The 111,396-nt window shown below is 70.3% G+C and carries 105 protein-coding genes, 1 tRNA gene and 1 other RNA gene (1 of these 107 only partly in view); 50 read left to right on the top strand and 57 right to left on the bottom strand.

The genetic code is table 11. The annotated features are described in order from the left end of the window. A protein-coding gene (gene gcvP, locus FJ694_RS04495) for an aminomethyl-transferring glycine dehydrogenase (protein WP_157264611.1) crosses the window boundary here: on the top strand, positions 1–1,710 show its 3' portion. The gene continues 1,179 nt to the left of window position 1, outside the view; only the last 1,710 of its 2,889 coding nucleotides appear in the window; the start codon falls outside the window, past its left edge; the stop codon is at positions 1,708–1,710. Between the two features lie 42 nt (positions 1,711–1,752). Further along, positions 1,753–3,144 (top strand): L-serine ammonia-lyase, encoded by a 1,392-nt coding sequence (locus tag FJ694_RS04490; protein ID WP_157264609.1) that lies wholly within the window; start codon positions 1,753–1,755, stop codon positions 3,142–3,144. Between the two features lie 91 nt (positions 3,145–3,235). Here FJ694_RS04490 and FJ694_RS04485 read toward each other — a convergent pair whose 3' ends face one another. Then, entirely contained in the window at positions 3,236–3,427 is a 192-nt protein-coding gene (locus FJ694_RS04485; RefSeq protein ID WP_157264607.1) for a DUF3606 domain-containing protein, read from the bottom strand. 141 nt (positions 3,428–3,568) lie between these two features. After that, on the bottom strand, positions 3,569–3,742 hold the full coding sequence (locus FJ694_RS04480; protein ID WP_157264605.1) for a hypothetical protein: 174 nt from the start codon (positions 3,740–3,742) through the stop codon (positions 3,569–3,571). A gap of 309 nt (positions 3,743–4,051) precedes the next feature. On the opposite strand from FJ694_RS04480, the gene FJ694_RS04475 reads away from it, so the two are divergent. Further along, on the top strand, positions 4,052–4,816 hold the full coding sequence (locus FJ694_RS04475; RefSeq protein ID WP_157264603.1) for a hypothetical protein: 765 nt from the start codon (positions 4,052–4,054) through the stop codon (positions 4,814–4,816). A gap of 83 nt (positions 4,817–4,899) precedes the next feature. On the opposite strand, the gene aroC is transcribed toward FJ694_RS04475, so the two are convergent. The 5 genes from aroC to FJ694_RS04450 form a co-directional block, all read right to left on the bottom strand. Further along, positions 4,900–6,003: a chorismate synthase gene (aroC, locus tag FJ694_RS04470; RefSeq protein ID WP_157264601.1), complete on the bottom strand. Its 1,104-nt coding sequence runs from the start codon at positions 6,001–6,003 to the stop codon at positions 4,900–4,902. 102 nt (positions 6,004–6,105) lie between these two features. Continuing rightward, a complete protein-coding gene (locus tag FJ694_RS04465; RefSeq protein ID WP_157264599.1) occupies positions 6,106–6,591 on the bottom strand; it encodes a CBS domain-containing protein in 486 nt (161 codons plus the stop codon). 77 nt (positions 6,592–6,668) lie between these two features. Next, positions 6,669–7,613 (bottom strand): NAD-dependent epimerase/dehydratase family protein, encoded by a 945-nt coding sequence (locus tag FJ694_RS04460; RefSeq protein ID WP_157264594.1) that lies wholly within the window; start codon positions 7,611–7,613, stop codon positions 6,669–6,671. A 43-nt stretch (positions 7,614–7,656) separates the two neighbouring features. Next, the gene (gene kbl, locus FJ694_RS04455) at positions 7,657–8,871 is read right to left on the bottom strand and encodes a glycine C-acetyltransferase (RefSeq protein WP_157264592.1); all 1,215 of its coding nucleotides are present in this window, start codon (positions 8,869–8,871) and stop codon (positions 7,657–7,659) included. Between the two features lie 92 nt (positions 8,872–8,963). Beyond that, positions 8,964–10,196, bottom strand: coding sequence for a YihY family inner membrane protein (locus FJ694_RS04450; RefSeq protein WP_157264590.1), 1,233 nt, complete (start codon positions 10,194–10,196; stop codon positions 8,964–8,966). Between the two features lie 25 nt (positions 10,197–10,221). On the opposite strand from FJ694_RS04450, the gene FJ694_RS04445 reads away from it, so the two are divergent. Together FJ694_RS04445 and FJ694_RS04440 are read left to right on the top strand one after the other, a co-directional pair. Next, the gene (locus FJ694_RS04445) at positions 10,222–10,605 is read left to right on the top strand and encodes a DUF2069 domain-containing protein (RefSeq protein WP_375140199.1); all 384 of its coding nucleotides are present in this window, start codon (positions 10,222–10,224) and stop codon (positions 10,603–10,605) included. Positions 10,606–10,607: 2 nt separating this feature from the next. After that, complete coding sequence (locus tag FJ694_RS04440) at positions 10,608–12,014, top strand: FAD-binding oxidoreductase (protein ID WP_157264586.1); 1,407 nt, start codon at positions 10,608–10,610, stop codon at positions 12,012–12,014. A gap of 73 nt (positions 12,015–12,087) precedes the next feature. Here FJ694_RS04440 and FJ694_RS04435 read toward each other — a convergent pair whose 3' ends face one another. From FJ694_RS04435 to tsaD, 25 genes are all read right to left on the bottom strand, one after another. Next, entirely contained in the window at positions 12,088–12,552 is a 465-nt protein-coding gene (locus FJ694_RS04435; RefSeq protein ID WP_157264585.1) for a DUF1178 family protein, read from the bottom strand. Beyond that, entirely contained in the window at positions 12,539–13,168 is a 630-nt protein-coding gene (locus FJ694_RS04430) for an NUDIX domain-containing protein (protein WP_157264584.1), read from the bottom strand. The genes FJ694_RS04435 and FJ694_RS04430 overlap by 14 nt, the downstream gene beginning before the upstream one ends. After that, positions 13,161–13,466, bottom strand: a complete 306-nt coding sequence (locus tag FJ694_RS04425; RefSeq protein ID WP_157264582.1) for a DUF2818 family protein — start codon at positions 13,464–13,466, stop codon at positions 13,161–13,163. The genes FJ694_RS04430 and FJ694_RS04425 overlap by 8 nt, the downstream gene beginning before the upstream one ends. A gap of 10 nt (positions 13,467–13,476) precedes the next feature. Continuing rightward, entirely contained in the window at positions 13,477–14,979 is a 1,503-nt protein-coding gene (nuoN, locus tag FJ694_RS04420; RefSeq protein WP_157264580.1) for an NADH-quinone oxidoreductase subunit NuoN, read from the bottom strand. A 22-nt stretch (positions 14,980–15,001) separates the two neighbouring features. Continuing rightward, positions 15,002–16,546 carry an NADH-quinone oxidoreductase subunit M gene (locus FJ694_RS04415; RefSeq protein ID WP_157264578.1) on the bottom strand — a complete coding sequence of 515 codons (1,545 nt, stop codon included), beginning with the start codon at positions 16,544–16,546 and terminating at the stop codon, positions 15,002–15,004. 22 nt (positions 16,547–16,568) lie between these two features. Further along, positions 16,569–18,611: an NADH-quinone oxidoreductase subunit L gene (nuoL, locus tag FJ694_RS04410; RefSeq protein ID WP_157264576.1), complete on the bottom strand. Its 2,043-nt coding sequence runs from the start codon at positions 18,609–18,611 to the stop codon at positions 16,569–16,571. A 22-nt stretch (positions 18,612–18,633) separates the two neighbouring features. Further along, on the bottom strand, positions 18,634–18,951 hold the full coding sequence (nuoK, locus tag FJ694_RS04405; protein ID WP_157264574.1) for an NADH-quinone oxidoreductase subunit NuoK: 318 nt from the start codon (positions 18,949–18,951) through the stop codon (positions 18,634–18,636). Continuing rightward, entirely contained in the window at positions 18,948–19,574 is a 627-nt protein-coding gene (locus tag FJ694_RS04400) for an NADH-quinone oxidoreductase subunit J (RefSeq protein ID WP_157264572.1), read from the bottom strand. Before FJ694_RS04400 ends, nuoK begins: the two co-directional genes overlap by 4 nt. A gap of 94 nt (positions 19,575–19,668) precedes the next feature. Further along, on the bottom strand, positions 19,669–20,157 hold the full coding sequence (gene nuoI / locus FJ694_RS04395) for an NADH-quinone oxidoreductase subunit NuoI (protein WP_157264570.1): 489 nt from the start codon (positions 20,155–20,157) through the stop codon (positions 19,669–19,671). 3 nt (positions 20,158–20,160) lie between these two features. After that, complete coding sequence (nuoH, locus tag FJ694_RS04390; protein ID WP_157264568.1) at positions 20,161–21,228, bottom strand: NADH-quinone oxidoreductase subunit NuoH; 1,068 nt, start codon at positions 21,226–21,228, stop codon at positions 20,161–20,163. 13 nt (positions 21,229–21,241) lie between these two features. After that, entirely contained in the window at positions 21,242–23,572 is a 2,331-nt protein-coding gene (nuoG, locus tag FJ694_RS04385) for an NADH-quinone oxidoreductase subunit NuoG (protein ID WP_157264566.1), read from the bottom strand. An 86-nt stretch (positions 23,573–23,658) separates the two neighbouring features. Then, positions 23,659–24,999: an NADH-quinone oxidoreductase subunit NuoF gene (gene nuoF / locus FJ694_RS04380; RefSeq protein ID WP_157264711.1), complete on the bottom strand. Its 1,341-nt coding sequence runs from the start codon at positions 24,997–24,999 to the stop codon at positions 23,659–23,661. A 5-nt stretch (positions 25,000–25,004) separates the two neighbouring features. Beyond that, positions 25,005–25,502, bottom strand: a complete 498-nt coding sequence (locus FJ694_RS04375; protein ID WP_157264564.1) for an NADH-quinone oxidoreductase subunit NuoE family protein — start codon at positions 25,500–25,502, stop codon at positions 25,005–25,007. After that, a complete protein-coding gene (locus FJ694_RS04370; RefSeq protein ID WP_157264562.1) occupies positions 25,499–26,752 on the bottom strand; it encodes an NADH-quinone oxidoreductase subunit D in 1,254 nt (417 codons plus the stop codon). The genes FJ694_RS04375 and FJ694_RS04370 overlap by 4 nt, the downstream gene beginning before the upstream one ends. Before the next feature lie 15 nt (positions 26,753–26,767). After that, positions 26,768–27,367 carry an NADH-quinone oxidoreductase subunit C gene (locus FJ694_RS04365; protein WP_157264560.1) on the bottom strand — a complete coding sequence of 200 codons (600 nt, stop codon included), beginning with the start codon at positions 27,365–27,367 and terminating at the stop codon, positions 26,768–26,770. Positions 27,368–27,414: 47 nt separating this feature from the next. Continuing rightward, complete coding sequence (locus FJ694_RS04360) at positions 27,415–27,891, bottom strand: NuoB/complex I 20 kDa subunit family protein (RefSeq protein WP_028997518.1); 477 nt, start codon at positions 27,889–27,891, stop codon at positions 27,415–27,417. 53 nt (positions 27,892–27,944) lie between these two features. After that, positions 27,945–28,304 (bottom strand): NADH-quinone oxidoreductase subunit A, encoded by a 360-nt coding sequence (locus tag FJ694_RS04355; protein ID WP_157264558.1) that lies wholly within the window; start codon positions 28,302–28,304, stop codon positions 27,945–27,947. 168 nt (positions 28,305–28,472) lie between these two features. Further along, positions 28,473–28,557: transfer RNA gene (locus FJ694_RS04350), tRNA-Leu, on the bottom strand. A gap of 269 nt (positions 28,558–28,826) precedes the next feature. Beyond that, positions 28,827–29,252 (bottom strand): preprotein translocase subunit SecG, encoded by a 426-nt coding sequence (gene secG, locus FJ694_RS04345; protein ID WP_157264556.1) that lies wholly within the window; start codon positions 29,250–29,252, stop codon positions 28,827–28,829. Between the two features lie 36 nt (positions 29,253–29,288). After that, positions 29,289–30,035: a triose-phosphate isomerase gene (gene tpiA / locus FJ694_RS04340; RefSeq protein WP_157264554.1), complete on the bottom strand. Its 747-nt coding sequence runs from the start codon at positions 30,033–30,035 to the stop codon at positions 29,289–29,291. An 11-nt stretch (positions 30,036–30,046) separates the two neighbouring features. After that, positions 30,047–31,033 (bottom strand): NAD(P)H-quinone oxidoreductase, encoded by a 987-nt coding sequence (locus FJ694_RS04335; RefSeq protein ID WP_157264552.1) that lies wholly within the window; start codon positions 31,031–31,033, stop codon positions 30,047–30,049. Positions 31,034–31,039: 6 nt separating this feature from the next. Beyond that, the gene (pnp, locus tag FJ694_RS04330; RefSeq protein WP_157264550.1) at positions 31,040–33,460 is read right to left on the bottom strand and encodes a polyribonucleotide nucleotidyltransferase; all 2,421 of its coding nucleotides are present in this window, start codon (positions 33,458–33,460) and stop codon (positions 31,040–31,042) included. Positions 33,461–33,668: 208 nt separating this feature from the next. Next, entirely contained in the window at positions 33,669–33,938 is a 270-nt protein-coding gene (rpsO, locus tag FJ694_RS04325) for a 30S ribosomal protein S15 (RefSeq protein WP_028997524.1), read from the bottom strand. A gap of 162 nt (positions 33,939–34,100) precedes the next feature. Next, entirely contained in the window at positions 34,101–35,294 is a 1,194-nt protein-coding gene (locus tag FJ694_RS04320) for a pyridoxal phosphate-dependent aminotransferase (RefSeq protein ID WP_375140197.1), read from the bottom strand. 11 nt (positions 35,295–35,305) lie between these two features. Continuing rightward, positions 35,306–36,340 (bottom strand): tRNA (adenosine(37)-N6)-threonylcarbamoyltransferase complex transferase subunit TsaD, encoded by a 1,035-nt coding sequence (gene tsaD / locus FJ694_RS04315; RefSeq protein ID WP_157264548.1) that lies wholly within the window; start codon positions 36,338–36,340, stop codon positions 35,306–35,308. Between the two features lie 69 nt (positions 36,341–36,409). Here tsaD and FJ694_RS04310 point away from each other — a divergent pair, with 69 nt between their 5' ends. From FJ694_RS04310 to FJ694_RS04295, 4 genes are all read left to right on the top strand, one after another. Beyond that, on the top strand, positions 36,410–37,042 hold the full coding sequence (locus tag FJ694_RS04310; protein WP_157264546.1) for an ANTAR domain-containing response regulator: 633 nt from the start codon (positions 36,410–36,412) through the stop codon (positions 37,040–37,042). Positions 37,043–37,332: 290 nt separating this feature from the next. Then, positions 37,333–38,598, top strand: a complete 1,266-nt coding sequence (locus FJ694_RS04305) for a CmpA/NrtA family ABC transporter substrate-binding protein (protein ID WP_157264544.1) — start codon at positions 37,333–37,335, stop codon at positions 38,596–38,598. A gap of 33 nt (positions 38,599–38,631) precedes the next feature. Then, positions 38,632–39,528 (top strand): nitrate ABC transporter permease, encoded by an 897-nt coding sequence (gene ntrB / locus FJ694_RS04300; RefSeq protein WP_157264542.1) that lies wholly within the window; start codon positions 38,632–38,634, stop codon positions 39,526–39,528. 28 nt (positions 39,529–39,556) lie between these two features. Next, on the top strand, positions 39,557–40,351 hold the full coding sequence (locus FJ694_RS04295; protein WP_157264540.1) for an ABC transporter ATP-binding protein: 795 nt from the start codon (positions 39,557–39,559) through the stop codon (positions 40,349–40,351). A gap of 75 nt (positions 40,352–40,426) precedes the next feature. On the opposite strand, the gene fdx is transcribed toward FJ694_RS04295, so the two are convergent. The 8 genes from fdx to uvrB all read right to left on the bottom strand — a co-directional run bounded on the left by fdx (position 40,427) and on the right by uvrB (position 48,552). After that, positions 40,427–40,765 carry an ISC system 2Fe-2S type ferredoxin gene (gene fdx / locus FJ694_RS04290; protein ID WP_157264538.1) on the bottom strand — a complete coding sequence of 113 codons (339 nt, stop codon included), beginning with the start codon at positions 40,763–40,765 and terminating at the stop codon, positions 40,427–40,429. A gap of 28 nt (positions 40,766–40,793) precedes the next feature. After that, complete coding sequence (hscA, locus tag FJ694_RS04285; protein WP_157264536.1) at positions 40,794–42,662, bottom strand: Fe-S protein assembly chaperone HscA; 1,869 nt, start codon at positions 42,660–42,662, stop codon at positions 40,794–40,796. A 32-nt stretch (positions 42,663–42,694) separates the two neighbouring features. After that, complete coding sequence (hscB, locus tag FJ694_RS04280) at positions 42,695–43,213, bottom strand: Fe-S protein assembly co-chaperone HscB (protein WP_157264534.1); 519 nt, start codon at positions 43,211–43,213, stop codon at positions 42,695–42,697. Positions 43,214–43,319: 106 nt separating this feature from the next. Beyond that, on the bottom strand, positions 43,320–43,643 hold the full coding sequence (gene iscA / locus FJ694_RS04275; RefSeq protein WP_157264532.1) for an iron-sulfur cluster assembly protein IscA: 324 nt from the start codon (positions 43,641–43,643) through the stop codon (positions 43,320–43,322). Between the two features lie 4 nt (positions 43,644–43,647). Further along, positions 43,648–44,067 (bottom strand): Fe-S cluster assembly scaffold IscU, encoded by a 420-nt coding sequence (iscU, locus tag FJ694_RS04270; protein WP_157264530.1) that lies wholly within the window; start codon positions 44,065–44,067, stop codon positions 43,648–43,650. A 64-nt stretch (positions 44,068–44,131) separates the two neighbouring features. Next, positions 44,132–45,352, bottom strand: a complete 1,221-nt coding sequence (locus FJ694_RS04265) for an IscS subfamily cysteine desulfurase (protein ID WP_157264528.1) — start codon at positions 45,350–45,352, stop codon at positions 44,132–44,134. Positions 45,353–45,450: 98 nt separating this feature from the next. Then, a complete protein-coding gene (gene iscR, locus FJ694_RS04260; RefSeq protein ID WP_157264526.1) occupies positions 45,451–45,984 on the bottom strand; it encodes a Fe-S cluster assembly transcriptional regulator IscR in 534 nt (177 codons plus the stop codon). A 429-nt stretch (positions 45,985–46,413) separates the two neighbouring features. Further along, entirely contained in the window at positions 46,414–48,552 is a 2,139-nt protein-coding gene (gene uvrB, locus FJ694_RS04255) for an excinuclease ABC subunit UvrB (protein ID WP_157264707.1), read from the bottom strand. A 227-nt stretch (positions 48,553–48,779) separates the two neighbouring features. Between uvrB and FJ694_RS04250 the strand changes: the two genes are divergently transcribed. The 8 genes from FJ694_RS04250 to FJ694_RS04220 all read left to right on the top strand — a co-directional run bounded on the left by FJ694_RS04250 (position 48,780) and on the right by FJ694_RS04220 (position 54,805). Then, positions 48,780–49,979 (top strand): amino acid aminotransferase, encoded by a 1,200-nt coding sequence (locus FJ694_RS04250; RefSeq protein WP_157264524.1) that lies wholly within the window; start codon positions 48,780–48,782, stop codon positions 49,977–49,979. Between the two features lie 284 nt (positions 49,980–50,263). After that, positions 50,264–51,616 carry a polyhydroxyalkanoate depolymerase gene (locus FJ694_RS04245; protein WP_157264522.1) on the top strand — a complete coding sequence of 451 codons (1,353 nt, stop codon included), beginning with the start codon at positions 50,264–50,266 and terminating at the stop codon, positions 51,614–51,616. 7 nt (positions 51,617–51,623) lie between these two features. Next, positions 51,624–52,331 carry an electron transport complex subunit RsxB gene (gene rsxB / locus FJ694_RS04240; protein ID WP_375140196.1) on the top strand — a complete coding sequence of 236 codons (708 nt, stop codon included), beginning with the start codon at positions 51,624–51,626 and terminating at the stop codon, positions 52,329–52,331. Between the two features lie 31 nt (positions 52,332–52,362). Continuing rightward, the gene (gene nth, locus FJ694_RS04235) at positions 52,363–52,998 is read left to right on the top strand and encodes an endonuclease III (protein WP_157264520.1); all 636 of its coding nucleotides are present in this window, start codon (positions 52,363–52,365) and stop codon (positions 52,996–52,998) included. A 46-nt stretch (positions 52,999–53,044) separates the two neighbouring features. Further along, entirely contained in the window at positions 53,045–53,251 is a 207-nt protein-coding gene (locus FJ694_RS04230) for a DUF904 domain-containing protein (RefSeq protein ID WP_157264518.1), read from the top strand. A 32-nt stretch (positions 53,252–53,283) separates the two neighbouring features. Then, entirely contained in the window at positions 53,284–53,628 is a 345-nt protein-coding gene (locus FJ694_RS04225; protein ID WP_157264516.1) for a cell division protein ZapA, read from the top strand. 57 nt (positions 53,629–53,685) lie between these two features. Further along, a non-coding RNA gene (ssrS, locus tag FJ694_RS38080) (6S RNA) lies at positions 53,686–53,864 on the top strand. Positions 53,865–53,995: 131 nt separating this feature from the next. Beyond that, positions 53,996–54,805, top strand: coding sequence for a sulfite exporter TauE/SafE family protein (locus FJ694_RS04220; RefSeq protein ID WP_157264514.1), 810 nt, complete (start codon positions 53,996–53,998; stop codon positions 54,803–54,805). A 55-nt stretch (positions 54,806–54,860) separates the two neighbouring features. Here FJ694_RS04220 and FJ694_RS04215 read toward each other — a convergent pair whose 3' ends face one another. Both FJ694_RS04215 and FJ694_RS04210 read right to left on the bottom strand, forming a co-directional pair. Next, the gene (locus FJ694_RS04215; RefSeq protein ID WP_157264512.1) at positions 54,861–55,901 is read right to left on the bottom strand and encodes a GGDEF domain-containing protein; all 1,041 of its coding nucleotides are present in this window, start codon (positions 55,899–55,901) and stop codon (positions 54,861–54,863) included. A gap of 57 nt (positions 55,902–55,958) precedes the next feature. Further along, the gene (locus tag FJ694_RS04210) at positions 55,959–57,236 is read right to left on the bottom strand and encodes a type IV pili methyl-accepting chemotaxis transducer N-terminal domain-containing protein (RefSeq protein ID WP_157264510.1); all 1,278 of its coding nucleotides are present in this window, start codon (positions 57,234–57,236) and stop codon (positions 55,959–55,961) included. 351 nt (positions 57,237–57,587) lie between these two features. Between FJ694_RS04210 and FJ694_RS04205 the strand changes: the two genes are divergently transcribed. Beyond that, on the top strand, positions 57,588–58,865 hold the full coding sequence (locus FJ694_RS04205) for an MFS transporter (protein WP_157264508.1): 1,278 nt from the start codon (positions 57,588–57,590) through the stop codon (positions 58,863–58,865). A 174-nt stretch (positions 58,866–59,039) separates the two neighbouring features. On the opposite strand, the gene FJ694_RS04200 is transcribed toward FJ694_RS04205, so the two are convergent. Continuing rightward, positions 59,040–60,767, bottom strand: a complete 1,728-nt coding sequence (locus FJ694_RS04200) for a bifunctional protein-serine/threonine kinase/phosphatase (protein ID WP_157264506.1) — start codon at positions 60,765–60,767, stop codon at positions 59,040–59,042. A 59-nt stretch (positions 60,768–60,826) separates the two neighbouring features. On the opposite strand from FJ694_RS04200, the gene nirB reads away from it, so the two are divergent. The 9 genes from nirB (at position 60,827) to FJ694_RS04155 (ending at position 74,227) form a co-directional block, all read left to right on the top strand. Then, positions 60,827–63,307, top strand: a complete 2,481-nt coding sequence (nirB, locus tag FJ694_RS04195; protein ID WP_157264504.1) for a nitrite reductase large subunit NirB — start codon at positions 60,827–60,829, stop codon at positions 63,305–63,307. Positions 63,308–63,570: 263 nt separating this feature from the next. After that, positions 63,571–63,978 carry a nitrite reductase small subunit NirD gene (gene nirD / locus FJ694_RS04190; RefSeq protein ID WP_157264502.1) on the top strand — a complete coding sequence of 136 codons (408 nt, stop codon included), beginning with the start codon at positions 63,571–63,573 and terminating at the stop codon, positions 63,976–63,978. 36 nt (positions 63,979–64,014) lie between these two features. After that, the gene (locus FJ694_RS04185; protein ID WP_157264500.1) at positions 64,015–66,828 is read left to right on the top strand and encodes a nitrate reductase; all 2,814 of its coding nucleotides are present in this window, start codon (positions 64,015–64,017) and stop codon (positions 66,826–66,828) included. A gap of 126 nt (positions 66,829–66,954) precedes the next feature. After that, positions 66,955–67,905, top strand: a complete 951-nt coding sequence (gene ybiB, locus FJ694_RS04180) for a DNA-binding protein YbiB (RefSeq protein WP_157264498.1) — start codon at positions 66,955–66,957, stop codon at positions 67,903–67,905. A 105-nt stretch (positions 67,906–68,010) separates the two neighbouring features. Then, entirely contained in the window at positions 68,011–69,243 is a 1,233-nt protein-coding gene (locus FJ694_RS04175; protein WP_157264496.1) for a BaiN/RdsA family NAD(P)/FAD-dependent oxidoreductase, read from the top strand. Positions 69,244–69,483: 240 nt separating this feature from the next. Then, the gene (gene rpsU, locus FJ694_RS04170) at positions 69,484–69,696 is read left to right on the top strand and encodes a 30S ribosomal protein S21 (protein WP_012346814.1); all 213 of its coding nucleotides are present in this window, start codon (positions 69,484–69,486) and stop codon (positions 69,694–69,696) included. A 131-nt stretch (positions 69,697–69,827) separates the two neighbouring features. Continuing rightward, entirely contained in the window at positions 69,828–70,274 is a 447-nt protein-coding gene (locus tag FJ694_RS04165; RefSeq protein ID WP_157264494.1) for a GatB/YqeY domain-containing protein, read from the top strand. 10 nt (positions 70,275–70,284) lie between these two features. Next, positions 70,285–70,647 (top strand): protein tyrosine phosphatase family protein, encoded by a 363-nt coding sequence (locus FJ694_RS04160; RefSeq protein WP_157264492.1) that lies wholly within the window; start codon positions 70,285–70,287, stop codon positions 70,645–70,647. A 298-nt stretch (positions 70,648–70,945) separates the two neighbouring features. Beyond that, on the top strand, positions 70,946–74,227 hold the full coding sequence (locus FJ694_RS04155; protein ID WP_157264490.1) for a bifunctional diguanylate cyclase/phosphodiesterase: 3,282 nt from the start codon (positions 70,946–70,948) through the stop codon (positions 74,225–74,227). A 21-nt stretch (positions 74,228–74,248) separates the two neighbouring features. Here FJ694_RS04155 and FJ694_RS04150 read toward each other — a convergent pair whose 3' ends face one another. The 6 genes from FJ694_RS04150 to pmbA all read right to left on the bottom strand — a co-directional run bounded on the left by FJ694_RS04150 (position 74,249) and on the right by pmbA (position 80,307). After that, entirely contained in the window at positions 74,249–74,980 is a 732-nt protein-coding gene (locus tag FJ694_RS04150; protein ID WP_157264488.1) for an ABC transporter ATP-binding protein, read from the bottom strand. Next, positions 74,977–75,777 carry an ABC transporter ATP-binding protein gene (locus FJ694_RS04145; RefSeq protein ID WP_157264486.1) on the bottom strand — a complete coding sequence of 267 codons (801 nt, stop codon included), beginning with the start codon at positions 75,775–75,777 and terminating at the stop codon, positions 74,977–74,979. Before FJ694_RS04145 ends, FJ694_RS04150 begins: the two co-directional genes overlap by 4 nt. Before the next feature lie 11 nt (positions 75,778–75,788). Next, on the bottom strand, positions 75,789–76,643 hold the full coding sequence (locus tag FJ694_RS04140; protein ID WP_157264484.1) for a branched-chain amino acid ABC transporter permease: 855 nt from the start codon (positions 76,641–76,643) through the stop codon (positions 75,789–75,791). Between the two features lie 19 nt (positions 76,644–76,662). After that, positions 76,663–77,544 carry a branched-chain amino acid ABC transporter permease gene (locus FJ694_RS04135; RefSeq protein ID WP_157264482.1) on the bottom strand — a complete coding sequence of 294 codons (882 nt, stop codon included), beginning with the start codon at positions 77,542–77,544 and terminating at the stop codon, positions 76,663–76,665. Between the two features lie 78 nt (positions 77,545–77,622). Then, entirely contained in the window at positions 77,623–78,762 is a 1,140-nt protein-coding gene (locus FJ694_RS04130) for an ABC transporter substrate-binding protein (protein ID WP_157264480.1), read from the bottom strand. A gap of 174 nt (positions 78,763–78,936) precedes the next feature. Further along, positions 78,937–80,307, bottom strand: coding sequence for a metalloprotease PmbA (gene pmbA / locus FJ694_RS04125; protein WP_157264478.1), 1,371 nt, complete (start codon positions 80,305–80,307; stop codon positions 78,937–78,939). Between the two features lie 65 nt (positions 80,308–80,372). Between pmbA and yjgA the strand changes: the two genes are divergently transcribed. After that, positions 80,373–80,903: a ribosome biogenesis factor YjgA gene (gene yjgA / locus FJ694_RS04120; protein ID WP_157264476.1), complete on the top strand. Its 531-nt coding sequence runs from the start codon at positions 80,373–80,375 to the stop codon at positions 80,901–80,903. Then, positions 80,896–81,501: a molybdopterin adenylyltransferase gene (mog, locus tag FJ694_RS04115; RefSeq protein WP_157264474.1), complete on the top strand. Its 606-nt coding sequence runs from the start codon at positions 80,896–80,898 to the stop codon at positions 81,499–81,501. Before yjgA ends, mog begins: the two co-directional genes overlap by 8 nt. A gap of 48 nt (positions 81,502–81,549) precedes the next feature. Here the strand turns inward: mog and FJ694_RS04110 are convergent, their stop codons facing one another. The 3 genes from FJ694_RS04110 to FJ694_RS04100 form a co-directional block, all read right to left on the bottom strand. Continuing rightward, a complete protein-coding gene (locus FJ694_RS04110; protein WP_157264472.1) occupies positions 81,550–82,536 on the bottom strand; it encodes a GGDEF domain-containing protein in 987 nt (328 codons plus the stop codon). Positions 82,537–82,791: 255 nt separating this feature from the next. Next, positions 82,792–83,568: a serine O-acetyltransferase gene (gene cysE / locus FJ694_RS04105; protein ID WP_157264470.1), complete on the bottom strand. Its 777-nt coding sequence runs from the start codon at positions 83,566–83,568 to the stop codon at positions 82,792–82,794. 88 nt (positions 83,569–83,656) lie between these two features. Continuing rightward, the gene (locus FJ694_RS04100; protein ID WP_157264468.1) at positions 83,657–84,496 is read right to left on the bottom strand and encodes an RNA methyltransferase; all 840 of its coding nucleotides are present in this window, start codon (positions 84,494–84,496) and stop codon (positions 83,657–83,659) included. A gap of 179 nt (positions 84,497–84,675) precedes the next feature. Here FJ694_RS04100 and FJ694_RS04095 point away from each other — a divergent pair, with 179 nt between their 5' ends. The 11 genes from FJ694_RS04095 to FJ694_RS04045 all read left to right on the top strand — a co-directional run bounded on the left by FJ694_RS04095 (position 84,676) and on the right by FJ694_RS04045 (position 96,226). After that, a complete protein-coding gene (locus tag FJ694_RS04095) occupies positions 84,676–85,719 on the top strand; it encodes an inositol monophosphatase family protein (protein ID WP_157264466.1) in 1,044 nt (347 codons plus the stop codon). Between the two features lie 18 nt (positions 85,720–85,737). Further along, the gene (gene mutS / locus FJ694_RS04090; protein ID WP_157264464.1) at positions 85,738–88,356 is read left to right on the top strand and encodes a DNA mismatch repair protein MutS; all 2,619 of its coding nucleotides are present in this window, start codon (positions 85,738–85,740) and stop codon (positions 88,354–88,356) included. Next, positions 88,353–89,186, top strand: coding sequence for a proteasome-type protease (locus FJ694_RS04085; RefSeq protein ID WP_157264462.1), 834 nt, complete (start codon positions 88,353–88,355; stop codon positions 89,184–89,186). Before mutS ends, FJ694_RS04085 begins: the two co-directional genes overlap by 4 nt. Beyond that, a complete protein-coding gene (locus tag FJ694_RS04080; RefSeq protein WP_157264460.1) occupies positions 89,183–90,025 on the top strand; it encodes an alpha/beta fold hydrolase in 843 nt (280 codons plus the stop codon). The genes FJ694_RS04085 and FJ694_RS04080 overlap by 4 nt, the downstream gene beginning before the upstream one ends. 151 nt (positions 90,026–90,176) lie before the next feature. Beyond that, on the top strand, positions 90,177–91,832 hold the full coding sequence (gene pyrG / locus FJ694_RS04075) for a CTP synthase (protein ID WP_157264459.1): 1,656 nt from the start codon (positions 90,177–90,179) through the stop codon (positions 91,830–91,832). A gap of 11 nt (positions 91,833–91,843) precedes the next feature. Next, positions 91,844–92,701, top strand: coding sequence for a 3-deoxy-8-phosphooctulonate synthase (gene kdsA, locus FJ694_RS04070; RefSeq protein WP_157264458.1), 858 nt, complete (start codon positions 91,844–91,846; stop codon positions 92,699–92,701). 8 nt (positions 92,702–92,709) lie between these two features. Next, entirely contained in the window at positions 92,710–93,000 is a 291-nt protein-coding gene (locus tag FJ694_RS04065) for a DUF1330 domain-containing protein (protein WP_157264457.1), read from the top strand. Between the two features lie 124 nt (positions 93,001–93,124). Then, positions 93,125–94,411, top strand: a complete 1,287-nt coding sequence (eno, locus tag FJ694_RS04060; RefSeq protein ID WP_157264456.1) for a phosphopyruvate hydratase — start codon at positions 93,125–93,127, stop codon at positions 94,409–94,411. Between the two features lie 82 nt (positions 94,412–94,493). Then, positions 94,494–94,772, top strand: coding sequence for a cell division protein FtsB (gene ftsB, locus FJ694_RS04055; protein ID WP_157264455.1), 279 nt, complete (start codon positions 94,494–94,496; stop codon positions 94,770–94,772). Next, positions 94,769–95,419, top strand: coding sequence for a nicotinamide riboside transporter PnuC (gene pnuC, locus FJ694_RS04050; protein ID WP_232539891.1), 651 nt, complete (start codon positions 94,769–94,771; stop codon positions 95,417–95,419). Before ftsB ends, pnuC begins: the two co-directional genes overlap by 4 nt. A gap of 102 nt (positions 95,420–95,521) precedes the next feature. Continuing rightward, positions 95,522–96,226 carry an AAA family ATPase gene (locus FJ694_RS04045; RefSeq protein WP_157264453.1) on the top strand — a complete coding sequence of 235 codons (705 nt, stop codon included), beginning with the start codon at positions 95,522–95,524 and terminating at the stop codon, positions 96,224–96,226. Positions 96,227–96,229: 3 nt separating this feature from the next. On the opposite strand, the gene hslO is transcribed toward FJ694_RS04045, so the two are convergent. Next, entirely contained in the window at positions 96,230–97,195 is a 966-nt protein-coding gene (gene hslO / locus FJ694_RS04040; RefSeq protein WP_157264452.1) for an Hsp33 family molecular chaperone HslO, read from the bottom strand. A 161-nt stretch (positions 97,196–97,356) separates the two neighbouring features. Between hslO and FJ694_RS04035 the strand changes: the two genes are divergently transcribed. From FJ694_RS04035 to FJ694_RS04020, 4 genes are all read left to right on the top strand, one after another. Beyond that, on the top strand, positions 97,357–98,160 hold the full coding sequence (locus tag FJ694_RS04035) for a ferritin-like domain-containing protein (RefSeq protein ID WP_157264451.1): 804 nt from the start codon (positions 97,357–97,359) through the stop codon (positions 98,158–98,160). Positions 98,161–98,249: 89 nt separating this feature from the next. Then, positions 98,250–99,116 (top strand): basic amino acid ABC transporter substrate-binding protein, encoded by an 867-nt coding sequence (locus tag FJ694_RS04030; protein ID WP_157264450.1) that lies wholly within the window; start codon positions 98,250–98,252, stop codon positions 99,114–99,116. A gap of 13 nt (positions 99,117–99,129) precedes the next feature. Then, on the top strand, positions 99,130–99,882 hold the full coding sequence (locus FJ694_RS04025; RefSeq protein ID WP_157264449.1) for an amino acid ABC transporter permease: 753 nt from the start codon (positions 99,130–99,132) through the stop codon (positions 99,880–99,882). A 173-nt stretch (positions 99,883–100,055) separates the two neighbouring features. Next, positions 100,056–101,057 carry a porin gene (locus FJ694_RS04020; protein WP_157264448.1) on the top strand — a complete coding sequence of 334 codons (1,002 nt, stop codon included), beginning with the start codon at positions 100,056–100,058 and terminating at the stop codon, positions 101,055–101,057. 97 nt (positions 101,058–101,154) lie between these two features. Here the strand turns inward: FJ694_RS04020 and xerD are convergent, their stop codons facing one another. Next, complete coding sequence (xerD, locus tag FJ694_RS04015) at positions 101,155–102,099, bottom strand: site-specific tyrosine recombinase XerD (RefSeq protein ID WP_375140198.1); 945 nt, start codon at positions 102,097–102,099, stop codon at positions 101,155–101,157. A gap of 25 nt (positions 102,100–102,124) precedes the next feature. Continuing rightward, complete coding sequence (locus FJ694_RS04010) at positions 102,125–103,105, bottom strand: tripartite tricarboxylate transporter substrate binding protein BugE (protein ID WP_157264447.1); 981 nt, start codon at positions 103,103–103,105, stop codon at positions 102,125–102,127. A gap of 177 nt (positions 103,106–103,282) precedes the next feature. Between FJ694_RS04010 and FJ694_RS04005 the strand changes: the two genes are divergently transcribed. Further along, positions 103,283–104,188 carry an AEC family transporter gene (locus FJ694_RS04005; RefSeq protein ID WP_157264446.1) on the top strand — a complete coding sequence of 302 codons (906 nt, stop codon included), beginning with the start codon at positions 103,283–103,285 and terminating at the stop codon, positions 104,186–104,188. A gap of 142 nt (positions 104,189–104,330) precedes the next feature. Next, positions 104,331–105,572 (top strand): flagellin lysine-N-methylase, encoded by a 1,242-nt coding sequence (gene fliB / locus FJ694_RS04000; RefSeq protein WP_157264445.1) that lies wholly within the window; start codon positions 104,331–104,333, stop codon positions 105,570–105,572. Between the two features lie 21 nt (positions 105,573–105,593). On the opposite strand, the gene queG is transcribed toward fliB, so the two are convergent. After that, a complete protein-coding gene (queG, locus tag FJ694_RS03995; RefSeq protein WP_157264444.1) occupies positions 105,594–106,703 on the bottom strand; it encodes a tRNA epoxyqueuosine(34) reductase QueG in 1,110 nt (369 codons plus the stop codon). Between queG and tsaE the strand changes: the two genes are divergently transcribed. The 3 genes from tsaE (at position 106,686) to FJ694_RS03980 (ending at position 109,545) form a co-directional block, all read left to right on the top strand. After that, positions 106,686–107,177 (top strand): tRNA (adenosine(37)-N6)-threonylcarbamoyltransferase complex ATPase subunit type 1 TsaE, encoded by a 492-nt coding sequence (gene tsaE, locus FJ694_RS03990; protein WP_157264443.1) that lies wholly within the window; start codon positions 106,686–106,688, stop codon positions 107,175–107,177. The genes queG and tsaE overlap by 18 nt on opposite strands. Beyond that, entirely contained in the window at positions 107,174–108,595 is a 1,422-nt protein-coding gene (locus FJ694_RS03985) for an N-acetylmuramoyl-L-alanine amidase (RefSeq protein WP_157264442.1), read from the top strand. Before tsaE ends, FJ694_RS03985 begins: the two co-directional genes overlap by 4 nt. A 254-nt stretch (positions 108,596–108,849) precedes the next feature. Continuing rightward, on the top strand, positions 108,850–109,545 hold the full coding sequence (locus FJ694_RS03980) for a hypothetical protein (RefSeq protein WP_157264441.1): 696 nt from the start codon (positions 108,850–108,852) through the stop codon (positions 109,543–109,545). A gap of 39 nt (positions 109,546–109,584) precedes the next feature. Here the strand turns inward: FJ694_RS03980 and FJ694_RS03975 are convergent, their stop codons facing one another. Beyond that, positions 109,585–110,229 carry a DedA family protein gene (locus FJ694_RS03975; protein ID WP_157264440.1) on the bottom strand — a complete coding sequence of 215 codons (645 nt, stop codon included), beginning with the start codon at positions 110,227–110,229 and terminating at the stop codon, positions 109,585–109,587. 50 nt (positions 110,230–110,279) lie between these two features. Here FJ694_RS03975 and mutL point away from each other — a divergent pair. Then, the coding region (mutL, locus tag FJ694_RS03970; RefSeq protein ID WP_157264439.1) for a DNA mismatch repair endonuclease MutL at positions 110,280–111,396 on the top strand (1,117 nt) is incomplete at its 3' end.

Raw genomic sequence — 111,396 nt, 5'->3', positions numbered from 1 at the left:
GTGCTGACCGGCGAGCGCACCGCCGGGCTGCTGGCCAGCGCGGAAGCCGCCGGCATGAACCTGCGCCGCGCCGGCGCCGACTCGCTGGGCATCACGCTCGACGAGACCACCACGCGCGACGATCTGCAGGCGCTGTGGAAGGTGTTCGCCGGCGAGAAGCCCGTGCCCACCTTCGCCGACCTGGAACGCAGCGCGCCGCTGCTGCCCGCGGCGCTGGCGCGCACCAGCACCTTCCTGGCGCACCCGGTGTTCAACACCCACCACAGCGAGACGGAGATGCTGCGCTACATCCGCGGCCTCTCCGACAAGGACCTGGCGCTGGACCGCAGCATGATCCCGCTGGGCTCGTGCACCATGAAGCTCAACGCCACCAGCGAGATGATCCCCATCACCTGGCCGGCGTTCGCGCACGTGCACCCCTTCGCGCCGGCCGACCAGCTCGAAGGCTACCGGCTGCTCGACGAGCAGTTGCGCGGCTGGCTGTGCCAGGCCACCGGCTATGCCGGCATCAGCCTGCAGCCCAATGCCGGCTCGCAGGGCGAGTACGCCGGGCTGCTGGCCATCCAGGCCTGGCACGCCTCGCGCGGCCAGGCGCACCGCGACGTGTGCCTGATCCCCGAGTCCGCCCACGGCACCAACCCGGCCAGCGCCGGCATGGTCAACATGAAGGTCGTGGTCGTGAAGTGCGACGACATGGGCAACGTGGACCTGGCCGACCTGCGCGCCAAGTGCGAGCAGCACTCGGCCAGGCTGGGCGCGATCATGATCACCTACCCGTCCACCTACGGCGTGTTCGATCCGCACGTGAAGGAGCTGTGCGCGCTGGTGCACGAGCACGGCGGCCGGGTGTACGTGGACGGCGCCAACATGAACGCGCTGGTGGGCCTGGCGGCGCCGGGCGAGTTCGGCGGCGACGTCAGCCACCTGAACCTCCACAAGACCTTCTGCATTCCGCACGGCGGCGGCGGCCCTGGCGTCGGGCCGGTGTGCGTGGTGAAAGACCTGGTGCCCTTCCTGCCCGGCAAGCCGGGCGGCGCGGAAGCCGCGGGCGGTGTCGGGCCGGTGTCGGCCGCGCCGCTGGGCAACGCGGCGGTGCTGCCGATCAGCTGGATGTACATCCGCATGATGGGCGCCGAGGGCCTCACCGCCGCCACCGAGACGGCGATCCTGTCGGCCAACTACGTCGCAGCGCGCCTGTCCGGGCACTACGACATCCACTTCAGCGGCGGCGTCGAGGGCCTGAAGGGCGGCGGCGTGGCGCACGAGTGCATCCTGGACCTGCGCCCGCTCAAGGACAGTTCCGGCATCAGCGCCGAGGACGTGGCCAAGCGGCTCATCGACTACGGCTTCCACGCGCCCACGCTGTCCTTCCCCGTGGCCGGCACGCTGATGGTGGAGCCCACCGAGAGCGAGCCGCTGGTCGAGCTGGACCGCTTCTGCGACGCGATGATCGCCATCCGGCAGGAGATCGCGCAGGTCGAGTCCGGTGCCTGGCCGCGCGAGGACAACCCGCTCAGGAACGCGCCGCACACGGCACAGGCGCTGCTCAAGGAGGAATGGGCTCACGCCTACAGCCGCGAGCAGGCCGCCTATCCGGTGGCGGCGCTGCGGGGCCAGAAGTACTGGCCGCCGGTCGGGCGCGTGGACAACGTGCACGGCGACCGCAACCTGTTCTGCACCTGCCCGCCCACGGCGTCGTACGAGGACTGAAACCGCGCTGCACGGACCGGCGGCGCCTGAAGGAGTGAAGTCATGGCGGTGTCGGTCTTCGACCTGTTTCGCATCGGCATCGGGCCCAGCAGCTCGCACACCGTCGGGCCGATGCGGGCGGCGCGGCTCTTTGCCGAGCGGCTGCGCGGCGAGGGGCTGCTGGAGCGCACGGCGCGGGTGCGGTGCGATCTCTACGGCTCGCTGGGCGCCACCGGCAAGGGCCACGGCAGCGACAAGGCCGTGCTGCTGGGCCTGTCCGGGCACGACCCGGAAACGGTGGACGTGGACGCCGTGCCGGCGCTGCTGCAACGCATCCGCGACGACGAGCAGCTGCCGCTGGCCGGCACGAATGCGCTGCGCTTCACCGCGTCGGACCTGCGTTTCCACCGCACCGAGACCCTGCCCTTCCACGCCAACGGCATGACGTTGCGGGCGCTGGACGCGAACGGCGTGCAGCTCTCGGAGCGCACCTACTACTCCGTGGGCGGCGGCTTCGTGGTCAGCGAGGAGGTGGCGGCCGACGGCAGCCGGCACCGCGTCATTGCGCCGGACACGACGGTGCTGCCGCTGCCTTTCCACAGCGGCGAGGAACTGATGGCGCTGTGCGAGCGGGAGGGCCTGTCCATTGCGCAGCTGATGCGTCGCAACGAGCGCCACTGGCGCGGCGACGCGGAGATCGACGCCGGGCTGCTGCGCATCTGGGCCGTGATGCAGCAGTGCGTCGAGCGCGGCTGCCGCACCGAGGGCGTGCTGCCCGGCGGCTTCAAGGTACGCCGGCGCGCGCCGCAGCTGTGGCGCCAGCTCTTGGCGCAGGAAGCTGCCGGCGGTTCACCGGACCCGCTGGCGGTGATCGACTGGGTTAACCTGTTCGCGCTGGCGGTCAACGAGGAGAACGCCGCCGGTGGCCGCGTGGTCACGGCGCCGACCAACGGCGCGGCCGGCATCGTGCCGGCGGTGCTGCACTACTACGCGCGCTTCGTGCCCGGCGCCAGCGACGCCGGCGTGGTGGACTTCCTACTCACGGCCGGCGCCATCGGCATCCTCTACAAGGAAAACGCCAGCATCTCCGGGGCGGAAGTTGGCTGCCAGGGCGAGGTCGGCGTGGCCTGCTCGATGGCCGCCGGCGCGCTGTGCGCGGTCAGCGGCGGCAGCCCGGCACAGGTAGAAAACGCCGCCGAAATTGCCATGGAGCACCACCTGGGCCTGACCTGCGACCCGGTCGGCGGGCTGGTGCAGATCCCGTGCATCGAGCGCAACGCGATTGCCTCGGTGAAAGCCATCAACGCCGCGCGCATGGCGCTGCGCGGCGACGGCACGCACCACGTCAGCCTCGACAAGGTCATCAAGACCATGCGCGAAACCGGCGCCGACATGCTGACCAAGTACAAGGAAACGGCCCGCGGCGGGCTCGCGGTCAACATCGTGGAGTGCTGAGGCGTCCGGCTGCCGGGCCCGCGCACGGCGCGGCGGTCAACGCTGCACGCCGGCCGACATCGCAGGCCGGGCGCTGCGGGAATGGGGCTGCTCAGGCTTGCCTGCGCTGCTCCAGCACCTGGCGCACCGCGGCGACATGCTCGCCGACGCGTCCGACGATGTCCTGGAGCTCGTCCTGGCTGCAGTGCAGCTGCTCGCACCAGTACTGCAGCTCGACCGGGTCCATGGTGTTGACGCGGCCGGGGTCCAGCGGCTGGAAGGCTTGGTGGGGCGCGGTTTGCATGCGGTCTCCTTCATGTGCAGCGCGGGCCGCGAAGGCGGCGCCTGACGCATCGGGGAGACCAGCATCGCGCGGCGCGGCGAGACGCGCCTTGAGCTGGCTCAGCCCGGTGACGGCCGCGGGCCGGTCACCGGCTTGGGGCTGTCAGCGCTTCTGGTCGAAGCGCCGGGCGCGGCCGCCGACGCGCCGGTCGTGTCCCAGGGGCGCGATGTAGAAGGGCTCGAACTTGCGGCCCTTGTCGGCGCTGTCGGTGCCTTCGAACAGCGGATCGACAGGCTTGCGCTCGGCAGGACGGTTGTGGGCGGCGTGTTTCGTCATGGCTGATACAACTAGGCGTCCAACGGGACGGTGCAGCCACAACGTGGCAATCTGCGGACCGGATGACAGTCCGGCGCAAGTTTTTGAGCACATAGGGTTTCTCCGGGGAAACCTGCGCAGCAAGCGGGGTTCAAGCAGGTTGAAGGCGAAAGACGGCCTTCCAGGCAGGAGCGGTTACGGCCGGTATCGCGGAGGAAAACCTGGGTTGTTTGCCGTGGCCTGGGCCTTTATGGTCCGGACTCCCATCCCTGTCGGGCCGGCCCACGGCCCCACCCGGCCGCCGCTGCCGGGACTGAAGGAGTGAAATACGTGCCCAATTCCCCCCAACGCGCCAGTTCTCCCCGCACGCCACGTTCGACGCTGTCGGCCGCCGCCGATGCCGCGCTCGACAAGGGCCGCGCGCCCGCACTCGATACCCCGCTGGGCGCCCCTGCCATCGAGCTGGCCGCCTCGGCCAACGAGCCGCGCGCCGACGCCGGCGTCACGCTGGACGAGGTGCTCAACGGCTGGAGCGAGAGCACCATGCGCGAACAGCTGCGCTGGCAGATGTCGGCGCTCGCGGCCGCGCTGCGCGGCACGCAGCAGCTCGGCCAGGCCCAGGACGAGCTCAGCCAGCAGGTGATCCAGAACCTTGAACGGCTCGATGTCGAGCTGCGCGATGCCCGCAACCTCGGCGATCTCGCCAGCGTGGGCTCCAGCCTGGCCAAGATCGATTTCAACGGCCTGATGCGGCTGGCCACCCGCCTCACCCAGCTCGGCGCCGACCAGTGGCTGAAGCTGGCCCAGGAAACCGGCAACGGCCTGGTGCGGCTGCAGAGCGCTTACTGGGAATCGGCGCTGAGCTTCTTCCGGCTGCAGACCAGCCTGGGCGGCTCTTCAGAAATGATCCAGGCCGAGGTCGAGCACGTGCTCAGCCCCATGGCGGCCAGCCCGCTGATGTGGCCGGCCCAGGAGGCGACCCGGCAGGCGGCGCAGATGGCAGCCAGTGGCTGGAACGACTGGCTGAACTGGAGCGGCCACTTCGCCGACGCCGGCTTCACCATGTTCAACGGCAACCCGTCGCAGAAGCACTGAGGCGCTGAAGCACTGCAGGGGAAGTCGCCCAGGAAAAACCGGCCTGCGGGCCGGTTTTTTCATGCGCAGCCGGCGCGAAGCCGTCAGCGCGGCGCGGCGGCCGGGATCTGCGGCAGCGCCAGCGCCACGTCGCCGCACTGGGCGCGCTGGCGCAGCGCGTGGTCCATCACCACCAGCGCCAGCAGCGCCTCGGCAATCGGCGTGGCGCGGATGCCGACGCAGGGGTCGTGGCGGCCGAAGGTCTGCACCGTGTTGGGCTGGCCGGCGCGGTCGATGGAGGCGCGCGGCGTGCGGATCGAGCTCGTGGGCTTGATGGCCAGGGACACCACCAGGTCCTGCCCCGTGCTCACGCCGCCGAGCACGCCGCCGGCATGGTTGCTCCTGAACCCTTCAGGCGTGAGCTCGTCGCCATGCTCGGAGCCGCGCTGGGCGATGCTCCTGAAACCGTCGCCGATCTCCACGCCCTTGACGGCGTTGAGGCCCATCATGGCGTGCGCGATGTCCGCATCGAGCCGGTCAAAGAGCGGCTCGCCCAGGCCCGCGGGCATGCCCTGCGCAATGACGCTGATGCGCGCGCCGATCGAGTCGCCGTCGCGGCGCAGCTGGTCCATCTGCGCTTCGAGCTCGGGAATGATGCTGGCGTTGGGCGCGAAGAAGGCGTTGTTGGCGATGTGCTCGAAGCCTTCGAACGGGATCTCGGTGGCGCCCAGCGCCGACATCCAGCCGATGAAGCGCGTGCCGTACTTCTGCTGCAGCCACTTCTTCGCCACCGCGCCGGCGGCCACCGTGGGCGCGGTCAGCCGCGCCGAGGAGCGCCCGCCGCCGCGCGGGTCGCGCACGCCGTACTTGCGCCAGTAGGCGTAGTCGGCATGGCCGGGGCGAAAGGTGTCGAGCAGGTTGCCGTAGTCCTTGCTGCGCTGGTCGGTGTTGCGGATGAGCAGGCAGATCGGCGTGCCGGTGGTCTGGCCCTCGTACACGCCGGACAGGATCTCGACGGCGTCGGCCTCGTTGCGCTGCGTCACGTGGCGCGAGGTGCCCGGGCGGCGCCGGTCGAGCTCGGGCTGGATGTCGGCCTCGCTGAGCGCCAGGCCCGGCGGGCAGCCGTCGATCACGCAGCCGATGGCCGGGCCGTGGCTTTCGCCGAAGTTGGTGACGCGGAAGAGTTCGCCGAGGGTGCTGCCGGACATGCTGGTGCGCTGCTGCGAGGAAAGGAATCGACAAAGCAAAGGGCCCGCTTGCGCGGGCCCGACATTGTGACAGCCGCCGCCGGGGCGGCCGTGCAAAGGCGCTCAGGCCGCCGGGGCCTGCGGCTCGGCCGCGCGGGCGGCGCTGCCCTCCTCTTCGGCCGGCCAGTCCTTGATGTAGGCCTTGAGCATGCGGTTCTCGAAGTCCTGCGCGTCCACCACGGCCTTGGCCACGTCGTAGAACGAGATCACGCCCATGAGCGTGCGGTGGTCCAGGATGGGCATGTAGCGCGCGTGGCGCGCCAGCATCATGCGGCGCACCTCGTCGATCGAGGTCTCCGGGGTGCAGCTCAGCGGGCAGTCGTCCATCACGCTGCGCACCGTGGCGTTCTCCAGCTGGCCGTTAGTGCGCACCACCGCGGCGATGGCCTCGCGGAAGGTCAGCATGCCCACCACGTCGCCGTAGCTCACCACCACGACCGAGCCGATGTCGTGCTCGGCCATGGTTTGCAGCGCCTGCGCCAGCGAGGCGTCCGGCGAAACGGTGAACAGCGCATTGCCCTTGACGCGAAGGATGTCGCGGACCTTCATGAAAGATTCCCCAGAAACAGTGAAACAGAACTGCCGGGCAACATAGCACAGCAGTCCGTGCCGGCCCTTACGCAAAATCAAGCAGGGCGTAACGCCGCGAGCATGGCATCCACCATCGATTCCAGATCGTGGCACGGCTGCCAGCCCCAGTCGGCGCGCGCCGCCGTGTCGTCGATGGACGAAGGCCAGCTTTCGGCAATGGCCTGGCGGAAGTCGGGCTCGCAGCGCAGCGTGAAGCCCGGCAGCCGGCGCGCGATGGCGTCGGCGATCTGGCGCGGCGTGAAGCTCATGCCGGCAAGGTTGTAGGCGCGGCGCTCGCGGATGCGCTGTGGCGGCGCCTCCATCAGCTCCAGCGCGGCGCGGATCGCGTCGGGCATGTACATCATCGGCAGCGCCAGGTCCTCGCGCAGGAAGCAGGTGTAGGCGTTGCGCGCCAGCGCAGCGTGGAAGATCTCCACGGCGTAGTCGGTGGTGCCGCCGCCGGGCGCGGTCTTCCAGCTGATGAGACCCGGAAAGCGCAGGCTGCGCACGTCCACGCCGTGGCGGCGGTGGTACCAGGCGCACCAGCCCTCGCCCGCGAGCTTGGAGATGCCGTAGACGGTGTCGGGCTCCATCACCGTGTGCTGCGGCGTGGCGTCCTTGGGCGTGGAGGCGCCGAAGGCGGCAATCGAGCTGGGCCAGAACACGCGCTGCAGCGGCCGCGTGCGCGCCAGCTCCAGCACGTTGAGCAGGCTCTTCATGTTCAGGTCCCAGGCCCAGGTCGGGTGCTGCTCGCCGCGCGCGGACAGCGCCGCGGCCAGCAGCCAGACCTGCGTGACGCCATGGCGCCGCGCCACCTCGCCCAAAGCGCCGGCGTCGGTGGCGTCCAGCGCCTCGTGCGCCACGCCCGGCACGCGACCTGAGGGCGACAGGTCCGAGGACACCACCGCCGCGCGCCCGTGGCGCTGCGCCAGCGCCTCGACCAGCTCGCTGCCGATCTGCCCGTTGGCGCCGACGACCAGGATCTTCAAGGCGGCCGTCACTGCATCGACTCCCGGGACATTCGCGGGGACATCGGCGGCCGCCTCACGCCACCAGCCCCAGCTCGCGCCCGGCCTGCCGGAAGGCGGCCACGGCGTGCTCCAGGTCGGCGCGCGTGTGCGCGGCGCTGAGCTGCACGCGGATGCGCGCCTGGCCCTGCGGCACCACCGGGTAGAAGAAGCCCACCGCGTACACGCCCAGCTCCAGCAGCCGCGCCGCCAGCGCTTGGGCCTTGTGGGCGTCGTAGACCATGATCGGCACGATCGGGTGCTCGCCCGGCTTCAGGTCGAAGCCCGCCTCGGTCATTGCGGCGCGGAACCAGCGGGCGTTGTCCCAGAGGGTGTCGCGCAGCCCGGCGCTCTCCTCCAGCAGGTCCAGCACCGCCAACGAGGCGCCGACGATCGCCGGCGCCAGCGAATTCGAGAACAGGTAGGGCCGCGAGCGCTGGCGCAGCAGCTCGATGACTTCGCGCCGCCCGCTGGTGAAGCCGCCCGACGCGCCGCCCAGCGCCTTGCCCAGCGTGCCGGTGATCAGGTCCACGCCCGCGACGCCGTCCACCAGCAGCCCGCGGTGCTCATGCGTGCCGCGCCCGCTGGCGCCGACGAAGCCCGTGGCGTGGCTGTCGTCGATGCCCAGCAGCGCGCCGTGGGCGTCGCACAGCACGCGCATGCGGTCGAGCTGCGCCACGCTGCCGTCCATCGAGAACACGCCGTCGGTGAAGGCCAGCACGAAGCGCGCGCCCTCGGCGCGGGCCTGGCGCAGGCAGCGCTCCAGGTCGGCCATGTCGTCGTGGGCGTAGCGGTAGCGGCGCGCCTTGCACAGCCGGATGCCGTCGATGACGGAGGCGTGGTTGAGCGTGTCGCTGACGATGGCGTCCTCCTCGGTGAACAGCGGCTCGAACAGCCCGCCGTTGGCGTCGAAGGCCGCCGCGTAGAGGATGGTGTCCTCGGTGCCCAGGAAGCGCGACAGCCGCGCCTCCAGCGCCTGGTGCCGGTCCTGCGTGCCGCAGATGAAGCGCACCGAGCTCATGCCGTAGCCGTGGCTCGCCATCGCCTCCTGCGCCGCGCGCACCACGCGCGGATGCGCGCTGAGTCCCAGGTAATTGTTGGCGCACAGGTTGAGGAGCTCGCGCCCGTCGGCCAGGCGCACGCGCGGCCCCTGCGCGCCGGCGATGACGCGCTCCTCCTTGAACAGGCCGTCCCGGCGCAGGCCCTGCAGCTCGCGGCCGATGAAGGCGGTGAATTCGTCGCTGGCTTTCATGCTGGCTCCCACGCGGCATGCGCCGCATGCAGCCGCACCGTAGCTTCAAGGCGCGTGGGCTGCAAAGACCCTGCACCCCACCCCGGCGCGGCTCAGCGCAGCGCTTCCTCCAGCGACATCGCCTCGACGCCGGCCTGCGCCCGGAACGCCCGGGCCGCGGCGCTGGGTTCCAGCAGCAACCGGTCGATGAGCGGCGCGGCCGGCGTGCGCGCCGGGTCGCACAGCAGCACCAGGCGCTGCGCGCCGCCCTCCTCCAGGCGGCCGACCCAGTCCAGCGCCACCAGCGTGTCCACCACCGGTTCCAGCCGCAGCGGGTCCACGCCCAGCGTGCGCGCCAGCGCCGGCTGCGAGCGTCCGGGCCGGCCCTCGCGCTGCGCCGCGGCCAGCACGCGCAGCAGGCCCAGCGCCAGCGCGAAGGGCTGCCCCGGCCCGCTGGGCAGCCGGGCGGTGTGCTGCGACAGGCTCTGCGCGCTGGCGGCGATGACGGCGCCCAGCAGCACGATCACCCAGCCGGCATAGACCCACACCATCAGCACCGGCAGCGTGACGTAGGCACCGTAGACGGCCGAGTAGGTCGGCACCTTGCTGAAATACCAGCCGATGGCGTCCTTGGCGCCCTCGAACGCCACGCCCACGAACAGCGCGCCGGCAAAGGCATGCGGCCAGCGCACGAGGGTATTGGGAACGTAATGGAACAGCGCCGCGATGCCCGCCACCAGCAAGCTGAACTCGACGACGTTGAGCAGCAGGCTCACGCCCCAGGGCGGCGCATGCACCCAGCCCTGCGAGGCCGACAGCGCATAGGAGGTCACCGTGAGGCTGATGCCCAGCACCAGCGGCCCCAGCGTGATGGCGGCCCAATACACCAGCACGCGCTGCCCGATGGGCCGCGGACGGCGCACGGCCCAGATGGCGTTGAGCGCGCGGTCGATGGTCAGCATCGTCGCCACTGCCGTGACGCCCAGCAGCACCAGGCCCAGGCCGCTCAGGCGCCGTGCCTTGGCGGCGAACTGCGTGAGCGTGCCCAGCACCTGGCGCGAGATGGTTTCAGGCACCAGCGCCTGCAGGAAGTACTTCTCCAGCGCAACCTGGAACGCGCCGAACACCGGGAAAGCCGAGAACAGCGCGAAGGCCATGGTGGTCAGTGGCACCAGCGCCAGCAGCGTGGTGAAGGTCAGGCTGCTGGCGGTCAGGCCGATGTGGTCTTCGCGAAAACGCTGGCGCAGCGTGAGCAGCGTGTCGCGCCAGGGCCAGTGGCGCAGCACCTGCCAGGATTCCACGCACCATGCTCGCCAGCCGCGCCGGCGGGCAGTGAGGGTGTTCATCAACCCTATGATGCCAGCCATGTCAATGGAGTCCCCCCTGGAAACGCTGCCGCCGATGGTGCGCCGCACCCGCGACCTGGCAGTGGCCTGCCTGGTGCTTTTGATCCTGCTGGGCCTGGCCTGGGAGCTGTGGCTGGCCCCGACCGGGAGCGGCACGCTGGCGCTGAAGGTGCTGCCGCTGTTCGTGCCGCTGGCCGGGCTGCTGCGGCGGCGCATGTACACCTACCGCTGGGTCAGCCTGCTGGTGTGGATCTACTTCGCCGAGGGCGTGGTGCGTGCCACCAGCGAGCCGCCGCCCGGCGCCTGGCTGGCCATGATCGAAATCCTGCTGTGCCTGGTGCTGTTCGCCGCCTGCGCCACGCATGTGCGCTGGCGCCTCAAGAATGCCCGGGCAGTTGAAGGAAAGTAGTCATGAGCACGGAATTTCTGGATGCCCTGCGCGCCGCCATCGGCGCCGAGCATGTGCTGACCGAGGGCGACCTCAGCGGCTACGAGCAGGACTGGCGCAAGCGCTGGCACGGCAAGGCCCTGGCCGTGGCGCGACCGGCCGACACGGGGCAGGTCGCCGCCGTGGTGCGGTTGTGTGCCCGGCACGGCGTGGCACTGGTGCCCCAGGGCGGCAACACCGGGCTGGTGGGCGGCGGCGTGCCGGACCCCAGCGGCCGCTCGCTGCTGCTGAGCCTGCGCCGCATGAACCGCGTGCGCGCCTTCGACACCGCCAACCTCACCGTCACGGTCGATGCCGGCTGCGTGCTGCAGGCGCTGCAGGAAGCGGTGGCGGCGCAGGGCCTGCTGTTCCCCCTGAGCCTGGGCGCCGAGGGCAGCGCCACCATCGGCGGCAACCTCGCCACCAACGCCGGCGGCACGCAGGTGCTGCGCTACGGCAATGCGCGCGAGCTGTGCCTGGGGCTGGAGGTGGTGACGGCGCAGGGTGAGGTGTGGGACGGGCTCTCCGGCCTGCGCAAGGACAACACAGGCTATGACCTGCGCGACCTCTTCATCGGCAGCGAGGGCACCCTGGGCGTGATCACGGGCGCCACGCTGAAGCTGTTCCCGCGGCCCGCGGCCGTGACCACCGCGCTGGCGGCCTGCGCCTCGATGGAGCAGGCGGTGGAGCTGCTCAAGGCGGCCCGCGCCAAGCTGGGCGCCGGGCTCACCGGCTTCGAGGTCATGGGCCGCTTCGCGCTGGACCTGGTGAAGCGCCATTTCCCGGAGCTGCCGCAGCCCCTGCCCTCGGCCGCCTGGACCGTGCTGCTGGAGCAGAGCGACGAGGAAAGCGAAAGCCACGCGCAGGTGCGCTTCGAGGCGCTGCTGGCCGCAGCGCTGGAGGACGGGCTGATCGAGGACGCCGCCGTGGCGCAGAGCCAGGCCCAGTCCAACGCCATGTGGCACCTGCGCGAGTCCATCACGCTGGCGCAGGCGCAGGAGGGGCTGAACATCAAGCACGACGTGGCGCTGCCGGTGTCGAGCATCCCGGCCTACTGCGCGCAGGCCGACGCGGCGTTGCACGCAGCCTTCCCCGGCGCGCGCATCGTCAACTTCGGCCACCTGGGCGACGGCAACCTGCACTACAACGTGCAGGTGCCCGAAGGCGGCGACGGCGCGGCCTTCCTGCGCGACCACGAGGCCGAGGTGAATCGCATCGTCTTCGACGCGGTCCAATCCTTCGGCGGCAGCTTCTCGGCCGAGCACGGCATCGGTGCGCTCAAGCGCGAGGAGCTGGAGCAGCGCAAGTCGCCGGTGGCGCTGGGGCTGATGCGCGCCATCAAGCAGGCGCTGGATCCGCAGGGGCTGCTCAATCCGGGGCGGGTGCTGTAGTCACGGCGCAGCGCCCATGAAAAAACCCGGCCTGGGGCCGGGTCGTCGTGGGCTTGAGGCGGTGAATGCCGCCTTACTGCATCGGTTCCTTGAGCGCCTTCGGAATGGGCAGCGGCAGCACGTCGATGCCCTCTTCCGCCAGCTCGGCCGCCTGCACCGGGCTGGCCTGGCCGCGGATGCCGCGCTCGGGCGCGTCGCCGTAGTGGATCCGGCGGGCCTCGTCGGCGAAGCGCTCGCCCACGTCCTCGGTGTTGGCCATGACGTGGCGCACGGCCTGCATCCAAAGGGCCTGCAGCTGCTGCGCTTCCGGCGTGTCGGGCAGGCGCTCGGCGGGCCTGGACTTCTGCGCCGGCACCGCGGGCTCACGCGCGTTGGACAGGTTCAGCCGCGGCGCGCTGGGCAGCCGGCTCACCGCCTTGCTGCCGCACAGCGGGCACTCCACCAGCCCGCGCTCGTGCTGGGCGATGAAATCCTCTTCGGAGCCGAACCAGCCCTCGAAGCCGTGGCTGCTGTCGCAGCGCAGATCAAGCACCTTCATGGGGGAGATTATCGTCGCCGGACAGCGCCGGAGCCGGCTGCCAGTCGAGTGACCACAGCTTGTGGCGCCACTTGTTCACCCACAGCAGCCCGATGAGCGTCTTGGCATCGCTGAGCTCGCCGCGGGCGGCCAGCGCGTCGAGCTCGTCCTCGGTCATGCGCACCACGTCGAGATGCTCGCCGTGGTCGAGCCGGGCCTCGCCTTCACGCAAGTTGCGCACGAAGTAGAGGTGGATCACCTCGTCGGAGTAGGCCGCGGCGTTGTGGATCGGGCCGGCATAGGCCCACTCGCCGCCGCTGTAGCCCGTCTCCTCGGTGAGCTCGCGCACGGCGGTGTGCAGCGGCGGCTCGCCCGGGTCGATCTTGCCGGCGGGGAACTCCAGCATCACCCGGCCCAGCGGGTAGCGGAACTGCCGCACCAGCACCAGGCGCCCGTCGTCGAGCAGCGGCACCACTACCGACGCGCCGGAGTGGCGGATGAACTCGCGCTCGGTCTCGTGCCCGTCGGGCAGCCGTACCCGGTCGCGGCTCACGCGCAGGAAGTTGCCCTCGAACACCGACTCCGACTGCAACCGGTGCTCGCGCAGGTGGACGTCGTCGTCTCGATCCTCAGCCATGGTGTTGCCGCCTCAGGTAGCGCCAGACGAAGCCGGGGAAGGCGAGCGTCAGGAACAGGCAGCCCATGGCGGCGTAGAACTCCCAGCCCTGCGGGTAGATCTGGCCGATGCGGGCTTCCAGCAAGCGCCCCAGTCCCAGCGTCAGCAGCAGCAGGAGCAACAGCTCCAGCAGCCGCCAGCCGAAAGCCTTGGGAGCACGCCGCGGTCCCACCAGCAGCAGCCGCTCGGTGAGGAACGGCAGGTTGGCGCTGACCACGGCGGCAAGCAGCACCAGCGCGACTTCAGCGCCGTGGTTCATGCCGTCAGCCTCAGGTGGCCAGGGCCCTGACGATGGCGTCGCGGCACAGGCCCATCAGGCCGCTGGGCAGCAGGCCCAGCACCAGGACGGCCGCACCGTTGACCGCCAGCAGCGCACGCGCACCCGCCGGGCCGGTGATCTGCACGCTCTCGGTCGGCTCGTCGAAGTACATGACCTTGACGACACGCAGGTAGTAGAAGGCGCCGATGAGCGACAGCAGCACCGCCACCACGGCCAGCGTGATGTAGGCCGGGTCGTTGGTCGTGATGAGCGACTGCAGCACCGCGAGCTTGGCGTAGAAGCCCACCGTCGGCGGGATGCCGGCCAGCGAGAACATCACGATCAGCATCACGCCGGCCATCCAGGGGCTGCGCTTGCCCAGGCCCGCGAGGTCGTTGATCTCCTCGGCCTCGAAGCCCTGGCGCGACAGCAGCAGGATGATGCCGAAGCTCGCCAGCGTCGTGAGCACGTACGTGATCAGGTAGAACAGCGCCGAGCTGTAGCCGTTGGCCGCCGAGACGGTGTTGCCGCCGATGACGGTGGGCGTCAGGCCGAGCAGCATGAAGCCCAGCTGCGCGATGGTCGAGTAGGCGAGCAGCCGCTTGAGGTTGGTCTGCGCGATGGCGGCCAGGTTGCCGATGACCAGCGAGGCCACGGCCAGCACGATCAGCATCTGCTGCCAGTCGCGCGCCAGGCCGTTCATTCCCTCGTGCAGCAGCCGGATGGTGATGCCGAAGGCGGCCAGCTTGGGCGCGCCGGCGATGAGCAGCGTCACCGCCGTGGGCGCGCCCTGGTACACGTCGGGCACCCACATGTGGAAGGGCACCACGCCAAGCTTGAAGGCCAGGCCGGCGACGATGAACACCAGGCCGAAGGTCAGCACCTCGGGGTTGCGCATGCCGGACTGGATGGCGTCGAACACGCCGCCGATGTCCAGCGTGCCGGTGGCGCCGTAGATCATGGACAGGCCGTAGAGCAGGAAGCCACTGGCCAGCGCGCCCAGCACGAAGTACTTCATGGCCGCCTCGGTGGAGACGGCATGGTCGCGGCGCAGCGCCACCAGGGCGTACAGCGACAGCGTCATCAGCTCCAGGCCCAGGTACACGACCAGGAAGTTGTTGGCCGAGAGCATGACCAGCACGCCCAGCAGCGAGAACATCGACAGCGAGAAGAACTCGCCCTTGAGCATCTCGCGCGAGCCGATGTAGGGCTGCGCGTAGGCGAGCGTGGCCATCAGCGTGAGCGTAGCGCACACCGCCAGCAGCCGGCCCATCGGGTCGGCCACGACCATGGCCTGCATGCCGTACATGCTGGTCTGGGCCTCGCTGGCCTGCATCATGGTGCTGAGCTGGTCGGCCTGCATGAAGGCCACCACCGCCAGCGACAGCTGCGCCAGCCAGAAGGTCGGACGGCGCAGCTCGTCCTTGACGAAGAGGTCCACCAGCGCGACCACGCAGGCCATCACCAGCAGCACGATCTCAGGCTGTACGACCAGCCAGTTCATCGGATTCATGTTGTCGAGACTCCCGTGCGGCTCAGTTCGTCGGCGTGGCGGCGTTGGCCAGCGTGGCGGCCGTGGTGGCCGGGGCCGCGGCGCTGGCGGTGGTCGGCAGCTTGGAGGCGGCCACGTGCGTCAGCAGCCCGTTCACGGACACGTGCATCGAGTCGGTGAAGGGCTTCGGATACACGCCCATCCAGATCGTGGCCACGGCCAGCACGGCCAGCATGGCGAACTCGCGCGCGTTGATGTCGGAAAGCGAGCGCACGTTGTCGTTGGTCACGTCGCCGAAGTACACGCGCTTGAACATCCACAGCGTGTAGGCGGCGCCGGAGATCAGCGCGGTGGCGGCCAGCAGGCCGAGCCAGAAGTTGGCCTGCACCGTGCCCAGGATCACCATCCACTCGCCCACGAAGCCGCCGGTGCCCGGCAGGCCGCAGTTGGCCATGGAGAACAGCAGCGCGAAGGCCGCGAACTTGGGCATGGTGTTGACCACGCCGCCGTAGGCGCCGATCTCGCGCGAGTGCACGCGGTCGTAGAGCACGCCGATGCACAGGAACATCGCGCCGGAGACGAAGCCGTGGCTGATCATCTGCACCAGGCCGCCGGAGACGCCCAGCTCGTTGAAGATGAAGAAGCCCAGCGTCACGAAACCCATGTGCGCGATGGACGAGTACGCCACCAGCTTCTTCATGTCGTTCTGCACCAGCGCGACCAGGCCGATGTAGATCACCGCCGTGAGGCTCAGCGCGATGATGAACCAGTCGTACTCGCGCGCCGCGTCCGGGGCGATCGGCATGGAGAAGCGCAGGAAGCCGTAGCCGCCGAGCTTCAGCATGATCGCCGCCAGCACCACCGAGCCGCCGGTGGGCGCCTCGACGTGCGCATCGGGCAGCCAGGTGTGCACCGGCCACATCGGCACCTTCACCGCGAACGCGGCGAAGAAGGCGAAGAACAGCAGCGTCTGCGCCGACAGCGGCAGCGGCAGCTGGTGCCAGTCGAGGATGCTGAAGCTGCCGCCCGACTTGTAGTACAGGTAGATCAGCGCGATGAGCATCAGCAGCGAGCCGGCCAGCGTGTAGAGGAAGAACTTGAAGGCCGCGTACACCCGGCGCGGGCCGCCCCACACGCCGATGATGATGTACATCGGGATCAGCGTGGCTTCGAAGAAGACGTAGAACAGCAGCCCGTCCAGCGCCGCGAACACGCCGATCATCAGGCCCGAGAGGATCAGGAACGCGCCCATGTACTGGTTCACGCGCTCCGTGATCACTTCCCAGCCCGCGATCACCACGATCACCGTGATGAATGCGGTCAGCGGCACGAACCACAGCGAGATGCCGTCCAGGCCCAGGTGGTAGAAGACATTGAAGCGCTCGATCCAGGGCGCGCGCTCCACGAACTGCATGGTCGTGGCCGTGTTGTCGAACCCCGTGATCAGCGGCAGCGTGACCAGGAAGCCCGCGACCGCTCCCAGCAGCGCCAGCCAGCGCACGGTCTTCGCCTGGTCATCCCGTCCCAATGCCAACAGCACGGCGCCGACGACGACCGGCAGCCAGATGGCAACACTCAACAATCCCATCGTTATTCTCCGACTGAGCCTATCAACGCCCGAACAGGCTCGTCAGCTGAGGCCACAGCTGCCACGTCATCAGACCGAACACGCCCAGGATCATGACCAGCGCGTACCAGTAGAGGTAGCCGGTCTGCACCAGGCGCACGACGCCCGCAAGCCCACCGACGGCCTTGGCCGAACCGTTGATCACGGCGCCGTCGATGATTCCCTGGTCCCCGCCCTTCCACAGGCCCTTGCCCAGCAGCCGTGCACCGGCGGCGAGCACGTGCTCGTTGAAGGCGTCCATGTAGTACTTGTTGTCCAGGATCTTGTAGATCGGGCCGACCGCGCGCTTGATGGCCGCGGGAATCGCCGGCGCCACCATGTAGAACACGTACGCGGTCACGACGCCGGCCAGGGCCAGCCAGAACACGACCGTCTGCAGGCCGTGCGCGGCCATGGCCATCGCGCCGTGGAAGTTCTCGCGCAGCTCCGCCATCGCCGGATGCAGCGTGGTGTTGACGAACACCGCATCCTTGAAGAAGTCGCCGAACAGCAGCGGCTCGATCGTGATGTAGCCGATGATCACCGACGGGATGGCCAGCAGGATCAGCGGCAGCGTCACCACCAGCGGCGACTCGTGCGGCTTCTCGCCCGGGGCCAGGCCGTGGTGGTGGTCGTGGTCCGGCTCCTCGTCGCTGTGGTGGTCGCCGTGGTGGTGCTGGCCGAAGCGCTCCTTGCCGTGGAAGACCAGGAAGTACATCCGGAAGGAGTAGAACGCGGTCACGAACACGCCGGCCATCACCGCGAAGTACGCGAAGCCCGCGCCCGGCAGGTTCGAGGCGTGCACCGCCTCGATGATGCTGTCCTTGGAGTAGAAGCCCGAGAACAGCGGCGTGCCGATCAGCGCCAGCGAGCCCAGCAGCGAGGTGATCCAGGTGATGGGCATGTACTTGCGCAGGCCGCCCATGTTGCGGATGTCCTGGTCATGGTGCATGCCCATGATCACGGAGCCCGCGCCCAGGAACAGCAGCGCCTTGAAGAACGCGTGCGTCATCAGGTGGAACACCGCCACCGAGTAGGCCGACACGCCCAGCGCCACCGTCATGTAGCCCAGCTGCGACAGCGTGGAGTAGGCCACCACGCGCTTGATGTCGTTCTGGATGATGCCCAGGAAGCCCATGAACAGCGCCGTGATCGCGCCAATGACCAGCACGAAGTTCAGCGCGGTGTCCGACAGCTCGAACAGCGGCGACATGCGCGTGACCATGAAGATGCCCGCCGTCACCATGGTGGCGGCGTGGATCAGCGCGGAGATCGGCGTCGGGCCTTCCATCGAGTCGGGCAGCCACACGTGCAGCGGGAACTGCGCGCTCTTGCCCATGGCCCCGATGAAGAGGCAGATGCACGCCACCGTGATCAGCATCCAGTTGTCGTTGCCGGGGAAGGTCAGCGTGGCGAGCTTGTCGGCCTGCGCGAAGACCTCGCCGTAGTTGAGCGTGCCGGCGTAGGCGGCCAGCAGGCCGATGCCCAGGATGAAGCCGAAGTCGCCCACGCGGTTGACGAGGAACGCCTTCATGTTGGCGAAGATCGCCGTGGGCTTGGTGTACCAGAAGCCGATCAGCAGGTAGCTCACCAGGCCCACCGCTTCCCAGCCAAAGAACAGCTGCAGGAAGTTGTTGCTCATGACCAGCATGAGCATCGAGAAGGTGAACAGCGAGATGTACGAGAAGAAGCGCTGGTAGCCCGGGTCCTCGTGCATGTAGCCGATGGTGTAGATGTGCACCATCAGCGACACGAAGGTCACCACGCACATCATCATCGCCGTGAGGCCATCGACCAGGAAGCCGACTTCCATCTTCAGGTCGCCGAGCACCATCCACTCGTAGATGGTCTCGTTGAAGCGCGCGCCGGCGATCACGTCGCGCAGCACCAGGGCCGAGACGATGAAGGAGATCAGCACCCCGAGGATCGTGATCAGGTGCGCGCCGCGGCGCCCGACGGCACGCCCGGCCAGGCCGGCCACGATGGAGCCCACCAGCGGTGCCAGGGGCACGACCAGCAGCAGGTTCTTGGACAGTTCTGCAGACATTTTTTGTTGGCCTCTTCCCGCGTCAGCCCTTGAGGGTGTCGAGCTCTTCCACCGCGATCGTCGAGCGGTTGCGGAACAGCACCACCAGGATCGCCAGGCCGATGGCCGACTCCGCGGCGGCCACCGTCAGGATGAAGAACACGAACACCTGGCCCGCCATGTCGCCCAGGTAGTGCGAGAAGGCGACGAAGTTCAGGTTGACGGCCAGCAGCATCAGCTCGATGGCCATCAGCAGCACGATCAGGTTGCGCCGGTTCAGGAAGATGCCGATCACCGACAGCGCGAACAGGATCGCGCCCAGCGACAGGTAATGCCCCAGCGTGATGGATCCGAGATTCATGCCTTGCCCTCCTCCGGTGCGTTCTTGGCCTGCACCACCGGCGGCATTTGCACGATGCGCAGGCGGTCGCTCTTCTTCACCCGCACCTGCTGCGACGGGTCCTGGTAGCGCGAGTCCTTGCGCTGGCGCAGCGTCAGCGCGATGGCCGCGACGATGGCCACCAGCAGCAGCACGGCCGCGATCTGCAGCGGGTACAGGTAGTTGGTGTAGATCTCGATGCCCAGCAGCTTGGTGTTGCCCATCTCGGCCAGGCGCGGGTCCACCGGCGCGGCGTCGGTCACGTTGAAGCCGCTGGTCAGCACCAGCGCCATCTCCAGCGCGATGAGCGCGCCCACCAGGCCGGCGATGGGAAAGTGCTTCCAGAAGTTGTGCCGGAAGGCGTCGGAGTTGATGTCGAGCATCATCACGACGAAGAGGAACAGCACCATCACGGCGCCCACGTACACCAGCACCAGCGTGATGGCGAGGAACTCGGCCTTGAGCAGCATCCACACGCACGAGGCGGTGAAGAAGGCCAGCACCAGGTACAGGGCGGAGTGCACCGTATCGCGCGCCGTGATGACGGCGAAGGACGCCAGCAGCAGCACCGTGGCGAAGAGGTAGAACAGAGCGGTCTGGGTCATGTCGTCGATGGACGCTTGAGACTCGCGCGGGCACGCGCGCCCCCACTACGCATGCGCCTTGCGGGCATGCGCGCGGCCGGCACGCGCGGGGCCGTCAGCGGTAGCGGGCGTCGGCCTCCTTGTTGGCTGCGATCTCGCGCTCGTAGCGGTCACCGACCGCCAGCAGCATGTCCTTGGTGTAGTACAGGTCGCCGCGCTTCTCGCCGTGGTACTCGAGGATGTGCGTCTCGACAATCGAGTCCACCGGGCAGCTTTCCTCGCAGAAGCCGCAGAAGATGCACTTGGTCAGGTCGATGTCGTAGCGCGTGGTGGCCCGCTTGCCATCGGGGCGGATCTCGCTCTCGATGGTGATGGCCATAGCCGGGCACACCGCCTCGCACAGCTTGCAGGCGATGCAGCGCTCCTCGCCGTTCTCGTAGCGGCGCAGCGCATGCAGGCCGCGGAAGCGGGGCGACAGCGGCGTCTTCTCCTCCGGGAACTGGACCGTGATGGTCTTGGAGAGGAAGTGGCGCCCGGTCAGGGCCATGCCCTTGAACAGCTCGAGCAGCAGGAAGCTAGAAAAGAAGTCCTTGACGGCAGACATGGCTTAATTCCAGATATTCCAGGGCGACTGGATCCACAGGCCCACCACCAGCAGCCACACCAGCGTGACGGGGATGAAGATCTTCCAGCCCAGACGCATGATCTGGTCGTAGCGGAAGCGCGGGAACGTGGCACGGACCCACAGGAACATCGTCACCACGACGAAGACCTTGGCGGCCAGCCAGATCCAGCCCGGGATCCAGTTGAAGAAGGCGCTGTCGATCGGGGGCAGCCAGCCGCCCAGGAACAGGATCACGGCCAGCGTCGAGACCAGGATCATGTTGGCGTACTCGGCCAGGAAGAACATGGCGAAGCTCATGCCCGAGTACTCGATCATGTGACCGGCGACGATTTCCGATTCGCCCTCAACCACGTCGAAGGGGTGGCGGTTGGTCTCGGCCAGGCCGGAGATGAAGTAGACGACGAAGATCGGCAGCAGCGGCAGCCAGTTCCAGGACAGGAAGTTCAGCCCCATCTCGGCGAAGCGGCCGCGGTCCTGCGACATGACGATGTCGATCATGTTCAGGCTGCCAGCAGCCATGAGCACCACCACGAAGCAGAAGCCCATGGCGATCTCGTAGCTCACCATCTGCGCCGAGGCGCGCAGCGCGCCCAGGAAGGCGTACTTCGAGTTCGAGGCCCAGCCGGCGATGATCACGCCGTACACCTCCAGCGAGGTGATGGCCATCAGGAACAGCAGCCCGGCGTTGACGTTGGCCAGCACCACCTCGGGACCAAAGGGCACCACGGCCCAGGCCGCCAGCGCCGGCATGATCGTCATGATCGGGCCCAGGAAGAACAGGCCCTTGTTGGCGGCGGTCGGGCGGATGATCTCCTTGAACATCAGCTTGACCGCGTCGGCGATCGGCGTGAGCAGCCCGAAGGGGCCGACGCGGTTGGGGCCCGGACGGATCTGCGACCAGCCGATGGCCTTGCGCTCCCACAGCGTGAGGTAGGCCACGCAGCCCATCAGCGGCGCCACCACCGCCACGATCTTGATCAGCGACCACACCACCAGCCACAGGCCGGCGCCCAGCGTGGCATTGCCGAATTGGTAGAAGGAATCAATCATCGCTTGGCCATCCTCAGAGCTTCTGCACGGTGATGGCGCCGAACATGGCGCCCAGCGTGTCGGTATCCGGGTGTGCAGCGCTCACGCGCACGGCATTGGGCGCCAGCGTGGCGTCCTCGCGCGCGGGCAGCTCGGCGCTGGCCGTGCCCTGCGTCACGCGCACGCGCTGGCCCTCGGCCAGGCCCAGCGCCTGCCACAGCGCCGTGGGCAGCCCGACCACGGGCGGCCGCGCGTCGGCGGTGAGCTGCAGCGGGCCGGCGCGGCGCACGAGCATGTCGCTGCCGTAGATGGGCACGTCGGCGATGCGCTCGAACAGGCCCGGCGTGGCCGCGGCGATGGTGGCCGGCAGCTGCGCGGCGCTGCGGTTGGACAGCCGCGCGGCAATGCCGCTGCCGTCGCCCACAGCTTCAGCGCGCACGTCCTCGGCGCTCTCCTGGTTGAAGCCTTCCAGGCCCAGCAGGTTGCCCAGCACGCGCAGCACCTTCCAGGCCGGGCGCGTCTCGCCCACGGGCTTGACCACGCCGAAGAAGCTCTGCAGCCGGCCTTCGGCGTTGACGAAGCTGCCCGCCGTCTCGGCGAACGGGGCGATGGGCAGCAGCACGTCGGCGTTGGGCACCGCGGCGTCCTTGAACGCGGTCAGCGCCACGACCAGGCCGGAGCCCTGCAGCGCGGCGGTGGCCGCGGCGGCGTCGGCGGCGTCCCATACCGGCTCGGTGTTGAGCAGCAGCAGCGCCTTCATCGGTTGCGTGAGCATCTGGCCGGCGTTGAGGCCGCCCTGCTTCGGCAGCGCGCCCACCAGCTGCGCGCCCACCGTGTTAGCGGCTTCGGTCAGGTAGCCGACCTTGGCGCCGGTGTGCTCGGCAATCCAGTTGGCGAGCTTGAGCAGCTGCGAGGCCTGCGGATGCTGCGCGGCGGCGTTGCCCAGCAGCACGGCCTTGCGCTCGCCCGACATCAGCGACTGCGCCACGGCGCGCGCGGCGTCAGAAGGCTCGGCCTTGACCGGGGCTTCCAGGCCCGCTCCCACGGCCACGGCGGCGGCCACCTCGGCCAGCGACTGCACCCAGGCGCTGGGCGCGGCCGTGATGTGGTGGGCCAGCGGCAGCAGCCAGTCGTTCTTGAGCGCGTGCAGGCTGCTGACCTGCGCGCCGTGGCGCGCGGCCTGGCGCAGGCGCTGCGCGAACAGCGGGTGGTCCTTGCGCAGGAACGAGCCGATCACGAAGGCGCGGTCCAGCGTCGAGAGCTCGGCGATGGGCATGCCCAGCCAGCGCGCCGTGCCCGGCGCATCGACGTTGGCGAAGTCGGCGTGGCGGCTGCGGTAGTCGATGTTGTCGCTGCCCAGGCCGCGCACCAGCTTGGCCAGGAGATGCAGCTCCTCGACCGTGCTGTGGGCCGAGCCGATGGCGCCGATGGCCTGCGCGCCGAACTCGCCCTTGACCTGCTTGAGGCCGTTGGCGACGAACTCCAGCGCCGTGGTCCAGTCCACGCTCTTCCACTCGCCGCCCTGCTTGATCATGGGCGTGGTCAGGCGGGCGGTGGAGTTGAGCGCGTCGTAGCTGAAGCGGTCGCGGTCGGCGAGCCAGCACTCGTTGACGGCCTCGTTCTCCAGCGGCAGCACGCGCTTGACCTGGTTGGCCTTGACCTGGACGATCAGGTTGGCGCCGGTGGAGTCGTGCGGGCTGACGCTCTTGCGGCGCGACAGCTCCCAGGTGCGGGCGCTGTAGCGGAAGGGCTTGCTGGTCAGCGCGCCGACCGGGCACAGGTCGATCATGTTGCCCGAGAGCTCGGAATCCACCGTCTGGCCGACGAAGGTCGTGATCTCGGCATGCTCGCCGCGGTGCAGCATGCCCAGCTCCATCACGCCGGCCACTTCCTGGCCGAAGCGCACGCAGCGGGTGCAGTGGATGCAGCGCGTCATCTCCTCCATGGAGATCAGCGGGCCCACGTCCTTGTGGAACACCACGCGCTTTTCCTCGGTGTAGCGCGAGGAGGAGCCGCCGTAGCCCACGGCCAGGTCCTGCAGCTGGCACTCGCCGCCCTGGTCGCAGATGGGGCAGTCCAGCGGGTGGTTGATGAGGAGGAACTCCATCACCGACTGCTGGGCCTTGACCGCCTTGTCGCTCTGGGTGCGCACGATCATGCCCTGCGTCACCGGCGTGGCGCAGGCGGGCAGCGGCTTGGGTGCCTTCTCAACTTCCACCAGGCACATGCGGCAGTTGGCCGCGATGCTGAGCTTCTTGTGGTAGCAGAAGTGCGGGATATAGGTGCCGGCGGCCTCGGCCGCATGCATCACCATGCTGCCTTCGGCTACGCTGACCTTCTTGCCGTCGAGTTCGATTTCAACCATGGCTTTTCGTGGTGAAGGCGCCGCCGCGCTGTGCTGCGCTGCGGCGCCCGGTGCGCGGCACCTTCACCGTGCTGTGTTGTGGTGTCTCAGGCCCCGCCGACCAGGCAGCGCTTGTTTTCGACGTGGTACGCGAACTCGTCGCGGAAGTGCTTGAGCATCGCGCGCACCGGCATGGCCGCGGCGTCGCCCAGCGCGCAGATAGTGCGGCCCTGGATGTTGTCGGCCACCGAGTTCAGCAGGTCCAGGTCGTCCATGCGGCCCTTGCCGTGCTCGATGCGGTCCACCACGCGCCACAGCCAGCCCGTGCCCTCGCGGCACGGCGTGCACTGGCCGCAGCTCTCGTGCTGGTAGAAGTACGACAGGCGCAGCAGGCTCTTGACCATGCAGCGGCTGTCGTCCATCACGATGACCGCGCCCGAGCCCAGCATGGAGCCGGCCTTGGCGATGGAGTCATAGTCCAGCGTGCAGTCCATCATGATGTCCGCCGGCAGCACCGGCGACGACGAGCCGCCCGGGATCACGGCCTTGAGCTTGCGGCCCCTGGTCACGCCGCCGGCCATCTCCAGCAGCGTCGCAAAGGGCGTGCCCATGGGCACCTCGAAGTTGCCCGGCGCGTTGACGTCGCCGACCACCGAGAAGATCTTGGTGCCGCCGTTGTTGGGCTTGCCCACTTCGAGGTAGGCCTGGCCGCCGTTGCGGATGATCCAGGGCACCGCGCCGAAGGTCTCGGTGTTGTTGATGGTGGTGGGCTTGCCGTAGAGGCCGAAGCTCGCCGGGAACGGCGGCTTGAAGCGCGGCTGGCCCTTCTTGCCCTCCACGGATTCCAGGAGTGCGGTTTCCTCGCCGCAGATGTACGCTCCGAAACCATGGTGCGCATGCAACTGGAAGCTGAAGCCGCTGCCGAGGATCCGGTCGCCGAGGTAGCCGGCGGCGCGCGCCTCTTCCAGCGCGGCCTCGAAGCGCTCGTAGACCTCGAAGATCTCGCCGTGGATGTAGTTGTAGCCGGTGTTGATGCCCATCGCGTAGGCTGCGATGGCCATGCCCTCGATGACGATGTGCGGGTTGTAGCGCAGGATGTCGCGGTCCTTGCACGTGCCCGGCTCCCCCTCGTCGGAGTTGCACACCAGGTACTTCGGTCCCGGGAAGGCGCGCGGCATGAAGCTCCACTTCAGCCCCGTGGGGAAGCCCGCGCCGCCGCGGCCGCGCAGCCCCGAGGCCTTGACCTCGGCGATCACCTGCTCGGGCGTCATGCCCGCTCCGCCGTCGAGGCCCAGCACCTTGCGCAGCGCCTGGTAGCCGCCGCGCGACTCGTAGTCCTTGAGGTGCCAGTTGCTGCCGTCCAGGCCCGCGTAGATCTGGGGCTGGATGTGGCGGCCGTGGAAGCAGGTCTCGCGGCCCGTGGCCTGGAATTTCGAGAGGTCGAGCATGCGGTTCACCCTTGCGCCTTGAGCGTGGCGACCAGCTCGTCGAGTCGCTCGTTGCTCATGTAGCTCAGCATCTGGCGGTCGTTGACCAGCATCACCGGCGCGTCGGCGCAGGCGCCCAGGCACTCGCTCTTCTGCACCGTGATGAGGCCGTCCGGCGTGGTGCCGCCCTCTTCCACGCCCAGGCGGGAGCACAGGTGCTCCAGAGCGCCCTGGCCGTTGCGCAGCTGGCACGGCAGGTTGGTGCAGACGTTGAGCTTGAACTTGCCCAGCTGGCGCTGGTTGTACATGTTGTAGAAGGTCGTGACCTCGCGCACCGCGATCGGCGGCATGGCGAGGTACTCGGCGATGCCGGCCTCGGCCTCGGCCGAGACCCAGCCCTGCTCCTGCTGCACGATGGACAGGCAGGCCATCACGGCCGACTGCTGCTGGCCGGCGGGGTACTTGGCGACCTCGCGCGCGAAGCGCTCCAGCGTGGAGGGCGCGAAGAAGGATTGCGAACTCATCGATCGATCTCGCCGAAAACAATGTCCATGGTGCCGATCACGGCCACGGCGTCCGCGATCATGTGACCGCGCGCCATCTCGTCCAGGGCGGCCAGGTGCGCGAAGCCCGGGGCGCGGATCTTCATGCGGTAGGGCTTGTTGGCGCCATCGCTGACGAAGTAGATGCCGAACTCGCCCTTGGGGTGCTCCACCGCGGCGTAGGCCTCGCCCTCGGGGACGCGGAAGCCTTCCGTGAAGAGCTTGAAGTGGTGGATCAGCTCTTCCATGTTGGACTTCATGTCCACGCGCGGCGGCGGCGCCACCTTGTGGTTGTCCGTGATCACCGGGCCCGGATTGGCCTTGAGCCACTTCACGCACTGCTGGATGATCTTGTTGGACTCGCGCATCTCCTGCACGCGCACCAGGTAGCGGTCGTAGGTGTCGCCGTTGGTGCCCAGCGGGATGTCGAACTCCATGCGGTCGTAGACGTCGTAGGGCTGCTTCTTGCGCAGGTCCCAGGCGATGCCCGAGCCGCGCAGCATCGGGCCGCTGAAGCCCAGGTTCAGCGCGCGCTCCGGCGTGACCACGCCGATGCCCACGGTGCGCTGCTTCCAGATGCGGTTGTCGGTCAGCAGCGTCTCGTAGTCGTCGACGTTCTTGGGGAAGCGGTTGCAGAAGTCCTCGATGAAGTCCAGCAGCGAGCCCTGGCGGTTCTCGTTGAGCTTGGCAATCGCCTTGGCGTTGCGGATCTTCGACGCGGCGTACTGCGGCATGCTGTCGGGCAGGTCGCGGTAGACGCCGCCCGGGCGGAAGTAGGCCGCATGCATGCGCGCGCCCGACACCGCCTCGTACATGTCGAAGATGTCCTCACGCTCGCGGAAGCAGTAGATGAGGATGTTCATCGCGCCGCAGTCGATCCCGTGCGCGCCCAGCCACAGCAGGTGGTTGAGCAGCCGGGTGAGCTCGGAGAACATCACGCGGATGTACTGCGCGCGCAGCGGCACCTCGATGCCCAGCAGCTTCTCCAGCGCCAGGCAGTACGCGTGCTCGTTGCACATCATCGAGACGTAGTCCAGCCGGTCCATGTAGGGCAGCGACTGGATGTAGGTCTTGGTCTCGGCCAGCTTCTCGGTGGCGCGGTGCAGCAGCCCGATGTGCGGGTCGGCGCGCTGGATCACCTCGCCGTCGAGCTCCAGCACCAGGCGCAGCACGCCGTGCGCGGCCGGGTGCTGCGGGCCGAAGTTCAGGGTGTAGTTCTTGATCTCTGCCATGACTCGATGCTCGGCTCAGTGCAGGCCGCCGTAGTTTTCTTCCCGGATGATGCGCGGCGTGATCTCGCGCGGCTCGATGGTCACGGGCTGGTAGATGACGCGCTTGGTCTCGGGGTCGTAGCGCATCTCCACGTGGCCGGAGACGGGGAAGTCCTTGCGGAAAGGGTGGCCGATGAAGCCGTAGTCGGTGAGCAGGCGGCGCAGGTCGACGTGGCCGTCGAAGACGATGCCGTAGAGGTCGAAGGCCTCGCGCTCGAACCAGTTGGCCGCGTTCCACACCTCGGTGACCGAGGCCACCACGGGCAGGTCGTCGTCGGGCGCGAACACCTTCACGCGCAGCCGCCAGTTCAGGCTCACCGACAGCAGGTGCAGCACCACGCAAAAGCGCGGGCCGTCCCAGGGCTGGTCCTTGTAGCTGGAGTAGTCCACGCCGCACAGGTCGATGAGCTGCTCGAACTTCAGCGATGCGTCGTCGCGCAGCACGCGCACCGCGTCGGCATAGTCCGCGGCGGCCACGGTGATGGTGATTTCGCCGCGGTCGCGCTTGAGGGCCTTGATGCGGCCGCCCAGCGCGGCGTCCAGCGCCGACTGCAGGGTGTCGAGGGAAGTGGTCATGCGGTTGGGTTGCTAACCGTCGGAAATGGGAGTGCGCGCGCGAGGCTTCAGCGCGCGATCGTGTTCTCGCGCCGGATCTTGGCCTGCAGCTGCAGGATGCCGTAGAGCAGCGCCTCGGCCGTGGGCGGGCAGCCCGGCACGTAGACGTCCACCGGCACGATGCGGTCGCAACCGCGCACCACCGAGTAGCTGTAGTGGTAGTAGCCGCCGCCGTTGGCGCAGGTGCCCATCGACAGCACCCAGCGCGGCTCGGCCATCTGGTCGTAGACCTTGCGCAGCGCCGGCGCCATCTTGTTGCACAGCGTGCCCGCGACGATCATCAGGTCGCTCTGGCGCGGGCTGGGCCGAAACAGCATGCCGAAGCGGTCGATGTCATAGCGCGCGGCGCCCGCGTGCATCATCTCCACCGCGCAGCACGCGAGACCGAAGGTCATGGGCCACAGCGAGCCCGTCTTAGACCAGTTGATGAGCTTGTCCACCGAGGTGGTGACGAAGCCTTCCTTGAGTACGCCTTCGATGCCCATGGGGTCAGTCCGTCGATGTCCGTTTGCCGAGTGAAGTCAGGTGCCAGCAGGGCTCATTCCCAGTCCAGCGCGCCCTTCTTCCACTCGTAGATGAAGCCAACCACCAGGATGGTCAAGAACACCATCATGGCCACGAAACCTGACGTGCCGATTTCGCGCAGCGAGACCGCCCACGGGAACAGGAAGGCGATTTCCAGGTCGAACAGGATGAAGAGAATGGCCACCAGGTAGTAGCGCACGTCGAACTTCATGCGCGCGTCCTCGAACGCCTCGAAGCCGCACTCGTAAGGACTGTTCTTGCGCGGATCGGGCCGGTTCGGGCCCAGGATGAAGCCGAGGACCTGGGGCGCGACGCCCACCCCGATGCCGACCAGGATGAACAGGATGACGGGCAGGTATTGCTGCAGGTCCATGAGCGTGCTTGGCGGTTGGGTGTTGAAAAAATCCGGCCACAAAAAAGCGCGCCCACGACAGCCTGTTGAGACTGCCTACCGAGCGCGCCCGCGGTTTCCCTGCCTCTGTCCAGGGCGCCTTGCAAGGCGCCGGTCCAGAACCTTGCAGAAGAGGTCAAGAAAAATGTCTGGTGCCGACGGCGAGACTCGAACTCGCACAGCTTTCGCCACTACCCCCTCAAGATAGCGTGTCTACCAATTTCACCACGTCGGCCTTGTCAGGCACTGCACGACTTGCGTGAGGATTTGCTTGTCGGCAGCCCTGTATTCTATATCAAGTTCTTCCCCCGTTTGAGGGACAACCCGAAGATTTGTTGCTGGCTCGCCCGGTGAGCCTCGGCGCCCCTCTCCCAGAGCGCCGCCGGCCCTCGCGGGCCGGCCAACCACTGTGCCCTAACACAGTGACTCCACTCTAAAGAGGGAGCTTTTCACGCCGCTGACACGGCCGTGCTCGGTACACGGCCGCGCGGCGGCTGGGCGGCGTCAACGCGCCGGGATGTCGCCCGACGCCGCAGGTGCCACAGGTGCAGGCACGGCCGGCGCAGCGCCACCCGGGATGGCTCCGGGAATGGCACCCGGGATCTGCGAGGGCGCGGACGCCGCGGGGGCACTGGCCGCCGGCACGGCGCGGTCCAGCACGCTGGCGCCGCCGCTGGTCGGCTCGGCCGGGCGGGAATTGGAGATGTAGGCCAGCGCCAGCGTGCACACGAAGAACACGGTGGCACACACGGCCGTGGAGCGCGACAGGAAGTTGGCGCTGCCGGTGGCGCCGAACAGGCTGCCCGAAGAGCCGCCGCCGAAGGACGCGCCCATGTCGGCGCCCTTGCCGTGCTGCACCAGCACCAGGCCGATCATGGCCAGGGCCGACAGCAGCTGGACCGCCAGGACGATGTTGAACCAGATATGCATAGAACTCTCGTTGGGGGAATGCGGCAGGCCTGAACCTCAGCCCGCGGCGCGGCAGATGGCGGCGAAGTCCGCCGCCTTCAGCGCGGCGCCGCCGATGAGGCCGCCGTCAATGTCGGGTTGCGCGAAGAGCAGCGCGGCGTTGTCGGGCTTGACGCTGCCGCCGTAGAGCAGCCGCATCTCGGCCGCGCGCGGCGTGGCCGCCTGCAGTTGCGCGCGCAGCAGCGCGTGCACTTCCTGCGCCTGCTCCGGCGTGGCGGTCTTGCCGGTGCCGATGGCCCAGACCGGCTCGTAGGCCACGACCATCTCGCTCACGCAGTGGCCCAGGGTGTGGATCACGGCCGAGAGCTGGCGCTTGACCACCGCGGCGGTCTCGCCGGCCTCGCGCTGCGCCAGCGTCTCGCCCACGCAAACGATCGGCGTGACGCCATGGCCCAGCGCGATCTTGGCCTTGTCGGCCACGAGTTGGTCGCTTTCGGCGTGGTAGGCGCGGCGCTCGGAGTGGCCGACGATGACCCAGCGGCAGCCGAACTCGCGCAGCATCGCCGCCGACACCTCGCCGGTGTAGGCGCCCTGCTCGTGCGCGGAGCAGTCCTGCGCGCCCCAGCGGATGTCGCTGGCGGCCAGCGTCACGGCGGTCTCCGACAGGAAGGGGAACGGCACGCACACCGCCACGTCGCAGCCGAAGGGACGCGCCGCGAGCACGCCCTCCAGCAGCTCGGCGTTGGCCTTGTGGCTGCCGTTCATCTTCCAGTTCCCCACCACCAGCTTGCGTCTAGAAGTCATGATTTTTCTGTTCACCAAGTCAGAACGATCTTGCCCACGTGCGTGCTCGATTCCATGAGCGCATGGGCCTGGGCCGCCTGCGCGGCCTCGAACACCTCGTGGATCACCGGCTTCACCTGCCCGGACTCGATCAGCGGCCACACGCGTGCCTGCAGCGCCGCGGCGAGCTTGGCCTTGTAGGCCACGGAACGCGCGCGCAGCGTCGAGCCCGTGATCTGCAACCGCTTGCGCAGCACCAGGCCCGCGTCGATGGCGCTCTTCGTGCCACCCTGCACCGCGATGATCGCCAGCCGCCCGTCGTCGGCGAGGCACTGCAGCTCGCGACCGACGTAGTCGCCCGCCACCATGTCCAGCACCACGTCCACGCCGCGCCCGCCGGTCAGGCGTTTCGCCTCGTCGACGAAGTCCTGCGTGCGGTAGTTGATGGCATGGTCGGCGCCGAGCTGCACGCAGGCGGCGCACTTGTCGTCGCTGCCCGCGGTGACGATCACCGTCGAGCCCAGCGCCTTGGCCAGCAGCGTGGCCGTGACGCCGATGCCGCTGGAGCCGCCTTGCACCAGCAGCGTCTCGCCGGGCTGCAGCCGCGCGATCTCGAACACGTTCTGCCAGACCGTGAAGAAGGTCTCCGGCAGCGCCGCGGCCTCCACGTCCGACAGCGCCGCGGGCGCGAGCAGGGTCTGCGCGATCGGCGCCGTGCACAGCTCGGCATAGCCCCCGCCGGCCACCAGCGCGCAGACGCGGTCGCCGAGCTGGAAGCCGGACGCAGCCAGCTCCGCCGGGTCGCCGCCCACCACCGTGCCGGCGATCTCCAGGCCCGGCAGGTCGGAGGCGCCGGGCGGCGGCGGGTAGTGGCCCTTGCGCTGCACCACGTCCGGGCGGTTCACGCCCGAGGCGGCCACGCGCACCAGCAGCTCGCCGGCGGCGGGCACCGGATCGGGCCGCGTCACCAGACGCAGCACCTCGGGCCCGCCGAACTGGCCGATCTCGACGGCACGCATGGGCGCTTACCCGGGCTGGCCTTCGCCACCCTGCTGCGGCGGCACCGCCACCGGCTGCTGGGGCTGGGCCAGGGCCGGCTGCTGCACGGGCTCCTGCTGCACCAGCTGCTGCTGCACCGGCTGCTGCTGAACCGGCTGCTGAGCCTCGGCGCCGCCGTTGCCGCCGTTGCCGCCTTCAAGCGACTCGGCCACGCGCGCTTCGCGCGGCTCGCGCGGCTCGCGGCGCGGACGCTCGCCGCGCTCGCCACGGTCACCCCGGTCGCCGTACTCGCGGCGCGGCGGGCGGTCGCCGTATTCGCGGCGCGGACGGTCCTCGTCCGCGGGCATGCCCTCGGGACGCTCCTGCAGCGCCTTCATGGACAGCTTGACGCGGCCCTTGTCGTCGGTCTCCAGCACCTTGACCTTGACAATCTGGCCTTCGCTCAGGAAATCGGTGACCTTCTCCACGCGCTGGTGGGCGATCTGGCTGATGTGCAGCAGGCCGTCCTTGCCCGGCAGTACGTTGACCAGCGCGCCGAAGTCCAGGATCTTGGTGACCGGGCCTTCGTAGACCTTGCCCACTTCCACCTCGGCCGTGATCTCCTCGATGCGCTTCTTGGCGTGCGCGGCGCGCTCGGCATCGGTCGAGGCGATGGTGATCGTGCCGTCCTCGGCGATGTCGATCTGCGTGCCCGTCTCCTCGGTCAGCGCGCGGATGGTCGAGCCGCCCTTGCCGATGACGTCGCGGATCTTTTCCGGGTTGATCTTGAGCGTGTACAGGCGCGGAGCGAACTGCGAGACGTCCTCGCGCGCGCCGCCCACGGCTTCCTGCATCTTGTCCAGGATGTGCAGCCGCGCTTCCTTGGCCTGCGCCAGGGCGACCTGCATGATCTCCTGGGTGATGCCCTGGATCTTGATGTCCATCTGCAGCGCGGTGATGCCGCTGGTGGTGCCCGCGACCTTGAAGTCCATGTCGCCGAGGTGGTCCTCGTCGCCCAGGATGTCGGTCAGCACCGCAAAACGGTTGCCTTCCTTGATCAGGCCCATGGCGATGCCGGCGACGTGCGCCTTCATCGGCACGCCCGCGTCCATCAGGCTCAGGCAGCCGCCGCAGACGGAGGCCATCGACGAGGAGCCGTTGGACTCGGTGATCTCGGAGACGACGCGGATGGTGTAGGGGAAGTCGTCCTTGCTCGGCAGCGCCGCGACCAGCGCGCGCTTGGCCAGGCGGCCGTGGCCGATCTCGCGGCGCTTGGGGCTGCCCACGCGGCCCGTCTCGCCGGTGGCGAACGGGGGCATGTTGTAGTGCAGCATGAAGCGCTCTTCGAACTCGCCGGCCAGCGCGTCGATGCGCTGCGCGTCGCGCTCGGTGCCCAGCGTCGCGGCCACCAGGGCCTGCGTCTCGCCGCGGGTGAACAGCGCCGAGCCGTGGGTGCGCGGCAGCACGCTGGTGCGGATCTCGATCGGGCGCACCGTGCGGGTGTCGCGGCCGTCGATGCGCGGCTCGCCGCTGAGGATCTGGCTGCGCACCACGCGTGCCTCGATGTCGAACAGCATCGATTCGAGCTTGACCGGGTCGAAGGCGGCGCCCTGCTCCGTCAGCGCGGCCTTGACGGCGGCGTAGGCTTCGCGGGTGGCCTGGGTGCGGGCCTGCTTGGAGCGGATCTGGTAGGCGGCGCGGATGCGCTCCTCGGCCAACGCGTTGACGGTGGCGATGAAGGCCTCGTCCTTGGCCGGCGCCTGCCATTCCCACTCGGGCTTGCCGGCGTCACGCACCAGCTCGTTGATGGCGGCGATGGCCACCTTGCCCTGCTCGTGGCCGAACACCACGGCGCCCAGCATCACTTCCTCGGTGAGCATGTCGGCCTCGGACTCAACCATCAGCACGGCCGCCTCGGTGCCGGCGACGACCAGGTCCATCTTGGAGCTGGCCAGCTGCTCCTTGGTCGGGTTGAGGATGTACTCGCCGTTGGCGTAGCCCACGCGGGCGGCGCCGATCGGGCCGTTGAAGGGGATGCCGCTGATGGCCAGCGCGGCGCTGGCGCCGATGAGCGAGGGGATGTCGGCCGGCACTTCCGGGTTCAGCGAGAGCACGTGGATCACCACCTGCACCTCGTTGTAGAAGCCTTCCGGGAACAGCGGGCGGATCGGGCGGTCGATGAGGCGGCTGGTCAGCGTCTCCAGCTCGCTGGGGCGGCCCTCGCGCTTGAAGAAGCTGCCCGGGATCTTGCCCGCGGCGTAGGTCTTCTCGATGTAGTCAACCGTCAGCGGGAAGAAGTCCTGGCCGGGCTTGGCGTTCTTGGCGGCCACGACGGTGGCCAGCACCACGGTGTCCTCGACGTTGACGATGACGGCACCGCCGGCCTGGCGGGCGATCTCGCCGGTTTCGAGCGTGACGCTCTGGTGGCCCCACTGGAACGTCTTCGTGACCTTGTTGAACAGGCTCATTCTTTATCTCCGGAATGTCGGCGCGCTTGGGCGGTGGCGCCTGGGGACCGGGAGCGTCAAGGACGAGGCGGATGCCATTCCAGCGGGGCTGCAGACTGCTTCGGCAACCCCCCTGGAATGACACATCGACGCCGGTTTCCTCTCGTCTCCAAAGACAAAGAGCCTGTGCTGCGCGATGCAGTACAGGCTCCCGTCGTTCATGCGCGAATTACTTGCGCAGGCCCAGCTTCTGGATCAGCGCGACGTAGCGGTCGGCGTCCTTGCTCTTCAGGTAGGACAGCAGGCGCTTGCGCTGGTTGACCATCTTGAGCAGGCCGCGGCGGCCGTGGTGGTCCTTGGCGTGGGTCTTGAAATGGGGCGTCAGCTCGTTGATGCGAGCCGTCAGCAGGGCGACCTGGACTTCGGGAGAACCGGTGTCCGCGGGGCCGCGGGCGTTGGCGGCGACGATGTCGGCCGTCTTGATGTCAGCAACTGCCATGAGTGGAGTTTCCTGTGCTGGAAACCGGGGCACAGGCCTGGCTCAGGCCGCCGCGGTTTCCGGGTTACTTGCGGTCGCGGGTGAAACCGACCCACGCCGTGCGCTTGGCTCTCCGCACCGATCGGCAGCTTTGTAACTGCGCCACAGGTGCGAAGCCCTCGATTATAGGCCCAGCGCCCCGGCCAGCCGCTGCACGCCCAGCTTCAGCCGCTCAAGGTCTTTGGAAGCGAAGCACCAGCGCAGCCAGCCCTCGCCCTCCGGGCCGAAGGCCGCGCCCGGCGCCAGCCCCAGGCCATGCTCGGCCACCAGGCGCTTGGCCAGGGCCAGCGAGTCGTCCCGGCCCTCGACGCGGAAGAAGGCGTAGAGCCCGCCCGGCGGCGGCGCCACCTCGATGCCCGGCAGCGTGCGCAGCCCGTCGAGCAGCGTGTCGCGCCCGGCTTTCAGGCGGGACACGAGTCCGGGCACGAACTCGTCGGCCAGCGCTAGCGCCTGCAATGCGCCGCGCTGCGCGAATACCGGCGCGCAGGAGCTGTTGAACTCCAGCAGCTTGCCCGCCGCCTCCATGGCCTGGCCGCGCGGGTCAGCCGGCAGCACCAGCCAGCCCAGGCGCCAGCCGGTCATGAGGAAGCTCTTGGAAAAGCTCTGCGTGACGACGAGCCGGTCCTCGGGCGCGGCGATGTCGAGGAAGCTGGGCGCGGCGCGGCCGGCGCTGCTGCCCTCCTCGCCCGTGCCCCACCACAGCCGCTCGTAGACCTCGTCGGCCACGATCCAGGTGCCGGTGCGGCGGCAGTGATCCAGGATGGCCTGCTGCTCCGCGCGCGTGAGCGTCCAGCCCGTGGGGTTGTTGGGCGCGTTGACCAGCAGCGCACGCGTCGCGGGCGTGATGGCGTCAAGCAGCTCCTGCACATCGAGCCGCCACGCGCCCAGGTGAGGATGCAGCGACACGCGCTTCACCCGCGCACCCAACACCTCGGGCTGCGCGGTGATGTTGGGCCACACCGGCACCACGGCCACCACCTCGTCGCCCGCATTCAACAGCAGCTGTGCCGCCACCATCAGCGCGCTGACGCCGGCGCTGGTGATGGCCAGCCGCCCCGCGTCCACCGGCGCGTGCAGGTCCGAAACGTAGGCCGACAAGGCCGCGCGCAGCTCCGGCAGGCCCAGGTTGTGCGAATAGAAGGTTTCGCCGCGCCGCAGCGACGCGGCCGCGGCCTCGCGCACCTCCAGCGGCGTGACCTCGTCGCTCTCGCCGAACCAGAAAGCCAGCACGTCGGGGCGGCCCAGGCCGGCATTGGCCACTTCGCGGATCTTGGATGCGGGCAAGGCCGCCAGGGAGCTGCGGATGAAATCGTGCATGGGTGGGTGCATCAAACCTCCGCCAGCGGCCAGCGCGGCCGCACGTCGAAGGCGTAGTCGTGCTCCGGCACGGCGCGGCCGCTTTGCAGCCGCATGGCACCGGCCAGGGCGATCATGGCGCCGTTGTCGCTGCACAGGTGCAGCTCCGGGTAGTGGACGCGCACGCCGGCGCGCCGGCACAGCGAGTTCAGGTTGGTGCGCAGCGCGCGGTTCGCGCCCACGCCGCCGGCCACGACCAGCCGCTTCAGCCCCGTGGCTTTCAGCGCCTTCATCGACTTGCTGCTGAGCACGTCCACGATGGCGGCCTGCGTGCTGGCGGCCAGGTCGGCCTTGGGCTGCTCGCACACGTCGGGCCCCAGCTTGCGCAGCTGCGTCATCACCGCCGTCTTCAGCCCGGCAAACGAGAAATCCAGGTTGCCGCTGTGCAGCAGCGGGCGCGGCAGCGCGAAGGCGTCGGCGCTGCCGAACTCGGCCAGGCGCGACAGCGCCGGCCCGCCCGGATAGCCCAGGCCCAGCAGCTTGGCCGACTTGTCGAAGGCCTCGCCGGCGGCGTCGTCGATGGTCTCGCCCAGCAGTTCATATTCGCCCACGCCGGACACGCGCATGAGCTGGGTGTGGCCGCCGGAGACCAGCAGCGCCACGAACGGGAATTCCGGCGGGTCGTCGGATAGGAAGGGCGACAGCAGGTGCCCTTCGAGGTGGTGGATGCCCAGCGTCGGCTTGCCCAGCGCCGCGGCCAGCGCGCAGGCCACGCCCGCGCCCACCAGCAGCGCGCCGGCGAGGCCGGGGCCGCGCGTGTAGGCCACCACGTCCACGTCTTCGAGCGCGCAGCCGGCATCCGTGAACACCTGGCGCGCCAGCGGCAGCACGCGGCGGATGTGGTCGCGCGAGGCCAGCTCCGGCACCACGCCGCCGTAGGCGCGGTGCATCTCGATCTGGCTGTGCAGCGCGTGCGCCTTGAGCACGGGCACGCCGCCGCCGGGAGGGATCTGCACGAGGGCCACGCCCGTCTCGTCGCAGGAGGATTCAATGCCGAGCACATTCATGGTGCGGCAGTGTAGCCAGCGGGAATTTCGCACCCGGCGGTGGCGTGAAGCTTGCAAGCCGTGCGCCCCATGAAATCACCGCAAAGCCTGCGCATCGTCATCGTCGCGCCGGATTCGCTGAACCCGGACCCTGCCGACCCCGCCGCGGTGGACGAGGTCGCGCGCTCGCGCAGCCTGCGCATCGGGCTGCTGCAGCACGGCTACAACATCGTCGCGGTGCTGCCCATCGACCCGTTCCTGCCCGAGCGGCTGGCGCAGATCCAGCCGGACATGATCATCGTGGACGCCGAGAGCCAGGCGCGCGACACGCTGGAGCACGTCGTGATGGCCACGCGCGACGCGCGCCGGCCCATCGTGCTGTTCACCGACGACGACGACACCTCACGCGTGGACGACGCCATCGCCGCGGGCGTCACGGCCTACGTCGTGGCGGGCCTGGCGCCGCAGCGCATCAAGTCGGTGCTGGACGTGGCCATGGCGCGCTTTCGCCACGAGGAGGAGCTGCGCCGCCAGCTCGCCGACGCGCGCAGCCAGCTCGACGAGCGCAAGGTCGTCGAGCGCGCCAAGGGCCTGCTGATGAAGCGCCAGGGCATCGACGAGGCCCAGGCCTATGCGCGGCTGCGCAAGACCGCCATGGACAAGGGACTGAAGCTCGCCGAGGTGGCGCAGCGCATCATCGACGTGGCCGATTTGCTGGGGTAAGCACCAAGGTAGCGCAGCTTGACGGGCATCAGGCCCCCGTCATGGTGCGCCTGACCCGCCTCAAGCGGGATTGCCCCGGGACAGCAGGCTGGCACAGGGCTTGCGAGATACGGGGCAGGAGGTCAAAGGCGATCTCCTGCTGAATCAATCAAGAGGCGTCCGGCCAAGGCCGGTCGGACGGCCCCAACGGACGACGGCGTCCCCATGCCCCGCACATGCCCATCGGCAGCGCGGGTCACAGGGACGCCGTTTTTTTATTGCCCGCCGGAAAACATCACGCAGGACACCGAATGAACAAGGACGCGATCAACATGGGACGCCGCTCGATCGTCAAGGCCGCCGCCGCCACGGCCACCGTCGCCGCCACGGGCGGCATGATCCCGGGGCTGCAGGCCGCGGTGTACGCCGCCGGCTCCGACAAGCCGGAGAAGGAGGAAGTGCGCATCGGCTTCATCCCGCTGACCGACTGCGCCTCCATCGTCATGGCCTCGGTGCTGGGCTTCGACAAGAAGTACGGCGTCAAGATCGTGCCGACCAAGGAAGCCTCCTGGGCCGGCGTGCGCGACAAGCTCGTCAACGGCGAGCTCGACATGGCGCACGTGCTCTACGGCCTGGTCTACGGCGTGCACCTGGGCCTGGGCGGGCCGAAGAAGGACATGGCCGTGCTGATGACCCTGAACCACAACGGCCAGGCCATCACGCTGTCGAAGAAGCTGGCCGAGGCCGGCGCGGTGGACGGGCCGTCGCTGGCCAAGGTCATGGCCAAGGACAAGCGCGACTACACCTTCGCGCAGACCTTCCCCACCGGCACGCACGCCATGTGGCTGTACTACTGGCTGGCCAGCGCGGGCATCGACCCGATGAAGGACGCCAAGGTCATCACCGTGCCACCGCCGCAGATGGTGGCCAACATGCGCGTGGGCAACATGGACGGCTACTGCGTGGGCGAGCCCTGGGGCCACCGCGCCATCATGGACGGCATCGGCATCACCGCCGTGACCACGCAGGACATCTGGAAGGACCACCCGGAGAAGGTGCTGGGCACCACCGGCGACTTCGTCAAGAAGTACCCCAACACCGCGCGCGCCGTGATGATGGCCGTGATGGAGGCCAGCCGCTGGATCGACGCCAGCCTGCAGAACAAGATGAAGATGGCCGAGACGGTGGCCGACAAGGCCTACGTCAACACCGGCGTGGACGCCATCAACCAGCGCATCCTGGGCCGCTACCAGAACGGCCTGGGCAAGACCTGGGACGACCCCAACCACATGAAGTTCTTCAACGACGGCGCGGTCAACTTCCCGTACCTGTCCGACGGCATGTGGTTCCTCACGCAGCACAAGCGCTGGGGGCTGCTGAAGGCGCACCCCGACTACCTGGGCGTCGCGAAGCAGATCAACCAGATCGACCTGTACCGCGAGGTGGCCTCGGCCATGAAGGTCAGCGTGCCCAAGGACGTCATGCGCAGCAGCAAGCTCATCGACGGCGTGGTCTGGGACGGCAAGGACCCCGCCAAGTACGCCGACTCCTTCAAGACCAAGGCCGCCGCGGCCTGACGCGCCCCCGCCCGCCACACCAGGAGCATCACCATGGTCAGTGCCGTTTTCCACTCGCCCGCCCAGGCCGCCGCCGAGGCGTCCGCCCAACCCGCCGCCGTGGCCAAGCCCGCGCCGGCGCAGCCCGTCCAACCCATGGCCGAGCGCCGCCCGCTCCTTGACCTGCGCGCCCTTGCCGGCGCGGTGCTGCCGCCGCTGGCAGGCCTCGCGCTGCTCATCGGCGTGTGGGCTCTGCTGACCATGAACAGCACCACCTTCCCCACGCCGGCCGCGACGTGGGAAGCGGCGGTGAAGCTTTTCGCCGACCCGTTCTACCGCAACGGTCCCAACGACCAGGGCATCGGCTGGAACATCCTGGCCTCGCTGCAGCGCGTGGCCGTGGGCTTCGGGCTGGCGGCACTGGTGGGCATTCCGCTGGGCTTCCTGATCGGGCGCTTCGCCGTCCTCAACCGCATGGTCTCGCCGCTGGTGAGCCTGCTGCGCCCGGTGTCGCCGCTGGCGTGGCTGCCCATCGGGCTGCTGGTGTTCAAGGCCGCCAACCCGGCGGCGATCTGGACCATCTTTATCTGCTCGATCTGGCCGATGGTGATCAACACCGCCGTGGGCGTGCAGCGCGTGCCGCAGGACTACCTCAACGTCGCGCGCGTGCTCAACCTCAGCGAGCTCACCCTGGCGCGCAAGATCCTCTTCCCCGCGGTCCTGCCCTACATGCTCACCGGCGTGCGGCTGTCGGTGGGCACGGCGTGGCTGGTGATCGTGGCGGCCGAGATGCTCACCGGCGGCGTGGGCATCGGCTTCTGGGTCTGGGACGAGTGGAACAACCTCAACGTGCAGCACATCATCATCGCCATCGTCGTCATCGGGGTGGTGGGCCTGCTGCTGGAGCAGGCGCTGGTGGCCCTGGCCAAGCGCTTCTCCTTCGACGACTGATCACTGAACCGTTTCGGGCACAACCACCATGCACAACTTCATCAGCATCGAAGGCGCCGAGATGGTGTTCGACACCAAGAAGGGCCGCTTCCACGCGCTGCAGGGCATCAACCTCAAGATCGCCGAGGGCGAGTTCATCACGCTCATCGGCCACTCGGGCTGCGGCAAGAGCACGCTGCTCAACCTCATCGCCGGCCTGACGCTGCCCACCCAGGGCGTGCTGCTGTGCGAGAACCGCGAGATCAGCGGCCCCGGCCCGGAGCGCGCCGTGGTGTTCCAGAACCACTCGCTGCTGCCCTGGCTGAGCTGCTTCGACAACGTGTACCTGGGCGTCGAGCGCGTCTTCGGCGCCAAGGAGGCCAAGGCGCAGCTCAAGGCGCGCACCCTGGCCGCGCTGGAGCTCGTGGGCATGGGCCACGCCGTGGCGAAGCGCCCCAACGAGATCTCCGGCGGCATGAAGCAGCGCGTGGGCATCGCCCGGGCGCTGGCGATGGAGCCCAAGGTGCTGCTCATGGACGAGCCCTTCGGCGCCCTGGACGCCCTCACCCGCGCCAAGCTGCAGGACGAGCTGCTGCGCATCGTGGCGCGCACGAAGAGCACCGTGGTGATGGTCACGCACGACGTGGACGAGGCCGTGCTGCTGTCGGACCGCATCGTGATGATGACCAACGGCCCGGCCGCCACCATCGGCGAGATCGCGACCGTGGACCTGCCGCGCCCGCGCGACCGCGTCGCGCTGGCGGAGGACCTGCACTACATCCGGCTGCGCAAGCAGGTGCTGGACTTCCTCTACACCCGCCACGGCGAGAAGCGCGCGGCCTGATTCCGGGCCCAGGGTGGGCGCAATGACGAAGGGGGCCTGCCGGCCCCCTTTTTCATCGCTGCATCACGCTCTCGATCAATGCTTCTCGCGGGCGTGGTTGATCGAGTATTTCGGAATCTCGATCGTCACATCCTTGTCGGAGATGATGGCCTGGCACGACAGGCGCGAGGTCGGTTCCAGTCCCCAGGCACGGTCGAGCAGGTCTTCCTCGGCCTCGTCCATCTCGCCCAGGGAATTGAAACCCTCGCGCACCACCACGTGGCAGGTGGTGCAGGCGCAGCTGAGCTCGCAGGCGTGCTCGATCTCGATGTCGTGGTCCAGCAGCGCCTCGCAGATCGAGGTGCCGCGCTCGGCCTCGATGGTGGCGCCTTCGGGGCAGTACTCCGCGTGCGGAAGGATGCGAATGACGGGCATGTGGCGGGACTCCCTCTTTCTTGCGTGTTCAGACTTCTTCGATGGTGCGGCCGGTGAGCGCCGTCTGGATGCCGCGGTTCATGCGCGCGGCGGCAAAGGCTTCCGTACCCTTGGCCAGTCGCTCCACGGCGGCGTTGATGGCGGCATGGTCCTCGCCCTTCTCGACCTCGGCGAGCTCGCGCATCAGCGCGTCGATGTCGGCGCGCTCGGCCTCGCTGAGCAGGTCGGCGTCGGCGGCCAGCGCCGACTGCGTGGCCAGCAGCATGCGCTCGGACTCCACGCGCGCCTCGCGCAGCGCGCGCGCGCTCATGTCGGCATCGGCCTGCGCGAAGCCCTCCTGCAGCATGCGGGCGATGTCCTCGTCGGCCAGCCCGTAGCTCGGCTTCACCTGCACCGCCGCCTCCACGCCCGAGGTCTGCTCGCGCGCGGAGACGTGCAGCAGGCCGTCGGCGTCCACCTCGAAGGTGACGCGGATGCGCGCCGCGCCCGCCACCATCGGCGGGATGCCGCGCAGCTCGAAGCGTGCCAGCGACCGGCAGTCGCTGACCAGCTCGCGCTCGCCCTGCACCACGTGGATGGCCATGGCGGTCTGGCCGTCCTTGAAGGTGGTGAAGTCCTGCGCCTTGGCCACGGGAATGGTGGTGTTGCGCTCGATGACGCGCTCCACCAGCCCGCCCATGGTCTCCAGGCCCAGCGACAGCGGGATCACGTCCAGCAGCAGGATGTCGTCGGCGCCGGCATGGCCGGCAAGCTGGTTCGCCTGGATCGCCGCGCCCAGCGCCACGACCTCGTCCGGGTTCAGGTTCACCAGCGGCTCGCGCCCGAAATAGGCACCCACCGCGGCGCGCACTGCCGGCATGCGCGTGGAGCCGCCCACCATCACCACGCCCTGCACCTCGTCGCGCGCCACCCTGGCGTCGCGCAGCACGCGCCGCACGGCGCCCAGGGTGCGGTCCACCAGCGGCTTGGTGACCTCCTGGAACTGCGCGCGCGTCACCGGCACCTCGATCACGCCGTCGGCCAGCTCGCAGCGCAGCACGGCCTGCTCGGCATCGCTGAGCGCCTCCTTGGCGGCGCGGGCGCTGACCAGCAGCGCGCGCTTGTCGTGGGCGCTGAAATCGGCGCCGACCGCCTCGCGGCCGCTTTGCGCCAGCGCCCAGTCGGCCAGCAGCGCGTCGAAGTCGTCACCGCCCAGGGCGGCGTCGCCGCCGGTGGACACCACCTCGAACACGCCCTTGGTCAGGCGCAGCAGCGAGATGTCGAAGGTGCCGCCGCCCAGGTCGTACACGGCATAGAGGCCCTCGCTGCCGTTGTCCAGGCCGTAGGCCACGGCCGCGGCGGTGGGCTCGTTGATCAGGCGCAGCACGTTGAGGCCGGCGAGCTTGGCCGCGTCCTTGGTGGCCTGGCGCTGCGCATCGTCGAAGTACGCCGGCACCGTGATGACGGCGCCGAAGATGTCGTCGTTGAAGGTGTCCTCGGCGCGGAAGCGCAGCGTGGCCAGGATCTCGGCCGACACTTCCACCGGCGACTTCACGCCCTCGCGCGTTTCCACCGCCACCATGCCCGGCTGGTCCACGAAGCGGTACGGCAGCTTGGCGTGGCCGGCCAGGTCGGCGAGCTTGCGGCCCATGAAGCGCTTGACCGACACCACCGTGTTCTCCGGGTCGTCGGCCTGCACCGCCAGCGCGTCGTGGCCGATCTGGCGCCGCCCGCCTTCGAGGTAGCGCACGGCCGAGGGCAGGATGACGCGGCCCTGGTCGTCGGGCAGGCACTCGGCCACGCCATGGCGCACCGCGGCCACCAGCGAGTGCGTGGTGCCCAGGTCGATGCCGACGGCGATGCGCCGCTGGTGCGGGTCCGGCGTCTGGCCGGGTTCGGAGATCTGCAGCAGTGCCATGCTCTTTGTTGTATGTGCCCCAGGGAGGGCCGTCATTGTCCCAGCGCGTCCAGCCGCGCCTCGATGTCCTCGCGAAAGCGCGCGACGAACATGAGGGCTCTGACGCGCTGCGCCGCCGTGGCGGCGTCGCCGCGCTCGTCGAGCAGCTGCGCCACCTCGGACAGCAGCGCGCGCTCGGCGCCACGCACTTCCTCGTCCAGCGCCTCCACCGCGGCGCCGTCCTCGGCCTCCTCCAGCGCCTCGCGCCACGCCATCTGCTGCATCAGGAAGGCGGCGGGCATGGCGGTGTTGCTGTGCGCGTCGATGGGCGCGCCGCGCAGCTCGCACAGGTACGCGGCGCGCTTGAGCGGGTCGCGCAGGCGCTGGTAGGCCTCGTTGACGCGCACCGACCACTGCATGGCCAGGCGCTGCGCGGTGGGGCCTTCGGCGGCGAAGCGGTCAGGGTGCACGCGGGCCTGCAGCTGGCGCCAGCAGGCGTCGAGCGCAGCGCGGTCCAGGGCGAACTTCGGCACCAGGCCGAACAGGGTGAAGTCGTCGTCGGAGAGATTCATGAACGCAAGCCGGGCCGGCGAAACGTGCGGCGCGGCGGGCGCGCATTGTGGGCCACGCAAAGACAGTGCCGCCCGAAGGCGGCACTCTCGCGTGCGCGGCGCAGGCTCAGACGCGGAAGGATTCGCCGCAGCCGCAGCGGTCCTTCTCGCGCGGGTTGTGGAACTTGAAGCCCTCGTTGAGCCCTTCGCGCACGAAGTCCAGCTCGGTGCCGTCCAGGTAGGGCAGGCTCTTCGGGTCGATCAGGATCTTGACGCCGTGGCCCTCGAAGATGTGGTCCTCGGGCGCCACCTCGTCGGCGTACTCCAGCTTGTAGGCCATCCCGGAGCAGCCGGTGGTCTTGACGCCCAGGCGCACGCCCACGCCCTTGCCCCGGCGTGCCAGGTAGCGCGTGACGTGCCGCGCCGCCGCCTCGGTCAACGTGACAGCCATGGCCTTACTGGGCCTGCGCTTCGGCGGCGGCAGCCGCCGGCGCGCCGTGCTTGGCCTTGTAGTCGTCCACCGCGGCCTTGATCGCGTCCTCGGCCAGGATCGAGCAGTGGATCTTGACCGGCGGCAGCGCCAGCTCCTCGGCGATGTGCGTGTTCTTGATCGACAGCGCCTCGTCCAGCGACTTGCCCTTGACCCACTCCGTCACCAGCGAGCTCGACGCGATGGCCGAGCCGCAGCCGTAGGTCTTGAACTTGGCGTCCTCGATCAGGCCCGTGGCCGGGTTCACCTTGATCTGCAGCTTCATCACGTCGCCGCAGGCCGGCGCGCCCACCATGCCCGTGCCCACCGTCTCGTCGCCCTTGGCGAAGGAACCCACGTTGCGCGGGTGCTCGTAGTGGTCCACCACCTTGTCGCTGTATGCCATGACTCTTACCTCTGGTCCGTATGTCTCAAAAACAGATGCGCCTTCAGCCTTGCCGGCTCATGGCTCAGTGCGCGGCCCACTGGATGGTGCTGAGATCGACGCCGTCCTGGTACATCTCCCACAGCGGCGAGAGCTCGCGCAGCTTGGCCACGCGGTCCTTGATGGTCGCCACCGCGTAGTCGATCTCTTCCTCGGTCGTGAAGCGGCCGATCGTCATGCGCAGGCTCGAATGCGCCAGCTCGTCGCTGCGGCCCAGTGCGCGCAGCACGTAGCTGGGCTCCAGGCTGGCGGAGGTGCAGGCCGAGCCCGAGGACACGGCGATGCCCTTGATGCCCATGATCAGCGACTCGCCCTCGACGAAGTTGAAGCTGATGTTGAGGTTGTGCGGCACGCGCTTTTCGAGGTGGCCGTTCACGAAGGTCTGCTCCATGTCGGTCAGGCCCTGGAGCAGCCGCTGCTGAAGCGCGCGGATGCGCTCGCGCTCGGCCGGCCCCTCCTCGCGTGCGATGCGGAAGGCCTCGCCCATGCCCACGATCTGGTGCGTGGGCAAGGTTCCGGAGCGCATGCCGCGCTCGTGGCCGCCGCCGTGCATCTGCGCTTCCAGCCGCACGCGCGGCTTGCGCCGCACGTAAAGCGCGCCGATGCCCTTGGGGCCGTAGGTCTTGTGCGAAGCCAGGCTCATCAGGTCCACCGGCAGCGTCTGCAGGTCGATGTCCACCTTGCCCGTGGCCTGTGCCGCATCGACGTGGAAGATGATCCCGCGCTCGCGGCAGAGCTTGCCGATGGCCGGGATGTCCTGGATCACGCCGATCTCGTTGTTCACGAGCATGACCGAGGCCAGGATGGTGTCCGGGCGCAGCGCGGCCTTGAAGGCTTCCAGGTCGAGCAGGCCGTCTTCCTGGACGTCGAGGTAGGTCGCCTCGAAGCCCTGGCGCTCCAGCTCGCGCACCGTGTCGAGCACGGCCTTGTGCTCGGTCTTCACGGTGACGATGTGCTTGCCGCGCGTCTTGTAGAAGTGCGCCGCGCCCTTGAGCGCGAGGTTGTTGGACTCGGTGGCGCCGGAGGTCCAGACGATCTCGCGCGGGTCGGCATTGATGAGCGCGGCCACGTCGGCGCGCGCCTTCTCCACCGCCTCTTCCGCCTCCCAGCCCCAGGCATGGCTGCGCGAGGCAGGGTTGCCGAAGTGCTCGCGCAGCCACGGCACCATCGCATCGACCACGCGCGGGTCCACCGGCGTGGTGGCGCCATAGTCCATGTAGATCGGGAAGTGCGGCGTCATGTCCATGGGAAAAAGAGCTTTTGTTCGAACGAAGGGCGGGCGCCGCGGCGCCCGCGAATGGGTTTCAGAAAATGCCGGGACGGGTCAGGCCACGGTGAACACGTTCACTTGGTGAAGGCGTTGCCCAGCGCGAAGACCGAGTTGGGGGCCGTGACCTTGATCGGCTTGACCACCGGGGTGCTGGAGATGGCGCGCTTGACGGGCGCTTCCTCCACCGACACGCCCTTGGCGATCTGGTCGTCCACGAGCTTCTGCAGCGAGATCGAGTCGAGGTACTCGATCATCTTGTTGTTGAGGTTGGTCCACAGCTCGTGCGTCATGCACTTGCCCGTGTCCTCGCCCATGCAGTTCTCCTTGCCGCCGCAGCCCGTGGCGTCCAGAGCCTCGTCCACGGCAACGATGATGTCGGCCACCGTGATGTCCTCGGCCTTGCGGCCCAGCGAGTAGCCGCCGCCCGGACCGCGGGTGCTTTCCACCAGCTCGTGGCGGCGCAGCTTGCCGAACAGCTGCTCCAGGTACGACAGCGAGATCTGCTGGCGCTGGCTGATCGCCGCCAGCGCCACGGGGCCCGAATGCGAGCGCAGCGCCAGATCGATCATCGCGGTGACGGCAAAACGGCCTTTGGTGGTGAGACGCATCGAAGTACTCCTGTGCCGCTTCCGGCGGCAATCGCTGACCCTGTCCTCCCGCGGATCACACGGGTCGGCCGTCATGCGACCTGTAGCCCCTTTGGGGGAGCCTGCACCCGGCTTATTCCGAGTGTTTTGGTCGATTATACATGAAGCCACCCTTTGGACCTGGGGGATGCCTTGCCAAGTTCCCTTGATGCCATCGGGGTTTACACCCTGCAACCATACGCGCAATGCACAACTCTTGCGCTGGCGCAAACCGTGAACACGTGAAACGTGACCGATTCCCCCTGGCGGGGGATCGGACGCCAAGGCATGAACGTCCGCGGCACGCAACGTGCCGGCCGGCGCGCGGCGCCGGCCGGGAGGTCCGCAATGCGGCGCCTGCGGTCCGACCGCCCCGTTGCACGGCCCACACGGGCCGCCCGGGCCGTCGCCTCAGCCGCGCCCGGCGCTGATGGGCACGACGTTGCTGTCGTGCGTGGCTGCGCCGAAAGCCTGCTCGCGCAGCAGCGCGAGCTGGTCGCGCAGCCGGGCCGCCTGCTCGAACTCCAGGTTGCGCGCGTGCTCCAGCATCTGCTTTTCCAGCAGCTTGATGCGCTTGCCCAGGTCCTTCTCGCTCATGGCCTCCACCGCGGCGGCGGCCTGCGCGTTCTTGAGGTCGTCCTTGGCGGTCTTGTCGGAGACCACGCCATCGATCATCTCGCGCACCTGCTTGCGCACCGTGCGCGGCGTGATGCCGTGCTCGGCGTTGAACGCCTCCTGCCTGGCGCGGCGGCGCTGTGTCTCGTCGATGGCGCGGCGCATCGAGTCGGTGACCTTGTCGGCGTAGAGGATGGCCTTGCCCGAGGCATTGCGCGCGGCGCGGCCGATGGTCTGGATCAGGCTGCGCTCGGCGCGCAGGAAGCCTTCCTTGTCCGCGTCCAGGATCGCCACCAGCGACACCTCCGGGATGTCCAGGCCCTCGCGCAGCAGGTTGATGCCCACCAGCACGTCAAAGAGGCCCAGGCGCAGGTCGCGGATGATCTCCACGCGCTCGACCGTGTCCACGTCCGAGTGCAGGTAGCGCACCTTCACGCCGTTGTCGGTGAGGTAGTCGGTGAGCTGCTCGGCCATGCGCTTGGTCAGCGTCGTGATCAGCACGCGCTCGTCGCGCTCGACGCGGTCGCGTATCTCCTGCAGCACGTCATCCACCTGGTGCAGCGCCGGGCGCACCTCGATGAGCGGATCGACCAGCCCCGTGGGCCGCACCACCTGCTCCACCACCTGGCCGGCGTGGCGCTGCTCGTAGTCCGCGGGCGTGGCCGAGACGAACACGCACTGGCGCATCTTGGTCTCGAACTCCTCGAACTTCAGCGGCCGGTTGTCCAGTGCCGAGGGCAGCCGGAAGCCGTATTCCACCAGCGTGGTCTTGCGCGCGCGGTCGCCGTTGTACATGCCGCCGAACTGGCCGATGAGCACGTGCGACTCGTCGAAGAACATCAGCGCGTCGCGCGGCAAATAGTCCACCAGCGTCGGCGGCGGCGAGCCGGGCATGGCGCCGGAGAGGTGGCGGGTGTAGTTCTCGATGCCCTTGCAGTGGCCGACCTCCTGCAGCATCTCCAGGTCGAAGCGGGTGCGCTGCTCGATGCGCTGCGCCTCCACCAGCTTGCCCATGGCCACGAACTCGTCCACGCGCTGGCGCAGCTCGGCCTTGATGGCGTCGATGGCCGAAAGCACGCGCTCGCGCGGCGTGACGTAGTGGCTGCTGGGATAGACCGTGAAGCGCGGGATCTTCTGCCGCACCTTGCCGGTGAGCGGGTCGAAGAGCTGCAGCGACTCGACCTCGTCGTCGAAGAGCTCGATGCGGATGGCCAGCTCCGAGTGCTCGGCCGGGAAGACGTCGATGGTGTCGCCGCGCACGCGGAAATGCCCGCGCGAGAACTCCGTGTCGTTGCGCGCGTACTGCATGCGCACAAGCTGCGCGATGACGTCGCGCTGGCCCATCTTGTCGCCCACGCGCAGCGTCATGACCATCTGGTGGTAGTCGGCCGGGTTGCCGATGCCGTAGATGGCCGACACCGAGGCCACGATCACCACGTCGCGCCGCTCCAGCAGGCTCTTGGTGGCGGACAGGCGCATCTGCTCGATGTGCTCGTTGATGGCGCTGTCCTTCTCGATGAACAGGTCGCGCTGCGGCACGTAGGCCTCGGGCTGGTAGTAGTCGTAGTAGCTGACGAAATACTCGACCGCGTTCTTCGGGAAGAACTCGCGGAACTCGCTGTAGAGCTGGGCCGCGAGGGTCTTGTTGGGCGCGAACACGATGGCCGGGCGGCCCAGCTGCGCGATGGTGTTGGCCATGGTGAAGGTCTTGCCCGAGCCGGTGACGCCCAGCAGCGTCTGGAAGCTCAGGCCGTCCTGCACGCCCTCCACCAGCTGCTCGATGGCCGTGGGCTGGTCGCCCGCGGGCGGGTACGGCTGGAACAGCTCGAAGGGCGAGCCGGGAAAGCGCACGAACTCGCCCTGCGGCGCGGCGGCGGCTTCGGGCTCATCGGCAGCCTGCGCCGCCGGGGCCGCGGCGGCAGCGGCGGCGGCCATCGGTGCGGGCTTGGCAAGCTTGGCGACCTTGGGAGAAGGCATCGGACGATCCTGGACAAAAATGGTGGTGACGGCCGGGCGGCCGAAGCGGGGCGCTTGGGCGGCGCTTAGAATTGCGCGCCCTTGCGCCACGGCAGCCCGCGCTGCCCATGCAGGGCAATCCGACAGCCTAGCGCATCGCCCCAAGTCCCCGGCGGCGGCGCTCCTCTCCATCTTCTGGAAGCACCATGTCCCTGTTTGCCGCCGTCGAAATGGCCCCGCGCGACCCGATCCTGGGCCTCAACGAACAGTTCGCCGCCGACCCCAACCCCGCCAAGGTCAACCTGGGCGTGGGCGTGTACTTCGACGATGAGGGCAAGCTGCCGCTTCTCAAGTGCGTGGCCGCCGCCGAGGAGCAGCTGCTCGCGGCCAAGAAGCCCCGCGGCTACCTGCCCATCGACGGCATCGCCGCCTACGACAAGGCGGTGCAGGGTCTGGTCTTCGGCGCCGACAGCGACGCCGTCAAGGGCGGCCGCGTCGCCACCGTGCAGGCCCTGGGCGGCACCGGCGGCCTCAAGATCGGCGCCGACTTCCTCAAGCGCGTGAACCCATCGGCCCAGGTGCTCATCAGCGACCCGAGCTGGGAGAACCACCGCGCCCTGTTCACCAACGCCGGCTTCGAGGTCGGCACCTACCCGTACTACGACGCCGACAAGCGCGGCGTGCGCTTCGACGACATGCTCGCCGCGCTGCGCGCTGCCGCGAAGGGCACGGTCGTGGTGCTGCACGCCTGCTGCCACAACCCCACCGGCTACGACATCACGCCCGAGCAGTGGACGCAGGTCGTGGCCGCCGTCAAGGACGCAGGCCTGGTGGCCTTCCTCGACATGGCCTACCAGGGCTTCGGCGAGGGCATCGCCGAGGACGGCGCCGTGATCCAGCAGTTCCTCGACGCAGGCATCGACTTCTTCGTCTCCACCTCGTTCTCCAAGAGCTTCTCGCTCTACGGCGAGCGCGTCGGCGCGCTGAGCGTGGTGTGCGACAGCGCCGACGAGGCCGCGCGCGTGCTCTCGCAGCTCAAGATCGTCATCCGCACCAACTACTCCAACCCGCCCACGTTCGGCGCGCAGGTGGTGGCCACGGTGCTGACCACGCCGTCGTTGCGCGCGCAATGGGAAGAGGAGCTCGCCGGCATGCGCCAGCGCATCAAGCAGATGCGCGCGGCCCTGGTCGAGAAGCTGCAGGCCGCCGGCGTCCAGTCCGACGTGTCGTACATCGTGCGCCAGAAGGGCATGTTCAGCTACTCGGGCCTGAGCAAGGAGCAGATGCAGCGCCTGCGCAGCGAGTTCGGCGTCTACGGCGTGGACTCCGGCCGCATCTGCGTGGCCGCGCTCAACAGCCGCAACATCGACGCCGTGGCGAAAGCCATCGCGCAGGTCGCCGCCTGACGGCGCCTTGAGCTGACGCCTACCGTGGCCGCCGTGGCAGCAAGGCGGCGGCCCGGGACGGCTTGAATTTCGTGAACTGCATCGCAACTGGGCCGGCTTTCCGGCCCTTTGCGCATCCGTGACTTGTTTGACCCTGGCAGTCTCCCGGGTTCGTCGCGCACAACAATTGCTGCACCTGCACAAAACCCGAAACCGATGTCAGGTTCGGCTCAACCGCGGCGTGCATCCTGCGCCACTCACGACGTCCGAGACGCCCTCCTTACCCTGCTGCGAGGTTCCTCCTGATGCTGTACCAGCTCTATGAAAGCCAGCGCGCCCTGATGGCGCCGTTCTCCGAGTTCGCCAGCGCGGCCTCCAAGCTGTACGACCATCCGCTGTCGCCGTTCGCCCACTCGATCCTGTCGCAGCGCATCTCCGCGGCGCTGGACCTGATGCACCGCCTGGCCAAGGACTACGAGAAGCCGCAGTTCGAGATCACCTCGGCCACCGTCAACGACGTCGAGGTCGCGGTGCAGGAGCGCGTGGCGCTGCACAAGCCGTTCTGCCGGCTGCTGCGCTTCAAGCGCTTCAGCGACGACGTGAACGCGCTCACGGCCATGAAGGGCCAGCCCACGGTGCTGGTGGTGGCGCCGCTGTCGGGCCACCATTCCACGCTGCTGCGCGACACGGTGCGCGCGCTGCTGCACGACCACAAGGTCTACATCACCGACTGGACCGACGCGCGCATGGTGCCCGCCGAGGCCGGCGCCTTCCACCTCGACGACTACGTCGAGTACGTGCAGGAGTTCATCCGCCACATCGGCCCGCAGGTGCACGTGATCTCGGTGTGCCAACCCACCGTGCCGGTGCTCGCCGCCGTGTCGCTGCTGGCCAGCCGCGGCGAGTTCACGCCGCGCACCATGACCATGATGGGCGGCCCCATCGACGCGCGCCGCTCGCCCACGGCGGTGAACAACCTGGCCATGAACAAGCGCCACGAGTGGTTCGAGAACAACGTGATCTACCGCGTGCCGCCGAACTACCCCGGTGCCGGCCGGCGCGTGTACCCGGGCTTCCTGCAGCACACGGGCTTCGTGGCCATGAACCCGGACCGCCACCTGAGCTCGCATTACGACTACTTCCTCGACCTGATCCGCGGCGACGAGGACAGCGCCGAGGCGCACCGCAAGTTCTACGACGAGTACAACGCGGTGCTGGACATGCCCGCCGACTACTACCTGGAGACGATCAAGACCGTGTTCCAGGACTTCGCCCTGGTCAACGGCACCTGGATGGTCAATGGCGAGCTGGTGCGTCCGCAGGACATCACCACCAGCGCGCTGCTCACGGTCGAGGGCGAGCTCGACGACATCTCCGGCGCCGGCCAGACCCGCGCCGCGCACGACCTGTGCTCGGGCATCCCCAAGGAGCGCCAGTTCCACTACGACGTCGAAGGCGCCGGCCACTACGGCATCTTCTCCGGCCGGCGCTGGCGCGAGAAGGTGTACCCGCAGGTGCGCGACTTCATCGCCCGCTTCGACACCGAGGCGCCGGCCCAGGCCACCACGGCAGCACCCGCCGCCCTGGAAGACGCGCCGGCCGAGCCGCTGGCCGCGCCCGCCCGCGCCAAGCGTTCCGCCACGAAAGCCGGCGCCTGACCAAGCCTTGACCGACACTGACATCGGCACCGCCCCGGCTCCGGCCGCCCGGGCCCCGCTGCACGGCCTGGCCGCGGCCATCGACGCCGCGCTGCCGCAGACCCAGTGCACGCGCTGCGGCTACCCGGACTGCAGCGGCTACGCGCAGGCCGTGGCCGATGGCGCGGCCGCCATCGACCGCTGCCCGCCCGGCGGCGCCGAAGGGGTGCGCCGGCTCGCCGCGCTCACCGGCCAGGCGCCGCGGCCGCTCGACGCCGCCTGCGGCGCCGAAGGGCCGCGCGCGGTGGCCTTCATCGACGAGGACTGGTGCATCGGCTGCACCCTGTGCCTGAAAGCCTGCCCGGTGGACTGCATCGCCGGCGCCACCAAGCGCATGCACACCGTCATCGAGAGCGAGTGCACCGGCTGCGAGCTGTGCCTGCCGGCCTGCCCGGTGGACTGCATCGTCATGGAGCCCGTCACGGCCGCCACCGGCTGGGACGCCTGGAGCCCGGCGCAGGCCGAGCACGCCCGCCGGCGCTACGCCGCGCACCGCGCGCGCCTGGCGCAATCCGAAGCCGACACGCGCGAGCGCCTCATCGCCAAGGCCGAGATGAAGCTTGCGGACCTGCCCGCGCACAGCCGGCACCAGGACCCGCAGACGCTCGACAGGAAGCGCGCCGTGATCGAGGCCGCGCTGGCCCGCGCGCGGGCCCAGCGCGGCTCGCGCGTTTGACGTTTGACTTGAGTCCCTGCATTCCGCCGCCATGGACGACGCTGCCGTCGAGCGCTTCTTCGCCACGCTGAGCGCGGCCAATCCGACGCCCACCACGGAGCTCGAGTTCACCAACGTGTTCGAGCTGCTGGCGGCGGTGCTGCTGTCGGCGCAGTCCACCGACGCCGGCGTGAACAAGGCCACGCGGCGGCTGTTCCCGGTGGCCAACACGCCGCGCAAGATGATGGCGCTGGGCATCGACGGCATTGCCGGCTACATCCGCAGCGTGGGCCTCTACCCGACCAAGGCCAGGAACCTCTGGAACACCAGCCGCATCCTGGTCGAGCAGCATGGCGGCCAGGTGCCGCGCAGCCGCGAGGCGCTGGAGGCACTGCCCGGCGTGGGCCGCAAGACGGCCAACGTGGTGCTCAACGTCGCCTTCGGCGAGCCCACCATGGCGGTGGACACGCACATCTTCCGCGTCGGCAACCGCACCGGGCTGGCGCCGGGCAGGACGCCCCTGGAAGTCGAGCAAGGGCTGCTGCGGCGCGTGCCCGACGCCTACCGCGTCGATGCGCACCACTGGCTCATCCTGCACGGGCGCTACGTGTGCCAGGCGCGGCGCCCGCTGTGCGAGCGCTGCGCCGTGACCGACTGCTGCGACTGGTTCCTCGGCAGCCGGACGTAAGGCGCGGGGACCTACAATCCCGGCCCTCCCCCGTGTCCGCCTGACCATGCCCACCCTGGAAGAACTCGCGCAGCGCATCGAGCTGCTGGCGCAACGCCACGAGCAGCTGCAGCAGGCCCATGCCGAGCTGCAGCGCCAGCACGCCGAGCTCGGCGCCGAACGCGACCAGCTGCGCTCGCGCCTGAACGCCGCGCGCTCGCGCATCGACGTGCTCATCGAACGCCTCTCCGCCACCGACGCCCGCCAGGGCTGAGCGGCCCGCCGCATCAGCCTTCCCAACCGATCATGAAACAGCTCGAAGTCACCATCCTCGGCCAGAGCTACCTGCTGGGCTGCCCCGACGGCGGCGAGCAGGCGCTGCAGGCCGCCGTCGCGCAGGTGGACCGCGAGATGACGGCCATCCGCGACGCCGGCCGCATCAAGGCGCGCGAGCGCATCGCCGTGCTGGCCGCGCTCAACCTGGCCTACCAGCTGGTGCAGCGGCCCGCCGCGGCCCCGGCCGCCACGGCGGAGGCCGACGCCGATGCCGGTGGCGCCGTTGCCGCTGCCCCATCCGACGCCCAATTGCAAGCGCTCATTGCCCGCATCGACCGCGCGCTGGCCGCCGAGGAGACATCGCGCACGACTTGACAGGGTTGATGCGCAGCCCCCACCCGGACTTGATCCGGGTCAGGCGTAAAATTCACCCGTCCGCCGCATTCGCGTGGGTTCTATATTTCCTTGAACCGATGCTCTCGCGAGCCAGGGCCTGGAAAATTGCTCGACAGGTGCGATCGTCTCGCGTCAGACGAACCCGAAGTCCTGCTGACCGGGCCCACCTGAATCCCCTGGGTTCAGGAATGCGGCCCACGGCTCGCGGCGGACACCCTCTTCCCTCCCCCACGCCGGCTTCACGCCCTTGCGGGCGTGCGGCATCCGCAAGCAGTACCGGCAGATGCCGCGACGGTCGCGCACGGCGCGGCCACCGCGCCGCGCGTGGGCCTTTCCCGACTGCACCATGGACCTTTCCCTCGCAGCCGAGCTGCTGCTGCTGGGCTGCGGCGCCGGCTTCCTCGCCGGGCTGCTCGGCATCGGCGGCGGCATGCTGCTGGTGCCCTTCCTGAGCTTCATCCTGTCGCAGCGCGGCGTGCCGCCGGGCATGGCCGTGAAGATGGCTATCGCCACCTCCATGACCACGATCATGTTCACCTCGCTGTCGAGCGTGCGCGCGCACCACAAGCGCGGCGCGGTGCGCTGGCCGCTGGTGCGCAACATGGCGCCGGGCATCGTGCTGGGCGGGCTGCTGGCCGGCGCGGGCGCGTTCTCCGTGGTCAAGGGCCAGGCGCTGGCGCTGTTCTTCGCCGCCTTCGTCGCCTTCTCCGCCACCCAGATGTTGCGCGCGCGTCCACCGCGTCCGGACCGCGACATGCCCGGACGCCTGGGCCAGGTCGCCGCGGGCAGCGGCATCGGCTTCCTCTCGGGCCTGGTCGGCGCGGGCGGCGGCTTCGTGTCGGTGCCCTTCATGACGCGCTGCAACGTGCCCATCCACAACGCGGTGGCCACCAGCGCGGCGCTGGGCTTCCCGATCGCGCTGGCCAACACCGTGGGCTACCTGGTCGGCGGCATCGGGCTGGCGCCCGCGCTGCCCGGCGCGCTGGGCTATCTGTACCTGCCGGCGCTGGCCGTGATCGCCTCGGCCAGCGTGCTGCTCGCGCCGCTGGGCGCCCGCGCCGCGCATGCGCTGGACGTGCGCCAGCTCAAGCGCGCCTTTGCCGTGCTGCTCTACCTGCTCGCGGCCTACATGCTCTACAAGGGCCTCAGCACCTGACACCGGTGCGGCCGCAACCGCCCGCGGGGCCTGGCCGCAGGCAGCGGCGCGCGCCTCAGCCCGGCACCATGAAGGGCACGCGCGCCAGCACCACGTGGTCGCCGCCGCGCCCGCGCGCCTCGGCCAGCGCGGCCTCGCTGGCGCTGCTCAGCGCGTCGGCATCGGCCGCGGTGTGCGGACAGCTGGCCACGCCCATGGACACCGTGAAGCGCAGCGTGCGCCCTTCGTTGACCACGATCTGCGCCGCGCACTGGCGCCGCAGCTGCTCCATGCGGCCGTAGGCCACGCCCAGCCCAAGGCCGGACATCAGCACCCCGAAGCAGTCGCCTTCGAGACGGCAGGTGGAATCCGCGGCGCGGGTGTTGGCGCGCAACAGCCGCGCCAGCGCGCCGCGCACCTGGGCCTGCGACGCCGCGTCCACGCCGGCTGCTCCCGGCGGCACGTCCAGCGCCACCCACACCAGCGCGAACTCGCGGCCCTCGTCGCGCGAGGCCGTCACCGCGCGCTGCAGCTGCTCCTCGAAGAAGCTGCGCAGGTGCAGCCCGGTGTCGCGGTCCAGCGGCCCGTCGGTATCGGCGATGCCGCAGCGCCGGCACAGGTCGTCGCTCAGCCGCTGCTGCAGCTCCAGCTGCTGCAACAGCTCGCGCAGCCGCTGCTGGTCGCGGCGCTGCGGCGCCAGGTCGGTCCAGAGGCTGCACAGCACCCGGCGCCCGTCGGGCAGCTCGACGATCTCGCGCCAGACGCTGAACTCGTGCAGCGCGCCGCGCCATTCGAAGCGGTGCTCGCTTTGCAGCGGCTTGTCCGGCGGCAAGTCCAGCGCATGCTGCTCGGCAGCCCGCAAGGGCATGGGCAGCGGCGGCTCCAGCGCCGCGTCGCCGCGGCCCAGCAGCGCCGCCGGCTCGCACTGCAGCCACTTCGCCATCGCCTCGTTGACGTGCAGCCAGGCGCCGCTGGAAGCATCCTTGACCGCCAGCAGCGTGCCCTGATGCGCCAGCCACGCCGGCATCAGCCGGCCCAGCAAGGCCGCCAGCGCCGCGTCGGAAAGCAAGGCCATGCCGCCGGAAGCGGCGTCGACAGGAGTTGAAAGGGTTGACATGCGCGGGCAATCCGGGACGGCTGAGTTACTAAATGATGCCGTAGTCGCAGACCGTTTCTAATCGAAGAGCTGTTGCGCGCTGCGTTCGTAGTCGCCGGTGAGCTCCTCGAAACGGGCCAGCAGCGCCTCGGCGGCCTGCGCCAGCTGCCGGCGCCCGCTGGCATGGCCGGCCTCGCGCACGCCCTGCTGCATGCGCAGCCACTCGCGCGCCGCGGCATCCAGCGCGATGCGGATGGCCGGCGAGCTCAACGGCAGCTGCTGCAGCCGCTGCAGCGCCTGGTCGAACTCGCGCGCCGTGGCCGCGGCCTGCGACAGCGGCTGCGCGCCTTCGGACGTGGCCAGCAGCGCGCCCAGCAGCACCTGCTTGAGCAGGCGCTGGCCGAGCATGCGCTGGCGCCCGGCCAGGTTCACCGCCGACAGGGTCTGCAGCGCGCTGCCGGCCTCCAGGGCGCGGGTCAGCTTCTCGGCGGCCTCCAGGCACGTTTCGGCCAGGGCGTCCAGGGCCGGCAGCGTGTCGGGACGCGGCGCGGCATCCAGCGCGCGCTCCAGCGCACCCCAGGCGGCCTGCAGCGGCTGCAGCAGGTCGCCGAAGGTGGCCTGCGACAGTGAACGGCCCAGCTGCTCCAGGCCGGCCTGCGCCTGGCGGCGCGCGGACGCCTGCAGCGCCGCGGCGTCCACGTCCGGCGCCGGTGCCAGGCGCAGCGCCTGCAGCGCCACCAGGCGCTGCGACAGCATGCGCAGTTGCCCGCTGCGGTTGAGCGCCTCGGCATCGCGCGCGGCGTCGATGAGCTGCTGCGACAGCCGCCCCACGCGCAGCTTGCCCTGCATGGCCGCGCCGCGCAGGCGGCGGAAGGCTTCGTCCTCCGACAGCCCGTGCGAGCGCATCAGGATGCCCTTGGCGCGGTCCACCAGCTTGCGTTCCTCCAGTCGCTGCAGCGCCTCGTCGCGCTCGACCCGCAGCCGCTGCTCGTGCGCGAAGCGCGCCTGCGTGAGCTGCAGCAGCGGCCGCAGCCGCGCCGGCGACCAGCCGTGCACCACCCAGCCCGACACGCCCAGATCCAGCGCGCGCTGCGCGCCCTCGGCGCTGGCGTCGGCGGTGAACACCAGCACCGGCATGGGCTGCGTGCGCGACAGCAGCTCCAGCGCCGCGAACAGGCCCGACTCCGCCGGCTGCGGCTCCCAGCACACGACCACGTCCGGTGCGCCGCGCACGGCCTGCTGCACCAGCTTGTCGCACTCGCAGGCACCAAGGACGTGAATGCCGGCGGCTTGCAGTGCATCGGCCAGGGGCGGCGCGGCCGTGCCGGGAGCGGAGATGACGAGGGCGGAAGTCATGGGCGAAACGGCGCGCTGCGCCAGGGCACTGAGAGGGAGATCGGGAAGCGCCGCGGGGAGCGGCACGCATCGGGCCAAGCATAGAACAGCGTGCGCGGCGGCCCTTCCCCGGCTGCCTCTCAGGGTTGGCACGGATGGTGCAGAAGCTCACGCGGGTGCGCCGCCGCACCCGGACCGCTGGCCCCGCACGCCCGGTCCTGGCCACAGCGTCGTGACCAGCATGTGCCTCCACTGCCCGCACCCGCCGCGGGCACCAAGCCGTACCCCTTCTGGAGAAGCCACATGAGACCGCTGTCGTCGCCTGACTTCTGCATTCCCCGTTCCCACGCGCGCTGCTGAGCGCCCCGCACCATGACCAGCTTCAAGACCTTCGCCCGCGCCGGCCACTGGCCGACGCTGGCCGCCTCGTTCCTCTATTTCGACTTCTGCTTCGCCATCTGGGTGCTCAACGGCGCCATGGGCCCGTTCATCAGCGAGACCTACGGCCTGTCGGCGGCGCAGAAGGGCTTCATGGTGTCGGTGCCGATCCTGGCCGGCGCGCTCATGCGCTTCCCGCTGGGGGTGCTGGCCCAGTACATCGGCCGCAAGAACGCGGCGATGGTGGAGATGACGCTGGTCATCGCCGCGCTGCTGTTCGGCTTCCTGTTCGTGGACAGCTACGACGGCGTGCTGGCCATGGGCGTGCTGCTGGGCATCGCGGGCGCGAGCTTCGGCGTGGCGCTGAGCCTGGGCAGCGGCTGGTACCCGCCCAAGTACAAGGGCCTGGCCATGGGCATCGCCGGCGCGGGCAACTCCGGCACGGTGCTGGCCGTGCTGTTCGCCCCGCCGCTGGCCACGGCCTACGGCTGGCAGACGGTGTACGGCCTGGCCGCCGCGACCATGCTGCTGCCGCTGGCGGTGATGTGGTTCGCCGCCAAGGAGCCGCCGGACCGCGAGCACCAGACCTTCCGCGAGCACATCAGCTGCCTGTTCGAGAAGGACGGCTGGGCCTTCAGCCTGATCTACGTCGTCACCTTCGGCGGCTTCATCGGCCTGGCCAGTTTCCTGCCCACCTACTTCTACGACCAGTTCAAGGTCACCAAGATCGAGGCCGGCCAGCTCACCATGCTGGCCACGCTCATGGGCTCCGCGGTGCGCGTGCTCGGCGGCTGGCTCTCCGACCGCATCGGCGGCGTCAACACCCTCTCCGGCGTGCTGCTGGCGGTGGCGCTGACGCTGACGGCCTGCGGCTTTGCCGGCACCTCGCTGGCCGGCACCACGCTGCTGTTCATGCTGTGCTTCGCCGCGCTGGGCGCGGGCAACGGCGCGCTGTTCCAACTGGTGCCGCTGCGCTGGCCGCTGACCACGGCGGTGGCGGGCTCGATGATCGGCGAGGTCGGCGCCCTGGGCGGCGGCTTCCTGCCCAACGCCATGGGCCTGTCCAAGCAGTTCACCGGCAGCTACCTGGGCGGCTTCCTGGCCTTCACGGTGCTGGCGCTGGCGATGCTGCTGATGCTGCGCATCGTGCAGATCCGCTGGACCCGCACCTGGGCCGAGAAGGGCGGCCGCGCCCGCACCGGCGCCGAGCCGGCACCGGCCGCCGTGGCGCCCCGCGTCACGCGCGTGGCCCCGCGCCGGCGCCGCGCCTGAGGCGGCTCGACCAAGAGCACTGCCGTGGCTTTCCTGCTCCATTTCTCCGTTCGCCCTGAGCTTGTCGAAGGGCTCGCATGCCCGTCGGGCCAAAAGGCCCTTCGACTGAGCTCAGGACAGGCTTCGACAGGCTCAGCCCGAACGGGATGTGCTGTCGAGACGCGGGAAATGGAATCAGCGCGGCAGGAACAGCAGCCACACGACCAGCAGCGCGTTGAAGAGCAGCGACACCACGAGCGCCGCCTTCCACAGCACCAGCGGGTCGCGCTTGGCCAGCGGCGTGGGCAGCGGCGCGCCGACGCCGCCGCGCGAGGCGCCGCGCTGCAGCGCCAGCAGCAGCTCCTCCGCGGTCTCGAAGCGCTGGCGCGCATCGCGCGCCACGGCCTTGAGCACGAGGTGGTCCAGCCAGATCGGCACGTCCGGGCGCAGCCGCGACGGGGCGCGCGGGTCGCGCCTGAAACGGCCCGTCTGGTAGGGCTCGACCTCGCCGTAGGGGAGTTGCCCCGTCAACCACTGGTAGAGCGTGGCGCCCAGCGCGAACAGGTCGCTGCCGCTGTCAGCCGGCCCGCCTTCCCACTGCTCGGGGTTCATGTAGCTGGGCGTGCCCGCGTGCAGCTCGCGCTGCGCCTGCGAGGCGTGCGCGCTCACGGCGGTGCCCAGGTCCAGCAGCCGCCACTGGCCGTCCTCGCCCAGGTGCAGGTTGCCCGGCTTCAGGTCGCGGTGGATCACGCCCAGCCGGTGCAGCCGACCCACGGCGCGCGTCACGGCGATGGCGCTCTGCACCACCTCCTCCACGCCGAAGCGCTGGCCGCCCTGCAGCAGCTGCTCCAGGGTGCGCCCGCCATGCCAGTCGAACGCGATGTAGAGCGCCGTGGCCTGCGGCACCTCGCGCACGCGGATGAAGCCCGGCGCGCCGGCCTCGGCCAGGCGCAGGCCCAGCCAGGCCTCGTGCGCGAGCATGGCCCGCTCCTCGGGGTCGCTGGCGCGCGCCTCGTGCAGCGTCTTGATCGCCACCAGCGCGCCGGCGGCATCACGGGCCTGGTAGAGCCGGTGCACGCCGTTGTCGGCCACCAGCGCCGTGATGGCGAAGCCGTCGAGCCGGTCGCCGACCTTGAGCTTGCCCGGCGCGGGCAGCGGGCGCCCGCGCGCGAGCTCGTCCTCCAGCCGGCCCTGGTCCAGGCCCAGCACGCGCACCACCAGGGCGCTGGCGTTGTCGCGCCCACCCGCGGCGATGGCCGCCTCGACGATGGCCTCGCTGGCGGCCTGCGCGTCGCCCTGCGCCGCCAGCGCCGCCAGCCGCGCGGGCTTGAGCACGCCGTGCACGCCGTCGCTGGTGAGCACGAACACGTCGCCCACGCGCAGCGGCCCTTGCGCGTAGTCCACGCTCAAGGCCTCGTCCAGGCCCACGGCGCGGGTGAGGCGGCTGCGCTGGTCCGGGTGGTCGAAGGCATGGTCCTGCGTCAGCAGGCTGAGTTCGCCGCCGCTGATGAACCAGGCGCGCGTGTCGCCCACGTGGGCCACGGTGTAGCCGTGGCCCTCCAGCGCCAGCGCCGTCAGCGTGGTCAGCGCCGTGGCGGGCTCGTCGACGCGGCCGGCCTCGCGCCGGTGCCAGCCGCCGCCGACCTGGCGCTGCCGGTTCACGGCCACGAGCCAGCTGTTCTGGGCCGCGATGAGGCGGTCGAGCACCACGGTGGTGTCCCAGGTGGCCGGTGCCGCGAAGAAGTCCGACAGCAGCCCCATCACGCTGGTCTGCGCCGCCTCGCGCCCGCCCCCGCCCGTGGAGACGCCGTCGGCGATGGCCGCCACCAGCCCGCGCTTTTCGCGCAGGGCGCCGGCGAAGTCCTCGTTCACCTCCCGTGGGCCGCGCCGGCTGGCGTGCCCGATGTCCGCATCGAAGCTCATGCGGCGATTGTCCGCAGTGTTCGCCCCCTTCACTCCCTCGCGCCAACGGAAACGCAGCCATGAAGAAGATGAAACTCGTCCTGATCGGCAACGGCATGGCCGGCGTGCGCACGCTCGAAGAGCTGCTCAAGATCGCGCCCGATCTCTACGACATCACGGTCTTCGGTGCCGAGCCGCACCCCAACTACAACCGCATCCTGCTGTCGCCGGTGCTGGCCGGCGAGCAGACCATCGACCAGATCATCCTGAATCCGCTGTCCTGGTACGAGGACCACGGCATCACGCTGCACCTGGGCTGCGAGGTCACCGGCGTGGACCGCGCCCGGCGCATCGTCACCGGCCGCCGCGCCGACGGCAGCACGGTGGAAGCGCCCTACGACCGGCTGCTGATCGCCACCGGCTCCAGGCCCTTCATCCTGCCGGTGCCGGGCAAGGATCTGCCCGGCGTGATCGCCTACCGCGACATCGCCGACACCGAGACCATGATCGAGACGGCCAAGACGCACCGGCACGCCGTCGTCATCGGCGGCGGGCTGCTCGGCCTGGAAGCGGCCAACGGGCTGATGCTGCGCGGCATGCAGGTCAGCGTGGTGCACATCTCCGGCACGCTCATGGAGCGCCAGCTCGACGACGTGGCCGGCAAAATGCTGCAGAAGTCGCTGCAGGAGCGCGGCCTGAAGTTCGAGATGGGCGCGCAGACGCAGGCGCTCATCGCCGGCCCGGATGGGCGCGTGATGGCGGTGCAGTTCAAGGACGGCCGCGAGATCCCGGCCGACCTGGTGGTGATGGCCGCGGGCATCCGCCCCAACACCGAGCTGGCCGAGAGGATCGGCCTGCACGTGAACCGCGGCATCGTCGTCACCGACACGCTGCAGACCGTCACCGACCCGCGCATCTACGCCGTGGGCGAGTGCGCGGCGCACCGCGGCATCGCCTACGGGCTGGTGGCCCCGCTCTTCGAGCAGGGCAAGGTGTGCGCGACGCACCTGGCGCAGTTCGGCATCGGCCGCTACGGCGGCAGCCAGACCAGCACCAAGCTCAAGGTCACGGGCATCGACCTCTTCTCCGCGGGCAACTTCAACGGCGGCGAGGACTGCGAGGAGATCGTGCTGTCCGACCCCTTCGGCGGCGTCTACAAGAAGCTCGTCCTGAAGGACGACAAGCTGGTGGGCGCCTGCCTCTACGGCGACACCGCCGACGGCGCCTGGTACTTCAAGCTGCTGCGCGAGGGCCGCAGCGTGGCCGAGCTGCGCGACAAGCTCATGTTCGGCGAGGACCACCTGGGCGACGCCGGCCACCAGGGCCACAGCAAGGCCGCCGGCATGGCCGACAGCGACGAGGTCTGCGGCTGCAACGGCGTGACCAAGGGCACGATCTGCAAGGCAATCAAGGACAAGGGCCTGTTCACGCTGGAGGAGGTGCGCAAGCACACCAAGGCCAGCGCCTCCTGCGGCTCGTGCACCGGGCTGGTCGAGCAGATCCTGATGTTCACCGCCGGCGGCGACTATTCCGCCACGCCCAAGAAGAAGGCGATGTGCGGCTGCACCGACTTCAGCCACCAGGACGTGCGCGACGCCATCCGCCGCGACAAGCTGCTCTCCATTCCCCAGGTGCATGCCACGCTCGGCTGGCGCAACCCCAACGGCTGCGCCAGCTGCCGCCCCGCGGTGAACTACTACCTGATCAGCACCTGGCCCAAGGAAGCGAAGGACGATCCGCAAAGCCGCTTCGTCAACGAGCGCGGCCACGCCAACATCCAGAAGGACGGCACCTACTCCGTCATTCCGCGCATGTGGGGCGGGGAAACGTCGGCTGCCGACCTGCGCCGCATCGCCGACGTGGTGGACAAGTACGCCATCCCGACCGTGAAGGTCACGGGCGGGCAGCGCATCGACCTGCTGGGCGTGAAGAAGGAGCAGCTGCAGTCGGTCTGGCGCGACCTGGGCATGCCCAGCGGCCTGGCCTACGCCAAGTCGCTGCGCACGGTGAAGACCTGCGTGGGCAGCGAGTGGTGCCGCTTCGGCACGCAGGACAGCACCCAGATGGGCAAGGACCTGGAGCACGCGCTGTGGGCCATGTACTCGCCGCACAAGGTCAAGATGGCCGTGAGCGGTTGCCCACGCAACTGCGCCGAGTCCGGCACCAAGGACGTCGGCATCATTGGCGTGGACTCGGGCTGGGAGATCCACGTCGGCGGCAACGGCGGCATCAAGACCGAGGTGGCGCAGTTCTTCGTCAAGGTGAAGACGCCCGCGGAGGTGCTGGAGTACAGCGGCGCCTTCCTGCAGCTCTACCGCGAGGAAGGCTGGTACCTGGAGCGCACGGTGCACTTCATCGAGCGCGTGGGGCTGGAGTACGTGAAGAAGCGCGTGCTCGACGACGCGGAGGGCCGCAAGGCGCTGTGGGAGCGGCTGCAGTTCGCGCTCGACGGCCAGCCCGACCCCTGGCACGAGGCCGTCCGGGCCGGCGTGGACACGCGCCAGTTCGAGCCGCTGCGCCTGGGCGCCGAGGCCCTGAGCGGCGAGCCGGCCAAGGCCTGATGTCTGCAATAGCCAGTGAAGAATCCCGTTCGCCCTGAGGTATCGAAGGGTGAACGGCCCGCACGGTGTGCGGGCATCCGAGCCTGTCGGATTCGGCCTTCGATACCTCAGTCCGAACGGTTCAACAAGCCAGCAGTTCCTTGCCTCCGTGCCAGCCTGACGGCTTCACCCTTCGATACCTCAGGGCGAACGGATCGTTTCGCGAGCAAACGAAACCTGGAATGACACCCCTGCGACACGCACCCTTTGAAGGCAAACACACCATGAGCGCCTGGATTCCCGTCTGCACCGTCGATGAGCTGCCGCTGCTGGGCGCGCGCCGCCTGGAGCGCCCGCAGGGCGCGCCGGTGGCCGTGTTCCGCAATGCCGAGGGCGAGGTGTTCGCCCTGCTCGACCGCTGCCCGCACAAGGGCGGCCCGCTGTCGCAGGGCATCGTCAGCGGCCGCAGCGTCGCCTGCCCGCTGCACAACTGGAACGTGGCGCTGGACAGCGGCCAGGTGGCCGCGCCCGACGAGGGCTGCACCCCGGCCTTCGCCGTCAAGGTCGAGGGCGGCGTGGTGTACCTGGACCGCCACGAAGTCGCCACGCTCGCCATCGACCTGCCCCTACCCCAGGCCGGCCCCTGCCGCGGCTCGCGCCCGGAGTGGAAGCCCGCCCCGCAACAGCTCTGAGCGCAGCAACGCGCGCTTCCACACGGTTCTTGAGACATGGCTGAAACCCGTTCCACCTGTCCCTACTGCGGCGTCGGCTGCGGCGTGATCATCGAGAGCGATGGCGCGCAGATCACCGGCGTGCGCGGCGACCCGCAGCACCCGGCCAACTTCGGCCGCCTGTGCAGCAAGGGCAGCACGCTGCACCTGACCGCCGCCGCGCCGGTGACGCTGCGCCAGCGCCTGCTGTATCCGATGCGCCGCGAACAGCGCGGCCAGGCGCCGGCGCGCGTGGGCTGGAACGAGGCGCTGTCGCTGGCCACCGACCGCTTCGAGGACGCGATCCGACGCCACGGCAAGGACGCCGTCGGCTTCTACCTCTCCGGCCAGCTGCTCACCGAGGACTACTACGTCTTCAACAAGCTCGCCAAGGGCCTGGTCGGCACCAACAACGTCGACACCAACTCGCGCCTGTGCATGAGCTCGGCCGTGGCCGGCTACAAGGCCACGCTGGGCGCCGATGCCCCTCCCGCCTGCTACGACGACCTCGGCCACGCGCGCACCCTCTTCATCGCCGGCTCCAACACCGCCTGGGCGCACCCGATCCTGATGCGCCGCATCGAGGACGCCAAGCGCGCCAATCCGGCGCTGCGCCTCATCGTGGCCGATCCGCGCCGCACCGAGACCGCCGCCCTGGCCGACCTGCACCTGCCGCTGCTGCCGGGCACCGACGTGGCGCTGTTCCACGGCCTGCTGCACCTGATGCTGTGGGAAGGGCTCACCGACAACGCGTATGTCGCCGCCCACACCAGCGGCTTCGAGGCGGTGCGAAATCGCGTGCGCGAGTTCACCCCCCGGGAAACGGCGCGCATCACCGGGCTGCCCGAGGCCGACATCGTCACCGCCGCGCAATGGTTCGCCGGGCTCGACGGCGGCGACGGCGTGCGCGCCCCGACGCTGTCGCTCTATTGCCAGGGCCTCAACCAGAGCAGCAACGGCACGGCCAAGAACGCGGCGCTGGTCAACCTGCACCTGGCCACCGGCCAGATCGGCAAGCCGGGCGCGGGGCCCTTCTCGCTCACCGGCCAGCCCAACGCCATGGGCGGGCGCGAGGTGGGCGGCCTCGCCAACCTGCTGTCGGCGCACCGCGACATGGCCAACCCGGCGCACCGTGCCGAGGTGGCGCGGCTGTGGGGGGTGGACGACGTGCCCTCGAAACCTGGCAAGACGGCGGTCGAGATGTTCGAGGCGGCGGCCGACGGCGAGATCAAGGCGCTGTGGATCGCATGCACCAATCCGGCGCAGTCGCTGCCCGACCAGGCCACCGTGCGCCGCGCGCTGCAGCAGGCCGAGTTCGTCGTGGTGCAGGAGGCGTTCAAGGAAACCGCCACCGCCGCGTTTGCCGACCTGCTGCTGCCGGCGGCCTCCTGGGGCGAGAAGGAAGGGACTGTCACCAACAGCGAGCGCCGCATCTCTCGCGTGCGCGCGGCGGTGGCGGCGCCGGGCGAGGCGCGCAGCGATTTCACGATCGCCACCGAGTTCGCGCAGCGGCTCGAAGGCCGGCTGCGCCCGGGAAAGCCGTCGCTCTTCGCCTACGCCGGCCCGCAGGCCGCCTGGCTGGAGCACCGCGAGAGCACGCGCGGGCGCGACCTGGACATCACCGGCCTGAGCTGGGCGCTGCTCGACGCCGCCGGCCCGCAGCAGTGGCCGCTGCCCGAAGGCGCCGCGCAGGGCCGCGCGCGGCTGTACGAGGACGGCGTGTTTCCCACCGCCGACGGCCGCGCGAGGTTCGCCGACATGGCCTACCAGCCGGTGGCCGAGGCGCGCGACGGCCGCTATCCCTTCAGCCTCAACACCGGGCGGCTGCGCGACCAGTGGCACGGCATGAGCCGCACGGGCGTGCTGGGCCGGCTCTTCGGCCACGTGCCGGAGCCGGCGGTGGAGCTGAACCCGCAGGAGATGGCGCGTCTGAAGCTGGCCGAGGGGGACCTCGTGCACGTGACCTCGCGTCGCGGCTCGATCCTGCTGCCGGCCGTGGCCAGCGACGCGGTGCCGCTGACGCAGGCCTACGTGCCGATGCACTGGGGCTCGGAGTTCGTGTCCGGGCGCAGCAGCCGCGGCGAGCCGCTGGCCGGCGTCAATGCGCTGACTTCGCCGGCCTTCTGCCCGGTGTCAAAACAGCCGGAGCTGAAGCATGCAGCTGTAAAACTGCTCAAGGCCGAGCTGCCGTGGCGGCTGCTGGGGCTGGCCTGGCTGCCCGACGAGGACGCCTACGCGGCGCGCGAAGGGCTGCGCGCGCTGATGGAGCGCTTCGACTACGCCAGTTGCGTGCCCTTCGGCCATGCACGCAGTGGCGTGCTGTTCCGCGCCGCGGCCGACGCGCCGCCGCCGCAGGAGCTGATCGACGAGGTCGAGCGGCTGCTCGGCCTGGCCGGCCCCGGCGTGCGCGCGCTGCGCTACGAGGACCGCAAGCGCGGCCAACGCCGCACCGTGCGCCTGGCCACGGTGGACGGCGACAGCCGGCTGGAGGCCGTGCTGCTGGCCGGCGACGCCAGCGCCGAAAGCTGGATCAAGGCGCTGCTGCAGGACGAGCTGCCGGCACAGTCCTACGGGCGGCTGCTGCTCGCGCCCGGCGCCAAGGCGCCGGTGGCGCTGGCGCCGCGCGGCAAGCAGGTGTGCGCCTGCTTCAACGTCAGCGAGCCGCAGATCAGGGACGCGCTGGCGGCCTGTCCGGGCACGCCCGGCGAACGGCTGTCGGTGCTGCAGGCGCAGCTGCGCTGCGGCACCAACTGCGGCTCCTGCGTGCCCGCGCTCAAGACGCTGGTGGAAGCCACGCCGGTGGCCGTGGCGGCCCCGCCGGTGCCGGCCTGAGCGACCCGGCCGGGGGCGCGCCGGGCGGCGCGTGCACCCGCCTTGCTCGCGGTTCACGCGCGGTCCGGCCGTGCGTGGCGCCGCCGGGTCCGCTTCTTGCGAAATCCGGCCGGGAGACAATCACACATGAGCATTGCAAGCACCCTCAAGGAAATCGGCCGCGGCGCCAACGGCGCGCGCTCGCTCACCCTCGACCAGGCCCGCGAGGTCATGGGCCAGGTGCTCGACGGCAACGTCAGCGACCTGGAGATCGGCGCCTTCGCCATCGCCATGCGCATGAAGGGCGAGACCGCCGAGGAGCTGGCGGGCTTTCTCGCCGCGGCGCACGAGCGCTGCGTGGCCATCCCGTCGGACCGGCCGTTGGTGATCCTGCCCACCTACAACGGCGCGCGCCGGCTGCCCAACCTCACGCCGCTGCTGGCGCTGCGCCTGGCGCAGGAAGGCGCGCGCGTGCTGGTGCACGGGCCGCTGCAGGACCCCAAGCGCGTCACCAGCGCCGAGGTGTTCCAGAGCCTGGGCCTGCCCGCGGTGCGCACGGTGCAGGAGGTCGAGCGCGCCTGGGCGCGGCACGAGCCGGCCTTCATGCGCATCGACGCGCTGTGCCCGCCGCTGGCCCGGCTGCTGGACGTGCGCTGGGTCATCGGGCTGCGCAACTCCGGGCACACCATTGCCAAGATGCTCAACCCCGTGCGCGGCGCGCGCGCGGTGCGCGTGAGCAATTACACCCATCCCGAGTTCGGCCAGCTGCTGGCGCAGTACGCGCAGAACGAGCGCGCCGACATGCTGCTGCTGCGCGGCACCGAGGGCGAGCCTGTGGCCGACCCACGCCGGCTGCCGCGCATGGACTTCACGCTGGCCGGCGTGCCGCAGGCCGAGCTGTCGTGCCCGGCGCAGGAAGGGGCGCTGGCGCACCTGCCGGTGCTGCCGCGCGACAACGACGCCGCCACCACCGCGCACTACATCCAGAGCGTGCTCAGCGGCGAGAAGCCCGCGCCCGCGCCGCTGCAGCGCCAGGTCGAGCTGCTGCTGGGCACCCTGGCCGCGGTGCAGGACGAGGCGGTGGCGCACAGCGCCTGAAGCAGCGTCCGAAGACCGGGCGCACCGCGCAGCCCGTCACGCACGGCGCGACGTAAAACACCTGCGGCGGCGCCGGGCGAGGGTCAACCCTGACAATCGCGCCCCATGTCTGAACCCTGGGATTGCGTCATCGTCGGCGCCGGCGCCGCCGGCCTGTTTTGCGCCGGCATCGCCGGCCAGCTCGGCCTGCGGGTGCTGCTCATCGACCACGCGCCGAAGGTGGCGGAGAAGATCCGCATCTCCGGCGGCGGGCGCTGCAACTTCACCAACCGCGAGGCCACGCCCGCCAACTACCTGGGCGAGAACCCGCACTTCTGCCGCTCCGCGCTGGCGCGCTACACGCCGGCGGACTTCATCGACCTGATGAAGAAATACGGCATCCCCTTCCACGAGAAGCACAAGGGCCAGCTCTTCTGCGACCGCTCCGCGGAGGACGTGATCGAGATGCTGCTGGCCGAGTGCGAGGCCGGGCGCGTCACGCGCTGGCAGCCGTGCAAGGTGCTGGACCTGCGCGCCACGGCGGCCGGCTTCGAGCTCGACACCGAGCGCGGCACGCAACGCGCGGCGCGGGTGGTGATCGCCACCGGCGGCCTCTCGATTCCGAAGATCGGCGCCACGGACTTCGGCTTCCGGCTGGCGCAGCGCTTCGGCCACCGCGTGGTCGAGCCGCGCCCCGCGCTGGTGCCGCTGACCTTCGACGCGCCGACCTGGGCCGCCTTCGCACCGCTGGCGGGCATCGCGCTGGAGGTGGGCATCGAGACCGGCGCGGGCAAAAAGCCGATGCGCTTCCTCGAAGACCTGCTGTTCACGCACCGCGGCCTGAGCGGCCCGGCGGTGCTGCAGATCAGCAGCTTCTGGCAGCCGGGGCAGCCGCTGCGCATCGACCTCGCCCCCGGGCGCGACGTGGGCGCGCTGCTGCGCGAGGCCAAGGGCCGGTCGAAGCGCCAGCTCGGCAACGAGGTGGGCGCGCTGCTGCCGCAGCGCCTGGCCGAGGCGTGGCTCGCGCGCGCCGGCGCCGATGCCACCACGCCGATGCCGCAGGCGCGCGACAAGGAGCTCAACGCGCTGGGCGCGGCGCTGGCGCGCTGGGAGCTCACGCCCGACGGCAGCGAGGGCTGGCGCAAGGCGGAAGTGACGGCTGGCGGCGTGGACACGCGCGAGCTGAACCAGCAGTCGATGGAGAGCAAAAGGCAGCCGGGGCTGCACTTCATCGGCGAGGTGGTGGACGTGACCGGCTGGCTCGGCGGCTACAACTTCCAGTGGGCCTGGGCCAGCGCCGCGGCCTGCGCGCGGGCGATGGCCGAGTCCCGGGCCGACCAGGGCGCGCTGGCCGGCTGAGCAGCGGCCGCCACGACCGGCCGCGGCGCCGGGCCCCCGGCCGGGTGTTCATCGCCCCTCGGGGCGTTGCGGAATCGACGCTTCGCGCGGGACTTGATACGCCTCAGCTTGCGGCACACCCTTTCGGGTGGGCTATACTCCGCGTTTTGCTGGCAAACCCGCGTGTCGATCCGTTTCACGGATTCCGGAAACTCCGGTGGCGGACACCGAGCGCACTTTCCCTGAAGGAAACCCTTTTTCATGACCACGATTCGCGTCAAAGAGAACGAGCCGTTCGATGTGGCCCTGCGCCGCTTCAAGCGCACCATTGAGAAGCTGGGCCTGTTGACCGAGCTGCGTGCGCGCGAGTTCTACGAGAAGCCCACGGCCGAGCGCAAGCGCAAGAAGGCTGCCGCCGTCAAGCGCCACTACAAGCGCGTGCGCAGCATGCAGCTGCCCAAGAAGCTGTACTGATCGTTCTTCGGCGCAGGTCCTTGCGGCCTGCGCTGCTGCCGAAGCAGTCGAGCCCGCGCGGGACGCCGTCGCGGGCTTTTGCTTTTTCCGGACCGCTTTTTCGCACCCCGAACCACCTGGAGAGAACCACGATGGGCCTGAAGGACCAGATCACCGAGGACATGAAGTCGGCCATGCGCGCCAAGGAGGCGCTGCGGCTGTCCACCATCCGGCTGCTGCTGGCGGCCATCAAGCAGCGCGAGGTCGATGAGCGCATCGTGCTCGACGACGCGCAGGTGGTGTCGGTGGTGGACAAGCTGGTCAAGCAGCGCAAGGACTCCATCGCCGCCTACACCCAGGCCGGGCGCCAGGACCTGGCCGACGCCGAGGCCGCCGAGGTGGCCGTGCTGCAGGGCTACCTGCCGCAGCGGCTGTCGCAGGCCGAGGTGCAGGCCGAGGTCGATGCGCTGGTGGCCGAGCTGGGCGCCGCCGGCTCCGGCGACATGGGCAAGGTCATGGGCGCGGCCAAGGCGCGCCTGGGCGGCAAGGCCGAGATGGCGCTGGTGTCCGCGGCCGTGAAGCAGGCGCTCAGCCGCTAAGCTCGCAGGCATGAACGCCTCGCCCGAACTCCAGCTCCGCCCCCTCACGCCCGACCTGTGCGTGGCCCCGCAGCTCATGCCCGAGGCCATGGCCGAGGCCGCGCGCGCGGGCTTTCGCAGCGTGATCAACAACCGCCCCGACTTCGAGGGCGGCCCCGACCAGCCCACCAGCGCCGTCATCGAGGCCGCCGCGCGCGCCGCCGGGCTCGAGTACCGGCACCTGCCGGTGGCGCCGGGCTACCAGTCGCCCGAAGAAGCCGCCGCCTTCGCGCGGCTGCTGCAGGAGCTGCCCAAGCCGGTGCTGGCCTTCTGCCGCACCGGCACGCGCAGCACCAAGCTGTTCGTGCTGGCGCAACAGTCGCCGCAGGCCTGACGGACACCGCCCGGTGAATCGCACCGCGCGCTGCGCCAGGCGGCGCGCGGTTCGCGTGCCTGATTCACGGCAATAGTGCGCAGCCGCGCGGCCGCTGCCGCGTCGCGCTGCCGTGGCGCATCGAGACCTGCGCCACACTGCCGCACCCACCGCCCTGCCCCCTCAGAAGGCAGGCGCAAGGCATCCCTTTACAGCTGTCCCGATCGCCCGGATGCTGCCGCGGCAGCAGCGCCGCGGCGCACTTCCTTTCCCGCCCGTCTGCCGCCTGGTCCCCGTCCCTCGCCGCCCGCGTGCCGCCATGTCCCGCTCCACCCGTATCGCCGCCTCCCCGAGCCGCCTGGCCTGGTGCGTGCTGGCGGCCGGCCTGGCGCTGTCGCTGCTGGCCTTCGGCTGGCTGCGCGCCCAGGCGCAGCTGAACCTGGAGCGGCGGCTGCAGGCGCACTCGCGCGAGGCGCGCGACGCCCTCGAAGCGCGGCTGCGCTCCTATGCCGACGTGCTGCATGGACTCAGCGCCTTCTTCCAGGGCTCCGACGCCGTCTCGCGCGCGGATTTCCAGCGCTATGCCCAGCACATGGACCTGGCGCGCCGCTATCCCGGACTGCAGCTGCTGAGCTTCGCCGAGGTGGTGCCGCATGCGCGGCGCGCGGCGTTCGAGCAGGCGCTGCGGGCCGAGGGCTTGCCGGACTTCGCGATCCACCCCGACGTCGTGCGCCAGACCCACTACGTGCTCAAGTTCATCGAGCCGGCCGAGGGCATGGAGCGTGACTTCGGCTTCGACCTGGCCAGCGACTGGGGCCGCCGCGCCGCGCTGGAGCGCGCCCGCGACACCGGCGCGCTGGCCGCCTCGGCGCGGCTGCAGCCCACCAGCCCGGCCACCGGCGCGTCGGACTTCCAGCTGCGCCTGCCCGTGTACCAGGTCGGCCTGCCGGTGGCCGACGTGGCGCAGCGCCGCCGCGCCTTCGTCGGCGTGGTGGGCGCCAGTCTCAGCATGAAGTCCTTCATGGCCGGCACGCTCACGCCCGGCATGCAGCGCGAGCTGCGGCTGAGCATCCACGACAGCGGCCCCGTGGACGGCGCCGAGCTGCCGCCGGGCGCCGACACCCTGCTCTACGACGGCCATGCCGGCACGGCGCCGGCGTCCCCGCTGGAGGCCGTGCACCGGCTGGAGCTGGGCGGGCGGCGCTGGACGCTGCGGGTGCGTCCCAGCGCGGCCTTTGCCGCGGGCGACCGCGCCGACGTGGCCCTGCCCTGGACGGTGCTGGCCGCCGGCACCGCCATGTCGCTGCTGCTGTTCGCGCTGGTGCGCTCGCTGGCGGGCGCGCGCGTGCGGGCCGGCGCGCTGGCCGAGGCCATGACGCGGGAGCTGCGCCACAGCGAGGCCGAGCTGGCCGAGGCGCAGCGCGTGGCGCGCCTGGGCAGCTGGCGCTTCGACGTGGACGGCGACCGCTTCCACGCCTCGGCGCAGGCGCGGCAGCTGCTCGGCGCCGCGGGGCTGGAGCACCTGCACCCAACCGACCGCGCGCTGTTCACGCGGCGCCTGCGCGAGGCGGCGGCCGACGGCGCCGGCTTCGAGCTGGAGCTGCGGCTGCAGCCCGCCGCCGCGGCCGCGGCGCCGGACGCCTCGGAGCCCGCCGGACCGCGCTGGCTGCATGCCATCGTGCGCGCCGAAGCCGGCACGCCGGGCCGGGTGCGCCGGCTGCGCGGCACGCTCATGGACATCAGCGCGCGCAAGCACGGCGAGCTGCGCCTGGCCGTGGAGCACGCCGTCACGCGCGTGCTGGCCGACAGCGAGGACGAGGCGCAGGCACTGCGCCAGCTCTTTCCCACCTGGTGCGAGACGCTGGACTGGCAGGCCGCCGCCTACTGGCGCTGGGACGGCGCGGCACTGCGGCGCGTCCAGCACTGGTGCGCGCCCGGCGCGGAGGAGGTCGGCGCTGCCACGGCCGGCGACTGCGCCGCCCGTGCCTGGCGGCTGCGCGAGCCGGCCTGGAGCGTGGGCCGAGCCGTCCCGGCGGAGGCCGCCACTGCGCCCGGGGACTCGCCGCACGCCGCCGCGGAGCAGCCTTTCCGCGCCTGGGACGGGCCGTCCGGCGTGCTGGCGGTGCCCGTGATGTCCGGCGGCGCCCCCACCGGGGTGCTGGAGTTCCGGCGCGCCAGCGGGCACGCGCCCGATGCCGGGCTGGTGGCGCTGGCGCGCACGCTGGGCACGCAGCTCGGCCAGTTCCTGCAGCGGCGCCACGCCGAGCGGGAGCTGCTGCACGCCGCGCACCATGACGCGCTCACCGGCGCGCTCAACCGCGGCCTGCTCGCGGCGCACCTGGAGCACGCCATCGAGCGCAGCCGGCGCGCCCACGGGCGCCTGGCGGTCTACTTCGTGGACCTGGACCGATTCAAGGCCGTCAACGACACGCTGGGCCATGGCGCCGGCGACGAGCTGCTGCGCCAGGTGGCGGCCCGGCTGCGCGAGCAGCTGCGCCGCGCCGACCTGGTGGCGCGCCACGGCGGCGACGAGTTCGTGGTGCTGGCCGAGCACGACGCCGGCGCCGACGACGCGCTGCAGACGCTGGCGCGCAAGCTCGTGACCGCGCTGGCCGTGCCCTACCTCGTCAACGGCCATGAGTGCCCCGTGACGGCCAGCGTGGGCGTGGCGGTGTTTCCCGACGACGGCGCCGACGCCGCCACGCTGCTGCGCCACGCCGACATCGCCATGTACCGCGCCAAGGAGGCGGGCAAGAACCGCTTCGCCTTCTTTGCCGCGCAGATGGACGAGCAGGCGCAGCGCCGCCTGGGGCTGCAGGCCGCGCTGCGCCGCGCCGTCGAGCGCCGCGAGCTCACCCTGGCCTACCAGCCCAAGATGAGCCTGGCCGACGGCCGCGTCACCGGCGTGGAGGCGCTGGCGCGCTGGGTGCACCCGCAATGGGGCGCGGTCAGCCCGGCCGAGTTCATCCCGCTGGCCGAGGACATTGGCCTCATCGCCGAGCTGGGCCGCTGGGTGCTGGCGCAGGCGCTCGCCGATGCCATGGGCTGGCGGGCGCGCGGCCTGGGGCCGTTGCCGGTGGCGGTGAACCTGTCGGCCAGCCAGTTCGCCGGCGGCGGCCTGCTGGAGGACGTGCAAGGGGCGCTGCGCGACAGCGGCGCCGCGCCGTCGCTGCTGGAGCTGGAGCTCACCGAGAGCATGGTGATGCGCGAGCCCGAGGAAGCGGCGCGGCTGCTGGGCGCGCTGCGCGCGCTGGGCGTGCGCGTGTCGATCGACGACTTCGGCACCGGCCACTCCTCGCTGGCCTACCTCAAGCGGCTGCCGCTGGACGCGGTGAAGCTCGACCGTTCCTTCGTGCGCGACCTGCCCGACGGCCCCAAGGACGCGGCCATCGCCGGCGGCGTGATCGCGCTGGCGCACCAGCTACGGCTGCAGGTGGTGGCCGAAGGGGTGGAAACCGAGGCGCAGCGCGAGTGCCTGCGCCACGCGGGCTGCGACCAGGTGCAGGGTTACCTGCTGGGCCGGCCGATGCCGGCGGACGCGTTGGCGGCGTGGCTGCAGGCGCGGCCGCGACGGGCGGCCGCCGAGGCCATGCCGGCGTGAAGCGGCGCCCGGGCGGCGCGCTCAGCCGCCCAGGTAGGCCGCCTGCACCTTCGGATCGTCCAGCAGCGCGCGCCCGGGGCCCTGCAGCACGATGCGGCCGGTTTCCAGCACGTAGGCCTGGGCGGCGATGCGCAGCGCCTGGCGCACGTTCTGCTCGACCAGCAGGATGGTCAGCCCCGTGCGGTTGATGCCCACCAGGGTGCGGAAGATCTCCTGCACCACGATCGGCGCCAGGCCCATCGAGGGCTCGTCGAGCAGCAGCACGCGGGGCTTGGCCATGAGCGCACGGCCGATGGCCAGCATCTGCTGCTCGCCGCCGGAGAGGTTGCCGGCGTAACCGTCGAGGCGCTCCTTCAGCCGCGGGAACAGCTCGAACACGCGCTCCAGGTCGCCGGGCTGCGCCTTGCGCCCGGGGCGGCTGTAGGCGCCCAGCTCCAGGTTCTCGCGCACGGTGAGCTGCGTGAGCATCGCGCGGCCTTCGGCCACCTGCACGATGCCGCGCGCCACGCGCTCGTGCGGCTTGAGCGCCCCGAGGTCGGCGCCCTCGAACAGGAAGCGCCCGGCGCGCGGCCTGACCAGCCCGGACAGCGCCATGAGCGTCGTGGACTTGCCCGCGCCGTTGGCGCCGACCAGCGCCGTGATCTGGCCTTCGCGCAGCTCGAAGTCGATGCCCTTGACGGCCTCGATGTGGCCGTAGGCCACCTGCAGCCCTTCCACGCGCAGCAGCGGCGCGGTCGTCTGGTTCGTGCTCATGGCCGGGCTCCCTGTGCGGCATCCACTTCCTGCAGCGGGTCCTCGTCGCGGCCGAGGTAGGCCTCGATCACGCGCGGGTCGCGCTGCACCACTTCGGGCACGTCGTCGCAGATGATGCGGCCGAAGTTGAGCACCGCCACGCGCTCGCACAGGCCCATGACGAAGCGCATGTCGTGCTCGATCATGAAGATGCCGTAGCCGCGCGCGCGGATGTTGCGGATCTCGTGCATCAGCTCGGTCTTCTCGCTGGCGTTCATGCCGGCCACGGGCTCGTCGAGCAGCAGCAGCTTCGGCTCCGTGGCCAGGGCACGGGCCAGCTCCAGCCGGCGCTGCTCGCCGTAGGACAGGCTGTCGGCGGTCGCACCGGCCTTGTGGTCCAGCCGCACCCAGCTCAGCAACTCCAGCGCGCGCTCGCGCGCCTTCCTCTCCGCGGCGCGCACGCCGGGGCTGGAGACGAGCGTGCCCAGGGCACCGTAGCCCAGGTGGCGGTGCATGCCCACCACCACGTTGTCGAGCAGGCTCATCTCCTTGAACACGCGGATGTTCTGGAAGGTGCGCGCAATGCCGCGGCGCGTGACCTGGTGCGGCGCGAGGCCGACGAGGCTCTGCCCGTCGAACTCGATCGTGCCGCCGGTGGGCCGGAACAGCCCGGTGACGAGGTTGAAGACGGTGGTCTTGCCGGCGCCGTTGGGGCCGATGAGACCGAAGATGCTGCCCTCCGGGGGCAGCGCGATGTTGACGTCCTGCAGCACGTGCAGGCCGCCGAACCGCATCGAGACGTTGGCGAGTGTCAGCATGGCCTTGTCGATCAACCCTTGCGGCCCAGCAGGCGGCGGAAGCGCGCCGGGTCCCACAGCCCGCGCGGCAGGAACAGCGTGATCACGACCAGGATCAGGCCGTTGACCACCAGGCGGAAATCCTTGAGCGAGCGCAGCACTTCGGGCAGCAGCGTCAGGATCACCGCGCCCAGCACCGGGCCCGTGAGGCCGTTGATGCCGCCCAGGATCGCCATGGTCAGGATCTCCACGCCGCGGTCGAAGCCGTACTCGTTGGGGCCGATGAAGAACGTCAGGTGCGCATTGAGCGCGCCGGCCAGGCCGGCCAGCGCCGCGCCCAGCACGAAGGCCAGCATCTTGTGCGCGGCGATGTCGATGCCCATCAGCGCCGCGGCGGTCTCGTCCTCCTTGATGGCTTCGAATGCGCGGCCGATGCGCGTGCGCCGCAGCTGCCACAGCACGAACAGCGTCAGCACCACCGCCAGCAGCACGTGCCACCACTGCGTGAGCTGCGGAATGCCGTTGAGGCCGAGTGCGCCGCCGGTCCAGTCCTCGGTGTTGAGGATGAGGATGCGCACCACCTCGCCGAAGCCCAGCGTGGCCATGGCCAGATAGACCCCGGACAGCCGCAGCGTCGGCTTGCCGATGACGAAGGCCACCAGCGAGGGCGCGACCATGCCGGCGGCCAGCGCCAGCGGGAACGGCGTGGCGGTGTTCATGGTCAGCAGCGACGCGGTGTAGGCGCCGATGCCCATGAACGCGCCGTTGGCCATGGCCAGCAGCCCGCACGAGAGCGTGAGATAGATGGACAGCGCCAGCAGCGCGTTGGTGCCCAGCGTGAGCACCAGGTTGCTGTAGATCGCCCAGAAGTTGTCGAAGGCACTCATCGTTGTTGTTCTCGGTGCGTCAGGCCTTGCGCTGCTGCAGCTTGCCGAACAGGCCCGTGGGGCGCACCAGCAGGATCAGGTAGAGCAGCCCGAAGGCCACGGCGTCGCGCATCGTGGAGCCGATGTAGGCCACCGACATCACTTCGGCGAAGCCCAGGAACAGGCCGCCGATCAGCGCGCCGCGGATGTCGCCCATGCCGCCCAGGATGATCACGGCGATGCCCTTGTGCAGCATGGGCTGGCCCATGAGCGGGAACACGGCGTTGGAGGCCAGGCCGATGAGCACGCCCGACAGCCCGCCGAGCGCCGCCGCCACGAACGAGGTCAGCATGAACAGCCCCTCGACGTTGATGCCCAGCAGCCACGCGGCTTTCGGCGACTCGGCGATGGCGCGCAGCGCGCGGCCGAGCTGCGTGCGCTGGATGCCCAGCAGCAGCACCGCCATCAGCGCGAAGGACAGCAGGATGATCCCCAGCTCCAGCACCGTCAGGTGCAGCCCGCCCAGGTCCAGCGCCGCGTCGGGCACCACCTCCTGCGGGAAGCGCCGGTTCTCCGCGCCGAAGATGCCCTGCAGGGTGCTGGTCACGGCGATGCCGATGCCGATGGTGGTGATCATCGGGATCAGGTGCGGCGCGTTGTTGTCGCGCAGCCGGCGCAGCACCAACCGGTCGATGAGCAGGCCGAACACGCCGCTGAGGAAGGCTGCCAGCAGTGCCGCGGCCCACAGCGGCAGCGCCAGGTTCTCCACGAACACCAGCGCCGCGTAGGCGCCCACGGTGAACATGGCGCCGTGCGCGAGGTTGATCACGCCGAGCACGCCGAAGACCAGCGTGAAGCCCAGCGCGAACAGGGCGTACACGCAGCCCAGCGACAGGGCGTTGACGAGTTGTTGTTCAAGCATGGAAGTAAATCGACCGCGGAGCGCCTGGCGGCGCGCCGCGGTCTTCAAGTTGGCGGGCTGGCGCCCGGGGGAGAATTCTTACTTCTCGATCGAGAACTTGCCGCTGCGCGTCACGCTGACGATGGCGGTCTGCTGCGCGTCATAGCCCGCCGGGCGGCCGGCGCGGTCGGTGGCGCGGCGGAACTGGAAGTCGCCGGTGGCGCCGCTCCACTTCACGGTGGGCAGCGCGTCGCGCAGCGCCACGCGGTCGGCGGCGATGTTGCCGCTGAGCTTGATCTTCTTCATGGCCTGCGCGGCGATGTACATGCCGTCATAGGCCTGCGCGGCAAACTGGTCGGGCGCGCTCTTGAACCTGGCCGTGTAGGCGACCACGAACTTGCGGTTGGCTTCGGACTGGTTCTCGATCGACCACGGGCTGCCGACCCACAGGCCTTCGGCGCGCTCCTTGGCCAGGTCGAACACCTTCACGGAGTTCATGCCGTTGCCGCCGATGACGGGCACGTTCAGGCCCAGCTGGCGGGCCTGCACCATGATCGGCGCGCCCTCGGCCAGCAGCGCCGACAGCACGATGGCGTCGGGGTTGGTGGCCTTGATCTTGGTGAGCTGGGCCTTGAAGTCCACGTCGCCCTTGGCGAAGGTCTCGGTGGTGGTGACGGGGATGTTGAGGTCGGCCAGCGCCTTCTTGAAGTTGTCGTAGCCGCTCTTGGTGAAGACGTCGTCGTTGCCGTAGAGCACGGCCACCTTCTTCACGCCGGCCTTCTTGACCGCCATCTTCAGCGTCTCGGGCAGCACGTCGGCCTCGGTGACGGAGTTGCGGAACACGAAGTCGCCGATGCTGGTGATGCCGTCGGCGGTGTTGGAGGTGCCGAACACGACGGTCTTGGCGGCCTGGGCAACGGGGTCGGCGGCCTGCGCGGAGTTCGACAGCGTCGGGCCGAACACCATGAGCACCTGGTCCTGGAAGATCAGCTTCTTGAAGACGTTGATCGCCTCTTCCTTCTTGCCCTGCTCGTCCTCGATGACCAGCTGGATCTTGTTGCCGTTGATGCCGCCGGCGGCGTTGATCTCGTCGGCCGCGAGCTGGAAGCCGTTGCGGATGGCCGTGCCGTACTGCGCCGCGCCGCCGGACAGCGCCTCGGCCACGCCGACCTTGATGTCGGCCGCCTGGGCCACGGTCGCGGCCAGGGCCGCGCTCAGGATGGTGAGCAGTTTCTTCATGAGCTTGTCTCAGCGGTAGGAGTAGTGAAGCGCGCCGTGATGGCGGGCCCGCCGCAGGGGCGAATCCGCGATTTTACGACGGCAACCAAATGCGTCAGCGGCGCGTCAGCGAAGAGAGCCGTTTGCCCCGGGACGGGACGGCTCGTATTCCAGGGCTCGCGAGAAAGATGAGGGTCAGAGCCCGGCCACCTTCATGCGCTCGATCAGCACCGAGCCGGTGGTCTTGCTGCCGGTGGTGAACTCGTCGGCGCCCACGGCCACGATCTGCTTGAGCATCTGCCCCAGGTTGCCGGCGATGGTGATCTCCTGCACCGGGTGCACGATGCGCCCGCCCTCGACCCAGAAGCCGGTGGCGCCGCGCGAGTAGTCGCCGGTGACGGCATTGACGCCCTGGCCCATGAGCTCGATCACGAACAGGCCGCGGCCGAGCTTGCGCAGCATCTCGTCGAGGTCGTCGCCGGGCTGCGTCAGCCGGCTGGTCAGGCGCATGTTCTGCGCCCCGCCGGCGTGGCCCGTGGTGCGCAGGCCGAGCTTGCGCGCGGAGTAGCTGGAGAGGAAATAGGTCTGCGTCACGCCGGCCTCGACCACGGACCGCTTGCGCGTGGCCACGCCCTCGTCGTCGAAGGGCGCGCTGCCCTTGCCGCGCGGGATGTGCGGGTCCTCGACGATGTCCAGGTGCTCCGCCATCGTCTGCTGGCCCAGGCTGTCGTGCAGGAAGGTGGCCTTGCGGTAGAGCGCGCCGCCGCTGGTGGCCTGCACGTAGGCGCCGATCAGCCCCGCGGCCAGCGTGCTCTCGAACAGCACCGGCACCTCGCAGGTGGCGATCTTCCTGGCCTTCAGGCGCGACAGCGCGCGCTCGGCGGCGTAGCGGCCGACGGCCTCGGGGCTGGCCATCTCGGAGGCGTTGCGCATCGAGGTGTACCAGTGGTCGCGCTGCATGCCGTCGCCGCGCCCGGCAATGGGCGCCACCGACAGCGAGTGCCGCGAGCTGGCGTAGCCGCCCTTGAAGCCGCGGGTGTTGGCGGCCAGGAAATGCGCCTGCTGCGCCGACACGCCGGCGCCTTCGGAATTGGTGATGCGGCGGTCCACGTCGAAGGCGGCCTGCTCGCAGCGGCGCGCGAGCTCGGCGGCGGCCTCGGCGTCGATGTCCCAGGGGTGGAACAGGTCGAGGTCGCGCCTGGCGTCCTCGGGGGAGACCAGGTCCGCTTCGTCGGGCAGCCCGGCGGCCGGGTCCTCGGCGGTGAAGCGGGCGATGTCGTAGGCCGCGCGCACCGTCTGCTCCAGGGCCGCGGGCGAGAAGTCGGAGGTGCTGGCGTTGCCGCGGCGCTGACCGATGTAGACGCTGATGCCCACCGACTTGTCGCGGTTGCGCTCCACGTTCTCCAGCTCGCCCTTGCGCACCGACACCGACAGGCCCACGCCCTCGGAAACCTCCACGCCGGCGTCGCTGGCGCCGAGCTTCTTCGCGAGCGCCAGGGCGTCGTCGACGATCTGCTCGAACTGCTCGCGCGTGTAGGCAAAAACCGGGGCGTTGGAACGGGTCATGAAGTCGGTGCCGGGAGGCTGTGTAGGGGGGCCGGGGCTATCATACCCAGCGCATTTGAAGAGCCATGTCCATCCCTGATTCCGATTTCCACCCCGACGAGGGTGACGACCGTCCCAGCAAATCCGCGCTCAAGCGCGAGGCGCACGAGCTGCAGAAGCTCGGCCAGGAGCTCATCGAGCTGCCCGACGCCCGGCTGGCCGCCATCCCGATGGAAGAGCGGCTGCTCTCCGCCCTGAAAGACCTCAAGAAGACCAAGTCGCACGAAGGCCGCCGCCGCCAGCTGCAGTACGTGGGCAAGCTCATGCGCTTCGCCGACGTGGAGCCGCTGCGCGAGGCCGTGGCGGCCTTCAAGCTCGGCCACGCGCAGGACGCCGTGCGGCTGCACCACGCCGAGCGCTGGCGCGCCGAGCTGGTGGCCGACGCCGAGGCCGTCACGCGCTGGATGCAGAAGCACCCCGACACCGACGCGCAGCGCCTGCGCAGCCTCATCCGCGCCGCGCAGAAGGACGCCGCCCTGCCCCCCGAGCAGCGCCACGGCCGCGCCTGGCGCGAGCTGTTCCAGTTCATCAAGCCGCAGGTGAGCGACGATGAGTGAAGCCCCTTCGAACGAATTCGATGCCGTGCGCATCGGGCTGGTGTCCATCAGCGACCGCGCCAGCGCCGGCGTCTACCAGGACCAGGGCCTGCCCGCGCTGCGCGAGTGGCTCACGCGCGCGCTGCGCAACCCGGTGCAGTGGGTGGAAAGGCTGATCCCGGACGAGCAGGACGGCATCAGCGCCACGCTGCGCGCGCTGGTGGACGACGAGGCCTGCGACCTGGTGCTGACCACCGGCGGCACCGGCCCCGCGCCGCGCGACGTCACGCCCGAGGCCACGCTGGCCGTGGCGCACAAGGAGATGCCGGGCTTCGGCGAGCAGATGCGCCAGATCAGCCTGCGCTTCGTGCCCACGGCGATCCTGTCGCGCCAGGTGGCGGTGATCCGCGGCAAGAGCCTGATCATCAACCTGCCCGGGCAGCCCAAGGCCATCGCCGAGACGCTGGAAGGCCTGCCCGCGGCCACGCCGCCGGCCCCGGGCATCTTCGCCGCCGTGCCCTACTGCATCGACCTCATCGGCGGGCCGTACATCGAGACCGACCCGGCGGTGTGCAAGGCGTTCCGGCCGAAGTCGGCGATCAGGGCGGCGAAGGGCTGAACTGGGCATGCCGCCGGGCCGGGCATGCCAGCGCCCGGCCTACCCGCCTCACGGACAGACCCGGTTGCGCCCGCCGTGCTTGGCCTGGTAGAGCTGCGCGTCGGCGGCGGCGATGACGGCTTCGGGCGTGTCCAGCCCCTCGCTGCTGGCCAGCCCGATCGACACCGTGATGCCCGGCAGCGGCGTGCCGTCGGGCATGGCGATGGCGCGCATCTGCACGGCGCGGCGCACGCGCTCGGCCACGGCGCGCGCCTCCGGCACCTCGGTGTTGGGCAGCAGCACCAGGAACTCCTCGCCGCCGTAGCGCACGCACACGTCCGACAGCCGCAGCGTGAAGCGCAGCGTCTCGCTCAGCGCCACCAGCGCGCGGTCGCCAGCGAGGTGGCCGTTGTGGTCGTTGTAGTCCTTGAAGAAGTCGGCATCGATGAGCAGCACCGTCAGCGGGCGGCTCATGTCGCGCTCGCTGCTGGGCTGCAGCAGCCGCGTCAGCGCCAGGTCGAGCCAGCGCCGGTTGTAGACGCCGGTGAGCGCATCGACGTAGACGTCGTTGGCCAGGTCGAACAGCCGCTCCTGGTCGCGCGCGATGGGTTGTGTGTCGTGGCGGCGGCGCCGCCGCGTCATCAGCCGCAGCAGGTTGCGCGCGACGACGTCGACCTCGTCGATGAGCCACAGCACCAGCTCGCGGTGCAGCGGCAGCACCAGCGAGTCCTCCTTGGCCACGACGTAAGCGCGGGGGTGCGCGTCGTCGAGCACCGACATCTCGCCCACCGAGCTGCCCGGTGTCAGCTCGCGCACCTCGGGCTGGCTCACCGCCTCGAAGTGCAGGCCCAGCAATCCCGAGAGCAGCACATAGACATGCTGGTTCTCGTGCTGCGGCGACAGCAGCAGCTCGCCGGCAGGCAGCGCCATCGGCACGCATTCGTCCTGCACGCGGCGCAGCACTTCGGGCGGCGCGTCCTTGAGCAGCTCGGAATGCGCCAGCGCCTGGATCACGGCGTCCAGGTCGAGGGAAATCAGGTCGTCCGGGTACGGCATGGGCTTCCTCTCGGAGAGGGACAGGCATGGGTCCGGACGGCAGCGCCGGCGCAACGCGCCAGCGGCTTCAGTCCGCAAATCCTGTAATCGAGTATTTCATATGTTGGGGCGTGTGAAGCGTCGCACCTGTCGTTTCGGGACGCCGTCCCGGGCACGAAGGAGGCGGCAACCGGCAACAAAAAACCCCGGGCCGCTTGGCACCCGGGGTTATGGCGCACCGCGCGGCGCGCGAGTCCACCGCGCCGGCGTGTCAGCTCACTTCACCAGCCGGTTCAGCGCCTCGGCGTCGAAGCGCTCGGTGGTGTGGGCGTCGCTGGGCAGGGATTCGGCGGGCAGCTCGCGGGTGCGGCCCGAGAGCTTCTCGATGGCCTGCCACAGCAGGGCGATCTGGTGCTCGTGGCTGGAAGCGTTGTCGATGAGCCCCTTCATGGCCTGCGCCACCGGGTCGTCGCCCTGCGTCACGCCGTAGGCCGAGAAGCCCATGCGCGCCGCGGCGGCCTCGCGCGCGGCCTCGGCCTCGGCGGCCAGCACGCGCGCCGGGTTGCCCACGGCGGTGGCGCCCGGCGGCACCGGCTTGACCACCACCGCGCCGGAACCGATGCGCGCGCCCGCACCTACCGTGAAGCCGCCCAGCACCTGCGCGTTGGCGCCGACGATGACGCCGGGCTCCAGCGTCGGGTGCCGCTTGGAGCCGCGCGTGAGCGAGGTGCCGCCCAGCGTCACGCCCTGGTAGATGGTGCAGCCGTCGCCGACCTCGGCGGTCTCGCCGATGACGACGCCCATGCCGTGGTCGATGAACACGCGCCGGCCGATCTTCGCGCCCGGGTGGATCTCGATGCCGGTGAAGAAGCGCCCCAGGTGCGAGATGAAGCGGCCCAGCCAGCGCAGGCCGTGGCGCCAGCACCAGCTGGAGAGCTGGTGGAACATCAGCGCATGCACGCCCGGATAACAGGTGAGCACCTCCCAGTTGGAGCGCGCGGCGGGGTCGCGCTCGCGAATGCAGGAGATGGTTTCACGCAGGCGGCTAAACATGGTCATGACTTCCCAAGGGGGTGCTGAAGTGTAGGCAAGCCGTGCGAACCCTGACGTTTGCGCGGCGGCACGGCGGCGGCGGCGGGACTCACGGCTTGGCCGCCTTGCGCGCCGCGCGCTGCACCGCGCGCGCCATGCCGCGCAGGATGTGCACCTCCTCGGCCGTGGGCTGGGCCCGGTTGATGAGTTGCTGCAGCCGCGGCAGGAGTTTTCGCGGCGTGGCCGGGTCCAGGAAGCCGATCTCCACCAGCGCCTCGCGCCAGTGCTCCAGCGCGCCCTGCACCGCCACGCCGTCGGCCAGCGTCGGGTCGGGCACGCGCGGCGCGACCGTGAAGCCGCCCAGCGCCTGGCGCCAGTCGTAGGCGATGAGCTGCACCGCCTGCGACAGGTTGAGCGAGCCGTAGTCCGGGTGCGTGGGCACCGACACGCAGGCGTGGCAGCGGTAGACGTCGTCGTTGCTCATGCCGTAGCGCTCGCTGCCGAAGACGAAGGCCACGCGCTGGCGCTCGGCGGCCAGGCGCGGCAGCAGCTCGCGCGGGGCGTGGGTGGGCGGGCCGAAGTCGCGCGGCGTCATGGCCGTGGCGCATGCGAAGGCCACGCCCTCCAGCGCCTCGGAAAGCGTCGGCACGATGCGCGCGCGCGCCAGGATGTCGGCCGCGCCGCTGGCCATGGCCACCGTCTCCTCGCGGCACAGCACGTCGGCGAAGCGCGGTTGCACCAGCACCAGGTCGTGGAAGCCCATCACCTTCATGGCGCGCGCGGCCGCGCCGACGTTGCCGGGGTGGCTGGTGTGCAACAGCACGAAGCGCGTGGGGTCGCGAAAAGGCTCGCACGCGGCGCCGGCCAGCGTGTCGGGCGTCACGGTGGGCGCGGCTTCGCTCGCGTACTCGTCGGGCGTGGCGCTTGCTCGCGCGTCGGGATCGGGCATCGGAATTACAATCTAGGGTTCACCCGCAGCATTGTCGCTGCCCGCTCTTTTCCTCTTCGCTGCCTGTCTCCGAGCCTTTGCCGCGCGACCGAAGTGTCATTGCATCGTCAATGCAGCGACATTGCCGCGCCCGCCGCTGCCGTCCAGCGACCCACCCCGATTTGCCAACAAGGTCGACCATGTCCCAAGCGCTTCACCCCATGCTCAACATCGCCATCAAGGCGGCACGCGCGGCGGGGGCGATCATCAACCGGGCCTCGCTGGACCTGGACATCCTGCGCATCAACACCAAGGGCCCCAACGACTTCGTCAGCGAAGTGGACCAGGCGGCCGAACAGGTCATCATCGAGACGCTGCTGCAGGCCTACCCGGGCCACGGCATCCTGGCCGAGGAGTCCGGGCGCGAGCACGGCGCGCGCGACAGCGACTACGTCTGGATCATCGATCCGCTCGACGGCACCACCAACTTCATCCACGGCTTCCCGGTCTACGCGGTGTCGATCGCGCTGGCCTACCGCGGCGTGGTGCAGCAGGCCGTGGTGTACGACCCGGCGCGCAACGACCTCTTCTACGCCACCAAGGGCCGCGGCGCCTACCTCAACGACCGGCGCCTGCGCGTGTCCAAGCGCACGCGCATGCAGGACGCGCTCATCGGCACGGGCTTCCCCTTCCGCCGCGGCGACAACTTCAAGCGCTACATGAAGATGTTCGAGGAGGTGATGCAGCAGTGCGCGGGCCTGCGCCGCCCCGGCGCCGCCGCGCTCGACTTGTGCTACGTGGCCGCCGGCTACTACGACGCCTTCTTCGAGACCGGCCTGAGTCCCTGGGACATCGCCGCGGGCTCGCTGATGATCACGGAGGCCGGCGGCCTGATCGGCAACTTCACCGGCGAGAGCGACTACCTCTACCAGCGCGAGGTCGTGGCCGGCAGCCCGCGCATCTTCGGTCAGCTGGTGCAGATCCTCACGCCCTACAGCCGCGTCATCAAGGCCGACGAGGCCGAGGGCGAAGCGCAGGGTGCCGCCGACGGCCAGACCACGCCCGAAGCCGCGCTGGCCGACAGCCTCAAGGCCCAGCCCGCCGCCGAGGCGCCCAAGGAGAAGAAGGGCCCGGTGCGCATCCGCAAGAACGCCGCCGCCGCTGACGCCCCGGCCGCGCCTGTCGCTGCGGCCGCGCCGCCGGCCCCGGCCACGCCCCCGCCCGCCGAAGACGCCCCGTTCTGAGCAGGGAGGCCGCCGCCGATGGCCGTGGATGACCAATCCCTGGCCGGCCACACGCCGGTCATGCAGCAGTACCTCCGCATCAAGGCGGAGTTCCCGGACGCGCTCGTGCTGTTCCGCATGGGCGACTTCTACGAAACCTTCTACGAGGACGCGCGCCGCGCCAACCGGCTGCTGGACGTGACGCTGACCACGCGCGGCCAGAGCAACGGCGAGCCGGTGGTCATGGCCGGCGTGCCGGTGCATGCGCTGGAGAGCTACCTGGGCAAGCTCATCCGCCTGGGCGAGGCCGTGGCCATCGCCGAGCAGGTGGGCGAGGTCACGCCCAATGCCAAGGGCCCGGTGGAGCGCAAGGTGGTGCGCGTGGTCACGCCCGGCACCGTCACCGACACCGAGCTGCTCGACGAGCGCCGCGACACGCTGCTGCTGTCGGCGCACCGCAAGGGACAGACCTGGGGCCTGGCCTGGCTGAGCCTGTCCAGCGCGCAGCTGGGCCTGACGGAGTGCAGCGAGCGCGAGCTGCCGGGCTGGCTCGCGCGGCTGGCGCCGGCGGAGGTCATCCACGGCGCCGAGGGCGAGGCACCGGCCGCGCTGGTGGCCGCCGGCGCGGCGCTGACGCGGCGCCCGGCTTGGCAGTTCGACGCCCCCGGCGGCCTGCGCAAGCTGTGCGCGCAGCTGCAGGTGGCGAGCCTGCAGGCCTTCAATGCCCAGGCGCTGCCCGTGGCCCATGCCGCGGCCTGCGCGCTGCTGGCCTATGCCGAGCACACGCAGGGCCAGGCGCTGTCGCACGTGGCCACGCTGCGCGTGGAGCGCGCCGATGCGCTGCTGGACCTGCCGCCGGCCACGCAGCGCAACCTGGAGCTGGTGCAGACGCTGCGCGGCGAGGCCGGCCCGACCCTGCTGTCGCTGCTCGACGGCTGCCGCAGCGGCATGGGCAGCCGGCGGCTGCGCCAGTGGCTGACGCAGCCCCCGCGCGCCCGCGACGCGGCGCGCGCGCGCCACGAGGCCATCGCGCGGCTGCAGGCCCAGGGCTTCGAGCCGCTGCGCGAGCAGCTGCGCCAGGTGTGCGACGTGGAGCGCATCGCCTCGCGCATCGCGCTGCGCCAGGTGCGCCCGCGCGAGCTCGCGGGCCTGCGCGACACGCTCGCGGTGCTGCCCGCGCTGGAAGCGACCGTGGCCGAGGACGCGCCGCTGCTGCTGATGCTCAAGGCGGCGCTGCAGCCCTCGCCCGACGTCGCGGAGCTGCTGCGGCGCAGCCTGAAAGCCGAGCCCGCGGCGCTGCTGCGCGACGGCGGCGTGATCGCCGAGGGCTTCGATGCCGAGCTCGACGAGCTGCGCGGCATCAACGAGCACTGCGACGCCTTCCTGCTGGCGCTGGAGACGCGCGAGCGCGAGCGCACCGGCATCCAGAACCTGCGCGTCCAGTACAACAAGGTGCACGGCTTCTACATCGAGGTCAGCACGGGCCAGGCGGGCCGCGTCCCGATGGACTACCGCCGCCGCCAGACCCTGAAGAACGCCGAGCGTTTTATTACTCCGGAACTGAAGGCGTTCGAGGACAAGGCGCTGTCAGCCCAGGAACGCGCGCTCGCCCGCGAGAAATGGCTGTACGAGCAGCTGCTCGACCAGCTGCAGCCGTTCCTGCCGGTGCTGCTGGAGCTGGCGCGGGCGCTGGCGCAGCTCGACGTGCTCTCGACGCTGGCCGAGCGCGCCGCGACGCTGGGCTGGTGCCGGCCGCAGTTCGTGCCGCAGCCCTGCATCGACATCGAGGCCGGGCGGCACCCGGTGGTGGAGGCGCGGCTGGCCGAGACCGGCGGCGGCACCTTCATCGCCAACCACTGCCGGCTCGACGCGCGCACGCGCATGCTCGTCATCACCGGCCCGAACATGGGCGGCAAGAGCACCTACATGCGCCAGGTGGCGCTGATCGCGCTGCTGGCGGCCATGGGCTCCTACGTGCCCGCGAAGAGCTGCCGGCTCGGCCCGATGGATGCCATCCACACCCGCATCGGCGCGGCCGACGACCTGGCCAACGCGCAGTCCACCTTCATGCTGGAGATGACGGAGGCGGCGGCCATCGTGCACGGCGCCACCGAGCACAGCCTGGTGCTGATGGACGAGATCGGGCGCGGCACCTCGACCTTCGACGGCCTGGCGCTGGCCGGCGCCATCGCCAGCCACCTGCACGACCGCAACCGCGCCTTCACGCTGTTCGCCACCCACTACTTCGAGCTCACGGCCTTCCCGGAAAAGCATCCGCAGGCGCTCAACGTGCACGTCAGCGCCGTCGAGGGCAGCGGGCACGACATCGTGTTCCTGCACGAGATCCAGAGCGGGCCGGCCAGCCGCAGCTACGGCGTGCAGGTGGCGCGGCTGGCGGGCATGCCCGCGTCGCTGATCCGCCAGGCGCGTGCCGCGCTGGAGGCGCTCGAAGCCCAGCAGCGTGCCGGCCAGGCGCAGGTGGACCTGTTCGCCGCGCCGCCGCTGCCGCTGGAGCCCGAGCCCGAGGCGCCCGCCACCGCCGCCGGCCCCTCGCCGGTGGAGGAGGCGCTGGCGGCGCTGAATCCCGATTCCCTGACCCCGCGCGAGGCGCTGGACGCGCTGTATCGCCTGAAAACCCTGTTGGCGGAGGCCACATGACCTACTGCATCGGCATCCGGCTCGACGCCGGACTCGTCTTCCTGTCCGACTCGCGCACCAACGCGGGCATGGACCAGATCAGCACCTTCCGCAAGATGATGGTGTACGAGCGCCCGGGCGACCGGTTCATGACGCTGCTGTCGGCGGGCAACCTGAGCATCTCGCAGTCGGTGCGCGAGCTGCTGCAGGTCGAGCGCATCGAAGGCAACGACCGCGAGCCGCCGATCACGATCTGGAACGCGCGCAGCATGTTCGACGCGGTGCGCGTGCTCAGCGCCGCGGTGCGCCGCGTCTACGAGCAGGACGGGCACGCGCTCAAGCGCCAGGGCATCGACTTCAACACCTCGCTGATCTTCGGCGGGCAGATCGGGCGCGAGCCGATGCGGCTGTTCCTGGTCTATTCCGAGGGCAACTTCATCGAGGCCACGCGCGAGACGCCCTACTTCCAGATCGGCGAGAGCAAGTACGGCAAGCCGGTGCTGGACCGCCTCATCAACCCACGCACCTCGCTGGACCAGGCCGCCAAGTGCGCGCTGGTGTCGATGGACTCCACGCTCAAGTCCAACCTCTCGGTGGGCCTGCCGCTGGACCTGCTGGTGTACCGCGCGGGCGAGCTGCGCTGCGACCGCATGATCTGCATCGACGAGCACAACCCCTACTTCCAGATGGTGCGCGGCACCTGGGGGCAGCGGCTGCGCGAGGTGTTCGACGCCATGGACAACCCGCGCTGGGACGGCGGCGACAGCGCGCACCCGCTGCTGGCGAGCTCCGAGCGCTTCGAGCCGCTGACCAAGATCGTCGGCCCCGAAACGCGCCTGGCCGCGGGATGAGCGAACGCGCGCAGCGCGAGGGTGCCCCGGTGAGCGCGGCCGACACGCCGCGCTGCATCGTCTTCGCCCACGGCAACGGCTTTCCGGCGGGCACCTACGCGCGGCTGTTCGAGGCCTGGCGCGGCGCCGGCTACGAGGTGCTGGCGCCGCGGCGCTTCGGCCACGACCCGCGCTACCCGGTGGGCGACGGCTGGGCGCGGCTGCGCGACGAGCTCGCCGGCTTCGTCGAGCGGCATGCGCAGGCGCCGGTGTTCCTGGTCGGGCACTCGCTGGGCGGGCTGCTGTGCCTGAAGACCGCGTCGCGCCGCCCGCAGCTCGCGCGCGGCGTGGTGGTGCTCGATTCGCCCATCGTCGCGGGCTGGCGCGCGCAGGCCGTGCGCCTGGCCAAGGCCACGGGGCTGATGCCGCGCCTGTCGCCCGGGCGCATCTCGCGCCGGCGCCGCTGCGAGTGGGACACGCGCGAGGCGGTGCGCCAGCACTTCTCGGCCAAGGCCGTGTTCGCGCAATGGGACGAGCGCGTGCTGGCCGACTACGTGCAGGCCGGGTTCGAGGAGCGGGAGGGCCGCGTGCGCCTGGCCTTCGAGCCCGAGGTCGAGACGCGCATCTACGACACGCTGCCGCACGACCTGGCGCGCACGCTGCGGCGCCATCCGGTGCAGTGCCCGGTGGGCTTCATCGCCGGCACGCGCTCCGAGGAGATGCGCCAGGGCGGCGTGGACGTGGCGCGGCGCCTGGCCGGCGCGCGCTTTCGCTGGACCGAGGGCACGCATCTCTACCCCATGGAGAGCCCGGAGCGCACCGCCGCGCTGGTGCTGGAGCTGCTGGCCGACATGCCCTGACGGGCCGTGACGGGCCTCACGGGAGGGCCGCACCGGGGCGGTGCCGGACTCCCCCCAAAGGGGCACCCCGAAGGGGGCCCGTATAATCGCGCTTTACCACCAAGGCATCCGTGCGCCCGGCTCCGGGCCCTGCCACGCGGATGCGCGCTCCATGACCAAGTTCGTCTTCGTCACCGGCGGTGTGGTGTCCTCGCTGGGCAAGGGCATCGCGTCGGCGTCCCTGGCCGCGATCCTCGAATCGCGCGGCCTGAAGGTCACCCTCATCAAGCTGGACCCCTACATCAACGTCGATCCCGGCACGATGTCGCCGTTCCAGCACGGCGAGGTGTTCGTCACCGACGACGGCGCCGAAACCGACCTCGACCTCGGCCACTACGAGCGCTTCATCACCACGCGGATGAAGCGCAGCAACAACTTCACCACCGGCCAGATCTACAAGTCGGTGCTGGAGAAGGAGCGCCGCGGCGACTACCTGGGCAAGACCGTCCAGGTCATTCCGCACATCACCAACGAGATCCAGGATTTCGTCAAGCGCGGCGCGGGCTTCGGCACGGCCGACGCGGTGGACGTGGCCATCGTCGAGATCGGCGGCACGGTGGGCGACATCGAGTCGCTGCCGTTCCTGGAGGCCGTGCGCCAGATGAGCCTGCGCATGGGCCCGGCCAACACCGCGTTCGTGCATCTCACCTACGTGCCGTGGATCGGCGCCGCCGGCGAGCTCAAGACCAAGCCCACGCAGCACACGGTGCAGAAGCTGCGCGAGATCGGCATCCAGCCCGACGCGCTGCTGTGCCGCGCCGACCGCCGCATCCCCGACGACGAGCGCGACAAGATCTCGCTGTTCACGAACGTGCAGGAAGCCGGCGTGATCTCGATGTGGGACGTGGACACCATCTACAAGGTGCCGCGCATGCTGCACGAGCAGGGCCTCGACGAGCTCATCTGCATGAAGCTGCAGCTGCTCACCCGGCCCGCCGACCTGCGCCGCTGGGACCGCCTGGTGTACGAGGTGACCAATCCGAAGCAGGAGATCACCATCGCCATGTGCGGCAAGTACACCGACCTGTCGGACTCGTACAAGTCGCTCAACGAGGCGCTGCGCCACGCCGGCATCCACAACCACGCGCGCGTGAACATCGAGTACGTGGACTCCGAGCAGCTCACGCCCGAGAGCGTGGACTCGCTCGCGCAGTACGACGCGATCCTGGTGCCCGGCGGCTTCGGCAAGCGCGGCGTGGAAGGCAAGATCCTGGCCGCCCAGTACGCGCGCGAGCACAAGATCCCGTACCTGGGCATCTGCCTCGGCATGCAGGTCGCCACCATCGAGGTCGCGCGCCACCTGGCGGGCCTCGCGGGCGCCAACAGCACCGAGTTCGAGCCCAACACGCCGCACCCGGTGATCGCGCTCATCGACGAGTGGCAGGAAGCCGACGGCACGATCCAGAAGCGCCATGCCGGCTCGGACCTGGGCGGCACGATGCGCCTGGGCGCGCAGAGCTCGGACGTCAAGCCCGGCACCATCGCGCACCGCATCTACGGCGACGTCGTCACCGAGCGGCACCGCCACCGCTACGAGGCCAACGAGCACTACCTCGACAAGCTGCAGCAGGCCGGGCTGGTGATCTCGGCCATCACGCAGCGCGAGAAGCTCACCGAGATGGTCGAGCTGCCGCAGGAAGTGCACCCCTGGTTCGTCGGCGTGCAGTTCCACCCCGAGTTCAAGAGCACGCCCTGGGACGGCCACCCGCTGTTCATCGGCTACGTCAAGGCCGCGCTCGAACACCACGCGCGCAAGCCGCAGGACTGAAGGAGACCCGCATGAAGCTGTGCGGATTCGAGGTCGGCCTCGACCGGCCGTTCTTCCTCATCGCCGGCCCCTGCGTGGTCGAGAGCGAGGACCTGCAGGTCGAGGTCGCCGGGCGGCTGCAGGAGATGACCCGCGAGCTGGGCATCCCCTTCATCTTCAAGAGCAGCTACGACAAGGCCAACCGCTCCAGCGGCACGAGCTTCCGCGGGCCCGGCATGGAGCGTGGCCTGGAGATCCTGGCCCGGGTGCGCTCGCAACTGAACGTGCCGGTGATCACGGACGTGCACAGCGAAGCCGAGGTCGAGCGCGTGGCCGCGGTGGTGGACGTGCTGCAGACGCCGGCCTTCCTGTGCCGGCAGACCGACTTCATCCGCGCCGTGGCGCAGTCGGGCAAGCCGGTCAACATCAAGAAGGGGCAGTTCCTCGCGCCCCACGACATGAAGAACGTGATCGACAAGGCCCGTGCCGCCGCGCGCGACAAGGGCCTGGCCGACGACGTGTTCATGGCCTGCGAGCGCGGCGTGAGCTTCGGCTACAACAACCTCGTCTCCGACATGCGCTCGCTGGCGATCATGCGCGAGACGGGCGCGCCGGTGGTCTTCGACGCCACGCACTCGGTGCAGCTGCCCGGCGGCCAGGGCACCAGCTCCGGCGGCCAGCGCGAGTTCGTGCCGGTGCTGGCGCGCGCGGCGGTGGCCGTGGGCATCTCCGGGCTGTTCATGGAGACGCATCCCGACCCGGCCAACGCCCTGTCGGACGGCCCCAACGCCGTGCCGCTGAAGCACATGCGCGCGCTGCTGGAGCAGCTGCTGGCGCTGGACCGCGTCATCAAGTCCCAGCCGCTGCTGGAAAACGACTTCAGCTGCTGAGGGCCCCGATGAGCGCCTACATCATTGCCGACGTGACGGTGACGGATGCCGGGAAGATGGCCCGCTACCGCGAGTGGAGCACGCGCGCGATGCAGGAGCATGGCGCCGAGGTGCTGGTGCGCGGCGGCGCCTTCGAGGTGCTCGAAGGCCCGTGGACGCCCAGCCGGCTGGTGGTGTTGCGCTTCGACACCGCCGACGCGGCGCGGGCCTTCTACAACAGCGAAACCTACACCCATGCACGCAGCCTGCGCGAAGGCGCGGGCGTGATGCGCATGGTCCTGGTCGAGGGCGTGGCCTGATCAAGAGGCGACACCCGCGGCCCTTCCACCGCGCCGTCAACGCAACGGCGCCCGCCGCCGGCACGCAGCCCCCCTGCGTGCGCGCGGCGCGAATCGATTCACTACCTACCGGAGAGATTGACCCATGAGTGCCATCGTCGACATCGTCGGACGCGAGATCCTGGACAGCCGCGGCAACCCCACCGTGGAATGTGACGTGCTGCTGGAGTCCGGCACCATGGGCCGCGCCGCGGTGCCGTCGGGCGCGTCCACCGGCTCGCGCGAGGCCATCGAGCTGCGCGACGGCGACAAGTCGCGCTACCTGGGCAAGGGCGTGCTCAAGGCCGTGCAGCACGTCAACACCGAGATCTCCGAGGCCGTGCTGGGCCTGGACGCCTCCGAGCAGGCCTTCCTGGACAAGACGCTGATCGACCTCGACGGCACCGACAACAAGGGCCGCCTGGGCGCCAACGCGATGCTGGCCGTCTCGATGGCCGTGGCCCGCGCCGCCGCGGAAGAGTCCGGCCTGCCGCTGTACCGCTACTTCGGCGGCATGGGCGCGGTGCAGATGCCCGTGCCGATGATGAACGTCATCAACGGCGGCGCGCACGCCAACAACAACCTCGACCTGCAGGAGCTGATGATCATCCCCGTGGGCGCGCCGTCGTTCCGCGAGTCGATCCGCTACGGCGCCGAGGTGTTCCACGCGCTCAAGAAGATCATCGACGCCAAGGGCATGAGCACGGCCGTGGGCGACGAGGGCGGCTTCGCACCGAGCGTGGAGAACCACGAGGCGGCTATCCAGCTGATCCTGGAAGCCATCGACAAGGCCGGCTACACCGCCGGCGAGCAGATCGCCATCGGCCTGGACTGCGCCGCCAGCGAGTTCTACAAGGACGGCCAGTACGTGCTCGAGGGCGAAGGCGGCCTGAAGCTGTCGGCCCCGCAGTGGACCGACATCCTGGCCACCTGGTGCGACAAGTACCCGATCGTCTCGATCGAGGACGGCATGGCCGAGGGTGACTGGGAAGGCTGGGCACACCTGACGCAGCGCCTGGGCAAGAACGTGCAGCTGGTGGGCGACGACCTGTTCGTGACCAACACCAAGATCCTGAAGGAAGGCATCGACAAGGGCATCGCCAACTCGATCCTCATCAAGATCAACCAGATCGGCACGCTCACCGAGACCTTCGCCGCCATCGAGATGGCCAAGCGCGCGGGCTACACCGCCGTGATCAGCCACCGCTCGGGCGAGACCGAGGACTCCACCATTGCCGACATCGCCGTGGCCACCAACGCCGGCCAGATCAAGACCGGCTCGATGAGCCGCAGCGACCGCATGGCCAAGTACAACCAGCTGCTGCGCATCGAGGAAGACCTGGGCGACATCGCCGTCTACCCGGGCCGCGCCGCGTTCTACAACCTGCGCTGAGAGCCCGCCGCGCCATGAGCGTCGCCCTGCCCTGCCCGCGCCTCGGCGCGGGCCGTCGCTGAAAGCTTCGGGAGCCGTTGCCATGCGACTGGTCACGCTGGTGCTGCTGGCACTGCTGGGGCTCGTGCACCACGAGCTCTGGCTGGACAAGGGCGGGGTGCAGAACGTGCGCGCGCTGCGCACGCAGCTGCAGGCTCAGGAGCAGGCCAACGCGCAGGCGCGCGCGCTCAACGAGCGCATGGCCAGCGAGGTGGCCGACCTGCGCGAGGGCCTGGAGATGGTCGAGGAGCGCGCCCGCGGCGAGCTGGGCATGCTCAAGCCCGACGAGGTGCTGGTGCAGTTGGCCCCGGTGCGGCATTGAGCGGCGGCGTGGCGCAGGCGCTGGAGTGGCTGCAGGCGGCGGCATTCACCGCCTGGGGCGTGCCCGTGTCGCGCGCGGAAAGCCTCGCCTTCGTGCTGGCGCTGTGGATGGTGCGCTGCAACCTGCGCGTCAACCCGCTGGCCTGGCCGCTGGCCATCGCCAGCAGCGCGCTGTACGCGCTGCTCTTCGCCAACAGCCGCCTCTACGGCGAGGCGCTGCTGCAGCTGGTCTTCATCGCCGCGGCGCTGTGGGGCTGGTGGCAGTGGCTGCGCGGCACGCAGGACGACGGCCGCGCGCTGCAGGTGCGCCACCTGGACCGCCAGGGCCTGCTGTGGCTGTGCGCCGTGACGCTGGCGGCCTGGCCGCTGGCGGGCTGGCTGCTCGCCCGCCTCACCGACTCCGACGTGCCCTACGCCGACGCCTTCACCACCGTGGCCAGCCTGGCCGGGCAGTGGCTGCTGGGCCGCAAGTACGTGCAGAACTGGCCGGCATGGCTGCTGGTCAACGTGGCCAGCGTGGCGCTCTTCGCTTTCAAGGGCCTGTGGCTGACGGTGCTGCTGTACGCCCTCTTCGCGCTGCTGTCGGCCGTGGGCTGGCGGCGCTGGGCGCGGCTGGCGCGCGAGCCGCGGGCGCTGGCGTCGGCTTGATTCCAGATCCAATCCAGGACTGAAGGAAATCTCGCCAGGCCTCCTACCGGCTCCGGCCGGCCGTCCTTTGTTCCACCGGCTGAAGCAGATTGGCATGAGGCCATGTCCGACGTCACCGACTCCCCCGACTCCCTGAACGTCATCGCCCTGCTGGGCGCCGAGAGCACCGGCAAGACCGCGCTGGCGCAGGCGCTGGCCGGGCGGCTCGCGCGCGACACGGGCCTGTCCGTGGCCTGGGTGCCGGAGGTGCTGCGCGAGTGGTGCGAGCGCGAGGGCCGCACGCCGCGCCCCGACGAGCAGGCCGGCATCGCGCAGGCGCAGGCCGCGCGCATCGAGGCCGCGGCCGCCGCGCACGACCTGGTGGTGGCCGACACCACGCCGCTGATGACGGCGGCCTACAGCGAATTCCTCTTCGACGACCGCTCGCTGCACGCCATGGCGGCCGATTTCCAGCGCCGCTGCGCCGCCACGCTGCTGACCGCGCTGGACCTGCCCTGGGTGGCCGACGGCCTCCAGCGCGACGGCGCGCACGTGCGCGCGCCGGTGGACCGCCTGGTGCGCGGCCTGCTGCTGGCGCACGGGCTGTCGTGGTCGGTGGTGCACGGCACGGGTGAAGCCCGGCTGGAGGCGGCGCTGGACGCGCTCTCGCCCTGGCTGCGCACCCTGCCCGCGCCGCGCGCGGGCCTGTTCACGCGGCTGCGGCAGCGCGAGGCGGCGCAACCGGCCTGGCGCTGGGCCTGCGAGGACTGCGACGACCCGCAGTGCGAGCACGCGCTGCGGGCCGCCGGCGGCCGCCCGCGGAACTGACGATCACTGCACCGCGCTGGACGACGGCGGCTGGTCGCGCTCGGGCGTGAACAGCTCGCCCACGTCCACGGCGTCGAAGTGGTAGAGCCGGCCGCAGAAGTCGCAGCCGATCTCGACCTCGCCGCGCTCGGCCACGATCGAGTCGATCTCGTCGCGCCCCAGTCCCTTGAGCATCGAGCCCACGCGCTCGCGCGAGCAGCTGCAGGCAAATTTCGGCTGCTGCGGCTCGAAGCGGCGCACGTCCTCTTCCCAGAACAGCCGGTGCAGGATGGTTTCGGCGTCCAGCGTCAGCAGCTCCTCGGGCTTCAGTGACGACGCCAGGTGCGCGATGCGGTTGAAGCCCTCGGCCAGCACCTCGGCCTCGGCCTGCTTCTCCTTGCTCTCCAGGTTGCCCAGCCCCTCCACGGGCAGGCGCTGGATCAGCAGCCCCGCGGCGACCTCGTCGTTGGCCGCCAGCACCAGCCGCGTGTCGAGCTGCTCGGACTGGCGCATGTACTGCTCCAGCACCGCGCCGATGCTTTGCAGCGCGTGGAACTCCTCGCCCATGGCGGAGAGCGGCACCACGCCCTGGTAGGGCTGCTGACCGGGCTGGCGGTCGCGCGGGTCGAGCGTGATGGCGCAGCGGCCGCGGTTGTGCACGTTGAGCATGGCTTCCAGCCCGGCGTCCTCGGCCACCTCGCCCACGACCTTGGCCGTGGCGCGGAAGTGCAGCTCCGGCTGCACCTCGACCACGGCCATCTTGACCGGGCCGTCGCCGAAGATCTGCATGACCAGCGCGCCGTTGAACTTGATGTTGGACTGCATCAGCACGGCCGCGGCCGTCATCTGGCCCAGCAGCTGGCGCACCGGCGCGGGATAGCCGCCGCTGGCCTCGCGGCGCTGCAGCACCTCGCGCCAGCTGTCGGTGAGCCGCACCAGCATGCCGCGCACGGGCAGGCCTTCGAACAGGAATTTGTGCAGATCGCTCATGGTGTTGTGTTGTATGGGGTGCGTCGAGGCGAACCGATAATTCTAGGAGCCGCCCACGTCCTCGCCCCGTGGGCAAGACATGCGCCCGGCCGTGGCGCCCGGGCCGGACGGCGCGGCCGCCGCGCCGCGTTGCCGCTTCACCACCGCATCCCCCACCGCCCATGACTTCCCCGCCCTGCCTGCGCCAGGCCGCGCTGCGCGCCCTGTGCGAGCACGATCCCGCCGCCAAGTCGGCCCTGGCCACCGCGCTGCACGAAGGTTTCGACGGCTTCGCGCTCGACCCCGAGGCGCGGCTGGAGGAGCCGCCGGCGCTGCCCGGGCGGCCCGACCTGCCGCGGCTGGTCGATCCGAAGCAGGTGCCGATGCGCTCGCCCTTCACGCCGGCCGGGCGCGCGGCGCTGCTGCACGCGGTGGCGCACATCGAGTTCAACGCCATCAACCTGGCGCTGGACGCGGTGTGGCGCTTCGCCGGCATGCCGCCGGCCTTCTATCGCGACTGGGCCCGCGTGGCGGCCGAGGAGGCGCTGCACTTCGGCCTGGTGCGCGCGCACCTGCAAGGCCTGGGCCACGACTACGGCGACTTCGACGCCCACGACGGCCTGTGGCTGATGACGCAGCGCACGGCCGGCGACGTGCTCGCGCGCATGGCCTTGGTGCCGCGCACGCTGGAGGCGAGAGGCCTCGATGCCACGCCGCCGATGCAGGAGAAATTCCGGCGCGCCGGCGACGCGCGCGCGGTGGAGATCCTGGCCGTGATCCTGCGCGACGAGGTCGGCCACGTCGCGGTGGGCAACCGCTGGTACCGCTGGCTGTGCGCGCAGCGCGGGCTGGACCCGATCGCGCTCTATCCCGAGCTCACCGAGCGCTACCAGGCGCCGCGCCCGCGCCCGCCCTTCAACCACGCCGCGCGGCTGGCGGCCGAGTTCACGCAGGCCGAACTGTTGGCCCTCGAACAACAGGGTTGACACAGGTTGGAAAAGCGGGGAGTCGGCGGGCATACACTCCCCGGCTTCTGAAAATCCCCGTCCGGGATTGCGCCCCGGACCCTCACGCCATGTCCAAGCTCCTGTCCTCGCGCCGCGTGTTCCTCAACGCCGGGCTGGTCGGCGCCGCGCTGCTGCTGGGCGGCTGCGGCAAGCAGGAAACCGCCGCCCCCACGGGCGCGGCCTCCGCGCCCACCGCCGCCGCGGCCTCCGCGCCGCCGGCCAAGGTCTACGTGGTCGGCACCGACGCCGCCTACGCGCCCTTCGAGTCGCAGAACGAGAAGGGCGAGATCGTCGGCTTCGACATCGACATCGTCAGCGCCATCGCCGCCAAGGCCGGCGTGCAGGTCAAGTTCGTCAACACGCCCTGGGAAGGCATCTTCAACGCCGTGGCGCAGGGCGACCGCGACTTCCTGGTGTCGGCCATCACCATCACCGACGAGCGCAAGCAGACGATGGACTTCACGGCGCCCTACTTCGACGCGGTGCAGCTCATCGCCGTCAGGAAGGACTCCAAGGTCGGCAAGTTCGAAGACCTCAAGGCGCTGCGGGTGGGCGTGCAGACCGGCACCACCGGCGACGAGGTCGTGACCAAGCTGCTGGGCAAGAACAGCACGGCCATCAAGCGCTTCGAGTCCACGCCGCTGGCGCTCAAGGAGCTGGAATCCGGCGGCGTCGATGCCGTGGTGGCCGACAACGGCGTGGTCATCCACTACGTGGCCAACAACGCCGGCGTGGGCTTCAAGACCGTGAGCGACCCGAGCTTCCCGTCCGAGCAGTACGGCATCGCCGTGCGCAAGGGCAACACCGCGGTGCTGGACATGCTCAACCAGGGCCTGTCGGGCATCCGCGCCGACGGCACCTACGACCGCATCTACGCCAAGTACTTCGGCAGCGCCCCGGGCGCGGCCGCCCCGGCCTCGGCCGCCTCCCGTTAAGGCTGCAGCGGTAGTGAACCTGCGTTGGGAAATCCTGGCGGGCTACGGCCCGCTTTTCGCCGCCGGGCTGTGGATGACGGTGAAGCTGGCCCTGGTGGCGGTGCTCGCCGGGCTGGTGCTGGGCGCGCTGCTGGGGCTGGTGAGCTCTTCCGCCGACGCGCCCGAGCCCAAGACGCCGCTGCTGCGCTGGCTGCTCAAGTTCGCGCGCTGGGTCACGGTCGGCTACGTGACCTTCTTCCGCGGCACGCCGCTGTTCGTGCAGATCCTGCTGGTGCACTTCGCGCTCATGCCCACGCTCATCCACCCGGAAACGGGCTGGCTGCTCACGGGCGAGGCCGCGCGCAGCTTCCGCCAGGAGCACGGCGCGTTCTTCTCCGGCGCGCTGGCGCTCACGCTCAATGCCGGCGCCTACATCAGCGAGATCTTCCGCGCCGGCATCCAGAGCATCCACCGCGGCCAGACCCAGGCCGCCTACAGCCTGGGCCTGACGCACGCGCAGGCCATGCGCGAGGTGATCCTGCCCCAGGCCTTCCGGCGCATGGTGCCGGCGCTGGTCAACGAGGGCGTCACGCTGATCAAGGACTCGTCGCTGGTCTCGGCCATCGGCCTGGCCGAGCTGGCCCTGGCCGCGCGCACGGTGGCGGGCGCCTACTCGCGCTACTGGGAGCCCTACCTCGCCATCTCGGTGCTGTACCTGGTGCTCACGCTGCTGCTGTCCACGCTGGCCAAGCGGCTGGAGGCACCCGCGCACCTGCGCGGGCGCTGAACGGCGAAATGGTTGCGCGGGCACCGGCTGCCCGCGCCGCCTCATCACTGTTGCGTGGAAGTCACAAAACGGTCCAAGTTCGTCCCAGGTCACGGGTTTCGGGCATGCCGCTTCATAGAATCTTGACCATCGGGTACGCAAAAACCCCGATGTTCAAACAAAAGGATTCTTCGATGAAGCGCACTCTGATTGCTGCCGCCGCCATCCTGGCCGCCGGTGGTGCTTTCGCCCAAAGCTCGGTCCAGCTGTACGGCCGCGTGAACACGTCCGTCGAGCGCCAGAAGGCCGGCGACGTCTCCACGACCGTGATGCAGAACAACAGCTCGCGCTGGGGCCTGCGCGGTTCGGAAGACCTGGGCAGCGGCCTGAAGGCCCTGTTCGTGCTGGAAAGCGGCTTCGCCTCCGACACGGGCACCCAGAGCCAGACCGGTGCCATCTTCGGCCGCGAGTCGTGGGTCGGCGTGGAAGGCAACTTCGGCCGCGTGCGCCTGGGCAACATGGGCGCCACCGCCGCGTACTACGCGACGGCTGACTACATCAGCATGCACAACCACGATACGGGCACGTCCTCCGACGCGCTCTACCTGTATCCCGGCTTCAAGCAGAACACCATCTCCTACAACACGCCCAGCTTCGGCGGCCTGGTGCTGGAAGCCCAGTTCGGCCTGAAGGAAACCGGCGAGAAGAACACCGCCCAGCTGGTTGCCAATTTCGACCGCGGCCCGCTGCATCTGGGTGCCAGCTACCTGCAAGGCCCGACCACGATTGACGGCGTGACTTTCAACGACGGCAAGGAAATCGGCCTGCGCGCACTGTACGAGCTGGGCCCCGTGACGATCGGTGCCTATGCCATCCGCAACGACCTGGACGAGGCCGTGGGCGGTGGTGCCGATGCCAAGCGCAACGCCTACCGCGTGTCTGCCATGTACACGATCGGCGCCAGCGAAATCCACGCCAACGTGGGCTACGCCGACAAGGTCAAGGTCGGTGGTACGAAGATCGACGACAGCGACGCCATGCAGTACACCCTGGCCTACAACTACAACCTGAGCAAGCGCACCAAGGTCTACGCGTTCTGGACCAAGGTGAACAACAAGGCCAACTCCAACTACTTCACCGGCGTGGACAACTCGGACTTCTCCTCCGTCGCCCTGGGCGTGCGCCACAACTTCTGATGACCGCGGCCTGCGGGCCGCTGTCTTCTGAAAGCGAAAAGGCCGGTCGAAAGACCGGCCTTTTTTCATGGGCGGTTGCCGCCGCAACCGGAACCGCTCAAGCCCGCGGATGGTGCGCCGCGTGCAGCGCGCGCAGCCGCTCGCGCGCCACGTGGGTGTAGATGGTGGTGGTGGAGATGTCGGCGTGGCCCAGCAGCAGCTGCACCGCGCGCAGGTCCGCCCCGTGGTTGAGCAGGTGCGTGGCAAAGGCGTGGCGCAGCGTGTGCGGCGACAGCGGCGCGTCGATGCCCGCGGCGCGCGCGTGCTTCTTCACCAGCTGCCAGAACATCTGCCGCGTCATGGCCTCGCCGCGCACGGTCACGAACAGGGCGTCGCTCTGGCGCGCGCCCAGGATCGCGCCGCGCGCCTCGGCCAGGTAGCGCCGCAGCCAGCCGTGCGCCTCCTCGCCGAAGGGCACCAGCCGCTCCTTGGCGCCCTTGCCGGTGACGCGCAGCACGCCCTCGGCCAGGCCCACCGAGAGCATCGACAGCCCGACCAGCTCGCTCACGCGCAAGCCGCTGGCGTACATCAGCTCCAGCATGGCGCGGTCGCGCAGGCCCAGCGGCTCCTCCACCGGCGGCGCGCCCAGCAGCGCCTCGACCTGCGCTTCCGAGAGCGACTTGGGCACGCGCATGGGCTGGCGCGCCGACAGCAGCTTCAATGTCGGGTCCTGCGTGAGCCGGTGCTCGCGCAACGCCCAGCGGAAGTAGCGCTTGAACACCGTCAGCCGCCGGTTGGCGGTGGTGGCGCGCGTGTCGGCATGGCGCGCGGCCATGTAGCCGCGCAGGTCGGCCTCGGTGGTCGCGTCCAGCGCGCGGCCGGCCTCGGCGGCGAGCCAGTCGGTGTAGAGCGCCAGGTCGCGCCGGTAGGCCGCGAGCGTGTTGGCCGACAGGCCGTCCTCGATCCACAGCGCCTGCGCGAAGCGCTCGATGGCATGGCGGCTGGCCGCACGCGCGGCCTCCACCTGCGCCTCGGGAAGGGAAGGCGCGGCCGCGTCGGCCACGCCGGGTACTGCTGCGGCGCTCACTTCACTCCAGGCGCAGGTTCTGGCGCGCGACCACGCCCTTGTAGACCTCGAACTCGGCGCGGATCTGCTCGGCGAACTGCTCGGGCGTGTTGCCCACGACCAGCGAGCCGGTGTCCTCGATGCGCTTCCTCACGGCCGGGTCGGCCAGTGCCTGCTTCGCCGCGGCATGGACCTTGTCCACGATGTCCCTGGGCAGGTTCTTCGGCCCGACGATGCCGTAGTAGGCCATGCGGTTGACCGGCTCCAGGCCGACTTCCTTGAAGGTCGGCACGTTGGGCAGGATGGCCAGGCGCTGCGGAGCCGCCACCACGATGGGCACGAGCTTGCCTTCCCTCACGAAGGGCAGCGCCGAGGGCATGTTGTCGAACATGATCAGCACCTGCCCCGCCACCGTGTCGTTGAGCGCGGGGCCGGCGCCGCGGTACGGTATGTGGGTGATGAAGACGCCCGTGAGGCTCTTCCACAGCTCGGTCTGCAGGTGGCCGATGCCGCCGGTGCCGGAGCTGGAGTAGCTGAACTTGCCCGGGCTCTTCTTGAGCACGTCGAGGAAGTCCGCATAGTTCTTCGCCGGGAAGCTCGGGTGCACCGCGATCAGGTTGGGCGTGGCCGCGAGGTTGGTGATGGGCGTGAAGTCGGCCAGCGGGTTGTAGCCGGTGCGCGGGTTGATGGCCGGGTTGGCCGCCGTGGTGGAGACGGTGGCGATGCCCAGCGTGTAGCCGTCGGGCGCCGCGCGCACCAGCTCCTGCGCGCCGACGATGCCGCCGCCGCCGGCCTTGTTCTCGACCACGACGGTGGCGCCCAGCGCCGCGCCGAGCTTGTCGGAGACGGTGCGCGCGACGATGTCGGTGGTGCCGCCCGGCGCGAAGGGCACGACCAGCCGCACGGGCTTCACCGGATAAGCCTGCTGCGCCGCCACCGTGGCCGGGCCGGCCGCGGCCAGCCCCAGCAGCGCGCCCAGCAGGCGCAGACGTGTTCTGTTCATCACTGCGTTGTCTCCGTCTCATCGTTGGGCCGGACCGCCCGGCGCCCGGGCCATTGTGGCCGATGGTTACCGGTGCCCGGCCGGCGCAGCGGGCCGTCCCGCATCGCGGGCCGGCACGTGGCGCGCAAGCGGCCATCGGCCCTGCCGGTGAAAGGCCGCGCGCGCACACTCCCGGCGATGAACGAGGCCCTGCTGCTGCTCCCCGATTTCCTGCTGATCGCCACGGGCTTCCTGATCTGCCGCTACACGGCGCTCAACCGCCCGGTGTGGGAGGCGACCGAGCGGCTGGTGTACTACCTGTTGTTCCCGGTGCTGCTGTTCAACGCCATCGTGCGCAACCCGCTGCAGCCCGGCGCGATGCTGTCCCTCGTGTTCAGCGGCCTGGCGGTGGTGGGCTGCGGCATCGTGCTGGCCTACGCGCTGGGCCTGCTGCGCGGCGTGGACCGCGTCGCGCACGCCTCGGGCGCGCAGACGGCCTTCCGCTTCAACTCCTACATCGGGCTGGCGCTGGCCGAGCGGCTGGGCGGCGCGCCGGCGGTGGCGGCCATCGCGCTGGTGATCGCGTTTTGCGTGCCGCTGTGCAACGTGGCGGCGGTGTGGCCGCTGGCGCGCCACGGCGGGCAGCACTTCGGGCGCGAGCTGCTGCGCAACCCGCTGATCCTGAGCACCGTGGCCGGCCTGGCCGGCAACCTCATCGGGCTGAAGTTCCCGGATGCCGTGGCCGTGACGCTGCACCGCGTCGGCACGGCCGCGCTGCCGCTGGGCCTGATGGCCGTGGGCGCCGGGCTGCAGCTGGGCGCGCTGCGCGAGGCGCCGCGGCTGGCCACGGCCCTCCTCTCGATCCGCCACGCCGTGCTGCCGCTCTTCGCGCTGGCACTGGTGCAGCTCATGGGCCTGCCGCCGGTGCAGCAGCTCGTCGTGGTGGCCTTCGCCGCACTGCCCACGGCCTCGACCTGCTACGTGCTCGCGGCGCGGCTGGGCGGGCACCCGGGCTTCGTCGCGGGACTGGTGACCGTCTCCACCCTGCTCGGCATGGTCAGCGTGCCGCTGGCGCTGTGGATGCTGGCGCGGCTGCAGGGCTGAAGCGCCGGCCCGCGACCGCTGGCGCCGCATGAAAGCGCGGTACAAAGTCACGGCCACCCTGGCCGGTGAACCTGTGCCGCTCCAGGAAAGGAGCCGAAAACCATCCAGGCTCGTTCAGCCCAACTGCTGAAGCCTTCCTTGCATGAGCGAACTCCATCCCGAACGCACCATCCAGGCACTGAGGCCCCGTTACGTCAGCCGCTTCAGCTGCATCGGCGCCGAATGCGAAGACAGCTGTTGCAAGGACTGGGTCATCACCGTTGACAGGACAACCCTCGACGCCTGGCAGCAGCTCGAAGATGCAGGACTGCGCCACCGCCTTGCCGCACACCTGCAGCAGCGGACGGCTCCCGCCGGCGAGGCCAGCCCCGCGAGCATTCGGCTCCACCCCGACACCCAGGCATGCCCGCTCCTGGAAAACCACCTGTGCTGCGTCCAGAAGTCGCTGGGCGCCACTTACCTTTCCAACACCTGCCATGCCTATCCGCGCGTTTCCAGGCTGTTCGCGGGCCAGCATGAGCAGGCGCTGACGCTGTCCTGCCCGGAAGCCGCGCGGCAGGCCTTGCTCGCGGCGGATGCCTTCGAATTCGTGGAGGAGCCGGCCACGCTGCGGACGGAGGTCCTGGAACAGCCCGGCGCCAGGCACGGCCTGCCGGTCGAGCTGATGAGCGAGATCCGCATCTACTGCATCCAGCTGATGCAGACCCAGGGCCTGGAGCTGTGGCAGAAGCTGGCGGTCCTCGGCGGATTCTGCGAGGCCCTGAGCTGCAGCCTGGCGCAAGGCGGCCAGGCCGACGTGCCGGCCCTGCTGAAAAGTTACGTCCTCATCGTCGAGAACGGCCTCGTCGGCGAGGCACTCGGGCAGCTGCAGCCCGACCATGCCGTCCAGGCCCGGACGTCATGGCTGCTGTGGCAGAACACGGTCCAGGACAGGGTGCCCGCTGCGCAGCGGGCGTCCTTTCATTTCGTCTTGCAGGGCCTGGGCGCCGGCCAGGCAACAGCGGACATCGGCCCGCAGCAGCTCATTGAGCATTACGGTCGCGGCATCGGCCGCCTGGACCAGGCCATGGCGGCGGCGGCCCCGGGGTTACTGCAGCACTACGTGCTCAACGAGCTGTTCCGCGAGCTGTTTCCTTTCAACGGGGCATCGCCTTACCAGCATTACCTGGTGCTGATCTTCCGCTTCACCCTGCTGCGCCTGGTGCTGGCCGCCCGCTGCAACGCCGGCGAAGAGCTGCCGGACGGCAAGGCCCTGGCCAGGGCCGTGCAACTGTTCTGCAGGCATTTCCAGCACGACGGCATCTTCACGCAGCAGATGGGCCAGGTCCTGGCCAACCACGGCTGGAACCGGCTGGAGAACGTGTACCGGCTGTTGAGAGCCTAGCCGCCGCGCGCGGTGACGGCGTCACGGCGTCACGGCCGCGGGCGGCAGCGCCCAGTCGATGTGCCTGCGCACCAGCTCCGAAGCGCTCTCGCGCCGGCCCTGCAGTGCCGCCGCCACCGCCCGCGCGTCGCCCTCCTCCAGCCCCGCGCGCAGCGCGTTGCCCAGCGCCACCGCGAGGTTGCGCTGCCAACGGTCGAAGCCGATGCGCCGGATCGGGCTGCCCTCGGTGCGCGACAGGAACTCCGCCTCGCCCCAGCCCCACAGCGCCAGCAGCGTGGGCGCCTCGAAATGCGGGCGCACGTCGAAGTCGGGCAGCGTCGCGCGCTGCGCGAACTTGTTCCACGGGCAGGCCAGCTGGCAGTCGTCGCAGCCGTAGATGCGGTTGCCCAGCAGCGGCCGCATTTCTTCGGGAATCGGACCGTCGTGCTCGATGGTCAGGTACGAGATGCAGCGCCGCGCGTCGAGCCGGTACGGCGCGACGATGGCGCCCGTGGGACACGCGTCCAGGCACGCGGTGCAGGCGCCGCAGTGAGCTTGCGCCGGCTCGCTTTCGGGCAGTGCGAGGTCAATGAAGATCTCGCCCAGGAAGAAGGTGGAGCCCGCGTCGCGCGCGAGCGTGAGCGTGTGGCGCCCGCGCCAGCCCAGGCCGCTGCGCGTGGCCAGCTCGACCTCCAGCACCGGCGCGGAGTCGGTGAAGACGCGGTGGCCGAAGGGGCCCACCGCCGCCGCCACGCGATCAGCCAGCTTCTGCAGCCGCGCGCGCAGCACCTTGTGGTAGTCGCGGCCGCGGGCGTAGAGCGACACGCCGGCGTCGAGCGGGCGCTGCAGGCGCTCGAACTCGATGCGCTGCCAACCATCGGGGGCCGTGCGCGGCAGGTAGTCCATGCGCGCCGTGATCACGCTGACGGTGCCGGGCACCAGCTCCGCGGGCCGCGCGCGCTTCATGCCGTGCGCAGCCATGTAGTGCATCGAGCCGTGGAAGCCGGCCGCCAGCCAGGCCTGCAGGCCCGGCTCGGCCTGCGCCAGGTCGACGCCGCTGATGCCGATCTGGGAAAATCCCAGGTCGCGCGCCCAGCCGCGCAGCTGCTCCAGCTCCAGCAACGCGAGCGCTTCATGACCCTGCAAACCCATCCCCAGATTCTAGGCAGCCGCCTCATCCACTGGCCGGACGAGGCCGATACCGAGGCCTGCGCCCGGCGCCTGGCCGCGTCGGCCGCGCTGCGCGACGCCTTCGTCGAGCTGCACGGCCCGCTCGGCGCGGGCAAGACCACCTTCGTGCGCCACCTGCTGCGCGCCCTGGGCGTGGCCGGGCGCATCAAGAGCCCGAGCTACGCCGTGCTGGAGCCGCACGAGGCGCGCGGGCTGGCCATCTCGCATTTCGACTTCTACCGCTTCGAGGACCCGCGCGAGTGGGAGGACGCGGGCTTTCGCGACGTCTTCGCCGCGCCGGGGCTCAAGATCGCCGAGTGGCCCGACAAGGCCGCGGGCGTGCTGCCGGTGGCGGACCTGGTGCTGGCGTTGCGCATCCGCGACGACGACTCGCGCGAAGTGCAGGTGCAGGCGCAAAGTGCGCGCGGTCTGGAACTGCTGGAGGAACTGGCATGAGCCTTGGGCCAAGCTGCCGCCCTCACCCCGGGCCGGGCATCGCCCGGCGTGACTTGTTGAAACGCGGCGGCGCGCTGGCGCTGCTGCTGGGCGGCGCGGAGCTGGCCTGGGGCGCGGGCATCGTCGCCGTGCGGGTGTGGCCGGCCGACGAGTACACGCGCGTGACGATCGAGAGCGACCGGGCGCTGGCCGCGCGCCACCAGCTCATGGAAGGCCCCGACCGGCTCGTGATCGACATCGACGGCCTGGAGCTCAGCCCCGAGCTGCGCGAGCTGGTGGGCAAGGTGCGCGCCGACGACCCCTTCATCGCCGGCGTGCGCGTGGGCCAGAACCAGCCGCGCACGGTGCGGCTGGTGGTGGACCTGAAGCAGGCCACCGCCCCGCAGCAGTTCCGCCTGGAGCCGGTGGCGGCCTACCAGCACCGGCTGGTGTTCGACCTGCACCCGGTCAGGGCGCCGGACCCGCTGCTGGCGCTGCTGCGCGAGAAGACGCAGGCCGAGGAGCAGGCCGCGCGCGCGGTGCAGGACGCGCTGGGCGAGTTCATCGGCCGCATGGAGCGCCCGGGCATCCCGGCCGCGCCGCCGGTGGCCGCGGCGCCGAAGCCCGCCGCGCCGGCCCGTCCGGCCGCGCCGCCGGCTGCCGTGGCGCAGGCGCCGATGACGCCCGCGCCGCCGCCGCCGCCCACGGCCGAGCAGCTGCGCAAGATCGACCGGCTCATCGTCATCGCCCTGGACCCCGGCCACGGCGGTGAGGACCCGGGCGCCATCGGCCCCAGCGGGCTCAAGGAGAAGGACGTGGTGCTGGCCGTGGCGCTGCAGCTGCGCGACCGGCTCAACGCCGTGCCCGGCATGCGCGTGATGCTCACGCGCGACGACGACTACTTCGTACCGCTGGGCGAGCGCGTGCAGAAGGCGCGCCGGGTGCGGGCCGACCTGTTCGTCTCGATCCATGCCGACGCCTTCATGCGGCCCGAGGCGCGCGGCGCCAGCGTGTTCGCGCTCAGCGACAAGGGCGCGTCCAGCGCCGCGGCGCGCTGGATGGCGCAGCGCGAGAACGCCTCGGACCTGGTCGGCGGCGCCAACTTCAGGCACGGCGACGCGCACGTGATGCGCGCGCTGCTGGACATGAGCACGTCCAAGCAGATCGAGGACAGCATGAAGCTCGGCAGCGAGGTGCTGGGCCAGATCGGCAAGGTCGGCAAGCTGCACAAGCGCAACGTCGAGCAGGCAGGCTTCGCGGTGCTCAAGGCGCCCGACATCCCGAGCATCCTGGTGGAGACGGCCTTCATCTCCAACCCGGAAGAGGAGCGCAAGCTCGCCAGCGAGGAGTACCGCGCCGAGCTGGTCAAGGCGCTGACCACGGGCATCCGGCGCTACTTCGCCAAGAACCCGCCGCTGGCGCGCAACCGGGCGCTGTGAGGCCCGCGGCGGCGCGCACCCGTCGCGGGCGCGGGCGCGGCACCGTGCAGAAGTACCGCGCGCCGCGGCGGCGGCAGACCCCGCCGGCCGGGCAGGCCCGCTCCGCGCCGTAACATGAAGGGTTCCGCAGTGCGACCGCGCACGCCGCCCGTCCCTGCCGCCCGGCACAGGCCGCGCGCCGGCCCACCGGCCTCCGGCGCGGGTGGCATTCCCCGACACCGCCGCGCGGCACCGCCGGCCGCTCCCCCTTCGCCATGAAGCACCTTCCCCTTCCCGCCGTGCGCAAGCCGGCCCTGATCGCCCGTCCCCATGCCGCATTCGGGCTGCTCCTGGCGGCCGTGGCCCTGGCGCTGGCCGTGTGGATGCTGCTGCCGCCGGCGCAGGCGTTCGCCCTGCTCGCCGAGGGCGCGCCAATCGAGCTCGGCACGGCGGCGCTGTACTTCCTGCTGGTGCCGGCGGTGTGGGCCGCGCGCCAGCCCCGGGACGAGACCCGGGTGCTGGTGCTGCTGTCCGTCGCGTTCCTCGTCTTCGGCGCCCGCGAGCTGGACCTGCACAAGGCGTGGACCGGGATGAGCGTGCTCAAGGTCAGCTTCTACCTGCACGGCGCGCCGCTGCACCAGAAGCTCGTGGCCGCGCCGCTGGCGCTGGGCGCCGTGGCCACCCTCGGCTACCTGCTGCTGCGCTTCTGGCGCCCGGTGTTGCGGCGCGCGGTGCGGCGCGATCCCGTGGCGCTGACCATCGCCTGCTTCTGCTTCACCATGGCGGTGTCCAAGGTGTTCGACCGCATGGTCAACATCGCAATCGACGACTTCGGCATGTCCGTGCCGGTCACCGTGGACGTGCTGGTGTCGGCGCTGGAGGAGATCATGGAGCTGAGCCTGCCGCTGATGGCCCTGCTGGGGCTGGCGCAGCACCGCCTGCAGCCGGGCGCGGGGCCCTCCTTCCGCTGAGGCCGCCGGGCCGCGCCGGCCCGCGGCCGGGTGCCCGGTTCAGGCCGCCTCGGCCCGCCGCGCCTTCCACGCGCCGAACAGCGCCAGCGCGCCGGGCACGAGGATCAGGGCGTAGATGATCACGTTCAGGTTGGCCTGGACCCAGGGGATGTTGCCGAAGAGGTAGCCCGCCAGCGTCAGCGAGCCGACCCAGATGGCGGCGCCGGTGACGTTGAAGAACGTGAACTTGCCGCGGGTCATTGCCGCCACGCCGGCCACGAAGGGCACGAAGGTGCGCACGAACGGCATGAAGCGCGCCAGCACGATGGTGATGCCGCCGTGCTTCTCGTAGAAGGCATGCGCCTGGTCGAAGGCGCGCTTGTTGAAGAAGCGCGAGTCCTCCCAGCGGAACACGCGCGGGCCGAACCAGCGCCCGACGCTGTAGTTGACCTGGTCGCCCAGGATCGCCGCCACGAACAGCAGCGTCATGGCCAGCGGCAGGCTCATCAGCCCCAGACCGCACAGCGCGCCCACCACGAACAGCAGCGAGTCCCCGGGCAGGAAGGGCATCACCACCACGCCCGTCTCCACGAAGACGATCGCGAAGAGCAGCGCGTACACCCACGCGCCATAGGCCTGCACGAAAGCCATCAGGTGCTTGTCGACGTGCAGGATGAAATCGATGAGGTGGGCGAACATTTCCATGGGCGCGCATTATCCGGGTTGACCCTGTGCCGGTTTCTACAATCCCATTGATGACTGCCCCCCTCAAGGCGATGACGCGCCGCCCGATCCGTGAATTGCCTGACGCTTTGGTGAGCCAGATCGCCGCCGGCGAGGTGGTGGAGCGCCCGGCCTCGGTGGTGCGCGAGCTGGTGGACAACGCGCTGGACGCCGGCGCCTCGCAGGTCACGGTGCGGCTGACCGGCGGCGGGCTGCGCGCCATCGTGGTCGAGGACGACGGCTGCGGCATCCCGGCCGCGCAGCTGGCGCTGGCCGTCAAGCGCCACGCCACCAGCAAGATCGCCTCGCTGACCGAGTTGGAGCAGGTGCGCAGCATGGGCTTTCGCGGCGAGGCGCTGGCGGCCATCGCCTCGGTGGCGGAGCTGTGCATCGCCAGCCGCCCGGCCGAAGGCGCGCACGCGCAGCGGCTCGACGCGCGCACCGGCGAGCTCAGCCCGGCCGCGCGCGGCGTGGGCACCACCGTCGAGGTGCGCGAGCTGTTCTTCAACACGCCCGCGCGCCGGAAGTTCCTCAAGAGCGAGGGCACCGAGTTCGCGCACGCGCTGGACGCCGTGCGCCGCCACGCGCTGGCGCGGCCGGACGTGGGCTTCTCTGTCTGGCACGACGGCAAGCTCGCCGCGCAGTGGCGCGCCGCCGGCGCCGGGCTGCTGCCCGAGGACAGTGCGCTGACGCAGCGCATGCGCGAGGTGCTGGGCATCGACTTCATCGCCGCCAGCCGCGGCGTGCAGGCCGCCATGGGGCCGCTGCGCATCGAGGGCCGCGCCGGCAGCCCCGAGGCCGCGCGCGCGCGCGCCGACGTGCAGTACCTCTACGTCAACGGCCGCTTCGTGCGCGACCGGCTCATCGCCCACGCGGTGCGCTCGGCCTACGAGGACCAGCTCCACGGCAGCCGCCAGCCGGCCTACGTGCTGTTCCTGGACATCGCGCCGGAGCTGGTGGACGTGAACGTGCACCCGACCAAGATCGAGGTGCGCTTCCGCGACAGCCGCGCCGTGCACCAGGCGGTGCGCCAGTCGCTGGTGCAGGCGCTGGCGCTGACGCGCGCGGCCGAGACGGCGCCGCTGGAGGCGGCGTCCTGGCCCGCGGCGTCGGCCGGCGGTGCCGCGGCGCCAGCCGCGCCGGCCGCCG

It is taken from the genome of Azohydromonas aeria (assembly GCF_009760915.1).
In the GTDB taxonomy this organism is placed as follows: Bacteria; Pseudomonadota; Gammaproteobacteria; order Burkholderiales; family Burkholderiaceae_C; genus Azohydromonas; species Azohydromonas aeria.
The sequence above is the reverse complement of the archived record's forward strand: the minus strand, read 5'-3'. Positions and strand labels throughout refer to the sequence as shown.

Excerpts from the sequence above, each read along its gene's own strand:
- rpsU (WP_012346814.1), top strand. The coding sequence starts at position 69,484 with ATGACCACGATTCGCGTCAAAGAGAACGAGCCGTTCGATGTGGCCCTG.
- FJ694_RS04135 (WP_157264482.1), bottom strand. The coding sequence starts at position 77,544 with ATGCTTGAACAACAACTCGTCAACGCCCTGTCGCTGGGCTGCGTGTAC.
- yjgA (WP_157264476.1), top strand. The coding sequence starts at position 80,373 with ATGTCCATCCCTGATTCCGATTTCCACCCCGACGAGGGTGACGACCGT.
- tsaE (WP_157264443.1), top strand. The coding sequence starts at position 106,686 with ATGACCCTGCAAACCCATCCCCAGATTCTAGGCAGCCGCCTCATCCAC.
- nuoI (WP_157264570.1), bottom strand. The coding sequence starts at position 20,157 with ATGTCTGCCGTCAAGGACTTCTTTTCTAGCTTCCTGCTGCTCGAGCTG.
- FJ694_RS04100 (WP_157264468.1), bottom strand. The coding sequence starts at position 84,496 with ATGCCCGATCCCGACGCGCGAGCAAGCGCCACGCCCGACGAGTACGCG.
- FJ694_RS04205 (WP_157264508.1), top strand. The coding sequence starts at position 57,588 with ATGACCAGCTTCAAGACCTTCGCCCGCGCCGGCCACTGGCCGACGCTG.
- nuoN (WP_157264580.1), bottom strand. The coding sequence starts at position 14,979 with ATGAATCCGATGAACTGGCTGGTCGTACAGCCTGAGATCGTGCTGCTG.
- nirB (WP_157264504.1), top strand. The coding sequence starts at position 60,827 with ATGAAGAAGATGAAACTCGTCCTGATCGGCAACGGCATGGCCGGCGTG.
- kdsA (WP_157264458.1), top strand. The coding sequence starts at position 91,844 with ATGAAGCTGTGCGGATTCGAGGTCGGCCTCGACCGGCCGTTCTTCCTC.
- FJ694_RS04490 (WP_157264609.1), top strand. The coding sequence starts at position 1,753 with ATGGCGGTGTCGGTCTTCGACCTGTTTCGCATCGGCATCGGGCCCAGC.
- tsaD (WP_157264548.1), bottom strand. The coding sequence starts at position 36,340 with ATGAATGTGCTCGGCATTGAATCCTCCTGCGACGAGACGGGCGTGGCC.
- queG (WP_157264444.1), bottom strand. The coding sequence starts at position 106,703 with ATGGGTTTGCAGGGTCATGAAGCGCTCGCGTTGCTGGAGCTGGAGCAG.
- FJ694_RS04400 (WP_157264572.1), bottom strand. The coding sequence starts at position 19,574 with ATGACCCAGACCGCTCTGTTCTACCTCTTCGCCACGGTGCTGCTGCTG.
- FJ694_RS04145 (WP_157264486.1), bottom strand. The coding sequence starts at position 75,777 with ATGCTGACACTCGCCAACGTCTCGATGCGGTTCGGCGGCCTGCACGTG.
- FJ694_RS04035 (WP_157264451.1), top strand. The coding sequence starts at position 97,357 with ATGACTTCCCCGCCCTGCCTGCGCCAGGCCGCGCTGCGCGCCCTGTGC.
- iscR (WP_157264526.1), bottom strand. The coding sequence starts at position 45,984 with ATGCGTCTCACCACCAAAGGCCGTTTTGCCGTCACCGCGATGATCGAT.
- FJ694_RS04435 (WP_157264585.1), bottom strand. The coding sequence starts at position 12,552 with ATGAAGGTGCTTGATCTGCGCTGCGACAGCAGCCACGGCTTCGAGGGC.
- FJ694_RS04130 (WP_157264480.1), bottom strand. The coding sequence starts at position 78,762 with ATGAAGAAACTGCTCACCATCCTGAGCGCGGCCCTGGCCGCGACCGTG.
- FJ694_RS04230 (WP_157264518.1), top strand. The coding sequence starts at position 53,045 with ATGCCCACCCTGGAAGAACTCGCGCAGCGCATCGAGCTGCTGGCGCAA.
- FJ694_RS04210 (WP_157264510.1), bottom strand. The coding sequence starts at position 57,236 with ATGACTTCCGCCCTCGTCATCTCCGCTCCCGGCACGGCCGCGCCGCCC.
- ftsB (WP_157264455.1), top strand. The coding sequence starts at position 94,494 with ATGCGACTGGTCACGCTGGTGCTGCTGGCACTGCTGGGGCTCGTGCAC.
- FJ694_RS04295 (WP_157264540.1), top strand. The coding sequence starts at position 39,557 with ATGCACAACTTCATCAGCATCGAAGGCGCCGAGATGGTGTTCGACACC.
- FJ694_RS04440 (WP_157264586.1), top strand. The coding sequence starts at position 10,608 with ATGAGCACGGAATTTCTGGATGCCCTGCGCGCCGCCATCGGCGCCGAG.
- FJ694_RS04320 (WP_375140197.1), bottom strand. The coding sequence starts at position 35,294 with ATGCACGATTTCATCCGCAGCTCCCTGGCGGCCTTGCCCGCATCCAAG.
- FJ694_RS04425 (WP_157264582.1), bottom strand. The coding sequence starts at position 13,466 with ATGAACCACGGCGCTGAAGTCGCGCTGGTGCTGCTTGCCGCCGTGGTC.
- hscB (WP_157264534.1), bottom strand. The coding sequence starts at position 43,213 with ATGAATCTCTCCGACGACGACTTCACCCTGTTCGGCCTGGTGCCGAAG.
- iscU (WP_157264530.1), bottom strand. The coding sequence starts at position 44,067 with ATGGCATACAGCGACAAGGTGGTGGACCACTACGAGCACCCGCGCAAC.
- FJ694_RS04245 (WP_157264522.1), top strand. The coding sequence starts at position 50,264 with ATGCTGTACCAGCTCTATGAAAGCCAGCGCGCCCTGATGGCGCCGTTC.
- FJ694_RS04160 (WP_157264492.1), top strand. The coding sequence starts at position 70,285 with ATGAACGCCTCGCCCGAACTCCAGCTCCGCCCCCTCACGCCCGACCTG.
- FJ694_RS04020 (WP_157264448.1), top strand. The coding sequence starts at position 100,056 with ATGAAGCGCACTCTGATTGCTGCCGCCGCCATCCTGGCCGCCGGTGGT.
- FJ694_RS04465 (WP_157264599.1), bottom strand. The coding sequence starts at position 6,591 with ATGAAGGTCCGCGACATCCTTCGCGTCAAGGGCAATGCGCTGTTCACC.
- FJ694_RS04110 (WP_157264472.1), bottom strand. The coding sequence starts at position 82,536 with ATGCCGTACCCGGACGACCTGATTTCCCTCGACCTGGACGCCGTGATC.
- FJ694_RS04225 (WP_157264516.1), top strand. The coding sequence starts at position 53,284 with ATGAAACAGCTCGAAGTCACCATCCTCGGCCAGAGCTACCTGCTGGGC.
- FJ694_RS04450 (WP_157264590.1), bottom strand. The coding sequence starts at position 10,196 with ATGAACACCCTCACTGCCCGCCGGCGCGGCTGGCGAGCATGGTGCGTG.
- FJ694_RS04305 (WP_157264544.1), top strand. The coding sequence starts at position 37,333 with ATGAACAAGGACGCGATCAACATGGGACGCCGCTCGATCGTCAAGGCC.
- pnp (WP_157264550.1), bottom strand. The coding sequence starts at position 33,460 with ATGAGCCTGTTCAACAAGGTCACGAAGACGTTCCAGTGGGGCCACCAG.
- FJ694_RS04165 (WP_157264494.1), top strand. The coding sequence starts at position 69,828 with ATGGGCCTGAAGGACCAGATCACCGAGGACATGAAGTCGGCCATGCGC.
- hscA (WP_157264536.1), bottom strand. The coding sequence starts at position 42,662 with ATGGCACTGCTGCAGATCTCCGAACCCGGCCAGACGCCGGACCCGCAC.
- nirD (WP_157264502.1), top strand. The coding sequence starts at position 63,571 with ATGAGCGCCTGGATTCCCGTCTGCACCGTCGATGAGCTGCCGCTGCTG.
- FJ694_RS04445 (WP_375140199.1), top strand. The coding sequence starts at position 10,222 with ATGGAGTCCCCCCTGGAAACGCTGCCGCCGATGGTGCGCCGCACCCGC.
- FJ694_RS04415 (WP_157264578.1), bottom strand. The coding sequence starts at position 16,546 with ATGGGATTGTTGAGTGTTGCCATCTGGCTGCCGGTCGTCGTCGGCGCC.
- FJ694_RS04355 (WP_157264558.1), bottom strand. The coding sequence starts at position 28,304 with ATGGACCTGCAGCAATACCTGCCCGTCATCCTGTTCATCCTGGTCGGC.
- nuoF (WP_157264711.1), bottom strand. The coding sequence starts at position 24,999 with ATGCTCGACCTCTCGAAATTCCAGGCCACGGGCCGCGAGACCTGCTTC.
- FJ694_RS04370 (WP_157264562.1), bottom strand. The coding sequence starts at position 26,752 with ATGGCAGAGATCAAGAACTACACCCTGAACTTCGGCCCGCAGCACCCG.
- FJ694_RS04155 (WP_157264490.1), top strand. The coding sequence starts at position 70,946 with ATGTCCCGCTCCACCCGTATCGCCGCCTCCCCGAGCCGCCTGGCCTGG.
- FJ694_RS04250 (WP_157264524.1), top strand. The coding sequence starts at position 48,780 with ATGTCCCTGTTTGCCGCCGTCGAAATGGCCCCGCGCGACCCGATCCTG.
- fliB (WP_157264445.1), top strand. The coding sequence starts at position 104,331 with ATGAGCGAACTCCATCCCGAACGCACCATCCAGGCACTGAGGCCCCGT.
- nuoG (WP_157264566.1), bottom strand. The coding sequence starts at position 23,572 with ATGGTTGAAATCGAACTCGACGGCAAGAAGGTCAGCGTAGCCGAAGGC.
- mutS (WP_157264464.1), top strand. The coding sequence starts at position 85,738 with ATGGCCGTGGATGACCAATCCCTGGCCGGCCACACGCCGGTCATGCAG.
- pyrG (WP_157264459.1), top strand. The coding sequence starts at position 90,177 with ATGACCAAGTTCGTCTTCGTCACCGGCGGTGTGGTGTCCTCGCTGGGC.
- iscA (WP_157264532.1), bottom strand. The coding sequence starts at position 43,643 with ATGGCTGTCACGTTGACCGAGGCGGCGGCGCGGCACGTCACGCGCTAC.
- FJ694_RS04430 (WP_157264584.1), bottom strand. The coding sequence starts at position 13,168 with ATGGCTGAGGATCGAGACGACGACGTCCACCTGCGCGAGCACCGGTTG.
- FJ694_RS04485 (WP_157264607.1), bottom strand. The coding sequence starts at position 3,427 with ATGCAAACCGCGCCCCACCAAGCCTTCCAGCCGCTGGACCCCGGCCGC.
- secG (WP_157264556.1), bottom strand. The coding sequence starts at position 29,252 with ATGCATATCTGGTTCAACATCGTCCTGGCGGTCCAGCTGCTGTCGGCC.
- FJ694_RS04085 (WP_157264462.1), top strand. The coding sequence starts at position 88,353 with ATGACCTACTGCATCGGCATCCGGCTCGACGCCGGACTCGTCTTCCTG.
- FJ694_RS04095 (WP_157264466.1), top strand. The coding sequence starts at position 84,676 with ATGTCCCAAGCGCTTCACCCCATGCTCAACATCGCCATCAAGGCGGCA.
- nth (WP_157264520.1), top strand. The coding sequence starts at position 52,363 with ATGGACGACGCTGCCGTCGAGCGCTTCTTCGCCACGCTGAGCGCGGCC.
- FJ694_RS04175 (WP_157264496.1), top strand. The coding sequence starts at position 68,011 with ATGTCTGAACCCTGGGATTGCGTCATCGTCGGCGCCGGCGCCGCCGGC.
- FJ694_RS04375 (WP_157264564.1), bottom strand. The coding sequence starts at position 25,502 with ATGAGTTCGCAATCCTTCTTCGCGCCCTCCACGCTGGAGCGCTTCGCG.
- FJ694_RS04220 (WP_157264514.1), top strand. The coding sequence starts at position 53,996 with ATGGACCTTTCCCTCGCAGCCGAGCTGCTGCTGCTGGGCTGCGGCGCC.
- mog (WP_157264474.1), top strand. The coding sequence starts at position 80,896 with ATGAGTGAAGCCCCTTCGAACGAATTCGATGCCGTGCGCATCGGGCTG.
- aroC (WP_157264601.1), bottom strand. The coding sequence starts at position 6,003 with ATGTCCGGCAGCACCCTCGGCGAACTCTTCCGCGTCACCAACTTCGGC.
- tpiA (WP_157264554.1), bottom strand. The coding sequence starts at position 30,035 with ATGACTTCTAGACGCAAGCTGGTGGTGGGGAACTGGAAGATGAACGGC.
- FJ694_RS04185 (WP_157264500.1), top strand. The coding sequence starts at position 64,015 with ATGGCTGAAACCCGTTCCACCTGTCCCTACTGCGGCGTCGGCTGCGGC.
- FJ694_RS04310 (WP_157264546.1), top strand. The coding sequence starts at position 36,410 with ATGAAATCACCGCAAAGCCTGCGCATCGTCATCGTCGCGCCGGATTCG.
- FJ694_RS04045 (WP_157264453.1), top strand. The coding sequence starts at position 95,522 with ATGTCCGACGTCACCGACTCCCCCGACTCCCTGAACGTCATCGCCCTG.
- kbl (WP_157264592.1), bottom strand. The coding sequence starts at position 8,871 with ATGAAAGCCAGCGACGAATTCACCGCCTTCATCGGCCGCGAGCTGCAG.
- nuoK (WP_157264574.1), bottom strand. The coding sequence starts at position 18,951 with ATGAATCTCGGATCCATCACGCTGGGGCATTACCTGTCGCTGGGCGCG.
- ybiB (WP_157264498.1), top strand. The coding sequence starts at position 66,955 with ATGAGCATTGCAAGCACCCTCAAGGAAATCGGCCGCGGCGCCAACGGC.
- nuoH (WP_157264568.1), bottom strand. The coding sequence starts at position 21,228 with ATGATTGATTCCTTCTACCAATTCGGCAATGCCACGCTGGGCGCCGGC.
- ntrB (WP_157264542.1), top strand. The coding sequence starts at position 38,632 with ATGGTCAGTGCCGTTTTCCACTCGCCCGCCCAGGCCGCCGCCGAGGCG.
- FJ694_RS04030 (WP_157264450.1), top strand. The coding sequence starts at position 98,250 with ATGTCCAAGCTCCTGTCCTCGCGCCGCGTGTTCCTCAACGCCGGGCTG.
- FJ694_RS04080 (WP_157264460.1), top strand. The coding sequence starts at position 89,183 with ATGAGCGAACGCGCGCAGCGCGAGGGTGCCCCGGTGAGCGCGGCCGAC.
- FJ694_RS03980 (WP_157264441.1), top strand. The coding sequence starts at position 108,850 with ATGAAGCACCTTCCCCTTCCCGCCGTGCGCAAGCCGGCCCTGATCGCC.
- FJ694_RS04065 (WP_157264457.1), top strand. The coding sequence starts at position 92,710 with ATGAGCGCCTACATCATTGCCGACGTGACGGTGACGGATGCCGGGAAG.
- FJ694_RS04140 (WP_157264484.1), bottom strand. The coding sequence starts at position 76,643 with ATGAGTGCCTTCGACAACTTCTGGGCGATCTACAGCAACCTGGTGCTC.
- nuoL (WP_157264576.1), bottom strand. The coding sequence starts at position 18,611 with ATGTCTGCAGAACTGTCCAAGAACCTGCTGCTGGTCGTGCCCCTGGCA.
- FJ694_RS04005 (WP_157264446.1), top strand. The coding sequence starts at position 103,283 with ATGAACGAGGCCCTGCTGCTGCTCCCCGATTTCCTGCTGATCGCCACG.
- uvrB (WP_157264707.1), bottom strand. The coding sequence starts at position 48,552 with ATGGCCGCCGCCGCTGCCGCCGCGGCCCCGGCGGCGCAGGCTGCCGAT.
- pmbA (WP_157264478.1), bottom strand. The coding sequence starts at position 80,307 with ATGACCCGTTCCAACGCCCCGGTTTTTGCCTACACGCGCGAGCAGTTC.
- FJ694_RS04335 (WP_157264552.1), bottom strand. The coding sequence starts at position 31,033 with ATGCGTGCCGTCGAGATCGGCCAGTTCGGCGGGCCCGAGGTGCTGCGT.
- FJ694_RS04010 (WP_157264447.1), bottom strand. The coding sequence starts at position 103,105 with ATGAACAGAACACGTCTGCGCCTGCTGGGCGCGCTGCTGGGGCTGGCC.
- eno (WP_157264456.1), top strand. The coding sequence starts at position 93,125 with ATGAGTGCCATCGTCGACATCGTCGGACGCGAGATCCTGGACAGCCGC.
- FJ694_RS04150 (WP_157264488.1), bottom strand. The coding sequence starts at position 74,980 with ATGAGCACGAACCAGACGACCGCGCCGCTGCTGCGCGTGGAAGGGCTG.
- FJ694_RS03985 (WP_157264442.1), top strand. The coding sequence starts at position 107,174 with ATGAGCCTTGGGCCAAGCTGCCGCCCTCACCCCGGGCCGGGCATCGCC.
- FJ694_RS04200 (WP_157264506.1), bottom strand. The coding sequence starts at position 60,767 with ATGAGCTTCGATGCGGACATCGGGCACGCCAGCCGGCGCGGCCCACGG.
- hslO (WP_157264452.1), bottom strand. The coding sequence starts at position 97,195 with ATGAGCGATCTGCACAAATTCCTGTTCGAAGGCCTGCCCGTGCGCGGC.
- FJ694_RS04265 (WP_157264528.1), bottom strand. The coding sequence starts at position 45,352 with ATGGACATGACGCCGCACTTCCCGATCTACATGGACTATGGCGCCACC.
- FJ694_RS04360 (WP_028997518.1), bottom strand. The coding sequence starts at position 27,891 with ATGGGCATCGAAGGCGTACTCAAGGAAGGCTTCGTCACCACCTCGGTG.
- FJ694_RS04365 (WP_157264560.1), bottom strand. The coding sequence starts at position 27,367 with ATGACCACTTCCCTCGACACCCTGCAGTCGGCGCTGGACGCCGCGCTG.
- rpsO (WP_028997524.1), bottom strand. The coding sequence starts at position 33,938 with ATGGCAGTTGCTGACATCAAGACGGCCGACATCGTCGCCGCCAACGCC.
- cysE (WP_157264470.1), bottom strand. The coding sequence starts at position 83,568 with ATGTTTAGCCGCCTGCGTGAAACCATCTCCTGCATTCGCGAGCGCGAC.
- FJ694_RS04480 (WP_157264605.1), bottom strand. The coding sequence starts at position 3,742 with ATGACGAAACACGCCGCCCACAACCGTCCTGCCGAGCGCAAGCCTGTC.
- FJ694_RS03975 (WP_157264440.1), bottom strand. The coding sequence starts at position 110,229 with ATGGAAATGTTCGCCCACCTCATCGATTTCATCCTGCACGTCGACAAG.
- fdx (WP_157264538.1), bottom strand. The coding sequence starts at position 40,765 with ATGCCCGTCATTCGCATCCTTCCGCACGCGGAGTACTGCCCCGAAGGC.
- FJ694_RS04215 (WP_157264512.1), bottom strand. The coding sequence starts at position 55,901 with ATGTCAACCCTTTCAACTCCTGTCGACGCCGCTTCCGGCGGCATGGCC.